Below are 88,912 nucleotides of genomic sequence, written 5' to 3'. Positions count from 1 at the left end.
CTACTGGGTGATCGGCTGCTAACCCCCACCCCTTAGCCCCACCCCCTGACCCCTGTTGATCATGAAGTTATTGCCACGACACGCCGAGGAGAGTGGCAATAATTTCATGATCAACCCGGGCGCGGCGGGGTTAGGGGGGTTAGGGCTGCTTTTAGGGCTTGGGGGAGGGTGGGGTGCTGGTAGCGGTAGGCGGCTCGGGCCAGGACGCCGGGGAGGACTCGGGTGCTGGTGAGGGCCTCGTGGGCGAAGCCGCCGAGGACCACCTTGAGCGCCAGCGCGGGGATCGGGACGATTGCCGGGCGGTGCAGCTGCCGGGCCAGTTCGCGGGTGAACTCGGCGTTCGTCACCGGGTTCGGCCCCACCACGTTGACCGGGCCGGCGATGTCACTGTCGAGCAGGAAACGGGTCGCGTCCAGCCAGTCGGCCATCGAGATCCACGGCAGCCACTGCCGGCCGCTGCCCAACCGCCCGGCGATGCCCAGCTTGAACGGCAGCAGCTGCGGCTTGAGCATCCCGCCCTCACGGTCCAGCGGCAGACCGGTGCGGAGCCGGACCACGCGTACCCCGGCATCCTCGGCCGGTCGGGTCGCCGCCTCCCACACCCGGCAGACGTCGGCCAGGAAGCCCTCGCCGGCCGGAGCGTCCTCCTCGACCGCCCGGTCGCCGGTGTTGCCGTACCAGCCGACGGCCGACGAGTTGAGCAGCACCCGGGGTCGGTCCGCGGCGGGGAGCCCGGCGATGGTGGTCGCCAGCGTGGTGGTGCTGTCCACCCGGCTGGTCCGGATCAACCGCCGGTAGTCGTCGTCCCAGCGCTTGTCGCCGACGCCCGCGCCGGCCAGGTTGACCACCGCGTCGGCCTCGGTGACCACGGCCGGGTCGAGCTGCCCGGCGGCGGGGTCCCACCGCCGCTCCTGCGGGTCGCCCGGCGACCGACGGACCAGTCGGGTGATCTGGTGCCCGTCCGCCGCGAGCCGGTCGGCCAGCCGGGTGCCGAGGAAGCCGGACGCGCCGGCCAGAAGGATGCGCATACCCCCATCTTCGTCCAGAACGCCGCCGATGGATGCGCGGGGCGGCCGACGTCACCGGCAGGCGAAGAAATGTGCGCCGGCACGCCCGACAATGGGAAAGCCCAGGTCAACAGGTGCCCCAGGCGCAGAAAAAAGCTCCGGGGCGCATTCGGTGGTTGGCGCGTTTCCGCAGGTCAGAGCGAACGTGAATGCGGTGTTCGCGATTGCTTCCCGCATCGATCTGGCTGACCATGAGCCATCCGAGAGCGCTCCCGTTTGGCGGGGTCGGCTCACCGTGCCCACCGTCGGGCGATTCCTGAGGAGGAACCATGCCGATCCTGGTGACCGGAGCGACCGGAACCGTCGGAGGCAGCCTGGTCCGGCAACTGGTGGCCGCCGGCCACGACGTACGCGCACTGACCCGCGATCCGGCGTCGCCGGCGGCCGCCGCGCTGCCCAGCGGGGTGGAGGTGCTGGCGGGCGACTTCGCCAGGCCCCACACGTTGGCGCCGGCACTGCGCGGCGTGACGCGCATGCACCTGGTCGCCATGGATGGGTACGGACCGCTGACCACCGGTGTGGAGATCTTGGAGCTGGCCCGGAAGGCCGGCGTCCGTCGGGTCACCCACCTCGGTCACAACGATCCGAGCCGGGCCGACGACGACCCAGTCGAGGCCCCGCACCGGCCGCTGCACCGGGCGATCGAGAATTCGGGTCTGGAGTGGACGCACGTGTTCCCCGGCGAGTTCATGGCGAACACCCGGGACTGGGCGCAGACCGTCCGGGCCGAGGGGGTGGTCCGGGCACCGTTCGGGGACTGGAACAGCGCACTGGTCCACGAGGCGGACATCGCCGCGGTCATCCTGGCCGCGCTCACCCGTGACGGCCACGCGGGCCGGGTGTACCAGCCGACCGGGCCGGAGCCGGTCCGCCGCCGGGACGCGGTCGAGATGATCGGCGCGGCGATCGGTCGTCCGGTGCGCTTCGACGAACTGACCCCGGAGCAGGCCCGCGAGCACTGGAAGGACACCTATCCCGCCGAGGTGATCGAGTGGTTCCTGGAGATGGGCCGGTATCTCGACGGCAACGCCTGGGTCGCCCCGGACGTCGAGCAGGTGACCGGCCGCCCCGGGCGCACGTTCCGGCAGTGGGCCGCCGAGCACGCGGACGACTTCCGGTGACGGCGCCCGGGGCGTGGACCGGCCTGGTGGTCAGGCCGCAGGGGCCGGGCGCAGGTCGGCGAGCAGTCGCTCCACCTCGGCGTACGACTCGGCACTCAGTGGGCCGAGCGTCAGGGTGGCCAGGTTCTCCTCGGCCTGGGCTACCGTGCGCAGGCCGGGGATCGGCACGGTACGGGGGCTGCGCGCCAGCAGCCAGCCGAGCGCGCCCTGGGCAAGGGCGCGCCCGTCGGCGGTGAGCGCCGCGCGGACCTCGTCGACCCGGGCCGCCCAGCGTGGTGTCGGCCGGCCGTCGGTGAACCACTCCAACCACTCCGGGGCGCGCCCGCGCACATCGTCCGCCCCGACCGCCCGGGTCGACCCGGTGAGCAGCCCCATCGCCAGCGGCCCACGGTTGAGGCTGGCCAGGTCGTGTTTGTCGCAGACCGCCAGCACCGCCGCGTTGTCGCGCAGCACCGACTGGTCGTGCTGGATCGCGGCACAGCGCGGGCCGGCGGCCGCGAACGCCTCCGCCGAGGCCGGGTCGTCGGTGCTCCAGCCGTACGCCCGGATCTTGCCCTGGTCGACCAGGGCCTCCAGGGTGTCGACCAGATCGAGCGCGGCGGGCACCGGCAGTGCGTTGATGTGCAGTTGGTAGAGGTCGACGTAGTCGGTGCCGAGCCGGCGGAGCGACTCGTCCAGGCTGCGCACCGCGAAGGCCGGGCTGGTGTCGGTGCCGAGCGCCCGCCGGGTGGTCTCCTCGCTGACGTTGCCGAACTTGGTGGCGATCACCACGCTGTCCCGCCGCCCGGCCAGGGCTTGACCGAGAATCCGCTCGCTGTGCCCGGCGCCGTAGTTGCTGGCGGTGTCGAAGAGGGTCACGCCGAGATCGAGCGCCCGGTGGATGGTGCGGATCGACTCGGCGTCGTCCACCTCACCCCAGCCGAACGGCTGCCCGTCGTCACCCCAGAGTGGGCCGCCGATGGCCCAGCACCCCATTCCGATCGCGCTCACCGTGATGCCGCTGCGTCCCAGCGTCCGTGTCGTCGTCATGGTCACCAGCCTCCAACCTGGAGCGCGCTCCAGGTCAAGCACTACGATCTCGCGACATGAGCGGTTACGCCCCCTCGGAGGCCGCCCGCCGCAGCGGCTTCAGCCTGGACACTCTGCGGTACTACGAGAAGATCGGCCTCCTCGCGGACGTGGAGCGGACGGCGGGCGGGCAGCGGGTCTTCACCGACGACGACCTCGGCTGGCTGGTGCTGTTCCGCTGCCTGCGCGATACCGGGATGCCGATCGCGCAGATGCGCCGCTACGCGCAACTGGCCCGCGACGGCGAGCACACCGCCGACGAGCGGCACGAGCTGCTGCGGCACCACGCCGCACGGGTCGAGGAGCAGATGCGCCTGCTCCAGCACCAGTACGACCACCTGCGGGAGAAGATCCGCTTCTACGAGCGCCCGCCCGGTGCCGCGCCGGGGTCGGGGGCTGGCTAGCGGGGACCGGGCGCGGTCAGGCCGAGCAGGTCCTCGGTCGTCCCCTGTCGACCGGTGAGCGCGTTCAGGGCGGTGACCAGCCGCTTCTCCTCGTAGCGGAAGTGCGACTCCAGCAGGGCGGCCAACCCGCCCAACTCGGCGCGCACCTGGGCGACCGGCACCGCCGCGTCGCCGCCCAGCAGTGCCTCGACCCGTTCCAGGATCCCCGCCACCACCTCGTGATCGGTGATCAGGTTTTCGATGACCGGGCGCAGTTCGGGGGCTTCCTCGGCCAGCAGCCGGAACGCGCCCGCGTCCTCACCGGTGTGGTGTCGGCCGAGCGCGGCGCAGAAGGTCAGGCAGTGCGCCCGCAGGTCCCGGGACGGGGTGTCGAGGCTGGCCTGGAGTCGGGCCAGTTCCGCGCTGAGCCAGAGGTGGATCTCGATCATCTGATTGCCGACGGCGGCGAGCCGGCCGGCCGGTGAACCGGTTGGGTGCACGTTCGTCCCATGCTGTCCCCGCGCCTCCATGCCCACGGCGGCCTTCGTGCCGGGTACACCGCGACGCTGCGCCGGAGCCTACCCCGACGCGGTCACGGCGTGGTCGGCTCGTCGGTCTCCCGGACGTCGTGCCAGCGCGCACGCCAGGCGGCCTCGTGGGCCTCGTGGGTGGTCCGCTCCTCGAAGACGGCGGCCCGCAACGCGTGCCGGGAACCCGACATCACCATCACCTCCACGGCCACCAGCGCCACGCAGATCACTGTCGCGAGGGTGAGCGCGCCCAGCGCCGGCAGGTGCTGGCCGATCGGGAGGGCCGCCGTGAGCACCACGATGACGCCGACGCGGGTCCAGCTGACGGTGTACAGGGTGCGTAGCTGGAACAGCAGGTTGACGGCGAAGTAGCAGATCAATCCGCCGAAGAGCATCGGCACGGCCGGTCCCTCCGCCTTCTCCGCGATCCCGCCGGCCGGGTCGGTGATCTTGTGCAGGACCTCCTCGTTGCCGATCGAGAAGAGGATCACCCCGGCGATCATCGGCAGGTAGAGGTACGCGTACGCGTCCCGGGCCATCGCCACCCGGGGGGCACCCTCCGCCGCGTGCAGGGCGATCCGGGCGGCCGGCCCGATGAAGTCGAAGTGCGCCCACCAGAGGGCCGCGGTGACCACGATGCCGAGCGCGGCGGCCGCCACCGCCGGCCAGGTGACCGGCTTGCCGAGCAGATTGCCGCCCACTCCGGTGGAAATGATCGACTCGCCCAGCGCGATGATCAGGATGAGGTCGTAGCGCTCAGTCCAGTGCTCGGCGCTTGTCACCCCCCAGCCCCAGGTGCCGACGATGAAGCCGGTGGCGTACTGCACCACGATCACAGTGATCCACAGCCCGTCGCGCACCATGGCGGCCTGGTCGGGGTCGGTGATCTGCGGCGGGATGAGCGCGGCGGCCAGCAGCAGCACGATGCTCACCGCCAGTTCCGGCGCGAACCGCCGCAGTTGCCGCCGCTCCTGCGGGCTGTCCCGCACCACGTGCTGATAAAGGATCATGTGTACGGCCCGGACCACGACGTAGCTGATGGCCACCAGCATCGGGCCGGCGGCGCTCCCCTTCGGGTCGCTGAATGCCTGCGGCAGCGCCAGCGCGAACGCGAACAGGGCGACCATCGCGATCACCATGAGCACCGGGACGTAGCCCTCGCCGAGCCGGACCCGGGTGGCGACCAGGCTGTGTACCACCCAGATCCACCAGAGCACGGCGAGCACCAGGCCGGCGTGCAGCAGTTGGCGGCCGGAGATGTTCGCGGCGGTGGCCCGGGTGATGATGAAGAACGAGAAGACGAAGACCAGGTCGAAGAAGACCTCGAACTTGTCCACCCGGGCGCCGGGGGCGATCGGGACGGCCGGTCCCAGCTGTCCACCCCGCCGGTAGCCGCCCACGACCCCACTCTGGCAGCGTCCGGGCTGGTCGGAGGCCCGAACCGCGATGGCGACGGAGTCCGGCGTTACCTCCGGTCCGGGTCGGGGAAGCACCGGGACCCACTGCCTCCCGCAGCGGGTCGGCCGGTCCGCCCTACCCCGGACAAGGATGGACAATGACGACGAACAACCTGATAACCACTTCGTTCGCCCATCACTCCACGGCCATGGACGTGATCCGGGGCGTGGACCTCGTCCGGCGGCGGGCCATCGTCACCGGCGGGTCCTCCGGGATCGGCGTGGAGACCGCCCGTGCCCTGGCCAGCGCCGGCGCGGAGGTCACCCTGGCCGTCCGCAACCCCGACGCGGGTCAGCAGGCCGCCAACGACATCACCGCCACCACAGGCAACGACCGCGTCCTGGTCGCCCCGCTCGACCTCGCCGACCAGGGTTCGGTCGCCGACTTCGTGGCCAACTGGGACGGCCCACTGCACATCCTGGTCAACAACGCCGGCATCATGGCCGCACCCCTGTCCCGGACCCCGCAGGGCTGGGAGATGCAGTTCGCCACCAACCACCTGGGGCACTTCGCGCTCGCCACCGGGCTACGCCCCTCCCTCGCGTCCGGCGACGGGGCCAGGATCGTCTCGGTCAGCTCCGCCGCCCACCTGCGCTCACCCGTGGTCTTCGAGGACATTCAGTACGACAAGCGGGAGTACGAGCCGTGGCAGGCGTACGGGCAGTCCAAGACGGCGAACGTGCTGTTCGCCGTGGAGGCGTCCCGGCTCTGGGCCGACGACGGCATCACGGCCAACTCGCTGATGCCCGGCGCGATCCGGACCAACCTTCAGCGCTACGTGAGTCAGGAGGAACTGGACCGGCTGCGCGCCGGCAACGCGGCGGCCTGGAAGTCCGTCGAACAGGGTGCCGCCACCTCCGTGCTGGTCGCGGCCTCGCCGCTGCTCGACGGCGTGGGCGGGCGTTACTTCGAGGACTGTCAGGAGGCCGCCCCCGCCCAGCCCGGCGGCCGGACCGGCGTCGCCGACTACGCGCTGGACCCGGAGGCCGCCGAGCAGCTCTGGAAGGTCTCGACCGCGCTGCTCAAGAGCTGAGGACCGCAGACGGAAGGGCGCCCCGGTCGACGACCGGGGCGCCCTTCGGCATTGCGTGTGGATCAGGCCAGGCCCAGCTCCGACTCGAAGTTGCCGGCCTCCAGCCGCTCCTTGACCGTGGTCAGGAAGCGAGCGGCGTCGGCGCCGTCGATCAGCCGGTGGTCGTAGGACATGGCCAGGTAGACCATCGACCGGATCGCGACGACCTCGCCCAGCTCCGGGTCGTTGACCACGACCGGCCGCTTGACCACGGCACCGGTGCCGAGCATCGCCGACTGCGGCGACGGCACGATCGGGGTGTCGAAGAGCGCGCCCCGGCTGCCCGTGTTGGTCAGCGTGAAGGTCGCCCCGGCCAGCTCGTCCGGGCTGATCTTGTTGGTCCGGGTCCGCTCGGCCAGGTCGGCGACCCGCTTGGCGATGCCGCCGAGGTTGAGGTCGCCGGCGTTGTGGATGACCGGCGTCAGCAGACCCCGCTCGGTGTCCACCGCGATGCCGAGGTGCTCGGCCGCCGGGTAGGTGATCGTGCCACCTTCCAGGTCCATGCTGGCCTGGACGATCGGGTGCGTCTGGAGCGCCTCGATGGCGGCGAGCGCGAAGAACGGCAGGAAGGACAGCTTCACGCCGTGCCGCTGCACGAAGGAGTCCTTCGCCTGCGCCCGCAACTTGGCGATCCGGGTGACGTCCACCTCGACCACTGTGGTGAGCTGCGCCATCTCGTGCAGCGACTCGTGCAACCGCTTGGCGATGGCCTTACGGATTCGGGGCAGCTTCTCGGTGGTGCCCCGCTTGCCACTCGGCTGCGGCTTCGCGGCCGGCTTGGCCGGGGCAGCCGACGGCGCGGCTGCTGGCTGTGCGGCCGGAGCAGGAGCGGCCTTGGCGGCCTTCGCCTTCTCGGCGGCCTCCAGCACGTCCTGCTTGCGGATCCGACCACCCACGCCGGTGCCGTTGAGCGCGGCCAGGTCGACGCCGTGCTCACTGGCCAGCTTGCGCACCAGCGGGGTGACGTACCCGGCGGCTTCCTCGCCGGCACCCGGTGCCGGGGCGGACGGGCGTGGCGGCGTCGAGGTCGACGCGGCCGGCTGCGCGGCCTGCTCGGTCTTCGCCGGCTGCGCCGAGCTCTCGGTCTCCGCGGCGGGCTCGTTGTACGACATGCCGGGGGTCGGCTCCTCGACCTTCGGCTCCGGCTTCGGCTCGACCTTCGGCTCCGGCTTGGCCTCCGCCTTCGGCTCGGGCTTCGGCTCGGGCTGCGCCTGGGCGGGGGCCCCGCCGGCAGCGCCGATGATCGCGAGGTCGGCGCCGACCGCAGCGGTCTCGTCCTCGGCGACCTTGATCTCCAGCACCGTGCCGGCGACCGGCGACGGGATCTCGGTGTCCACCTTGTCGGTGGAGACCTCCAGCAGCGGCTCGTCGACCTCGATGGTCTCGCCGACCTGCTTCAACCAGCGGGTGACAGTACCCTCGGTGACGCTCTCGCCCAGGGCGGGCATCTTCACAGCGGTGCCCTCACCCGACGAGGCGGCGGCCGGAGCCGGCGCCTCGGCCGGAGCCTCGTCCTGGGCCACCTCGTCGGCGGTGCCCTCGGCGGCGGCCGTCGGCTCGGCGGCCGGCTCGACCGACTCGGCCGGAGCCTGCTCCTGCGGGGCGGCCTCGCCACCGCCGGTCGACTCGCCCTCACCGGCGATGACGGCCAGCTCGCTGCCGACCTCGGCGGTCTCGTCCTCGCCGACCACGATCCGGCTCAGCACGCCCGCAGCGGGCGACGGGATCTCGGTGTCGACCTTGTCGGTCGAGACCTCGAGCAGGGGCTCGTCAACCTCGACCGTGTCGCCCTCCTGCTTGAGCCAGCGAGTGACGGTGCCCTCGGTGACGCTCTCGCCGAGCCGGGGCATGGTGACCGATACCGGCATTTTCTGAGACTCCTTCATTCCCCTGGTGGGATCTTCGCCCGTCGCCGGACGCCGCGGTTTGGATGATCAGGCGTGCGCGTGCAGCGGCTTGCCGGCGAGGGCCAGGTGCGCCTCGCCCAGGGCCTCGTTCTGGGTCGGGTGGGCGTGCACGAGCTGGGCGACCTCGGCCGGGTACGCCTCCCAGTTGTAGATGAGCTGCGCCTCACCGATCAGCTCACCCACCCGGGCGCCGATCATGTGCACGCCGACGACCGGGCCGTCCTCGACCCGGACCAGCTTCACGAAGCCGGTGGTCTTGAGGATCTGGCTCTTGCCGTTGCCACCCAGGTTGTAGTTGTACGTCTTGACCTTGTCAGCGCCGTACTGCTCCTTGGCCTTGGCCTCGGTGAGACCCACCGACGCCAGCTCCGGGTCGCAGTAGGTGACGCGCGGGATGCCGACCTCGTCGATCACGGCGGGGGTCTGACCGGCGATCTCCTCGGCCACGAAGATGCCCTGCTGGAAGCCCCGGTGCGCGAGCTGGAGGCCGGGCACGATGTCGCCGACGGCGTAGACGTTCGGCACGCTGGTGCGCAGCCGCTCGTCGGTCAGCACGTAGCCGCGGTCCATCTTGACGCCCTGCTCCTCGTACCCGAGGTTGGCGGTGTTCGGGCCGCGACCAACCGCGACCAGCAGCAGCTCCGCCTCGACGGCCTCGCCGCCCTGGATGGTCAGCTTGACGCCGCTCTCGGTCTTCTCGACCTTCTCGAACGGCTTGCCGACCTTGAAGTTGATCTTCCGCTTGCGGAAGGCCCGCTCCAGCGCCTTCGACGACTCCTCGTCCTCGGCGGCGACCAGCCGGGGCAGCGCCTCGACGATCGTCACGTCCACACCGAAGGACTTCCACACGCTGGCGAACTCGACGCCGATCACGCCGCCACCGAGCACGATCACCGACGACGGCACCCGGTCCATCGTGAGGGCGTGGTCACTGGTGATGATCCGCTCGCCGTCGACCTCCAGGCCGGGCAGGCTCTTCGCGTACGAGCCGGAGGCCAGGACGATGTTGCGGCCGGTGTAGCGCTTGCCGTCCACCTCGACCACGTTCTTGCCGACCAGCTTGCCGGCGCCCTCGACGATCGTGATCCCCTTGTTGCCCTTCAACATGCCCTGCAGGCCCTTGTACAGGCGGGAGATGACACCGTCCTTGTACGCGTTGACCCCGGCCATGTCGATGCCGATCAGCTCGGCCTTCACGCCGAACTGCTCCGACTCGCGGGCCTGGTCGGCGATCTCGGCCGCGTGCAGCAGCGCCTTCGTCGGGATGCAGCCGTTGTGCAGACAGGTGCCCCCGAGCTTGCCCTTCTCGACCAGCGCGACCTTCAGGCCCAGCTGGACGGCGCGCAGCGCGGTCGCGTAGCCGCCGCTGCCACCTCCGAGAATGACAATGTCGAAGGTCGCTTCGTTCGGCTCGCTCACGTCCAACTCCCAGGTCGCGTCGCTGCATCGGGGGGTCACGGGGGTGTAACACGGACACACCCCACCTCGGTCATCTTGTCACCACTGGGCACAGGGTGCGTACTGAGGTGCCCAACGACACGTCATCGACACGTACCCTTGGCACCGTTGTCGATGACGCAGGGTGGGGGAGAGATCCGGTGGGCTTGTTCCGGCGCCGCAAACACGCGGCTGTGCCGAGCCATGACCGTGCCGCCGATCGTGGCGATCTGGAGCATCTGGAGAACTTCATCCGGAGTCGGCGCGGCGTCGAGGCGTACATCGAGCCCCGGACGACGGTGACGGAGACCACTGTCATCCTGATCGCCGACGACGGGGAGTGGACCCGCCGGCGCATCGACGGCCCGGACGGGGCCCGGCGCTTCGCCCACCGGCTGGGCATCCCCGTTTACGACGTCCGGCTGATGGGCTACCCGCAGCGGATGCGCGACTTCAACGAGCGCCGCAAACGTCGCCCCGAGCGCTACTGAGATGCGCGAAGGGGCCCCCTGTCCAGGGGGGCCCCTTCGCGTATCCGTCAGCCGTTGGCGGCGACATCCTCGACGAGCTGCACCAGCGTGCGGACCGGGACGCCCGTGCCGCCCTTGGTCCAGTAGCCGGTCGGCTCACCCGAGTGGTAGCCCGGCCCGGCGATGTCGATGTGCGCCCAGGCCACGTCGTCAGTCACGAACTCGCGCAGGAACACGCCGCCCTGCAGCATGTGACCGGCCCGGTCCATTCCGGCGTTGACCTGCGAGATGTCCGCCACATCCGACTCCATGCCCTTACGGACGTCGTCGGGCAGCGGCATCGGCCAGGCCGGCTCGCCGACGGCGTCGCCGACCACCTTCACCCGGTCGCACAGCTCCGGGGTGCCCATCACGCCGGCCACCCGCTTGCCCAGCGCGATGACCTGGCCACCGGTCAGCGTGGAGGTCTCGAACAGGTAGTCGGTGCCGTCCGCGCAGGCGCGGGCGATGGCGTCGCCCAGGACCATCCGGCCCTCGGCGTCGGTGTTGAGCACCTCGACCCGCTTGCCGTTGAACATGGTGATCACGTCACCCGGCCGGTAGCTGGTGCCCGACGGCATGTTCTCCGCCATCGGCAGGTACGCGCTGACCGCCACCGTCGGCTTCAGCGCGGCGATCGCCAGCATGGCCGCGCCCACCGCGGCGGCGCCCGCCATGTCGGACTTCATCTCCCACATGCCCTGCGCCGGCTTGATCGAGATACCGCCGGTGTCGAAGGTGATGCCCTTGCCGACCAGCGCGACCCGCTTGCCGTTGCCGCCGCCCTGCGGGGTGTAGGTCAGCTTCACCAGCCGCGGCGGGGCCTCCGAGCCCTGCCCGACCGCGACGATGCCGCCGTACCCGCCAGCGGCCAGCGCTGCCTCGTCCAGCACCTCGACGCCGAGGCCCGCCTCGCGCGCCGCGCTGGCGACCGCGTCGGCGAACGACGGCGGACGCAGCTCGTTCGGCGCGGTGTTCACCCAGTCCCGGCTGAGCCGGACCGCGCCCGCCACCGCCTGCGCCCGGGCGATTTCCGCCTGGGCGCCCGCGTCGCCGGCGTCCGGCACCGCGATGAGCACCTCGGCCACCGGCTCCCGCCGGGTCGGCTGGGGCCGGGTCTTGTAACCGGCGAACCGGTACCCACCCAGCAGCGCGCCCTCGGCGACCGCGCGCAGCTCCGCCGACGCGTCGGCGTCGTCCGGCAGCGGCAGCGCCAACGCGACAGTGGGTGCGCCGGCCAGGGCCCGGATCGCCGCACCGGCGGCCCGGCGCAGCGTCTCCGGGGCCGGGGCGGCACCCGACGGCTCCGGGCCGAGCCCGACGGCGGTGACCAGCGGGGCGGTCACGGTGCCCAGGGTGGCCAGCTTGACGACCTCACCCGGCCCGCCCGTCGCGCCGAGCAGCGCGAGGGTCTCGGTCAGCTTGCCGTCGAACGCGGCCGCGATGCTCTCCGCGCCGCTGGCGAGCAGCAGGGTGCCGGCGAGGCCGCTGGTGGCGCCCTGCTCTCCGGTCTGGCTGTGCACGCCGATCACGATCGCGTCGACGGCGAGCTCGGCCGGGTCGGTGTCGACCAGGCTCAGGTTGGTGGTGCGGGGTGAAGTCACTGAAGCTACTCCGGGCGGGCCGGGCCGGTCGCGGCGTCGCGTACCAGCGGTGAAGGTCTCCGGCGGAACCTACCCGCCGGACGTCATGGCTGTCCCGCCGACAGCGCCAGCGGGCTCCCGCCGATGCTAACCAGCGACGTTGCCCCCGGTAAGTTGCCACCCATGACCGACGTGACCTCCGACGCCGCCGCGACCCGGCTGCGTCGTTCCCCGCTGCACGAGCGGCACACCGCCGCCGGAGCCAAGTTCGCCCCCTTCGGGGGCTGGGAGATGCCGCTGGAGTACGCCGGTGGCGGGGTGCTCAAGGAGCACACCGCGGTGCGTACGGCGGTCGGGGTCTTCGACGTGTCGCACCTGGGCAAAGCCCGGGTGAGCGGCCCCGGCGCGGCCGACTTCGTCAACTCCTGCCTCAGCAACGACCTGGGCCGGATCGGCCCGGGCCGGGCGCAGTACACGCTCTGCTGCGACGACGCCACCGGCGGCGTGGTGGACGACATCATCGCCTACCTCTACGCCGACGACCACGTCTTCCTCATCCCGAACGCGGCGAACACCGCCGAGGTGGTGCGCCGGTTGCGCGCCGCCGCGCCCGCGCAGGTGACAGTCACCGACGAGCACGAGGCGTACGCGGTGCTGGCAGTGCAGGGCCCCCGCTCGGCCGAGTTGCTGGCCGCCCTGGACCTGCCCACCGAACACGGCTACATGAGCTTCTCCGCCGCGAGCCTGGGCGGGGTGGAGCTGACCGTCTGCCGTACCGGCTACACGGGTGAGTTGGGCTACGAGCTGGTGGTGGCGGCGGAGCACGCGGTCGCCGTCTGGGACGCGCTCTTCGCCGCCGGCGCGGCGTTCGAGCTGCGCGCCTGCGGGCTGGCCGCCCGGGACACCCTGCGGACCGAGATGGGCTACCCGCTGCACGGGCAGGACCTCTCCCTGGACATCAGCCCGGTGCAGGCCCGTTCCGGCTGGGCGGTCGGTTGGGACAAGCCGGCCTTCTGGGGCCGTGACGCGCTGCTCGCCGAGAAGGCCGCCGGCCCCCGGCGTACGCTGCGCGGCCTGGTGGCCGTCGACCGGGCCATCCCGCGCCCCGGCATGACCCTGCACGTAGGCGACACCCAGGTGGGCACCGTGACCAGCGGCACCTTCTCCCCAACCCGCAAACAGGGCATAGCGCTGGCCCTGCTCAACACCAACGCCAACCTCGCGGACGGCAACGAGGTCGAGATCGAAATCCGAGGCCGCCGAGCCCCCCTACTCCTAACGAAACCCCCCTTCGTAACCCCCTCAGTGAAGTAACCCCACCGTTCTGCCCCCGCCCTCCCGGCGTTGATCATGAGGTTGACGGGACGCTGCGAGATCAAACCCCCCGCTAACCCCATGATCAACCGGGGCCGGGTCCGGGGGCAGGGCCGGGGCCGGGGCCGCAGGCGGGGGCGGGGGTCGGGGTGGGGGTCAGGGTGCGGGGGTTGGGGGTTCGCCGGAGTCCAGGACCGCCTGGGTCCAGCCGCCTTCTATGACGCCTGTCGCGTCCAGGACGGCCCAGTCGACGACGTCGGACGTCTCGACCACGACCGGGGCGCCGATGCGCACGCTCTGGTCGGTGTTGGCGTCGCTGGCGCTCACGCCCACGATGCGCTCCGGGGTCTCCCACGAGGTGACGCCCGCCCAGACGTACTCCGGGCCGTCGTCTCCGGGCAGGCCGTACTTCACCACGAGCTGCGACTCGGTGGGCAGCTGGCCGGCGACGAACCGGGCCCGCGCGTCATCCAGCGCGGCACGGGCGGTGGCGACCGCACGGCTCATCGCGTCACCGGAGCGGGCGTAGCGCACGTCCGGCTGGATCCCGGAGAACAGGGTCGCGCAGGCGGCGGCGTAGTAGCGGCCGTCCGGGCCGGGGTGCCCGGCCGGCGGGCGCAGGCTGAGGAACGAGTCGGCCTCCGGGTCGGTCGCCGGGTCCAGCTCCAGGCGCAGCAGCACCGGGGCGGTCGCGCCGTGCTGTTCCGGGTTGCCGTACGCCACAGCGATGTCGTGGCCGGTGACCGTTGCCAGCACCGGCAGCTGCACGAAAGCGGGCACCTCCTCGCCGGTGAGCCCGTCGGTCCAGTCCCGCAGCAGCCGGCGGGCCGCCCCGGTCATCACCGCGCCCCAGGCGCGGGTGAGGTGGTCGGGCACCCCCTGGGTCTGCAACTCCAGCAGGCCGAAGCGGCGCAGCCCCTTTGTGGTGAACCACAGGCCCTCGGTGTCGGACGAATACGGCACCAGCACCCAGTCGACGAGTCGGATGCGGCCCTGCTCGTCGGGGAGGGAGCGCAGCGCTGTCGCCGGGTCGAGGAACTGGAGACCGAAGACGTCCACCACGTCGCTGTCGACGGATTCCGCCACGGCGGCCGCGACCGCCCGGGCGGCCCACTCGTGCGCGGGCGGCCAACCGGGCCGGTACTCGGCCTGTACGACCACCAGGTGCGTCGCCGCCGCCAGCCGGGCCAGCTGCTCCTCGGTGGCGCCGAACGCGGTGAGCAGGTCCGGTGGCAGCTCGGGAAACTCGGAGATCGGCCGGGTGTCGACGCTCATCAGCGGGCTGTCGAGCATCTGCCGGGCCAGCCCGTGCACCGGCTCGGCCAGCCGGCCGGTCAGGGCCGCCACCGCGGTCTTCGCACTGACCTTCGGTAGCCCCGCCATCGGCACCAGATAGGTCGCGCTGAGCGACTCCGGCACCGGTACGGGCAGGAAGTCGTCCGTGATGAGCATTGTGGGTTCCCCCGGTGGCCGTGCCGGTGTTGTCGAGCCGAACGCTACCCGGCCCGCCGTGCCCGGTTCAGCCGGACAGCACCAGACCCAGGTAGACCAGCGTGGTGACCACCTCGACAGTCGCGCCGAGGACGTCGCCGGTGATCCCGCCGAGCCGGCGTACCACGTGGGTGAGCAGCAGGAGCGCGACGGCGATCGCGGCGACGACGGCCAGCGGCCCCTGCCACGGACGCCCCGGCACCGCGGGCACCGCCAGCAGCACGACGGCGATCGCGCCGGCGGCCAGTGCCACCGGGCCGACCGTGCCGGCGACCAGCGCGCCCAGCCCGTCGGGCCGGGCCGCCGGCACTCCCCGCCGGCAGGCCACCGTGACACCGAACCGCCCGGCCGCGGTCGCCGCGACCACCGCCGCGAGACACGCCGGCCACGACCGACCCGCGAGGTCGGCGAGCGCCGCCGCCTGCACCAGGAGTACGACCACCAGGGCGATCACCCCGAACGGGCCGACGTCCGGCTTCTTCATGATCTCCAGGGCGGCGGCACCCCGCCGGTACGAGCCGAGCGCGTCCACGGTGTCGGCCAGCCCGTCCAGGTGCAGCCCCCGGGTGAGCAGTGCGGCGACGCCGACGGTCACGCCGGCTGCCACCAGTGGGGGAGCGAGCGCGCCGGTCAGCAGCAGCACACCGGCCAGCAGGGCGCCGAGCAGCGCGCCGACCACCGGGGCGAGGGCCATCGCCGTGCCGGCGACCGGGCGATCGATGCGCCCGGCCCGCACCGGCAGCGTGGTGAACGTGGTGAACGCCAGCCGGGCTCCCGCGCGCAGCCGTGGCTCAGCCGGCACGCCAGCCCGACGCCGGCTGCTCGTCCGCCACGGTGCTGGCCGGGCCCGGCCCGGCCGGCTCCGGCTCGACGAAGTCGGGCTCGGTCGAGTCGGGCTCGGCGAAGTCGGGTTCGGTGAGATCCGGGTCGGCGTAGCTCGGGTCGGTGGACTCCGGCTCGTCGGCGCCCGGGTCGGTGTCGTCCCCGCCGTCCAGCGACGGGTGCGCCGGCAGCCCGGCGGACAGCGCCAGCACCGAGCGCAGCAGCGGCAGCGCGACAAGCGCGTTCGCGCCCTCGCCGAGATCCAACCGTAGGTCGAGCAGCGGGGTGAGGCCCAGCACGTCGGCGGCGAGCCGCACGGCCGGATGCCCGCCGTGGTCGGCCAACAGGCACCAGTGCCGGGCCTGCCCGGCCAGGTCACGGCTCACCATGCCGGCGGCCACACCGACCGGCCCGTCGAGCAGCACCGGCACCCGGCGGGCGGTGGCGCCGAGCAGCACACCGGTGGCCACTGCCACGTCGCCGCCGCCCAGCTCGGCCAGGATGTCCTTGGCGCCGCGTGACGAGCGTCGGGTGCGGTGCAACGCGTCGCGTACCGCCGCGCAGCGGATCATCCACGCCGCGTCGTCGATCTCGCCGGAGTCGGTGATCACCCGGCCCAGCACGGCGGGCGGCTCCGCGCCCGCGGTCGCCGCGAGCACCGCCGCGGCCGCCGCCTCGGTGCCGGCACCGCACGCCCCGAGCACCAGCAGCTGTACGCCGGCGTCGGCGGCCTGCTCGGCCAACCGCCACCCGTAGCGCAGCGCGGACTCCACCTGGTCCGGCGTGAGGGCCGGCTGGTCCTCGATCGGCGCGGACGCCGGAGTGTCCACCACCTGCAGACTGGCGCCGCTCTCGGCGGCCAGTCGTGCCAACGCGCCCTGGCCGGCGCGGGCCTGCGCAGCGCGGCGCGCCGACTCCCCGGCGACGGTGCCGGCCGACGCCCCGCCGGCGTGGTCGCCGTGCAGCAGCAGCACCCGCACCGAGTCCCAGGCGGCGGGGATCGAGGTGCCCTGGGTGGCGGCGGCGAAGCCCACCACCCGGTCCAGCACGCCCAGCCCGGCGCCCGGTACGTCAAGCGTGGCCAGCCGGTCCACCGCCTGCGGGCCCTCGTACTCGTTGGGCATCGGCAGCTCCATGCCGGGCTGGATGACCAGCCCGGTGGCCACCATCGGCAGCGCCATGGTCGGTGCGGCCCAGGGGTTGCCCGCCTCCTGGGGCGGGGTGGCCGGCGGCGTGTGGGTCAGCACGTCGGGCAGTTGCACCTCGGGGGTCGGCTCGGCGTCGGTCAGGCTCGCCACGACCGGTGCGGTGGCCGTGGCGGTGGCGGTCGACGTGGTCGCGGGTGCGGCCTGCTCGATCGCGGTGGCGGCCGGCTTGAGCCAGACCGGCTGACCGGCGACGACCAGCACCACCGCGTCGCAGGCGTCGGCGACCGCGCGGTTGGCCGCGCCCAGCGCGTCGGTGAACGCCCGGCCCAGCGGGGTGGTCGGCACCAGCGACAGCCCGACCTCCGGGCTCACCAGCACCACCCGGGCGGCACAGCCGCGGAGTGCCTCGGCCAGCTCGGCGATCGTGGCCACGTCGTCGGCGGGCTGGTGGTCCGGGTCGAGCAGCACCGTCACCCAGCCGCCCAGGTCGTCGACGAGCAACATCTCGTTGGGCTCGGCGGACTCGAGCACGTCGGCCAGCCGGCGCGGATCCTCGGTGGTCTCCTCGGTGGTCCAGCTGCCCGGCCGCCGGGCGCGGTGCGCCGCCAGCCGGGTCGCCCACTCGGTGTCCTCCGGGTCGCCCTCGGGCGCGGTGGCGACGTAGCGGACCACCGGCGCGTCGGTGACCAGGGACTCGGCGAACTCGGACTTGCCGGACCGGATACCGCCGAGCACCAGGACCGTGTTCCACCCGTCTACGGACATGCCCGTACCTTAGTTCTCATCCTTCAGGGCTGGGCACGTCGCCCCGACCCTGCCGAAGATCGAAAGTCCGTTCCGCGTCCATTGCGGGAAAGCGTCCAGTTCCCTTACCTGGACCAGATGGTCGGGTGCGGCGCGACCTCGGGCCGCTTCACCCTGCCCCCCGGGCGGCGTCGCTGCGGGAGCGCGGCTGGTCGTGACGGGGCCGGCGCGGTGGTCAGTCGCAGTGTTCGAAGCCGCTGCCGTAGCTGACCCCGCCGGTGGCGCCGCCCCATTTCACGCACGCGCCGGCGGCGGAGGCCCGCACCGGCCCCGCGTAGTAGTCGAAGGAGCCGCTGTCGGTGCTGCGGGCCCGCCCCTGCACCTCCAGGTACGCCGAGGCCGCCGATTTCGCGCCGACCGCGGTGTCCTTGAGGGTTACCACGCAGTTGTTGCCGTTGCCCGCGTTGTAGAGCAGGTAGACCCGGCCCTGGCGGCGGCCGCCACTGGTCAGCGTCGCCGAGTCGATCACCTGGTAGCCGCTGCCACACGCCTGGGCTGCCGTGTACGGGTTGGGCCGGCTCGACGGGGTGCGGGTGGGCGTCGGTCGGCTGCTGGTCGTACCGGTAGGTGTGCTGCCCGGCGACGTGGTGCGTGGGTCCGGGGCGGTCGGCGCGTCGGTCGCTCCGGCGGAGCCGGTCGGCGCGGCGGACGCGCTGCGGCTGGCCCCCGGGGTGCCGCTGTGCGTGGGTCCCGAGATGCTCGCACCTCCGCCGTCGAGCGCGCCGCCGTCCGGGACCGCCGCCGATTCGCCGGCCAGCGCGGGCGGACCGTCCGTCCCACCCGGCTCCCCGTCGGGCCGCAGCGCCGCCACGGCCACGGCGACCAGCGCCACGAGAGCGACCGCGCCGACCCCGATCAGCAGTTGCCGGCGCCGGCCGGACGACCCCGTCCGGAACGCCTCCTCCCGGGTCGAGCCCGGCCCCGTCACCGGCGAGGCCGCGAAGCCCACCGGCATGGGCACAGCGGCGGCCCCGACCGGCGCGGGCTGCCCGGTCGGCGTCGGCCCGTCCAACGGCGTCGGTGCGGCCGGCGGTGCGGCTGGCGGTGCGGCCGGCGGTGCGGGCGTCGGGACGGGCGGCTGCGCGGGGGTCGGAACGGGCGGCGCGGCGGCCGGGGTGACCGGAAGGACCGAGGGCATCCCGGGAGTGGGTACGGCCAACGCCCACGGTGGGCGGGCCGAGACCGGGATGCTCGCCAGTGTCGCGTCACGGGCATCGGCGGCGGCAGCGGCCAACTCGGCGGCGCTGCCGAACCGGTCCTCCGGACGCTTCACCAGCGCGCGGGCCACCACGGCCGCGACCGCCGGCGGGGTGTCCGCCGGCAGCGCCGCCGGTTCCTCCTGGGCATGCCGGAGCGCCACCGCGAGGGGGTTGTCGCCGTGGAAGGGCGGCTGCCCGGCAAGGCAGAAGTACGCCACCGCGCCGAGCGCGTAGATGTCGGTGGCGGCCGAGACCGGCTGCCCGGTGGCCTGCTCGGGGGACATGTACGAGGCGGTGCCGAGCACCATGTTCGCTGCGGTGAGCCCGGCCATGTTGCGGGACCGGGCGATGCCGAAGTCGACGAGCACGACCCTGCCGTCGGCCTTGACCAGCAGGTTGCCCGGCTTCACGTCCCGGTGCACGATGCCGGCGAGGTGGGCGGTGTGCAGCGCGTCCGCGGCCTGGGCCAGCACCGACATGGTGGTGGCCGGATCCAGCCGCCCCACCGTGCGCACCCGGGCGGACAACGGCTCGCCCTCGACGTACTCCATGACCAGGTAGTCGACCCGGCTGCCGTCGTCGAGCGCGGCCTGCCCCACGTCGTGCACCGGGACCACGCCGGGGTGCCGCAGCGCGGCCAGCATCCGCGCCTCGGCCCGGAACCGGGCGGTGAACTCCGGGTCGGCGACCAGCGACGGCAGCAGCACCTTCACGGCGACCTCGCGTTCCAGCAGCACGTCCGTGCCGCGCCAGACCGCGCCCATCCCACCCGTCGCCACCCGCTCGCCCAGCCGGTACCTGTCGCCGAGCAGCACTCCCCGTGTCAGCACCGAGCCACCGTACCGGCCTGTGTCGATCGGATTGATCCACCCCGTGGGTCCCGCCGGGGCGAGCGAGCGGCCGTTACGCGTCGGGCCGACTACGCTGGCGAGGGTTCGTCCCACGGGGACTTCAGCGGCGAGGGGAGACGCGGCATGGCGTGGAGCTGGCGGTACGAGGGCACGGACGGCCAGACGGTCGAGGGACCGGCGGAGTCGTTCGGCAGCCAGGCCGACGCCGAATCCTGGATCGGTCAGACCTGGCGGGAGCTCGCGGCGTCCGGCGTCACCTCGGTCGCGCTCGTGGTGGACGACCGGGTGGAGTACCGGATGAGCCTGCTGCCCACGGCCGAGTGATGGCCTACGACCGCCCGGGCGGCGACCGGCTGGTCCTCGGCGTGCCCAGGGCGGCGTTCCGGCCCAGCCCGGTGTTCCTCGGCCTGGTCGCCCTTTTCGCGGTGAGCGGGGCACTGACCTGGAACGGGTACGGCAGCGTCCGGTTCAACGTGTTCCTCTTCGTGGTGTCCGGGTGGCTGGTGTCGCTCTGCCTGCACGAGTACGCCCACGCTGTGGTGGCCTACCGGGCCGGCGACCGGGACATCGCGCATCGCGGTTACCTGACGCTCAACCCGTTGAAGTACACCCACCCGTTGCTGTCGATCGTGCTGCCCGTGGTGGTGGTGCTGCTCGGAGGCATCGGCCTGCCGGGTGGCGCGGTCTGGGTGGACCGGCACGCCATCCCGGGCCGACTGCGGCACACCCTGGTCAGCCTCGCCGGCCCGGCGACCAACGTGCTGTTCACGCTGGTGTTGGTGGTGGCGGTGCGGCTCGGCGCCCAGTCGGGTGGGCCGATCGAGTTCTGGGCCGGGGTGGCGCTGCTCGCCTTCCTCCAGCTCACCGCCAGTTTCCTGAACCTGCTGCCGGTGCCCGGCCTGGACGGCGGCAACATGATCCAGCCGTGGCTCAACCCGCAGTGGCGCAAGATGTACGACCTGTTCGCGCCGTACGGCTTCATTTTGCTCTTCGCGCTGCTGTGGAACCCGCGCATCGGGGGCTGGTTCTTCGACGCGGTCTTCGCGGTCGGTGACCTGCTCGGTCTGCCGTCCTGGCTCTACGCCACCGGCCTGGAGCTGATCCGCTTCTGGCAGGGCTGAGCGGCCCCTCTGACCTGACCTGACCTGACCGGTCCGGTCGACGCGAAACCCTCGCGCCGACCGGACCGGAACGGCGTCAGGGACGCTGCGCGGGGGACTCGGTCTTCGTCGGGTCCCGCTCGACGATCGGCTCGACGATGTCGTCGATCGCCTTGAGCAGGTCGGCGTCGAGCTTCACGCCGGCGGCCTTCACGTTGTCGTGCACCTGCTCCGGGCGGGACGCGCCGATGATCGCCGACGAGACGTTCGGGTTCTGCAGCACCCACGCCACGGCGAGCTGGGCCATGCTGAGCCCGGCCTGCTCGGCGAGGGGCTTGAGCTGCTGGACCCGGGTCAGCACGTCGTCGTTCATGAACCGGGAGATGAAGCCCGCACCCGACTTCTCGTCGGTGGCGCGGGAACCGGCCGGCGGCGGCTGGCCCGGCAGGTACTTGCCGGAGAGAACGCCCTGCGCCATCGGCGACCAGACGATCTGCCCGATGCCCAGCTCCTCGCTGGCCGGCACGACCTCGGTCTCGATGACCCGCCAGAGCAGCGAGTACTGCGGCTGGTTGGAGACCAGCGGGATGTGCAGCTCCCGGGCGAGCGGGTGGGCGGCGCGCAGTTGGGCGGCGGTCCACTCGGAGACGCCGATGTAGTGCGCCTTGCCGGAGTGGACGACGTCGGCGAACGCCTCCATCGTCTCTTCCAGCGGGGTGGTGCTGTCGTAGCGGTGGGCCTGGTAGAGGTCCACGTAGTCGGTGCGAAGTCGGCGCAGCGAGCCGTTGATCGACTCCATGATGTGCTTGCGGGACAGGCCACGGTCGTTGCGGCCGGGCCCGGTCGGCCAGTAGACCTTGGTGAAGATCTCCAGGCCCTCACGGCGCTCGTTCTGCAACGCACGGCCGAGCACGTCCTCGGCCCGGGTGCCGGCGTACACGTCGGCGGTGTCGAAGGTGGTGATCCCCGCGTCGAGAGCGGCCCGGACGCAGGCGAACGCCGCGTCCTCCTCGACCTGCGAACCGTGGGTGATCCAGTTGCCGTACGAGATCTCGCTGACCATCAGGCCGGAACGGCCCAGGTGTCGGAATTCCATGTACCGACCCTAGCGCCAGTGGATCACCGGTGGCGACCGGCGACTCAGAGCACCGGATTGGCGTCGGTGAGTAGTCGGTCGATCTCCTCCAGCACCTCGGCGCGATCGCGGTGCACCGGGTCGATGAGCGGCACACCGCGCCGGTCCAGCGCACCCCACCGTCCGTTGCCGCTCTCGACCAGGAACGCCACCGGGTGGATGACAAGCATCGGGTGCGCCGGCGGGACCAGCACCGTGCCGGTGCGATCCACCACGCCCCGCCGACCCGCCACGTCGACCACGGCGAGCCCCTCGTCGGTGAATCCGTCGATCTGCCGACCGTCGGCCAACTCGGTGACGAAGCCGTGGTAGCGGGTGGGCACGACGATCCGGCCCGTCCGGTCGACCGCCCCCCACCCTTCGCGTCGCACCGCGGCCAGCCCACGCCGGAACGGTCGTACCTCGGCGAAGTTGGGGGCGACCTGCACCGCTCCGGTCGCGTCGATCGCCGTCCACCCGTTCTCGCCGACCACCCAGGCCAGGCCGTCGCTGAACGGACGCGCGGCCCGGAAGGACGGCGGGATCACCGTCGTACCGAGCAGGTTGATCAGCGACCAGCGGTCGGTGTCCGGCCGGCGGACCCAGGCCAGCCCGTCGTGGAAGGGCTGCGCCTCCGCGTAGCGGGCGGGGATGACCACGTCACCGTCGTGGCTGGTGTAACCCCACAGCGGTCCGTCCCGGTCCGGCAACGGGGGCCGGTCCCGGTCGAGCACCTCGTCCCGACCCCGGCGGTACGGCCCGAAGCCATCCGCCTCGGCCCGTACGGTGACCGCGTCGAGGGCCACCCGGACCCGGTCCAGCAGTTCGGCGTCGGCAGCGCCGCGCAGGTCCAGCGCCTTCTCGAAGTGCTCGCATGCCTCCATGAGCCGTCCCTGGTCGTAACACGACCGCCCGGCGTGCTCGTGCAGCGCGGCCCGCAACCGGTCGGGCAACTCGATCGAGTTGGCCTGGGCGAAGAGCTGGTCCGCCTCGGGGAAGTCGCCGCGCCAGCGCAGCACGTGGGCCAGCCGGGCCTGGGCCAGCGCGGTCCGGCGCAGTTCGCCGGTGGCCTCGGCGTAGGTGAGGGCGAGCCGACCGTCGGCCAGCGCGTCGTCCAGGTCGCCGAGAATCCGCGAGGCCACCGCCCGCAGGCTGAGCAGCCGGGCCCGGGCGCGGTTGTCGACAGCCGAGCCCAACTTCTCGGTCAGTCGTCGCCGGATGGCCCGCAGGTCGTCCGGCTCCGTCAGCTCCTCGCGCAGGGTGACCGGGTCCAACCGCCAGCGGTACGCGGCCAGCACCTGCTCCGGGTCGCCCGGGTCGGCCAGCGACGGGCGGGTCACCACCGGTGGTGCGTCGTCGGGTGGCGCGGACACCGGCACGTTCTCCCCGTCCGAACCGCTCCTCGGGGCGGGTACGGCCGAGGCGGGTGGCCCGGACGCCGGCTCCACCGACGCCGGTGGCGCGGAGACGGGCGCTACCTCGGGCGCCGGCGGCGCGGAGACGGGCGGTGGAGTCGAGGCTGGTGGCGCCGAGACGGGCGCCGAGACGGGCGGCGCGGAGACGGGCGCTGCGGCGGGCGCCGGTGGCGCGGAGACGGGCGCTGCGGGCGGGGCTGTTACCGGCGGTGCCGGGGGAGCGGATACCGGCGTGACCGAGGCGGGCGGCGCGGAGACGGGTGGTGCGGAGATCGGCGGGTTCGTGTCGTCCGCGGATGTCATGGACAGCGCGGCGTCGACCGGCCATTCGTCGGCCCGCGAGCCATCCGTCGGGCTCGTGCTGCGACCGTCGGTCGCGTCTGCCGGCTCGTCATGCGGTGCGAGTTCGTCCGACGGGTCGTACTCGACCGGGTCGGCGTCCTCGTTGGGCGACGCTGTGGGGGGCCGCTGGTCGGCCTCGCCCTCGGCTTCGAGGTCGGCTTCGGCCTGCTGGCGAGGAATCGCGACGACAGGTGCGCCAGAGACGTCACCGTCCGCCGTTCCCGTGTCGAACGTCGGCTGCGGGTCGTCGTCCAGGTCGTCCGCCCAGAGACGGGGAGCACCGGAGACCGGGTGGGCGGGCGGCGCGGAGACCGGGGCGAACGCGTCGTCCGCCGTCGACCCGCTGGCGTACTCGTCGGCCACGTCGAGGTGGGTGTCGGCCGTTGACGTTTCCGTGTCCGGCGTGGCCGGTGTCGTGGGGAAGTCGGGGTCGCCGGACGTCGACTCGTCGTCGGCCGGGTCGAACAACTGCTGATCCGTCGCCGGCTCGTCCTGGTCGGATTCGCCAGGCTGAGCGGGGCTGAACCACGCTGTCGGCCCGCGGACGCCGGGGACGTCGTCCGGCTCGCGAACGGGCGTCACCTGCTCTTCCGAGGGCGGCGGGGGCACGTAGCGGCGCGGCGTACCGGGGGCCAGTGGGAGCGCCGGCGCGACGTCCTCCACCGGTGGCTGCGCGGCCGCAGGGGTCGGGTCGGCCGGGATCGGGTCGGGGCGGGTTGCCGGTGGCTCCGGCGCCCGCCAGGTGGGCGGCGGGGCGACCGACGGGCGTGCGTCCGCCGTCGGGGCCGCCGGCTCCGGCGAGTACGGGCGCTGCGGCGCGACCGGGCGCTCCGGCGAGTGCGGCCGATCGGCGGAGTGCGGCCGCTCTGGGGAGTGCGGCCGCTCTGGGGAGAGCGAGCGGTCAGGGGAGACCGGTGGGCGGTCGGTCGGTGGGGTGCCGGCCAGCGGGTCGCCGACCCGACGGCGATCCGGGCCCGGCTCCTCGCCGCGCCGCTGGTCGGCCGGGCGGTCACCGGTGCCCGGACCGGGATAACGCGGCGGCGGGGTGTGGCGCGCCCCAGACGTCGGTGGCGGTTCGGCCAGCGGCCGGCGTTCCGGTGCTGGCGGGGGCTCCGACCGCTCGTCGGCGCCGGGCGGGTCCACCGGCGCCGGCAGGTACTCCAGCCGCAGGCGCGCGGCGGGTGGCCCGGAGACGGGCCGGTCGAAGGCGGGAGAGACCGGGGCGGCGGACACCGGTCGGTCCCAACCGGGGGAGACGGGGGCCGGTGACACCGGTCGCTCCGGGGACACCGGTGGGGCCGGCATGGCACGACCGGACGCGGGCGGCGCCGACGCGGCCGGGCGTACCTGTCGCTCGTCGTACCGCGCCGCCTGTCGCTCGTCGGGCCGGGACGGCGTGCCCGCCGGCCGTTCGGACCGGGCGGCCGGCCGCGACGCGACGCCCGGCTCGGCGCTGCGGTACGGCTCCGTGGTGCGCTGCGGGTCGGGTCTGCGCTGCGGGTCTGCGCTGCGCTGCGGGTCGGTGCGGCGGTCCGGCTCCCGGGTGCGGTCCGGGGTGCGGTCCTGACGTACCGGACCCGGTGCCGGCCAGGGCAGTTTGCCGTCCGACCGTTGGCCCGGCTGCGGCCGGGGCTCGCGGTACGCGTCCTCACGAGGCGCGTCCTCGCGGTAACCGGTCTCGCGGTAGGTGTCCGGGCGGGCCTGCTCGCGGGGTCGCCGGTCCGGGTACGCCTCGGCGCGGGCCGCCGCCTCACGGGGCTGCTGCCGGTGCGGGTCGGTGTCGGGCCGACGCCGGGCGTCGTCGAGGCGGGGCTGGTCGGGCTGGTCCGGCTCGGGTCGACGTCGTCGTCCACCGTTGGGTGACGGCGCCGCGCCGATCTCCTCGTCCGCGCGGTAGCGCGGCTCTGGGCGGCGCAGGTCGTCGGCGGCCCGGTCCGGGTACCCGTCGGCGCGGTATCGCGTCCGGTCATCCGCGCGTGCCCACGGGTCGACCCCGTCGGCGATCCGGCCGTCGTGGTCGCGGGTGGGTCGGACGCCGTACCCGTCGTCGGGGTGCCGTTCGTAGCCGGCGGCTGTTCGCTCCGGTGTGCCGCGCCGGCGTGGTGGGTCGTCCGGCTCGGGCACCCAGCCGGGTTCGGGCCGGGGCGCGGGGGAGACCGGCGGCGTGCCCCGGTAACCCCGATCCCGCTCGGTGGGCTCGGGCCGGGGATGGCGACTGTCGTGCCGCTCGGGGGTGGGCTGGTCCCGGTGCCAGGCGGCTTCCCGCGCGGGTCCCCGTTCGTCGGCGGGGCGTCGGTCCGACCAGGCGGTACGCCTGTCGGAATCGGGGGAGCGGCGTTCGTCGCGGCGGGGTGGTTCGGGCAGCGGACGACGGTACGGCTCGTGGTCGTAGTGGCGGGAGTCGGCGCTGTCGGGTCGGCCGTAGGTCGACGTGTCCGCCGAGCGCTCGTCACTGCGGAGTCGGCCGTAGGCAGGTGTCTCGCCCGGCTCGTCGTCCACCCAGGACCGGCCCGGGGGTGTCTGGTCCTCCGGTGGTTCGTCGGACCACGACCGGCCGAGGTAGGTGCCGTCCGGGCGGGTGGGCGCGAGTGGCGGCACCTCGGCGCGGCCGGACACCGTCGCCCGACCGCGTGGTGGCGGCTGGTGCGGCGTGCCGATGTCGCCGGCGTAGCGCTGGCCGGGGAACTGGGGGTGCCATTCGGTGGTCGGTTCGACCACCCAGGACGGTTCGTTCGGGTCCGGCCACCGGTCGGTGTAGCGGCCGTTCATCCGTCGAGCCCGTCGCCACACCCGGCCGCTGGGCCGATCCTCGCCGGGCGTGAGCTGTCCGCAGCCGCCGCCGGGTGACCGCTGGGCGTCCGGTCGCCGCCTGCCACGCCCCGGTGGCCGGCTCGCGTCCGCTCGCTCACGCGTTGTCACCTCGTTGCAAATTGTCGCGCTGGGGCCCGCACATGCCGGTCAGGTCGCCACTCCGGCAGGCCGTGGCTGCGGATGGAGGGTAACGGCGTGGGCTCGCTCACCGCCACTGTGGTGCCGCCAACCGGGCAAACGTTATCCCATTGGTTTCGGACATTTGGTCCTATAACCGAATCTGTTCTCCGACCCTACCGCACTCGGCGATCACCTGGCTCCGGCGGGTTCGCAGCGTTCGTTCAGGGATGCTCCATGATGAGGACGGCGAACGTGCCGGGAGTGAGCGCCTCGTAACGGTGCGGTGCGTCGCCGGGGAACGTGGCGTAGTCACCGGGGTCGAGTTCGACAGGCGTCGCGTCGGGCCCCACCCGTAGTCGGCCGGCGGCGACCACCACGTGCTCGATGCTGCGGGGGGTGTGTCCGTGGCCGGCTCGGACCGCGCCCGGCTCCAGCCTGATCAGGTAGACGTCCCGGCGCAGGTGCGCCGCACCGGCGCTGAGCAGCGTTCCGCTGAAGTCTGCCTGCTCGGAGCGGACGTGGGGCCCGTCCCCGGCCCGGATGACCCGTACGCCGTCGTCGACGGGCTCCACCAGCCGGCTGAACGGCACACCCAGTGCGACGCCCAGGGCCCAGAGCGTCTCCACGCTCGGATTGCCGGTGCCCGACTCCAGTTGGGAGAGGGTGGACTTGGCCACGCCCGCCCGGCGGGCCAGTTCGGTCAGCGAGATGCCGACCCGTTCCCGCTCCCGGCGCAGGGCGGCGGCGATGGTGGCCAGCGGGGCAGCCGGTTCCGAAGGCATGCCTTCGCTCCATTGGGTCGAACGTTCGGTCTGGCGAACAACGGCAACCCGTTCAGCATGGTGAACGCATGCCAGGATCCGCTCAGATACGGCGAAACTGCTGCCTCTGAGATGGCTGAGGCAGCAGTTTCGCTGATGTTGCGCGGATCTTGGGGTGCGGTGCGGAAGCCTGGGGTCAGACCTTGTCGCCGAGCTTGACCTGGGGCGCCGGAGCGCGCATCCGCCGGAAGGTGATCGACCGCATGACCGCGTAGAGGAAAAGCGAGCCCATCCGCTGGCCGGTCTTCGGGAAACGCTCCCGGACCAACCTGCTGATCTTGCGGCAGATCAGCACCGAGTCGACGACCACGCCCAGCGCCAGCGCGCCCCAGAGCACATTGGAGATCAACCGGACCAGCGGCGGCATGGCCGCGTTCGACCCGATCAGCACGATCAGCGCGCCGCCGAAGAACCAGGTGCCGACGGTACGACGGGAGTCGACCACGTTGCGGGCCAGCAGCCGCTCCGGGCCACGGTCGCGGGGGCCACCCTCACGGCGGAACTCCGACGCGGCCTCGGCGCGCAGCTGGCGGCGACGCTCCCGCTCCTCCTCCTTGGTCAGGGGGCGGGTGGGGCCGGCCGGGCGACGGCCGACGGTCGGCCGCTTGGGCGTCTCCCGACCCTTGGCCGGGGTGTAACCCCGGGAACGCTCAGCGGCCTCCTCGGGGGTCACCGAGGTGACGGCCTCGTCGACGAGGTCGGTGGACTTGCGGCGAAAGAGCGACGGCACGCGGCAAGGGTAGCCAACGTCCCGCGCCCGGTGCACATCGCGGTGCAACGGGCGACGGCTCCAGGTCGCAGGGTCGCGAGCTGGAGCCGTCGTGGCGAACGAAGGGTGACCGAGGTTACGGACGCTCGGCGTGCGCGCCCAGGTCGGCGAGCTTCGCCTCGAAGTCCTCGTAGCCCCGGTTGATCAGGTCCACGCCGTACACCCGGGAGGTGCCCTCGGCCGCCAGCGCCGCGATCAGGTGGCTGAACCCGGCCCGCAGGTCCGGGATGACCAGGTCGGCGGCGTGCAGCTTGCTCGGCCCGGCGATCACCGCGGAGTGCTTGAAGTTGCGCCGGCCGAAGCGGCACGGGGTGCCGCCGAGGCAGTCCCGGTAGACCTGGATGTTGGCGCCCATCGAGTTGAGGGCCTCGGTGTAGCCCAGCCGCTGCTCGTAGACCGTCTCGTGGACGATCGACAGGCCACGGGCCTGGGTCAGCGCCACGACCAGCGGCTGCTGCCAGTCGGTCATGAAGCCGGGGTGCACGTCGGTCTCCAGCGCCACAGCGTTCAGCTCACCACCCGGGTGCCAGAAGCGGATGCCGCCCTCCTGGCCGGGGTCGCCCAGCTTCGGCGCGCGGGCGTCGGTGACCTCGTACTCGCCGCCGACCGAGCGGAAGATGTTCAGGAAGGTCATCATGTCGGCCTGCTGGGCGCCGAGGACCTCGACGTGACCACGGGTCGCCAGGGCGGCGGCCGCCCAGCTCGCCGCCTCGATACGGTCCGGGATCGGCCGGTGGGTGTAGCCGTGCAGCTTGGGCACGCCCTGAATCTCGATCACCCGGTCGGTGTGGACCTTGATGATCGCGCCCATCTTCTGCAGGATGCAGATCAGGTCGATGATCTCCGGTTCCACCGCGGCGTTGCGCAGCTCGGTGACGCCCTCGGCCATCACGGCGGTCAGCAGCACCTGCTCGGTGGCGCCGACGCTCGGGTACGGCAGGGCGAACTTGGTGCCGTGCAGCCCGTTCGGCGCGGACAGGTGCAACCCCTCCGGCCGCTTCTCGACAGTGGCGCCGAACTCGCGCAGCGCCTGAAGGTGGAAGTCGATCGGGCGCGGGCCGATGTGGCAGCCGCCCAGGTCCGGGATGAACGCGTGCCCGAGCCGGTGCAGCAGCGGGCCGCAGAACAGGATCGGAATCCGGCTGGAGCCGGCGTGCACGTTGATCTGGTCGGTGCTGGCGCTCTCCACGTTCGCCGGGTCGAAGACGAGCTCGCCGTCCTCGGCGCCGTCGGTGACCTTGACGCCGTGCAGGCCGAGCAGACCCCGGACCACCTCGACGTCGCGGATCTTCGGCACGTCGAACAGTCGGCTCGGGCTGTCGCCGAGGAGCGCGGCGACCATCGCCTTCGAAACCAGGTTCTTCGCGCCGCGCACGCGGATCCGCCCTTCGAGCGGAGTGCCTCCGTGAACGACCAGGACGTCGTCGGTCAACGCAACCTCCAGCGCGTCGGTGCTGCAGTGTTATTGGTGGGGCGCCTGAGCTTTCTCGCTACCCCGGATGCGGCCATATCGAAACGGCCCGCGTGTGTCGTCGCTTGGGCAGCATAGCCCTCGGTGACGAAAAAGGACTCGGTCACATCGGCGTGTGTGGCATTAATCGGTGATCCGGCACTTTTGCGTACCAAGAGCGCTACGGATCGTGATCAGGGCATCGTCGGCGGCGGAGTGTCCGCACCGGGCAGGGCGAGCATCTGATCCAGCGCGACCCGGGCGTGGTGCGCGGTGTCCACGTCCACCGTGATCTGGTTGGCGACCCGGCCCGCGACCAGCTCCTCCAGTGCCCAGACGAGGTGCGGCAGATCGATCCGGTTCATCGTCGAGCAGTAGCAGACGGCCTTGTCCAGGAACATGATCTGCTTGTCCGGGTGCGCCAGCGCGAGCCGGCGGACCAGGTTCAGCTCGGTGCCGAGCGCCCACGCCGAGCCGGCCGGAGCCGCCTCGATCGTCTTGATGATGTACTCGGTGGAGCCGACGTAGTCGGAGGCCGTCACCACCTCGTGCCGGCACTCCGGGTGAACCAGGACGTTGACCCCGGGCACCCGCTCCCGTATGTCGTTGACGCTGTCCAGCGTGAACCGGCCGTGCACCGAGCAGTGCCCCCGCCACAGGATCATCTTCGCGTCGCGCAGCTGCTCCGGGGTGAGCCCGCCGCCGGGCTTGTGCGGGTCGTAGAGCACGCAGTCGTCCAGCGACAGGCCCATCTCCAGCACCGCCGTGTTGCGGCCCAGGTGCTGATCCGGCAGGAAGAACACCTTCGACCCCTGCTCGAAGGCCCAGTCCAGGGCGCGCTTGGCGTTGGACGAGGTGCAGACCACGCCGCCGTTGCGACCCACGAAACCCTTGATGTCGGCCGAGGAGTTCATGTACGTCACCGGCACGGTCTCGCCGGCGATGCCCAGCTCGGTCAGCGTGTCCCACGCGGCCTCGACCTGGCCCAGGACCGCCATGTCGGCCATCGAGCAACCCGCCGCGAGGTCGGGCAGGATCACCCGCTGGGTGTCGGTGGTGAGGATGTCGGCGCTCTCGGCCATGAAGTGCACGCCGCAGAAGACGATGTACTCCGCGTCCGGGCGGGCCGCGGCCTCCCGGGCGAGCTTGAACGAGTCGCCGGTCACGTCGGCGAACTGGATCACCTCGTCGCGTTGGTAGTGGTGCCCCAGCACGAAGACCCTGCTGCCGAGCTTCGCCTTCGCGGCGGTGGCGCGGGCCACCAGATCCGGATCGCTGGGCGCCGGCAGGTCGCCCGGACACTCGACGCCGCGCTCGGTGTCGGGGTCGCTGCCCCGGCCGAGCAGCAGCAGAGCCGTCGCCGTGTTGGAGGGTTCCACCCAGGTCGAAGTCACGTAGCCCATGGTCCCACAGCAGGAGCGCGACGCAGCTCCGCTCGGTGTGGGCTGCCACACTGCTCGGCATGCGCGTGCTGCTCTGCCCGGACAAGTTCGCCGGCACCCTGTCCGCACCTGAGGTGGCCGCCGCGGTCGCCGCCGGTTGGCGCACCGTCACCGACGGCGACGATCTGCTGATCCGGCCGCTCGCCGACGGCGGGCCGGGCTTCGTGGAGGTGCTCGCCGAAGCCCTCGGCGGTCGGCGGGTGCCGGTGCCGACTGTCGATCCGCTGGGCCGGCCGGCGGCCGGTGAGATCCTGCTCACCGCCGACGGCGCGACCGCCTATCTGGAGAGCGCGCAGGCGTGCGGCCTGCACCTGCTCTCCGCCGCCGAGCGCGACCCGAAGACCACCACCTCGTACGGGCTGGGTCTGCTGGTGGCCGCCGCGGTGGAGAGCGGCGCCCGCACGGTGGTGATCGGGCTGGGCGGCTCCGGCACCAACGACGCCGGCGGCGGAATGCTCGCCGCGCTGGGCGTGACCCCCCTCGACCAGGGCGGGGCGGCGCTACCGTACGGCGGGGCGGCGCTCGCTGCGGTCGACGCGCTGGACGGTGCGCCGCGGCTGCGTGGCGTCCGGCTGGTCGCGGCCACCGACGTGGACAACCCCCTGCTCGGGCTGCACGGTGCGAGCAACGTGTTCGGCCCGCAGAAGGGCGCCGACCGCGCTGACGTGCTGCTGCTCGACGCGGCACTGGAGCGTTTCGCGGCGGTGCTGGAACGGGACCTGGCCGGTTGCCCGGCGGGGCTCGGCACGCTGCCCGGAGGCGGGGCGGCCGGCGGCATCGGGGCGGCGCTGCTCGCCCTGGGCGGCGACTGCGAGTCGGGGATCGGCCTGGTCACCCGGGCCACCCGACTCGACGCCGCGTTGGACACCGCCGACCTGGTGATCACCGGGGAGGGGTCGTTCGACCACCAGTCGCTGCGCGGCAAGGTCGTCGCCGGGGTGGCCGGCGGCGCCCGCGACCGGGGAGTCCCCTGCGTGGTGGTGGCCGGGCAGGTCAGCACCGGCCGGCGGGAGGCCGCCTCGGCCGGGGTGACCGACGCGTACAGCCTGGTGGAGCACTTCGGCGGCGAGGAGAGCGGCGGGCTCGACGCCGCGCTGAGCCGGCCCGCGGAGGGGCTGCGCGAACTGGGCGTCCGGCTGGCCCGGCAGTGGAGCCGCTGAGCGTCCCGACCGCCCGTGTGCCTGCCGCCACTGGGGCCGACCTGGGGCGGGGGTCACGCCACGCGGGTGAGCGCGGCCAAGGCGGCGTACGATCGGCTGAGGACCACAACCGGGAATCACTGGGCGGCGCGCGACGTTGGCCAGTGCGTCCGGACCCAAACCGCGCAGGGAGACTTCCACGTGACCACGCCAGCGCAGACCGAGTCGACCGAGGCCCAGGCCCCTACTTCCGTCGTCCTCACCGACGTCGCGGCGCAGAAGGTCAAGGCCCTGATCGAGCAGGAGGGCCGCGACGACCTGCGGCTCCGCGTCGCCGTGCAGCCGGGCGGCTGCTCCGGCCTGCGGTACCAGCTCTTCTTCGACGAGCGTTCGCTCGACGGTGACGTCGTGACCGACTTCGGCGGTGTCGGGGTCGTCGTCGACCGGATGAGCGCCCCGTACCTTTCCGGCGCGACGATCGACTTCGCCGACCGGATCGACGCCCAGGGCTTCACCATCGACAACCCCAACGCGGGCAGCTCCTGCGCCTGCGGTGACTCGTTCAACTGAGTCACACCACACACCAGCGACGATGGGGCCGTTCTTCGGAACGGCCCCATCGCCGTTCCGGTCGGCGGTCGCAGCGGCCCGGGAGCGGTCCCAAGGGTGCCGTGGCGGGCTGGTTGCCGTTGTCCGACCGAGCGGTGACCATCGGGTTGCCGTCCCGGTAGGCTGACCGCGCCCTGCTCCCGACCCCGAGGGTTGACATGAAGATCGCCGTCACCGGCTCGATCGCCACCGATCACCTGATGAGCTTCCCCGGTCGCTTCGCCGACCAGCTCATCGCCGATCAACTGCACAAGGTGTCCCTCTCCTTCCTGGTGGACGACCTGGTGCTCCGCCGCGGCGGCGTGGCGGCGAACATCTCCTTCGGGATGGGTCAGCTCGGGCTGCGCCCGGTGCTGCTCGGCGCGGTCGGCGCCGACTTCGCCGACTACCGCTCCTGGCTGGAGCGCCACGGGGTGGACTGCGACTCGGTGCACATCAGCGAGGTGGCGCACACCGCCCGCTTCGTCTGCACCACCGACACCGACATGTGCCAGATCGCGTCGTTCTACGCCGGTGCGATGAGCGAGGCCCGCAACATCGAGCTGGCGCCGGTCGCCGACCGGCTCGGCGGTCTGGACCTGGTGCTGGTCGGCGCGAACGACCCGGAGGCGATGCTGCGTCACTCGGCCGAGTGCCGCACCCGCGGGTACGCCTTCGCCGCCGACCCGTCCCAGCAGCTCGCCCGGATGCCCGGCGAGGACGTGGTGGCGCTGATCGAGGGCGCCGAGTACCTGATGACCAACGACTACGAGAAGTCGCTGTTGCAGAGCAAGGCGCAGCTGAGCGACGACCAACTGCTGGACCTGGTCAAGGTGCGGGTCACCACGCTGGGCAAGCACGGCGTGGAGATCGCCGGACGTGGCATCGACCCGATCCACGTACCGATCGCACGGGAGATCCGGGCGGTCGACCCGACCGGCGTCGGCGACGGCTTCCGGGCCGGCTTCTTCACCGCGCTCTCCTGGGGCCTCGGCCTGGAACGCGCCGCGCAGGTCGGCTCGCTGCTGGCCACGTTGGTCCTGGAAACCGTCGGCACCCAGGAGTACGACGTCCGCCGCGACCTGTTCGTCAAGCGCCTGGTCGAGTCCTACGGCGACGCCGCGGCAGAAGAGGTCCGCCCCCACCTCCTCCCGGCGTAGTTCCCCACCCCACCCCGGCGATCTTGCACTTTCTGTCGCTGTTTTGCGGCTTCTGCACGCCTTTGTCCGCGCAGAAACTGCAAGATCGCGGGGTGAACGGGGGGTTAGTGGGTGCGGCGGACGTCGTAGGCGGGGCCTTCGGGGCCATTTACCGAGCCTAGGAACTCCTGGCCGCGCATCCGGCACCAGGCGGGGATGTCGACAGCCGCCGCCGGATCGTCGGCCAGCACCCGGACCACAGTGCCGACCGGCACCTCGGGCATCCGTCGCGCCGCCGCGATCACGGGCAGCGGGCAGCGTTGCCCCCGACAGTCGATCACCTCGTCCGGCATCGTCACAGCCCCACCACCCCGGCCTCGGCGCGCAGCCCGGCGACGATCCCGGGCAACTCGGTCAGGAACCGCTCCACGTCCGCCTCGGTCGTCTCCCGGTGCAGGCTGACCCGCACGTTGCCGTGCGAGAGCACCCCCATCGCCTCCAGCACGTGCGACGGACGCAACGTGGACGAGGTGCAGGACGAGCCGGACGAAACAGCGAAGCCCCGCCGGTCCAGTGCGTGCAGCAGCGCCTCCCCGTCGACGTACAGGCAGGAGAAGGTGACCAGGTGGGGGAGCCGGAGCACCGGGTCGCCGACCACCTCCACGTCGGGCACCTCGGCCGCGACCCGCTCCCGGATCCGGTCCACCAGGGCGGCCAGCCGGGTCGCCTCGGCCGCCGCGTCGGCCGCCGCCGCGCGCAGGCTCGCCGCCGCCGCCACGACCGCGGGCAGGTTCACCACCCCGGGGGTACGTCCGCTCTCCCGCTCGTCGGCCGGCCAGGGTGACTCCCAGCGAGTGCCCTTGCGGACCGCCAGCACCCCCACCCCGGGTGGCCCGCCCCACTTGTGGGCGCTCGCCGTGAGCACCGACCAACCGGCCGGCAGGGGCACCCGGCCCACCGACTGCGCCGCGTCCACGTACAGCGGCACACCCACGTCGGAGCACGCGGCCGCCGCCTCGGCGACCGGCTGCACCGTCCCCACCTCGTGACTCGCGGTGATCAACGCGGCCAGCGCGACCCCCGGGGCCCGAACGGCTGTCGACCACGCGGTCAGGTCCAGTCGGCCCGACCGGTCGACCGGCACCGCGGTGGCGCTCCCGCCCGCGCCGACGTGCCGTTCCGCCGCGTGCAGCACCGCCGAGTGCTCGATCGCCGAGTGCACAAGCGTCGACCCGACCCGCCGCCGCCCCGCCAGGCCCCCGAGCACCGCGCCGTGGGCTGCGGTCGTACCGCTGGGGGTGAAGGACACCTCATCGGCGCGGACGCCGAGCGTCAGCGCGGTGGCCTCGCGGGCGGCGTCCAGCAGTTGCCGGGCCCGGCGGGCCTGCGTGTACAGCTTGCCCGGGTCGGCCCAGCCGTCGTCGAACGCGGCCAGCAGCGCCTGCCGCGCGACCGGATGCGTCGGCGCGGCGGTCGCCGCGTCCAGGTAGACCGGGGATGCACTCACAGACCCGCCTTCGTTCGCGGCTGCGGGGCTCGCAACCCCGGCTCACTCCTCGCACTCACAGGTTGCAACGCTATCGCGGCGGTATGCCTAGGATCCCCCCGATGGGGGTCGGACAGTGACCCCACCACGGCCGAGTCCGTCATGGTCGAGTAATCTGCGACCGTCGGTGACGCCTTTGCCGCCGGTGCTGACGAAGGACGCACCGCGGCGCGCTAGGGAGGCAGGACCAGGTGGTCGCAAGGAGTTCGGAGGTACGGCCGTCGGCCGTACGGCACAGCGCTTCCCCAGGGGTTGGTGGACGCCGGGGGCGTGGTGCTGGTCGCCTGGCCGGGCTCGGTCTCGGTGGCGTGGCGTTGCTGGTTCTGCTCACGGGCTGTGACGTCGGTCAGACGTTCCACGGCTTCGGTTGGCCGCAGGGCGGCATCTCGCCGGAGTCCAAGCGGATGTACGACCTGTGGATCGCCTCCTGCATCGCCGCGCTCGCGGTCGGCGTCTTCGTGTGGGGCCTGATCTTCTGGTGCGTCGTGCGTTACCGCAAGCGTGGTAACGCACTGCCGGTGCAGACCCGCTACAACATGCCGATGGAGTTCCTCTACACCATCGCGCCGATCCTGATCGTCTCCGTGCTCTTCTACTACACGGCGATCGTGCAGACCGACGTCGACAAGTTGTCGAAGAACCCGGACGTCACTGTCGAGGTCGTCGCGTTCAAGTGGAACTGGCAGTTCAACTACCGCGACGGCCAGGGCACGGAAGCCCGCACCACCGCGTCGACGCTCGGCACCAGTGAGGTCATCCCGGTGCTGGTGCTGCCGACCAACCGGTCCATCCGGTTCGAGGAGACCAGCCGCGACGTCATCCACTCGTTCTGGGTGCCGGAGCTGCTCTTCAAGCGGGACGTCATGCCGGGCAAGATCCGCAACGTGTTCGAGGTTTCCAGCCTGGACGCCGAGGGTGCCTACGTCGGGCGCTGCGCCGAGCTGTGCGGCAGCTACCACGCGTTCATGAACTTCGAGCTGCGGGTGGTCTCGCCGGAGAAGTACGACCAGTTCCTCGCGGCCAAGCAGAGCGGCAAGTCGACCCAGGACGCGCTGTCCGCGATCGGTGAGCAGCCGTACGCGACGACCACGCAGCCGTTCGACACGCGGCGGACGCAGGACAACTTCAACCCGGACAAAGTTCCGGCCCGCACCGGAAGCTGAGGCAGCGGCATGAAGACCGAGTGGCGTATCTTCCTGATCATCGCCGGGTTCCTCTTCGGTGCCACCATCCTCTACGGGGCGTGGACGCACGGCGAGTCGGGCGGCGTCGAGTGGGTCGGCACCGTCGCCCTGCTGCTGTCGTTCCTGCTCTGCTCGATGTGCGGTGGCTTCTTCTGGTTCGTCTCCCGCCGGATCGACCTGCGCCCGGAAGACCGTCCGGATGCCGAGATCGCGGACGGCGCCGGTGAGGTCGGCTTCTTCAGCCCGGGCAGCTACTGGCCGTTCGGTCTGGCGCTGGCCGCCGCGATCGCCGCGCTCGGCATGGTGTTCTGGCAGTTCTGGCTGATCGGTGCCGGCCTGCTGGCCGTTGTCTTCGCCGCCTGTGGGCTCCTGTTCGAGTACTACAGCGGCACCCGGCGTACCGCCGAGCACTGACACCCCGGTCGCCGTCGCGACCGACCCCTTACGACGAAGGCCCGTTCCCCGAGTGGGGGAGCGGGCCTTCGGTCACGGTGCCGGCCGGTCGGCGAAGCGGTGGTCGGGTGGCGCCGGGGTCAGGCTGCGCGGCGGCGGGCGGGCTGGCGGCGGCGGTCGGCCAGCCGGGTGACCGGGAAGGCGAACGCGCTGACCACCACGGCGGCGCCGCAGTCGGTGCAGATCAGCTCTGGACAGTCGGTGCCGTGGCCGTCGACGCAGGGCGGCGCTTCGAACAGCGCCACGCCCTCGCAGACGTCGCAGTAGAGCTCGCGATGCGACACGGGCGTCTCCTCTCGATACCAGGCGAACCGCCCCCGGATGCGACAGTGACGCACCGACGGCAGCAGAGAACTACTCAGCTGTAGTTTCCCAGACGGGTCCGACAAATCTCCGCGCACCGTCGTCCGCTCGCCGGCGTCCGGTGGCGGTGGTGGTGCGGTCAGGCGTTGGCGGTCTCGATCCAGCGGTCCAGGGTCGAGGCGGCCGAGCCGGAGTCGATCGACTGGGCCGCGCGGGCCAGGCCGGCACGCAGCGCCTCGGTCAGGTCGCCGTCCAGTGGGCCCTGTGTGGCCAGCGCCGCCGCCGCGTTGACCAGCACCGCGTCCCGCACCGGGCCCGTCTCGCCGACCAGCAGGCGACGGGCCACACCCGCGTTGTACGCGGCGTCACCGCCGCGCAGGTCCGCGATGGTGGACCGGGGCACCCCCAGGTCCGTCGCGTCCAGCACTGCCTCGCGCACGGTGCCGCCCTGAGCCGCCCAGACCCGGGTCGGCGCGGCGGTGGTGAACTCGTCCAGCCCGTCCTCGCCGCGCATCACGATCGCCGAGTCGCCACGAGCCGCGAACACGCTGGCCATCACCGGGGCCATCCGGAGGTCGAAGCAGCCGACCGCGCCGGCCATGGGGCGGGCCGGGTTGGTCAGCGGGCCGAGGAAGTTGAAGAAGGTGGGCACCCCCACCTCGCGGCGGACCGGGCCCGCGTGCCGCATCCCCGGGTGGAACCGGGCCGCGAAGCAGAACCCGATGCCGGCCTCCTCGACACAGCGGGCGACCTGCTCCGGGCCGAGATCCAGCGGGATGCCGAGGAACTCCAGCAGGTCGGCGGTGCCGCACAGGGAGGAGGCGGCCCGGTTGCCATGCTTCACGACCCGGACGCCGGTGCCGGCGACCACCAGCGCCGTCATCGTGGAGATGTTGACCGTGTGGGCGAGGTCACCGCCGGTGCCGACCACGTCGAGCGCAGTGCGGCGCAGCTCCTCGGGGAGCGCCACCGGGACCGCGCGACCCAGCATCGCCTCCACCAGGCCGGCCAGTTCCGCGGGGGTTTCCCCCTTGGCCCGCAGCGCCACGGCGAACGCGGCGATCTGTGCCGCGCTCGCCGAGCCGGTCATGATCTCGTCCATCGCCCAGGCGGTGTCGGCGGTGGAGAGTTCGTCACCGCGCAGCAGCGCGTTGAGCAGGTGCGGCCAGGTCCGATCGCCCATGGCGGGCCTCCCGAGCATGCGAAGTGCGGGTGGGCTGGAACCGGCGCCGAGGAGATCCGGCGCCATGGGGGGTGCCGGAGGAGCGTGGGACGTCAGGCGGGTGCGTGCGTCCGCAGCAGCTCGGCCACCGTGCCGCCGGTGGTCACCGGGTCGAGCGGGTGCACGAGCGTCGCGTCGACCTCGGCGTACGCGGCGAGCCATCGGTCGGCGGCGCGGGCGATCACCAGGCAGGTCGGGGGAGCGTCGTCCCGGTCGTCCTTGATCTGCCGGGCGATGCCGATGCCGCCGCCCGGGCTCGCCTCACCGTCGAGCAGCAGCAGGTCGATCTCGTAGTCGTCGACCAGCCGGATGGTCTCCGCGTAGGTCGACGCGTCGACGAACTCGATCTGCAGACCGGGCGCGGGCCGGGTGCCGACGGCCATCCGCATCCGATCACGGACCTGCGGGTCGTCGCTGTAGAGCAAGACGGTGCACAGACGATCGCTCATGGCTGCACTGACTCCCACCTCGTAGCTGCTCGCAGATCGTACCGGTCGGCGTGACGTAGCCGACATCCCGCCCGGGTCGCGGGTCGGGGCGTACCGTCCGGGCAGCTCAGGCGGGCGCGGCGTCGGCGGCGCGCTCGCGGGCCTCCTGACGGTCCAGCTCGCGGTCCACCCGGCGGGCCTCCCGCTCGGACTGCTTGACCCACTGCACGACCAGCACCGCGAGCATGGTCACACTGACGAACTCGCCGCCGGCCCAGAGGATGCCGCCGGCGACCACCTGGTCGGCCTTGGGGTCGGCCCAGCTCAGGTTGAGCGATGGATACCAGTCGCCGCCGAGAAGCGTGGTGCTCTGCATCACGGTGAGCCCGAGCACGGTGTGGAACGGCACGGAGAGCAGCATCAGCAGCGCGCGCGCCGGGTACGGCCAGCGGCCGGGCAGCGGGTCGAGGCCGAGTAGCGGCCAGAAGAACACGCAGCCGGTCATGATGAAGTGAGCGTGCATCAGCTCGTGCGCCCAAGCGTGTTCCAGGGTGTAGCGGTAGAGATCACTGAAGTACAGCGCGAACGGGTTGACCACGAAGATGGCGAACGCCACGAGCGGGAAGCTGTAGACCCGGGCGACCCGACTGTGCACGATCGCCAGGAGGCGCTTGCGTGGGCTGGCCGGCAGGGTGCGCAGAGCCAGCGTCATCGGCGCGCCCAGCGCCAGGAAGATCGGCGCCACCATGGCGAGCACCATGTGCTGGACCATGTGCACCGACAGCAGCGCGGTGTCGTAGGCGTGCAGCCCGCTGACCGTGACCAGCGCGATGCCGCCCAGCCCGGGGCCGAGGAAGAACACGGTACGGGCGATCGGCCAGCGGTCGCCCCGCAGTCGCAGCCGGTACACCCCGTAGAGGTACAGGCCGGCGGCGAGCACCAGGCCGAGGGCCAGCCAGCTGTCCAGCCGGGTCTCGGTCAGCACCGCGCCGACGGTGAACGGCGGCGGGGCCGAGGTGGCGGCGAAGATCGGATCGACGTGCAGCACGCTTTTCAGGCTAGGCCAGGCGAACCGGACCTTGACGGCCGGGCCACGGAAGGCGCAGGTTTGCCACCCCGCTGATCGCCGGCCCCGGTCAGGGGCAATAATGACGGCGTGACTGCGGCCCCAGCCATTGACAAGAGCCGGATCCACTCTCTGACCCGACCGAACATGGTCAGCGTCGGGACGATCGTGTGGCTCTCCAGCGAACTCATGTTCTTCGCGGCGCTGTTCGCGATGTACTTCTCGATCCGCGCGGCTGCGCCGGAGCAGTGGGAGAAGCACACCGAGGCGCTGAACATCCCGTACGCGACCACCTTCACGGTGATCCTGGTGCTGTCCTCGGTGACGTGCCAGCTCGGCGTCTTCGCGGCGGAGAAGGGTGACGTGCACGCGCTGCGGCGCTGGTTCACCGTCACCTTCGTGATGGGCCTGATCTTCGTCCTCGGTCAGCTGAACGAGTACCGGCACCTGGTCGAGGACGGCATCAAGATCAACGGAGACGGGTACGGGTCGGTGTTCTACCTGACCACCGGCTTCCACGGCCTGCACGTGACCGGCGGTCTGATCGCCTTCATCATCTTCATGGTCCGTACGACCATGGGCCGGTTCACTCCGGCGCAGGCGACGTCGGCGATCGTCGTGTCGTACTACTGGCACTTCGTCGACGTCGTGTGGATCGGGCTGTACGCCATGATCTACTGGCTCCAGTGATCTTGCGCGTCACATTCCGCGCTGCTGCTCCGTCCCCTGAGACAGGTCCAACCGGTTAAGGACACCGCTCATGACTTCTGACAACGACCGCCGACGCGGTCTGCTCGCGCGGTTGCGTGAGCGGCCCGCCGCGCGCAGCAGGGGCCGCCGCCGGCTGGGCGCCGCGGTCCGGCTGATCGCCGCGCTGATGCTCGCCGGCGGCGCATACACCGTCTTCGCTCCGGGCGCCCAGGCGCAGGACAACCCGCAGCTGACCGGCGCCGCCGCAGAGGGCAAGGCGCTGTTCGACGTGAGCTGCGTGACCTGCCACGGCCGCAACGCCCAGGGTGTCGAGGGCCGCGGGCCGAGCCTGATCGGCGTCGGCGCGGCATCTGTCGAGTTCCAGGTCAGCTCCGGGCGGATGCCGCTGGCCCGCCAGGAGGCCCAGGCGCACCGCAAGCCCCCGGTCTTCACCGACGAGCAGACCCGCCAACTGGCGCAGTACATCCAGGAGCTGGGCGGCGGCCCGGTCGTGCCCGAGGGCGACGACCTCCGCGAGGACGGCAACATCGCGTCCGGCGGCGAGCTGTTCCGGATCAACTGCTCGCAGTGCCACGCCTTCGGTGGCGGTGGCGGCGCGCTCTCCTCGGGCAAGTTCGCCCCGAGCCTGCACCCCGCGACCGACCGCCAGATCTACGCGGCGATGTTGAGCGGCCCGCAGAACATGCCGGTGTTCGGCGACAACCAGCTCCGGCCGGAGCAGAAGGCCGACATCATCGCCTACATCCAGGAGACGCTGAAGCACGACCAGGACCCGGGCGGGTTGAACCTCGGGCGGTACGGCCCGTCCACCGAGGGCCTGGCGATCTTCCTGGTTGGCATCGTGGCGCTCGTCTTCGCTAGCCTGTGGATTGCGGGTAAGTCGTGATCGAGCAGGGCATCCGATTCAGTGCCGTGGTGCCGCTCGGCGCCACCCGTAGCGAGGTGACGGCATGAGCACCCACACCGAGCACCCGGCCCCGCAGGGTCAGGAGCCGCTCGACGTGAACGACCCCAAGCTGACCCGGTTCGACATCGTTCGTGAGGGCGCGCGCAGGGACGACATCGAGATCGTCCACTACGAGCCGCAGGTGCTGCCGGGCACCAAGGCGGAGCGTCGGCTGACCCGGGTGGTCGCCGGCTTCTTCCTGATCACCGGCCTGGCCGCGACCGCCTTCCTGGCCATCTACATCTGGTGGCCGTGGCAGTACGAGGCGGGCCGGGGTGGCGACAAGTTCTACACCCCGCTGCTCGGCTTCACCCTCGGCGTGGCGCTGCTCGCCGTCGGCTTCGGCATCCTGACCTGGGGCAAGAAGTTGCTGCCCAAGGAGGTCTCGATCCAGGACCGGCACGAGGGCCAGGTGGACTCCGAAGGCCGCACGATCACCGGCCAGACCATGCTCTACATGGCGGACGAGCTGGGCGTGAAGCGTCGCCCGCTGCTCGGCATCTCGCTGCTGGCCGGTCTCGCGCCGGTCGCCGCGGTCGCCGCGGCACCGCTGGTCGGCGGGCTGATCTCGCAGCCGCACAAGAACAACCAGATGTTCACCACCGGGTTCGCCATGCCCGAGGGCGGCCAGCGGATCCGCCTGGTCCGCGAGGACGGCCGGCCGATCCGCCCGGCGGACATCAGCACCGGTGGGCAGCTGACCGTCTTCCCCGGCATCGACCACGGCGTGAGCAACAAGCACGCCGACTCGCCGACGCTGCTGATCCACCTCCGCGACTCCGACGCGCAGGAGTCGCGCCGGGCCAACGAGCGGGTCGGCCACGGTGACTACATGTGGGGCAACTACGCGGCGTTCTCCAAGATCTGCACGCACGCGGGATGCCCGGCCAGCCTGTACGAGCAGCAGACCAACCGGCTGCTCTGCCCGTGCCACCAGTCCCAGTTCCTGATCACCGACAACGCCCGGCCCATCTTCGGCCCCGCCAGCCGGCGGCTGCCGCAGCTGCCGATCGAGGTGGACTCCGAGGGCTTCTTCGTGGCGAAGTCCGACTACACCGAGACCGTCGGGCCTGATTTCTGGGAGCGGCCATGAAGCGTCGAAAGTTTGACCTTGCGGCGACGCCGGGCAAGGCGGCGGTGGGAGTGGACGACCGCTTCGCGGTGGCCACCCCGCTGCGCAAGCTACTGAACAAGGTCTTCCCGGACCACTGGTCCTTCCTGCTCGGCGAGATCGCGCTGTTCTCGTTCATCGTGCTGCTGTTGACCGGTGTGTTCCTCACCTTCTTCTTCGAGCCGGCGATGACCGAGGTGGTCTACGACGGCAGCTACGCGCCGTTGCAGGGCACGCCGATGTCCGCCGCGTACGCCTCCAGCCTGGACATCTCGTTCGACGTCCGCGGCGGTCTGGTGATGCGGCAGATGCACCACTGGGCGGCGCTGCTGTTCATGGCCGCGATCGTCGTGCACATGCTCCGGGTCTTCTTCACCGGCGCCTTCCGCAAGCCGCGTGAGACCAACTGGATCATCGGTTCGCTGCTGTTCTGGGTCGGCTTCCTGGCCGGCTTCACCGGCTACTCGCTGCCGGACGACGGCCTCTCCGGCACCGGCCTGCGGATCGCCTCGGCGATCATGCTGTCCATCCCGGTGATCGGCTCCTGGGTCACCTCGTCGGTCTTCGGCGGCGAGTTCCCGGGCACGATCATCATCAGCCGGTTCTTCATCGCCCACGTGCTGCTCATCCCGGGTCTGCTGGTCGCGCTGATCAGCGTCCACCTGGGCCTGGTCTTCAAGCAGAAGCACACCCAGTGGCCCGGCCCCGGCCGGACCAACAACAACGTGGTCGGCGAGCGGATGTTCCCCCGGTACGCGCTGAAGCAGGGCGGCTTCTTCATGGTCGTCTTCGGCGTCATCGCGCTGATGGGCGGTCTGTTCCAGATCAACCCGATCTGGCTGTTCGGCCCGTACGAGGCGTGGGTGGTTTCGGCCGCCAGCCAGCCCGACTGGTACGTCATGTTCCTCGACGGGTCGACCCGACTCATGCCGGCCTGGGAGATTCCCATCCCGATCGGCGACGGGTACGTCATCCCGCCGCTGTTCTGGCCGACTGTCGTGCTGCCGGGCATCCTGGTGGGCCTGTCGACGATGTACCCGTTCCTGGAAGCCCGGCACCTCAAGGACCGCAAGAGCCACAACCTGCTCGAGCGTCCCCGGGATGCTCCGGCCCGGACCGCCGTCGGCGCCATGGCCGTCTCGTTCTACATCGTGCTGACGCTCTCCGGCGCCAACGACGTGATCGCGGACAAGTTCCAGATCAGTTTGAACGCGATGACCTGGGCGGGCCGGATCGGCCTGCTGGTGGTCCCGCCACTGGCGTACTACGTCACCTACCGGCTCTGCCTGGGTCTGCAGCAGCACGACCGGGAGGTGCTCGCCCACGGTGTGGAGACCGGCATCATCCGGCGCATGCCGGATGGCCGGTTCGTCGAGGTGCACCAGCCGCTCAGCGCGTCCAACGGGCACGCGGACGGTCACGGCCAGCTGGACTACGTCGGCTGGGTCGTGCCCAAGAAGATGAACCGGCTGGGGGCCCTCGGCCCGGCCATCCGGGGCTTCTTCTACCCGATCGAGAGGCCGGTCGAGGCGCCGGTCTCGCCGGGGCACCCGCCGGTCGAGGCCCGACCCGAGCGCGAGGAGATCGGCAGCGGCGAGAGCCGCCGCTGACCGCCCAGTCACACCGTTACGTGGCGCCCGCCGGATTCCGGCGGGCGCCACGTCGTTTCCACACCCCCCGCCCATCCGACCAGGAGTCGGACGGTCACGGCGGGACCGGTCGACCCCCGCGCGACGGGCGATCGCAGGAATAACCCCGGTGAGCCGGGTATCCGTGCGGTCCAACGTCTCAAGGGGGGGAAGCATGTTGGGTATCAAACGCCTCGGCCTGTTGGCCGCGCTGGTACTTGTCGGTGTCGCGCCGGCTGCGGCCGCGCAGGCCGCGGCACAGCCGTCGACGCAGGACACCCAGTACCTGCAGGCGGTACACCAGGTCAACCTGTTCGAGATCACCGCTGGTGACCTGGCCCAGCAGAAGGGTCAGGACCAGGGGGTCAAGGACCTGGGCGCGATGCTGAAGACCGACCACACCCAGCTGGACCAGACGGTGCAGCAGACCGCTTCACAGCTCGGGGTGGAACTGCCGAACGAGCCCAGCGCCGATCAGCAGGCGGTCATCGACAAGCTGAACAACGCCAGTGGCGCGGAGTTCGACCGGCTCTGGGTGACAAGTGAGCTGGCCGGTCACGTCCAGGCCATCCAGGCCACCCAGACGGAGATCTCGCAGGGCTCCGAGCAGTCGGTGGTCCAGTTGGCGCAGACGGCGCTTCCGACGCTGCAGACGCACTACGACGAGTTGGTGGCGCTCGCCAACAAGTTGGGCATCCCGGTTCCGCAGACCAGCGCCAGCGGTACGCCCAGCCCGGGCGGCACCGGCACTGAGTCGCCGGCTCCGGGCGGCACCGGCACCGAGTCGCCGGCTCCGGGCGGCGGCAGCACCGAGTCCCCGGCTCCGGGCGGCGGCACCACCGAGGTGCCGGCTCCCAGCGAGAGCTGACGTAGCCACAGCAGACGGCCGGTCCACCCACGTGGTGGACCGGCCGCCCTGTGCGCGTCAGGCGCCGCCGTGGGGCCGGCACGGACCCCGAAACGGCGGGCGGGTCAGTCGGCGCTGGCCAGGCCGATCGCGAACGCCTCCTCCAGGTCGTGCTGGGAGTACGCCCGGAAGGCGATGTGCGACTCGGTGTTGAGCACGCCCGGGACCTTGGAGATGCTGCCTGCGATGACCTGGGCGATCTGGTCGAACTCGCGGACCCGGACGATGGCGATGAGGTCGACGTGCCCGGCCACCGAGTAGACCTCGCTGACACCGGGAAGGTTGGCCAGGTTCTCCGCCACCTCGGGGATCGCATCGGTGGCGCAGTCGATCAGCACGATCGCGGTGATCACGGGGCATTTCTCCGTTCGTCGGCGTCGTCGCCCATGCTAGATGTTTCGGCCCGAGACCGGAGGCGGGAGCCGACGGGGCTCAGCCCTGGGCGGGGCAGGGCACGGTCAGGTCGTTCCCGGCCCGGATCACGTTCCGCAACCGCTCGCCGGCGCGTACTGTCGCGCCCGGCCACACCACAGTGCGGAACACGTCGCCGTCCACCCGCGCCCCCGCGCCGACGACCGACTCCACGCAACGGCCGGTCACCGTCGCGGACTCCTCGACGAGAGTGCCCCCGGACGCGGCGTGCAGGTTGGCCGCCAGGTAGTCGGCCGGGGTGCCGGTGTCGAAGAAGGTGCCCGGGTAGGGCGCCACCGTCAGGGCGCCCGCGGCCTCGGCCGGCCGCCACACGGCGCGGACCAGGTCCGAGAAGACGACCGGCAGGTCCCGGACCAGCCGCCACGGCAGCAGCGAGAAGCCGGTGAAGCAGTGCCCGGCGAAGGTTCCCGGCGCCGCCGGGTCCGCGGCCGGCTGGCCGAGCAGGCGTACGCTTCGCCCGTCCCAGCCGTCGAGCAGGGCGGCCACGTCCGGGCCCGGGGGAGCAGCCGGGTCGGCGAGGTACGCGTCGGCGTTGCCGACCAGCACCGGCCGTCCGTCGATCCAGTCCCGCAGGTTGGCCACCCCACCCGCGGTGCCCAGCGGGTCGCCCGGCTCCACCGACAGGTGCGCGCGGTCACCGACGTGCGCCACCACCTGGTCGCCGAGGTAGCAGGCGTTCACTGCGACCCGGTCGGGACCGGTCAGCCCCAGGCCGGCCAGCCGCGCCAACGCCCGATCCAGCAGGGGCACGTTGCCGACCGGGCAGAGCGCCTTGGGCACCCGTTCGGTGAGCGGGCGCAACCGGGTGCCCTCGCCGGCGGCGAGCACCACCGCGCACAACTCGGCCGGCGCGGAGGCCCCGTCGGTCATGGCAGGTCGTCGGGGATCGGGGGCGGGAACTGCCCGGCCAGCGGCCCGATGTCGTAGTAGGCGAGCAGCCGGGCGGTCGGCCAGGTCAGCTTGGGCAGGTCGTCCAGGGGGTGCCACGCGGCCTCGAAGACCTCCGCGCCGTCGACCGCCAGCTTGGTGTCGGACGCGGGCACCTCGGTCTCGAAGACCATGTCCACCCAGCCCTTGGCGTGCACGATCGCGTTCGGCACCGCCGGGCGTAACCGGGACGGGGGGAGTCGGACGCCGGATTCCTCGAACAGCTCGCGGGCCGCACCCACCACCGGGGGCTCGCCCCGATCCAGGAGACCGGCGGGCAGCGACCAGCCCTTGCCTGGCGGTTGGCGCAGCATCAGCAGCCGGCCCGCGCCCGTCGCCTCGGAATCGCGGACCAGGGTGACCGCGCCGACGATGTACTTGGGCATCGCCAGCTTGACCAGGCGCCGACGCACCGGCAGCGGCAGCCGGTAGAAAGCCTGGTAGAAGACGGCCCGACCGGTTGCGCGGGAACGGGGGATCATGGCTCCAGGCTAGTGGTCGCGAATGTCCCTCGGACGCGCTGGGCCGCCAGGGTCACTGTCGATGGTCGACCAGGTCGATGAGCTGGCGGACCACGGTGTCCGGTTCGATCACCCGGTCGAAGACCGCGACCAGCAGGGTCTCCAGGTCGGGGTAGCCCAACTCCTCGGAGAGGCGCAGCAGTGGCAGGTCACTGGCGAGGCCCCGGTTGTGCTGGCGCAGGGCGAGCCCGATGGTGGCCCGACCGAGGCGCACCTTGTCGCTGATCGTGATGCCCGGCTCGGTGTGCTCGGCGAACCACCTGTTGATCTGCATCTGCGCGTGCGGCGACTTGACGAAGGTCAGCCACTCCCGGCGGGGACCGCGCGGCGCCACACCTGCCTCGAAGCCGTTGTCGCCGTCGTTCTCGGTGAAGATCTCCACCACGTCGCCCTCGTCCAGCTCGGAGCTGAGCGGGGCCAGCCGACCGTTGATGCGTGCGGCGAGGCAGCGGTCGCCCCGGTCGTTGCCCAGCTCGTACGCCAGGTCGACAGGTGTGGCACCGGCGGGCAGCACGACCTGCCGCCCGTCGGAGAAGACCTGGATCTGCCCCTCGGCGAGGTCGCAGCGTAGCGACTCGAGGAACTGTGCCGGGTCGGCGGCGTCCGGCTCCCAGTCGAGCACCCGGCGCAGCCAGTCCAACTGCTCGGCGCGGGCCGCGGCGCTGCTGCTGCCCGAGCGGGGGAAACGGAAGTCGGCGGCGATGCCGTACTCGGCCGAGCGGTGCATCTCCTGGGTGCGGATCAGCACCTCCACAGTGCGGTCCTGCGGGCCGCAGACGCTTGTGTGCAGCGAGCGGTAGAGGTTGTTCTTCGGTGACGCGATGAAGTCCTTGAAACGGCCGGCCACCGGTCGCCAGGTGCCGTGGATCGCGCCGAGCGCGGCGTAACAGTCGGTGGCCGGGCCGTCGACCACCACCACGATGCGGGGCAGGTCGTACGGGGCCGTGTGGCCGCCGGCGATGGTGTCCTTCCAGATCGAGTAGAGGTGCCGGGGACGAGGGCTCACCTCGGCGTCGACCCGGCTGCGGCGCAGCGCCACCCGGGCTTGGGTGACCACCGAGTCGAGGTACGAGTCCCAGCCCGGCCGGTCGTGCACGTGCCGGGCCAGTCGGGCATGCTCGTCGGGCTCAAGGTGCAGCAGCACCACGTCGTCCAGCTCGCGCTTGAGGGTCTGGATGCCCAGCCGGTCACAGAGTGGGACCAGCACCTCCTGGGTCTTGCGGGCGATCCGTTCCCGCGACGACGCGGAGCGCACCCCGAGCGTGCGCATGTTGTGCAGCCGGTCGGCGAGCTTGATGATCAGCACCCGGACGTCCTTGGCGGCCGCGACGATCATCTTGCGGATCGTCTCCGCCTCGGCGGCCTTGCCGTAGAACGCCTTGTCGAACTTGGTCACCCCGTCGACCAGGTGGGCCACCTCGCCGCCGAAATCCTCGGAGAGCGCCTGGAGGGTGTAGCGGGTGTCCTCCACGGTGTCGTGCAGCAGCGCCGCGACCAGGGTGGTGGCGTCCATTCCCAGCTCGGCGCAGATCTGCGCCACCGCGAGGGGATGGGTGATGTACGGTTCCCCGCTCTTGCGGAACTGCCCGCGGTGCATGTTCTCCGCGATCGTGTAGGCACGGCGCAGCACCGCGGGGTCGGTGCCGGCGTGGATGCCCCGGTGGGTGCGGACCAGCTGGGTGACCGGGTCGGAGTCGGTGGTCGGCCAACTGAGCAACGACCGTAGCCGGCGGGCGAGCGGCAGCTCACCTGGCTGTGTCGGCAGGGCGCCCCCCAGGGCGGCGCCGTGTCCGGCGTCGACGTCCACGAGGGACACCTCCTCACCCCGGCTCCGCGTCGCCGGAACCCCGGCGGCGGGAGCAGGCCCACGAATCGGGCAGGACTGCACTTCTCTAACAGCCTAAGCGAGCCGACGTAGTCCGATCGGTCAGTTGGTCATGAGCGTTCGGTCGAGAGTTGGTGGGACGCGCCGCCCTCGGCCTTCGCCAGCAGGTCACGGAACCGACCCGCGCCACTCGCCGGAGAGGACCAACCGGAGGACATTTCGACGAGTCGGGTCTCCGGTCGCTCCAACCAGGACAGGATCCGCTCGGACTCCTCGGCGGTGGCGGCCGGCACCGGACCGTGCCCGCCCGACACCGTCTCCGCGGTGGCCCGGATCGTGGTCAACGTGGGACGCGGGTGTACGCCCGGCGGGGACACCCCCGCGCCGGCCAGCCGGCCGTGCCGGACCAGCGCCAACTCCCAGCCGCCCCGGGCGGCCGGCCGGGCCGCGGCCAGCTCGACGATCCCGGTCAGCGCGGCCAGCCGCTGCATCCGCACGGTGGCCCGCAGCACGGCGGCCAGCCGGGACCGCACCACGGCGGCCTCCTCGTAGCGCTGGTCGCGGGAGAGCGCGTCGATCCGCGCGAGGAGCGCGTCCACCACCGGCTGGGGGTCGCTGGCCGTCGCGGTGCGGAAGGGCGCGGCGGCGCTGTCGTCGTACTCCTCGGGGGTGATCTTGTGCTCGCAGGGCGCCGGGCAGCGACCCAGCTCGGCCAGCGCGCAGGCCGGCGTGACGGTGCGCAGCGAGAGCCGGTGCGTGCACTGGCGCAGCGGCACCGCGTCGTGGAAACCGGCGGCGGCCAGCTCGGCGGCGCGCCGGGAGGTGAACGGCCCGAGGTACGCGGTGTCCGTGGGGGAGAGATCGCGGACGATCGACAGCCGAGGGTACGGACCGTCGGTCAGCTTCAGCCAGACCATCCGTTCCGGGTATTTGGACCGGCGGTTGTACGGCGGGGCGTGGGCGGCGATCAACCGCAGCTCACGGACCTCCGCCTCCAACGAGTGGGCGCACTCCACCGCCTCGACCCGTTCGGCCGCGCCCAGCATCTCGGAGATCCGGGCGCGCTTCTCGCCGGCGGTGAAGTAGCTGCGCACCCGGGTGGCGATGTCGACGGAGGTGCCCACGTAGAGCGGCCGGTCGTCGGCGGCCCGGAAGATGTAGACCCCGGGGACCCTGGGCAGCCCCTCGGCCAGGTGCCGCTTGCGGCGCTGGGTAGGGGTGACCGCGCGGGCGAACTCGATGGCGTCGCCGACAGTGTCCACCCGGTGCCCGCCGAGCCGACCGATCAGCCCGTGCAGCACGTCGACTGTGGCCTTCGCGTCGTCCAGCGCCCGGTGCGTGGGCTGGGTGGCGGTGCGGAAGTAGGCGGCCAGGGTGCCCAGCTTGCGGTTGGGCACCTCGTCGCGGGTCAGCACCCGGCGGGCGAGCGCGGCCGTGTCCAGTACCCGGGGGTTGGGCCAGCGGTAGCCGAGCTTCGCGCAGGCGGCCTTGAGGAAGCCCACGTCGTACGGGGCGTTGTGGGCCACCAGCACCGCGTCGTCGATGAACTCCAGGAAGCTCGGCAGCACCTGCTCGATCGGTGGCGCCGGCACCAGCATGGCCTGGGTGATGCCGGTCAGCACGGTGATGAAGGGCGGAATCGGCTGCCCGGGGTTGACCAGGGTCGCCAACACCCCCAACTGCTCGCCACCGCGCACCTTGACCGCGCCGATCTCGGTGATGCCGCCGCCGTCCGGTGCCCCGCCGGTGGTCTCCAGGTCGACCACCACGAAGGTCGTCGCGTAGAGCGGCAGCGCCGGGTCCACCCCGCCCACCGCCGGGTCGAGACCGGCCAGTGACTCCTGGACGTACTCCGCCTGTGCCATCGGCGGCACGCTAGCGCCACGGTCCGACACTCCCGTCGCAGCCGTCCCATCCGTCACCATGGGGCTAGGATGAGAGATCGGCTCACTCACCGGGCGGTGGGCCCGGTCGCGGTGGGAGACTTGCCACATGCCCCTCACCGAGCCGTACGACGACCACCTCCCGCAGGAGGACACGGTCGCGCTCGACGGTGCTCTGGGCAACCCGGACGACAACGTAGTCAACGACACGTCTGGCGCATCGGCCCCGACAACGACGGGCGACGACCCCGGCGCCGAGCCGGCGCCGACCCTGCCCGAGTTGGAGCCGACCCTGCCCGAGCCGGTCCGGCAACGGATCGTGACGCTCACCGCGGCGGTGCTGCCCACCCTCCCTCCCGACGAGGTCCCCGTGCCGTTGCGCCGGGTGGCCAAGTTCGCCCCCAACCGGCGTGCCCGGCTCGGCGCGCCGGTCATCGCCGCCCAGCTCACCGCCGACCCGCTGTTCCGGCAGCGGGTCACCGCGCGGGTCCTGACCGACGCCGGTGACCTCGGTGCGGCAGTGGTCGAGGGCACCGCGCCGGCCGCCGCCGACCCGGTCGAGGTGGCCGCGCTGGCCTACCTGGCCCGGCCCCGTGGCTGGCGGGAGCTGATCGACGCCAGCGGCGCCGCCGTGCGCGCCGAGGCGGACAGCGCCGTCGTCGCCGAGTTGGTCCGCGAGGCCGAGCAGCGGGCCACCCGGGCCGAGCACGACCGCGCGGTAGCCCGGGTGGAGGCAGAGAAGCTCCGCGACGAGCTGGCCCGCGTCCGCGAGGAGCTGGGTCAGCTCCGCGAGGAGTCCCGGCAGACCGCCCGTACCCTGCGGGAGACCCAGGCCCGCGAACGGAAGGCCACCGAGCTGCTGGCCACCGAGCGCGGCCGGGCCGCACGCGCCAGCGCCGACGTGGACGCCGAGCTGCGCCGCGCCCGCGCCCGGCTGGCCGAGGCCGAGGCCTCCGCCGGGGTGGCCCGGGCCAGCGCCAAGGAGGCGCGTTCGGTCGACGACGCCCGGCTCTGGCTGCTCCTGGAGACCATCGGTCAGGCCGCCGTCGGGCTGCGCCGGGAGCTGGCGCTCGACCCGGTGGACAAACTCCCCGCCGACTTCGTCGCCGACGCGTTCGCCGAACGGCCGGGCACCGCCCCGGCCGGCCCCGCCGCCCGCGCCCGCGACACCGACGACCCGGCCCGGCTCGACCAACTACTCGCCCTGCCCCGGGCGCACCTCGTGGTCGACGGCTACAACGTCACCAAGCGTGGCTTCGGTGAGATGTCCCTGGAACAGCAACGCAAACGCCTCATCACCGGGCTGGGCGGGATCGCCGCGCAGACCGGCGACGAGGTCACAGTCGTCTTCGACGGCGCCGAGCGGATGCACGGGCTGCCGCCCGCGCCGCGCGGCGTGCGGGTGCTCTTCTCCCGCAAGGGCGAGACCGCCGACGAGCTGATCCGGCGGCTGGTCCGCGCCGAGCCGGCAGGCCGGCCGGTGGTCGTGGTCTCGTCGGACCGCGAGGTCGCCGACGGGGTACGCCGGCACGGGGCGTACCCGCTGGGCGCGGACTCGCTGCTGCGGCGGCTCGCCCGCTCCTGACCCCCCCCCCCCCCCCCCCCCCGCGGAGGTGTTCAGCGGCGCCTGCGGTCCCGTGGGAGGGCTTTCGACGGCATGGCCCAGCCGCCGCCAGCGCCATGATCGACACGAGTTCCTTGATGTCGTGGTGTCCGGCCGAGTGGGATACCCCGATTTCGCTGATCTGGAGTGGATCTAGCCCTGAAACGGGCGGTCGGACGGGGTTCCTGTCGTACCCGGTGGTTAGTGTCGATGTCACCGACGGTGCTCGGTCGGCGACGAAAGGGCGTCGACCGAGCACCGAGAGCCGATCAGGAGGTGTGATGCTCATCGACTGCGACGGGTGCGCGAAGCGGGCCGACGGCTGTTCCGGCTGCCCGCTGACCGCCCTGTTCGACGAGACGTCCCCGGCGGCCGGGCTGGTCGCCGCCGAGGTCGAGGCCATCGAGGTGTTCGCACGGGCCGGCTTCGACGTGGAGGTGCTGACCGCGCCGGCGCGCCCGGAGGCGGCTCGCCGTCGTGCCACCCGCCGCGTCGCCTGAGCGCGACACCGTGCCCGGAAGCGGGCTTTTCGCGGGCCATAGGATGAGCGGTCACGGCGGGAGGAGCGGTGCGATGAGCGGGGAACAACGGGCGGTGACGCGGTGACCCCGCGCGGCTGGGCGCTTGTGGCCCTGGCCGGGCTGACCGTCGCCCTGGTCGTGCTGGCCGCGCTGCTCATCCCGTGGCACCGCCCGCCGGCGCCCCGGGCCGACCAGCTCGCCGCGCTCGGTGACCTGCCGGCCGAGCAGGTGGCCAAGGGTCGGGAGTTCCGGTCCGCGCTGCGCCCCGGCGGCTATGCCGCGCTCGCCGTTGGGCTGCTGATCGCCCTCGCGCTCGGGTTGACCCCGCTGGGCAGCCGCCTGGTCGAGCTGGTGGGCCGGCCGTTCGGCGGGCACTGGGCCGCGCAGGCGGTGCTCGGCGGGCTGGCGGTGGTGCTCGTCGCCGACCTGGTGACGCTCCCGTTCGCCGCCTGGCGGCAGAGCGTGCTCACCCGCTACGGGTTGAGCACCAACGGCTGGAGCGGCTGGGCTGTCGACCTGCTCAAGTCGTACGCGGTCAGCGCGGTGATCGGCGCGGTGGCGCTGTTCGGCTTCTACGCGGTCATCCGACTCGCGCCACGCTGGTGGTGGGCGTTCGGCGCGGCCGGCGCCGCGGTGCTGGTGGTGCTGCTGTCGTTCGTGCTGCCGGTGCTGGTGGAGCCGGTGTTCAACAGGTTCACACCGATGGAGCAGGGCCCGCTGCGCACCGAGCTGATGAGCATGGCCGCCCGCGACGGCGTGCCGGTGCGTGACGTGCTGGTCGCCGATGCCTCCCGCCGCACCAGGGCGGTCAACGCGTATGTCTCCGGTCTCGGGCCGACGCGGCGGGTGGTCGTCTACGACACGCTGCTGCGCGAGGCGACCCCGGCCGAGGTGACCGCGGTCGTGGCGCACGAGTTGGGGCACGCGAAGGACTCCGACGTGGCGGCCGGCACGCTGACCGGGGCGCTGGGTGCCGCGGCGGCCGTGGTGGCGCTCTACCTGCTCGGCTCGTGGGGGCCGTTGCTGCGGCTGGCCGGTGTCGACTCGGTAGCCCAACCGAGAGCGTTCCCGCTGCTGGTCGCCCTGGTCACGGTCGCCGGGCTGGTCGCCGCTCCGGTCCAGGCGCTGATGTCCCGACGGGTGGAGGCGCGGGCCGACGCGCACGCGCTCGCGCTCACCGACGACCCGGAGTCCTTCGAGTCGATGCAGCGCCGGCTCGGCTCGGTCAACCTCGGCGATCCCGACCCGCCCCGCTGGGAATACCTCTACTCGGCCTCGCATCCGTCCACCGTGGAGCGGATGGCCGCCGCCCGCGCGTACGCCCGGGAGGCCGGCCGATGAACCGCACCCTGCTGATCACCAACGACTTTCCGCCCCGCCCGGGTGGGATCCAGTCCTTCGTGCACAATCTCGCGGTCCGTCAACCGGCCGGCTCGGTGGTCGTCTACGCGTCGAGCTGGCGCGGGGCCGCGAAGTTCGACGCCGACCAGCCGTTCGAGGTGATCCGGGAGCGCACCCGGGTGCTGCTGCCCACCCCGTTGATCGCCCGCCGGGCGGCCCGGTTGGCTCGCGCGTACGACTGCGACACTGTGTGGTTCGGCGCGGCGGCCCCGTTGGGGCTGCTCGCGGCCGGCCTGCGGCGACGGGCCGGCATCCGCCGGGTGGTGGCCCAGACCCACGGTCACGAGGTCGGTTGGGCGGCGGTGCCGGCCGCCCGGCCGGCGTTGCGGCGCATCGGTCGGGGTGTGGACGTGACCACCTACCTCGGCGAGTACACCCGTAGCCGGTTGGCCCGCGTACTGGACGGGGTGACCGAGCTGCGCCGCCTCGCGCCCGGGGTCGACGTGGACACCTACCACCCGACCGTGGACGGTGAACAGGTCCGGGCCCGACTCGGGTTGACCGACCGGCCGGTGGTCGTCTGTGTGTCCCGGCTGGTGCCGCGCAAGGGTCAGGACACGCTGATCCGGGCCCTACCGGAGATTCGCCGCCGGGTGCCCGACGCGGCGCTGCTGATCGTCGGTGGCGGGCCGTACCGGGCGACCCTGGAGAAACTGGCCCGCCAGACCGGTGTGGAACGGGACGTGGTGTTCACCGGCACGGTGCCGTCGGTCGAGTTGCCGGCGCACTACGCGGCCGGTGACGTCTACGCGATGCCGTGCCGCACCCGCAACCGTGGCCTCGACGTCGAGGGGCTGGGCATCGTCTACCTGGAGGCATCCGCGACCGGCCTACCGGTGGTGGCCGGTGACTCCGGGGGCGCACCGGACGCGGTCCGCGAGGGGGAGACCGGCTACGTGGTACGCGGCCGGGACGTCGCCCAGCTCGCCGACCGGGTCGCCCGGCTGCTCGCCGACCGGGACCTGGCCCGCCAACTGGGCGCGGCCGGCCGGGCGTGGGTCGAACGGGAGTGGCGCTGGGAGGCGCAGGCGGAACGCATGACGGCGCTGCTCGACGGCTGATCGCCGCCCACGTTCAGCTCTCCCGGGTGGGCGCGTAGCGCGGCACGTACTCCTGGCCGGTGAGTTTCTGGATCGCCGCCATCACCTCGTCGGTGACCGTCCGGATGTCGCGCGGCCCGTTGATCCGTTCGGCGACCGGGATCGGCGGGCCGAACCGCAGGGTGATCGGGTGTCGACGGGGCAGCCGCGCGTCGACCGGCAGCACTTCGGCGGTGCCGGTCACGCCGACCGGGATGATCGGCACCCCGGCGTCGCGGGCCAGCCGGGTCATCCCGACCCGGCCCCGGTAGAGCCGCCCGTCCGGGGAGCGGGTGCCCTCCGGGTAGACGGCGACCAGGCCGCCGGCGCGCAGCACCGGTATGGCGGCGTCGAGGGCGCGCAGGGCGGCCCGGCCGTCGGCGCGGTCGACGGGGATGGCGCCCATGCCGGCGACGATCCGCCGGTTGAGCCAGCCGCCCGGACCCCGACCGTTGAAGTACTCGACCTTCGCCCAGAAGGTGACGTGTCGGGGTGTCGAGGCGACGAGAAACAACTCGTCGGCCACGGAGAGGTGATTGCCGGCGAGGATCGCGCCGCCGTCTCGGGGCAGATGCTCCAGCCCCTCCACACGGGGTCGCCAGCCAAACCGCAGCGCGGTACCGACGGTCAGCTTGGTGACGTCGTACAGCAGGGGCACGTGTCCTCCGGGGTCGAGTTTCAGTCGGGTGCCGGGCCGAGGTGGGCCTCCAACGCGGCGCGCAGCAGGGCGTCGTCGTCGGTGGCCCCGGTGGCGAGCGGCAGGCTACCCCAGGCCCAGAGTTGGGCGATGCCGTGCAGGTTCGCCCAGAGCGCGCCGGCGAGCACCGCCGCGGGGGCGTCGGTGGGCCGGCGCGCCCGCGCCACCAGGTCGGCCAGGATGGCGAACAGCGGCAGGCTCGTCTCGCGGAGCCGCAGCCGGCCGCTGTCCAGCAGGTCGTGACGGAACATCAGCTCGAACATGCCGCGGTGGGCCGCCGCGAAGTCCAGGTACGTCCGGGCCAGCGCGGTCAATCGGGTACGCGGGTCGGCGTCGACGTCGCGCATCGTCTGCTCGACCCGGGCGGTGAGGTCGGCGAAGCCCTCCCGGGCAATGGCGGAGAGCAGGTCGACGTGGGTGGGGAAGTAGCGGCGCGGTGCGCCATGTGAGACGCCGGCGCGGCGGGCGATCTCCCGCAGTGAGACCGCCGACTGGCCCTCGCGCAGCACCAGATCCACCCCGGCAGCCACCAGCCGCCCTCGTAGCCCCGTCTCGTCCGCGCCCATAGACAGTGTCTACCAGCAACCGTAGACGCCGTCTACCACGGCGGTGGGGTTGGCTCGAGGAGGCGTGTCTCGGCGACCTGCCGTGCCTTGCCGGGATCAGCGTGATGCCTGTGAGTCGTCAAGATGACTCACAGGCATCACGCTCAACGGAGTATCCGGCCCCGCGCTGTCCGCTCGCGTCGTCCGCTCGACCCCCGGGCGGGCCCGAGGGTCAGCGGATGCGGGCCAGGATGCGATCGGCGGGGGCCGGGCGACCGAAGTGCCAGCCCTGGGCGGCGTCGCAGCCGATCGCGCGTAGCCGCTCGGCCTGCCCGGCGGTCTCCACCCCTTCGGCGGTGACCGTCAGGTCCAGCGCGTGCGCCAGCGAGACCAGGGAGGCGAGGATCCGCTCGTCGGTGCGGCCGACGGAGGGCGACCGCAGGCCGGCCACGAACTCGCCGGCCACCTTCAGCTCGGTCACCGGCAGGTCCCGCAGGTACGCCAGGTTGCTGTAGCCGGTGCCGAAGTCGTCGATGGCGATGCGTACGCCGAGGTCGGCGAGGACGCGCAGGGCGCGGACCGGCTCCTCGGCGGTGCTCATCATCGTGCTCTCGGTGATCTCCAGTTGGAGTCGCTCCGGTGGCAGGCCGGTCTGCCGCAGAAGGGCACGGACCTCCTGCACCAACCCGGGCCGGTGGACCTGCCGTACCGCCAGGTTGACGCTGACGAACGGGGCGGCGACGCCCCCGGCCGACCACGCCTCGGCCTCACGGCAGGCCTCGGCCAGCACCCAACCGCCCAACTGGATGATCAGGCCGGTCTCCTCGGCCAACCCGATGAAGCTGTCCGGACGCAGCACCCCCAACTCGGGGTGCCGCCAGCGGACCAGCGCCTCCACGCCGACCAGGCTGCCATCGCGGAGTGAGGTCAGCGGCTGGTAGTCGAGGTAGAACTCGCCGCGCTCCAAGGCCGCCGGGATGGCCGCGGAGAGCGCGTAGCGGGCCAGTTCACGTTGGTTGCGCTCGGCGTCGTAGAGCGCCCAGCGCGCCCCACCGGCGGACTTCGCCCAGTGCAGGGTGCTGTCGGCGGCCCGCATCAGGTCCGTGGGGTTGGCCCCGGCCACCTGGCGCTCGACGATGCCGATGCTCGCGGAAATCTGTAGCTCGTGCCCATCGACGAGCGCCGGTGTGCGTACCGCGGCGAGCGCGGTCTCGGCCACCCCGACCATGTCGTCGGTGCCGGCGGTGCGTTCCACCAGGATGACGAACTCGTCGCCGCCGAGCCGGGCGACCAGATGCTCACCCATGGCTTTGCGCAGCCGCTCCGCCACAGTGGCCAGCAACAGGTCGCCGATCTGGTGCCCCAGGGTGTCGTTGACCACCTTGAAGCGGTCCAGGTCCAGGAAGCACACCCCGACCCGCTGCGCGCCCCGGCCCGGTTCGTTGAGCGCGGCGGTGAGCCGCTCGGTGAACAGCGTCCGGTTGGGCAGGCCGGTGAGTGGGTCGTGGGTGGCCTGATGCCGGAACCGGGCCTCGCTGGCCCGCAGCGCCCGCTCGGCCTGTGTGCGGGCCCGCATGGCGGCGCGCCGGATCGACTCCTGCTCGTCGAGCGTCCGGTCGCGCAGCGCGCGGGCGTAGCCGGTCGCCACGGCCGCCAGCAGCCGGGCCATCCGGTCCTCGACGTCCTCGGCCACCAACCCCAGGTCGCGCACCAGGCGGAGCTGGATGACCTCGACGGTACGACCCAGCCCCTCGGCGGAGGCGATGTGCGCGGCGACCAACTCGGCGCCGACCCGGTGCCCGGCACGCAGGTCGAACGGCTCGGTGAGCAACGCGCCGGCCAGTTGCCCGGTGAGCCGGTCCAGCAGGGACTCCAACTGGGCCTGGGTCATCGGTAGGTAGCTGGTGCCGGAGACAGCCTTCGCCCAGGCCCGAGCGAACGTGCCCGGGTGGGACGTCGCCACCGGCGACTCAGTCACCGAGGCGCCCGACGCCGCCCATGAAGACCGCGCGCTCGGCGTCCTCCGCGCTCTCCGGAGTGTCCGGTCGCCACTCGGGCACCCAGACCACGCCGGGGTCGAGCAACTCGAAACCGTCGAAGAGCGCGGTCAGTTCGGCGCGGCTGCGTATCGACAGCGGGCTGTCGGTGCGCCGGTAGACCCGCTCCGCCTCGGCGCGTTCGTCCTCGCTGCGCCCGTCGTCGCTGGCCTGCGACAGCACCAGATAGCTGCCGGGCGCCAACGCGTCCCGCAGCGTCCCAAGCAGTTCCGCCGGTCGGTCGTCGTCGGAGACGAAGTGCAGGACGGCCACGACCATCACGGCCACCGGTTGGCTCAGGTCGAGCAGCTTGCGGACGTCCGGATGGGTCAGGATCGCCTCCGGGTGACGCAGGTCCTCCTGCACCACGGCGGCCTGCTCGTTGCCGGCGAGGATCTCGCGGCTGTGCGCCACCGCCACCGGGTCGACGTCCACGTAGACCACTCGTGACCGCGGGTCGAGCTGCTGGGCGATCTCGTGCACGTTGCCGACCGTCGGGATGCCCGAGCCGATGTCCAGGAACTGCCGGATCCCGGCCTCGGAGAGATGGTGCACGGCCCGGCGCAGGAACGCCCGGTTGGCCTGGGCCATCAACGGCGCCTCGGGCACCGCGGCGACCATCGCCTGCGCGGCAGCCCGGTCGGCGGCGAAGTTGTGCGAGCCGCCGAGGTAGTAGTCGTACATCCGCGCGACGCTCGGGCGCTCGATGTCGATGGTGTCGGGTGCCCAGTCCGGCCGCTGCATGCGTTTCACCCCTCGTGTCCGCGACGCGAGCATCGTCGCCCGCGCGGGTATTGTGCACCCCGCCACGCACGCCAGACCATAGCGCGGCGGAGGTTGCCCGCAGACGTCGGTCGATGCGCGACGGTCCGCGCCGGGGAGAAGCTGGCGCGGACCGTCGGTCGCTACGTCCCGCTCGACGAGCGGGAGACCTGTCAGAACTTCGGCGCGTCCGGTGCCTCGAGCAGGCCGAGCCGGAGTGCTGTCATCAGGGCCTGAGCCCGGTTGGCCGCGCCGAGCTTCTCGTAGAGCTTGGAGATGTGCGTCTTCGCCGTGGACTCGCTGACGAACAGCTGCTTGGCGATGCCCGCCACGCTCATCCCGTCGGCGAGCAGCCGCAGCACCTGCCCCTCCCGGGGAGACAACTGCGGACCGGACGGGGCGAGCCGGCGCTTCATCGCCTCGGCCAGGTCGGCCGCGGTGAACGCGCTGGGGGAGGAGGCGGCGTGCCGTGCGGCGGCCACGACCTCGTCGGCCGGTGCGGTCTTCGGCACGAAGGCGCTCGCGCCGGCCTCCAGTGCGCCGAAGAGCTGGTCGTCGCCGGCGTACATGGTCAGCACCACGATGCCCATCGACGCGCTGGACTTGCGCAGCGCGCGGGTGGCCTCCAGGCCGCTGCCGTCGGGCAGCCGCAGATCCATGATCACCACGTCCGGCTGCAGGGCGCCGGCCTGGCGTACTCCTTCCGCCGCCGTGGCCGCCTCACCGACGACCTCGAACTGGCGGTCGCGCTCGAAGGCGTGCCGCAAACCCTTGCGAATCAGGTCATGATCGTCGACAAGGAGGACCTTGGTACGGGTGGCCGGTATCGGACTTGTGGTCATCCTCGGGTTACTCCCCTTCTGGTGCTGCGCTGCCGCGCACGTTATCGCGCCGGGCTGAGGTGCCGAGAACCACCGCCACGGTTGTGCCGCTGGGTTGCCGCGGCCTGATCTCCAACCGGCCCCGGATACGTTCCGCCCTCTCGGCCATGATCGCAAGACCGTACCGCCCGTCCGGGCGCTGGTCAGCCATCCCCTGACCGTCATCCGACACTTCTATTTGCGCGTACGGGGGGTCGACCTCACACGTGACCCACAAATTCGACGCCCCGGCGTGCTTGCGCGCGTTGGTCACCGCCTCCTGCGCGATGCGCAGCAACTCGGCCTCGGTGGCGGCCGGCAGCCGGGCGGTGGACTCGTCCAGCGACAGGTGCACCCGCAGCCCGCCGGACGCGCCCACGGTGCGCGCGTACTCGGCGATCGCCGCGGCCAACCCACCCTGCCGGTCCACCTCGCTGCGCAGCTCGAAGAGGCTCAGCCGCAGCTCCTGGATCACCCGGGTCACCTCGCCGCGCAGCGTACGCAGGGCCTCGGCGGTCTCGTCGGCGTCGTCGAAGACGGTGGCCAGGGCGTTGTCGATGCCGTAGCCGACCATCACGAGTTCCTGTGCCACCCCGTCGTGGATCTCCCGGGCCAGCCGCTGCCGCTCCTCGTTGGTGGCCAGCGAGCGCACCTCGTCGAAGAGCAGCGCCGCCTCCAGCCGCAGCGCGGCCGGGCGGGTCAGCGCGGTCACGCGGGACACCACCGGCGGCGGGTACGCGTGCGCGACGTCGGCCTCCAGCACCACCAGCCCCACCGTGCGCACCCCGGCGGCCAGCGGAACGATCAGCGCGGACACGTCGCCGCCACGGTGTGAGCGGGACTGCGACCGGGCGGCAGTGGTGGCCTGCTGGGTGGCCCAGGCGTCGGCGATCGCCGAATCGGCGTCCAGCGTCGTCTCCCAGTCGACCCGGTCGACGCCGGCCTGGGCGAGCACCACGAGCCGACCGCCGCCGCTGGCCGACAGCACCGCGCCCCGGTCGGCCCGGGCCACCGTGCGCAACTCCTCCAGCAGGTGCTCGGAGATGCCGCCCGGGTCCAGGGTCGCCCCGGGCAGCTGCCGGGCCACCGTACGCAGCTGGGTCAGCAGCCGGGTGGCCTCGGCGTACGGCTGGGGTTTGCCCTCACCGCGGACCGCCATCACCCGGTGCAGCGTGCCGGCGGCGTAGAGCCCCAGCGCCGCCAGGATCAGCCACTGCGTGCAGACCGCGAGGTAACCCAGCTGGCCGAGCTGGGGGCCGCCGTCGACCTGGGTGAGCGCGCCGCTGACCAGCAGGGTGGCGGCGGTGACCACGAGCAGCGCGGCGCCCTCGGGGAAGCGGCGGCGCAGCGCGGTGACGGTCACCGGGACCGCCAGGTACGGCAGCACCGCCGACGCGCCGAGGCCGTCGACAGTGCCGCCGATGGACGCCACCGCGGCGACGTGGCTCGCGGCCAGCCCCAGCACCACCACCTCGGCCACCCGGCTCAGCGGGCCGACCACCCGGTGCTGCGGTGCCAGCAGCGACGGCAGCCCGGCCACCGCCAGCAACGCGATCCACCAGAGCTGGGCGACGTCGCGGGTGGCGAACAGGGTCAGGACGGCGACCAGCGCCAGCATCACCAGGCGAGCGGCTGCGGCGAGGGGATGCGGGCGCGGTGCGGTGGCTGTGGATGCGGGCACGTGACGGATGGTAGTCAGCCTCGGTAGATATCGGCGATCTCCGCCGCGTACGTCTTGTGGACAACCTGGCGCTTGACCTTGAGCGACGGGGTCAGCTCGCCGGTCGCCTCGGTGAAGTCGTGGGGCAGGACCCGGAACACCTTGATCGCTTCGGCCTTCGACACGGCCTGGTTCGCGGTGTCGATCGCGGCCTGGATCTCCTTACGGAGGCCCTCGTGCTCGCGCAGCTGCTCGATGGAGGTGTCGAGGGGCAGCCCGGCGTTCTCCAGCCAGGTCGGCAGCGCCTCCTCGTCGACGGTGACCAGCGCCGCGATGAACGGCTTCCGGTCGCCGACCACGACACACTGGCTGATCAACGGATGCGCCCGGACCATGTCCTCCAGCACCGCCGGGGCGACGTTCTTGCCGCCGGCGGTGACGATCAGCTCCTTCTTGCGGCCGGTGATGCTCAGGTAGCCGTCGGAGTCGAGCTGGCCCAGGTCGCCGGTGCGGAACCAGCCGTCGGCGCTGATCGTCTCGGCCGTCGCGGTCTCGTTGCGCCAGTAACCCTGGAAGACCAGCTCGCCGGAGATCAGGATCTCGCCGTCGTCCTCGATCCGGACGGTCACGCCGGGCAGCGGGCGGCCGACGCTGCCCATCCGGGTGCCGGTGGGCAGGTTCGCCGCGGCGGCGGGCGAGGTCTCGGTGAGGCCGTAGCCCTCCAGGACCGTCACGCCGATACCCCGGTAGAAGTGGCCGAGCCGGGCGCCGAGTGGCGCGCCGCCGGAGATCGCGTCCCGGCACCGTCCGCCGAGCGCGGCGCGCAGCTTGCGGTAGACCAGCCGGTCGAAGACCACGTGCTGGGCGCGCAGCGCCAGGCCCGGCCCGCCCGGGGTCTCCAGAGCCTCGCTGTACGCGATGGCGACCTGCTCGGCACGGGCGAAGACGCCGCCCTTGCCGTCCGCCTCGGCCTTCTGTTTGGCGGCGTTGTAGACCTTCTCGAACACCCGGGGTACGGAGAGCACGAAGGTCGGCCGGAACGCCTGCAGCTCGGCGACCAGGTTCTTGGTGTCGGCGCAGTGCGCCATGGTGGCCCGCGCCTGCACGACGCCGATCTGGATGAGTCGGGCGAAGGCGTGCGCCAGCGGGAGGAAGAGCAAAGTGCTCGCGCCGGCGTTGAACAGGTTCGGCAGCACCGGCACCGCGTTGGCGATGTCGGCGTACATGTTGCGGTGGGTGAGCACGCAGCCCTTGGGTCGGCCGGTGGTGCCGCTGGTGTAGATGATGGTGGCCAGGTCGCCGGCGCGGACGGCCTTGCGCCGCCGCTCGACCTCGGCCAGCTCGATCGTGGCGCCGTTCGTGACCAGCTCGTCGACCCCGCCGCTGTCGATCTGCCAGACCTGGTCCAGCTCGGGCAGCCGGTGCCGGACACCGGCGATCAGGGCGGCGTGCGCGTCGGTCTCGACCACGACGGCGACCGCGTTGGAGTCCTCGAGGATCCACGCGGCCTGCTCGGCGCTGGACGTCTCGTAGATCGGCACGGTCACCGCGCCGACGGCCCAGATCGCGTAGTCCAGCAGCGTCCACTCGTAGCGGGTCCGGCTCATCAGCCCGACCCGGACACCCGGCTCGATGCCGGCGGCGATGAGTCCGCGGGCCACGGCGGCCACCTCGTCGCGGAACTCGAGGCAGGTCACCTCGGCCCAGGTGGTGAGGGTGCCGTCGGCGCCGGGGGTGGGGCGGGCGAACTGGACGCTGTCGGGCGCGACTTCAGCGTTGTCCCAGACCGGATCGGTGAGGTTGGCCGCATCGCCAACGGTGACGATCGGTGGGACGGAGAACTCGCGCACCTGCACTCCTTCGTGCTCGCACTGGCCGGACGGCCGCCGCCGTGGGCGTCGGCATGTGTCGAAACCTACCCGGCGGGCGGTCGGGGTGAGACAACCAGGAGGCGGGTAGCCTCCCCCCATGGCGGACTCCTCCACCCAGTCGATCATCATCGGCGCCGTACCGGATCAGGTGACGGCGGTCATCTGCGACTTCGCGCGCTACCCGGAATGGACCGAGGCGGTGCGTCGGGCCGAGGTCGTCGAGGAGTACGAGGACGGTTACGCCAGTCAGGTGCGTTTCACCATCGACGCCGGGGTGATGGCCGACGAGTACGTGCTCGCCTACGAGTACGCCGAGGACCTGTCCCGGATCGAGTGGCACCTGGTCGCCCCCTCGAAGATGCAGAAGGCCCAGCGTGGTTCGTACGACCTGGTGGGTAACCCGGACGGCAGCACCACGGTGACCTACACGCTGGAGGTCGACCTGTCGGTCGGCATGCTCGGCATGTTTCGGCGCAAAGCCGAAAAAATGATCATGGATACCGCGTTGAAGCAGCTCAAGCGCCGGGTAGAAGCAACCGGTGCGGCGCAGTGACGTGTCCGGTGGCACGGTAGAGGAGCCGACGGTGGGCGGTACGGATCCGGGTTCGGCCCGGGAAGAGGCAGAGCGGCTGGTCGCCACCCTGCTGGCGGGGGCACGACTGGCTTCCGCCGGCTCGGCGAGCGGCGCGTTCGGCTCGTTGGGCGGCATGCTGTCCGGTGTCCTCGGTCACAGCGCGGGCCCGGACGGGCGCCCCGGCGCCGGTGGTGGTTTCGCCACCGGTTCGGCCGAATGCTGCGTCTGCCCGGTCTGTCGGGGCATCGCCGCGTTACGTGATCCGAGTCCGGAATTCGCCGAACGTCTCGCGACCGGCGCCGGTGACCTCGCCGCGGGGGTCGCCAGCCTGCTCCGCGCGTTCTCCCCGGCCGAACCGACCGCGCCGACCCCCGCCGATCCGGCCGCCGGGCCGAACGCTCCGCCATCGCCGGCACCCACCGCGAGCACCGACGACGTGTTCCCCGAGGCATCCCCGAGCACCCCGTCCACCGCAAGCGGCGACGACCACGTGTGGCGCGATGCCACCCGCAGCGGGCATGATTCTCAGCCGGCGCCGGAGCGGGATGTCTGGTCGGTCGCCACCCGGACGGCGGACCCACTCGCCCCGGCCGCCGTACCACCCGTCGACGAGGCCGGGACGGCGACCGTACCGGCACCGACCAACCGTCCCGTGGTGCCCGCCTCGCGGGTGCCCGATGACGCCGACGCGGACGCATCGGGCGACGGCGCCTGAGCGCGGGACCTTCCGACCTGGACCGGCACTGAGCCGGGACCTGCTCGGACAGCACAGCAGAGGGGGGCGGTAGCGGTGACGCTGACCATCGGAGTCGACGTCGGTGGCACGAAGGTGGCCGGCGGTGTCGTGGACGACACCGGCGCGGTCCTCGTGCAGACCCGACGGGACACTCCCGCCGATGACGTCGCCAAGACCCGCGACGTCATCATCGAGTTGGTCGGCGAGTTGGCCGCCGGGCGGACCATCGAGGCCGTCGGCATCGGCGCGGCCGGTTGGATCGACGCCAGCCGTTCGACAGTGCTCTTCGCCCCCAACCTGGCCTGGCGCGACGAACCGCTGCGCGAGTACGTCAGCGAGGCCCTCGGTCTGCCCGTGATCGTGGAGAACGACGGGAACGTCGCCGCGTGGGCCGAGTTCCGCTACGGCGCGGCCCGCGACGCCGACGACTCGATGATCATGTTCACCATCGGCACCGGTGTGGGCGGCGGCATCGTCCTCGGTGGCGATCTGATGCGCGGCGCGCACGGCATCGCCGCGGAGCTGGGCCACATGCTGGCTGTGCCGGACGGACACCAGTGCGGCTGCGGCCGGCTGGGCTGCATCGAGCAGTACGCCAGCGGCAGCGCCCTGGTCCGGTTCGCCCGGGCCGGCGCCCGGCAGGAGCCCAACCGGGCCACCGCCCTGCTGAAGTTGGCTGGCGGTGAGGTCGAGGCGATCACCGGCCCGATGGTGACCGCCGCCGCCCAGGGCGGCGACCCGGTGTCCGCCGAGGCGTTCGCCCAGATCGGCCGGTGGCTGGGCACCAGCCTCGCCGACATGGCGCAGATCCTCGACCCGCAGACCCTGGTCGTCGGCGGCGGTGTGATCGACGCCGGTGACCTGCTGCTCGGCCCCACCCGCCGCTCGTACCTCGACGCGCTCGCCCAGCGCGGTCGCCTGCCGGTGGCCGAGGTGCTCCCGGCGGAGCTGGGCAACAGTGCCGGGGTGATCGGCGCCGCCGATCTGGCCCGCCGGATCTGAGGCGGTCCGGGATGGGTGTGCCGCTGCGCGTGGTGTCGTACAACATCCACAGCCAGCGCGACGACACCGCCGCGCTGGCGGCGGTGGTCCGGGCCGCGACGCCGGACGTGGTGATCGTGCAGGAGGGGCCGCGCCGGTTCCGGTGGCGGCAGAAGTCCGCCACGTTGGCCGAGTCGTTCGGTCTGGTGGTGGCCGCCGGTGGGCTGCCCGCCCTGGGCAACCTGCTCCTGACCAGCCTGCGGGTCCAGGTGCTGGGCACCCGCTGCCAGCGCTTCCCGCTGACCCCCGGCCGGCACCTTCGCGGCGCCGCGTACGCCGACTGCCGGGTCGGTGACGCCCAGTTCACCCTCGCCGGCTCGCACCTCTCCACCGACCCGGCCGAGCGGCCCTCCCAGGCCGCCGAGTTCAGGCGCGGCCTGGACGCGGCGACCAGCCCGGTGCTGGCCGGGGCCGACCTCAACGAGGGTCCGGACGGGCCGGCCTGGGCGACCGTGTCGCGCGGGTTGACCGACGCCGCGGTGGCGGCCGACCGGGCCGAGCGGCTCACCTACTCCTGCGTCGACCCGCGTCGACGCATCGACGCGCTCTTCGTCGACCCGCGGATCACAGTTGTCGACTACGACGTGGTGGACACCCCGCAGACCCGTCGGGCCAGTGACCACTTCCCGGTCCTGGTCGACCTGCTCCTGCCCGCCACCGGCTGACCCCCGCCGCCGGCTCGACAGTCGACGCGTCCGTTCCAGGACTGGACATCCGGCTCGGTTGTGGAGAGGATTTCGCGGCGACCGGCACGCCTGCCGTACCAAAAGGAGATCTCCCCGGTGTCCACCTCCACCGACCACGGCCGGCCCGACCCGGAGGCGACCTCGCCCGCGGCGAACAGCGACGGCCGCCCGGTCTCCGACCGGGGCGACACGGTCTGCGTCATCGGGGCCGGGGCCAGCGGCCTGACGGCCATCAAGAACCTGCGCGAGCACGGCTTCGGCGTGGACTGCTACGAGCGGGAGACGGGCGTCGGCGGCGCCTGGAACTGGCGGCACGACCGCAGCCCGGTGTACGCCAGCACCCACCTGATCTCGTCGAAGCCGTTCACCCAGTTCCCCGACTTCCCGATGCCGGACTCCTGGCCGGACTACCCGCACCACGGTCAGGTGCTGTCGTACTTCGAGCGGTACGCCGACCACTTCGATCTGCGCTCGCACATCTGGTTCGGCACCGAGGTGATCCGGGTCCAGCCCGTCGAGGGGGATCGGTGGGACGTGACCACCCGCTCCACCGGCGGGTACGGCCCCGAGCGCACCGCCCGGTACGCGGCCGTGGTGATCGCCAACGGGCACAACTGGTCGCCGAAGCTGCCCCGCTACGAGGGCCTGGAGGAGTTCCGCGGCGAGATCATGCACGCGTCGTCCTACAAGGACCCGGCGCAGCTGCGGGGCAAGCGGGTGCTGGTGGTCGGCGCCGGCAACACGGGTTGCGACATCGCCGTCGAGGCCGCCCAGCAGGCGTCGCGCTGCTGGCACTCCACCCGGCGCGGCTACTGGTACGCCCCGAAGTACGTGCTCGGTCGCCCCGCCGACCAGGTCAACGACGCCCTGCTGGCGCTGCGGGTGCCGCTGCGCGTGCGGCAGTGGCTCTACCACTGGACGCTAAAGCTGACCGTCGGCGACCTGACCCGCTTCGGCCTGCCCAAGCCCGACCACCGGGTGTACGAGACGCACCCGATCGCCAACAGTCAGCTCGTGTACTACGTGGGCCACGGCGGGATCGGCCCGGTGCCGGACATCGCCCGGTTCCACCCGTACGCGGTGGAGTTGGCCGACGGCCGCGAGATCGACCCCGAGGTGGTCGTCTTCGCCACCGGGTACCTGCCGCGCTTCGAGTTCCTCGACGCGTCGGTGTTCGGTGACAGCGCGGGCGCGGGCCGCCCCACGCTGTGGCTCAACGCGTTCACGCCTGGGCATCCGACCCTGGCCGTCGCCGGCCTGCTGCAGCCGGAGTCCGGGCTGTTCACCCTGTCGCACTGGCAGACGGTGCTCTTCGCCCGACTGCTGCAGGCCCGTCGGGACCGACCGGAACGGGCTGCGGCGTTCGCGCAGCGGGTGCGGGACCGGGCCGGGGAGCGGTACTCCGGGCCGGTCAAGGAGAGCAGCCGGCACTGGTTCGAGGTCGGGCACGCCGACTACCTGCGCGCCATCCAGCGCGCCCTGCTCGACCTGGAGGGTAAGTGAGCGCGAGGAGTGAGCTTGCGAGCCCCGCAGTCGCGAACGAAAGGCAGACCAGTGACTGACCTGCGGATCATGCGGGGCCGGGAGTGGTCGCGTCCGGTCCGGCCGGCCCGGCGGGAGGTGCTCAGCGCGATTCCCGAGCTGGAGGAGGGGCGTCCGCCGCTGCTCTTCGTTCCCGGGTTCGGGCACGGCGCGTGGGCGTTCGCCGAGCACTGGTTGGGTCACGCGGCGTCGCGGGGGTTCCCGGCGTACGCGGTGAGCCTGCGCGGGCACGGTGGCAGCGAGCCGGCGCCGGAGGCGACGCTGCGGGCGTACACCCACGACGTGGTCCAGGTGGCCGCGAGCCTGCCGCGGCAGGCGGTGCTGGTGGGCCACGGCGCCGGGGCCCTGGTGGTGGCGCACGCGTTGGCCCGCTACCCGGCGCGGGGCGCGGTCCTGGTGGCACCGGTCTTCGGTGGCTGGGGAGTGCTGGGCACGGCGTTGCGCCGCAACCCCGCCGGTACGCTGCCGGCGGTGTTCGGCGGGCCGTTGCGGCTCAACCGGGGGCAGTTGTTCAGCCGCGAGTTGCCCGACGAGGAGGCCCGGCGGTACGTCGGACGGCTCGGTCGGGCTGGTCGGCGGGCGCAGTGGGCGCTGCTGGGTGAGCCGGAGGCCGAGGCGGCCGTGGGCGCGCCCCCGGTGTTGGTGCTGGGCAGCCCGGACGACCGGGTGGTGCCGGCGTCAACGTTGACCCGGGTGGCCCGCAGGTTCGGGTCGGCGCCGCTGCTCTTCCCCGGGATGGGCCACGACCTGATGCTTGACGCGCGGTGGGCGGAGCCGATTGACGCGATCCTGGACTGGCTGGAGAAGGAGCCCGCGGCGCACTGAGCAGCCAGGCCGACGGCCGGTCAGCCGCCGGCCTGTTGCACGGCCGGGCTGCCGGTCGTGGTGGCCGGTCGGGGCACCCGTACGGGCGCGTCGGAGCCGGCGTCGGTGCTGCTCAGACGACCGACCAGGGAGCCGCCCTCGTCCAGGGCGCGGAGGTAGGAGCGGGCCCAGGCCCGGATGTCGTGCTGGTGCAGGTGGGCGCGCATGGCCCGCATCCGCTGGGTAATGTCGGCCGGGCTGGCCCGTAGGGCCGCGCGCAGGGCCTGCTTGAGCCCTTCCAGGTCGTGCGGGTTGACCAGGTACGCCTGGGACAGCTCGGCGGCGGTGCCGGCGAACTCGCTGAGCAGCAGGGCGCCGGTGTCGTCGACCCGCGCGGCCACGTACTCCTTGGCGACCAGGTTCATCCCGTCGCGCAACGGCGTCACCGCCATCACGTCGGCGACCCGGTAGAGCGCGGCCAGCTCGGCCCGGTCGAAGGGCTGGGTGAGGTAGTGGATCGCCGGCTCGCCGACCCGACCGAACTCGCCGTTGATCCGGCCGACCTCGCGTTCGATGCGCTCGCGCAGGATCTGGTACTGGCCGACGCGTTCCCGGCTCGGCATGGCGACCTGCACCAGCACCGTGTCGCGGACCTTGACGTCGCCGCTGGCGAGCAACTCGCTGTACGCCTTGAGGCGCTGCTCGATGCCCTTGGTGTAATCCATCCGGTCCACGCTGAGGACTACCTGCCGGGGATCGCCGAGGTCCTGACGGAGCCGGCGGGCCCGAGCGGCCACGTCCGGGCGGTCGGCGAGCGCGGCCATCTCGGCGGTGTCGATGGAGACCGGGAACGCGCCGATGCGGACGACCCGGTCGTCGATGCCGATGCGCCGGTCGGTGGCCGGCAGCTCCAGCACCCGGGTCACCAGCTGGGCGAAGTTGTGCGCCGCCTGCACGCGCTGGAAGCCGACCAGGTCGGCGCCGAGCATGCCGCGCAGCAGTTCGGCCCGGCGGGGCAGCTGCATGAAAAGCTCCGGCGGCGGGAACGGCACGTGCAGGAAGAACCCGATGCGCAGGTCCGGGCGGAGCGCGCGCAGCTGACCGGGGACCAGTTGCAGGTGGTAATCCTGCACCCAGACCACCCCGCCCGGCTCGGCCACCTCCGCTGTCGCCTCGGCGAAGCGCTGGTTGACCCGCTGGTACGCCTCCCACCACCGACGGTGGTGCTGCGGCTGCTCCACGGCGTCGTGGTAGAGCGGCCAGAGGGTGGCGTTGGCGAACCCCTCGTAGTGGTCGCGCAGGTCCTCCGGGCTGAGCGCGACGGTGTGCATCCGCACGCCGTCCACGTCTGGCAGCGAAGGGGCCGGCCCGGTGCCACCGGCCCAGCCGACCCAGGTCGCCGGGGTGTGCCGCAGGAGGGGGTGCAGCGCGCTGACCAACCCACCTGGGCTGCGCCGCCATTCGCAGGCCCCGTCGGGGGCCTGGTTGTCGTCGATGGGGAGGCGGTTGGCCACCACCACGAGAGAACTCTGTCGCATCTCGGGCATTCCGATCAGCAGAGGACTGACCGCCGCGAGCAAGGGAAAACCGGTCAGTCAGCGGGGGAAGTGACGTACAGCGGTATTCCTACTGACAGTAAGTTACACCACTGTTACGCCCCCGGCGGGGCGCTGCCGTCCCGGGATGCGGGCCGACCTCAGACGACGGCGCCGTTGTCCGGGTCGTCCTCGTCCTCGTCGCCGGGGCGCAGCCGCCAGATCAGCGTGACGAAACCGGCCAGGATGCCGGTGAACCCGAACAGCGTCACCGCCGACCGGTCGATCGGGAGCAGCCACGGGAAGAGGAACAGCACGAACCCGACGACCACCCCGAGCACGCCGATCACCGCGTACTTGCTGACCCGCGGCAGCGGCGGCGGTGGCGGCGGGTGGTAACCCTCGTCGTCCTCGTCGTCGGGCAGGTCGGCGCCGAAGGTGTCCAGCCCGTCCAGCAGCGAGGGCTCGTCCGGTCGGGTGCCGCGCCCCACCGAGATCCCGGAGATGTCCGTCGCGGACGGTAGCCGGCGAACGTCGGTGGCGGTCGGACCGGGCTCGTCGGCGCCGGAGCGGGTCAGCGTCCCGGAGGTCGACTCGTCCCGGTTGTCCCGTTCGTCCACGTCCTCGGAGGCCGGCCACGGGTGGTCACCGGGCGTGGAGGTGGTGTGGAAGCCCGCCACGATCCGCGCCCACTCGGCGTCGATGTCCGGTTCGTCGCGAGCCGGCGGCTGCTCCGGAGTGGTCTCGTCGGCGAGCTGGGTCAAATAGTCCCGTGCGGTGGTCAGGTGCGAGCGGTCGACGTAGAGCCGGTCGACCGGCCGGGCCGGCACGGTGGTGGTGCGGGTGACCGGGTTGAGGTCGGCGGACGGCTGGAGGTAGGCGGCGATCCCGCCGGCGGCCAGCACGTCGAGCAGGTGCTCACCGACGCGCGGATCGACGTCGCCGACGACGGCGTACTCGTTCGCGTCGAGCCCGTTGTCCCGCCGTCCCCGGCGGGCCCCACCCGCTGACACCCGGACATCCCCCTTAACGCGCCTTCCGGCGCGGCCACCTCTGCCCCTCGGCGCCCGTCCGCACGCCGTGCTCTGAATCGTGACACGTCAGGGCATGGTTCCGGGAGTGCGTTGTGTCGCGTCTTCCAAAGTCACGGCTGCTCCCGCAGGTCGCGGTGGGGGCTCTATGTCCGTTCTTGCTAATCACTTGCCAACAGAAGCCTCAGTCGGGCGCTGGCGCCCTGGCCCCACCCGGCTGCCTCCCGAAGTCGGGGCCGGTCTGTACCTACCGCCGGTAGTCATGGGGTCTCCCGTGCCCCCGCCGAGCAGCGGCGCGGTCGAGGCTAGGTCGGCTGTCCTGGGGTAGAGGAGGGCTTCCGAGACGTGTCCGGTTGCCTGCGCCGGTGGGCGGCCTGGTTCGCCCGCCGTCGCGGCGCAGCCGGCCGACGCTGCGGCGGCGGCTCGACCAACAGCCGCAACCCCTCCTTGCGGACGAACAGCTCTCGGCGGGCGACCGCCTCGTCCCGGTCGTCGAGCTGATACGCCTCCAACCAGACCCACCCGTCGTAGGTGATCCGGTCGGTCAGCACCTTGATCAGCCGGATCCGGAACGGGGTCAGGAACTGAACCGACGCGGTCCGGTCGATCTGCAGTAGGTCACCGGCCTTTAGCCCGGTCACCATGGGCGGGTCTTCCGCCAAGCGGCGACCTGCGCTCGGGCCATCGCTAAGCCGGGGCACCAATCACAAGGGCGGCACTCCCGGCAGCGTCGTCCTCTGTGAGCGTCGATGCGGGTCCCGGCGATCTGCACGAGGAACGGGACTGCTCTGACCTGCGGCAACACGGCGGCCTCCTCGACAACCTGTGTCTAACTCTGACTTAAGTCAGAGCTTGACCTAAGTCTGATCTTGTGGTAACTGATGGGTTTGACGGTTAATGTCGTGGCCGTGCCCTACGAGCAGGCTGAGTACCGGCGGATCGCCGACTTGATCACCGAGCGAATCAGGTCCGGTGAGTTGAAGGCGCACGACAAGCTGCCGTCCACCTCGGAGCTAAGCGAAGAACACCACGTCTCGTGGGCGACCGTCAATCGTGCGTTTGGCCTGCTACATGACCGTGGGCTGGTCTATGGCCGGCAGGGCAAGGGCGTGTTCGTGGCCGAGGGGCGCGACTCCAGGTAGCTTCCGCGCGCGGTTTCCGGCCGGCTGTTGTCTCCCGCCGCGAGGCGGCTCGTCCGATGGGGCTGATGTTTCTCCAAGGCGGAGAGTCGTTCAGGTTGGGAGCCTGCGGTGTCATGCCCGGCCAGTACCGTGCTGGTCGAATGACCACGAGCGATCTGGGGGGACCGCATGGCGAGCGGATTCAAGATCAACAAGCCGGGTATTCGGAAGATGATGAAGGAGATCGAGCGGGAGGTGGCGAAGACGCCAGTGCGAGTGCCGATCAACGCAGAGGCGACCAGCGCAGGGGTGGCGGACGGTGGTGGAGGTGGCCTCGGGGGTGTAGCCGGCTCCGAACTGGGTCTTGTCGCCGGATTACTCCTCGACTGGCTGTTCGTTCTGCAGAAAGCGCAGTGGGGGGCATGGCCGTCCATCAATCAGTTGGTGGAGGCCACCGGTAACCAGGAGTTACTGCCCGTGGTCGAGGCGAAGGTCGACGTCGCTATCGACGCACTGGTCCACGACGGCTTCATCAGGGAGGCCAAGGCAATCGGTCGGCGCGGCATGATCCGGTGCATCAGCTTGACGGACGTTGGGACCCGCGAAGCCGCGCAACGGATCGAGCGCCGTGGGGATAACCGCGCTCGTCGCAGTGCGTGCCGGGACGCCGTTCTGCGCTGGGTCTACGAGCGGGACGCAAACGGCGAGTCGACCGAGATCGCCGAGATCGTCAGCAGCCCATACGGCTGGTTCAACGGAGTGCAGTTCAGCGCGGCCGATCTAGTGGATGCGGTCCGCTTCCTCCGGGAGCGGCGACTACTGGGCGGGACGGACGAGACCCCGACCATCGAGCCGGCCGGGACCGAGTGCATCGAGCAGTACGGAGGGGTTGTGAGCTACTTGAACCGGGGCGACGGCGCGGGCGTGAGCGTCACCGTGATGGGCGACAACAAGGGCCAACTCGCGGTGGCGAACCGGGACGTCGCGCAGAACCAGACCAACACCAACGACGCTCAGGTATTGACCGTGTTCGCGGAGGCGCTGCGGGAGTTCGCCCGGCTGCTCCCTGACGACCAGCAGCCGCAGTACGAGACGGTCGCCGCCGAACTGGAGCGGGAAGCGGCCAAGGACGAGCCCGACAAGGGTTGGGTCCGGTCGCTGCTTGCTCGGGGGAAGGGTCTGCTGGAGGGTGCGCCGGAGGACCTGCAGCATCTCGCCCAGGTCGCAAAGATCGGGTTTGACCTCTATGGTCAAGGTTTGGGCTGACCGGGCAGGCCCGTCCCTCGCTTGCTAACTCCGGTGCTAACACAGTCAACCGGATCGGGGGCGACGGAGCCGTGCGGAGCCGGCTCGCCGGGCCGTGGAGCCGTACTCAGACGTATCGAACCGGACGGAGCCGGAAGGCATACGCGCCACGAATCGTGACACGCCGGGGCATGGGTCCGGGAGTGCGTTGTGTCGCGTCTTCCGAAGCACGGCTGCTCCCGCAGGTCGCGGCGTGGGGGTCCTTTGTCCGTTCTTGCGCGACGACCGCAATCTCGGTGATCGTTGGCAGTTGGGTGACTCGACACGCCGGGCACCGCACCGCTGAGCTGCCAACGATCGAGAGCGGAGACGTCAACTTGGCTACTGATGAATGCGAGGAGGTGGACATTCCGCCGCCTTCGCCGATCGTCACCTTTAATACCGGCAGACGCCACCCGGGATCGTGCTCTACCTGGACCTGGGTTTTACCCTGCTGGGACTCCTGCTCAGCGTTGGCCCCGTACAGCCGGGCGACTGGACCCTCGGCCACCTGATGCTGGGCAGTGCGCTTGTCCTGGTCCCGGTGTCCGTCCTCGCCGACGAGCGGGTCAAGGACCCGGCGTTCGACATCGGCGAAGGGGATCTTCTTCCCGTTTTGGATCGCAGCAGTGCACACGGCGAAGATGCTCGTGGTCGGGTCTACCCGAGCAGCGGTGGCGTCCGCAGAGCCGGCGGTGGCGGGCGCTGATGCTCGCCCAGTCGCCCAGTCGCCCAGTCGCCCAGTCGCCCGACTACCTGCTCGCGGCCCTGCTGACCGCAGTCAATGCCCTGTGGTGGTGGGCATGGGACGGTGCCTATGCGTCGGCTCCGTTGTGGTGAGAGCGCTCGCTTCGTAGGCTCGGCGGCGACGACGGCTGGCGCTGTCGCGGGCACACCACGGAAAGGACGCCGGTGCTCTACTGGCTGCTGAAGTACGTCATCCTCGGTCCGCTGCTCAAGCTGATCTTCCGCCCGCAGGTGGAGGGCCTGCGCAACGTGCCCGCGACCGGTCCGGTGATCCTGGCGAGCAACCACCTCTCCTTCTCCGACTCGATCTTCACGCCGTTGATCACCACCCGGAAGGTCACCTTCGTCGCCAAGGCCGAGTACTTCACCGGCAAGGGACTCAAGGGCTGGCTGACCAAGATGTTCTTCGTCGGCACGGGCACGATTCCGGTGGATCGCTCCGGCGGCCAGGCCGCGCGTGCCGCACTGGACACCCAGTTGCAGGTGCTGCGCGGTGGGGGAGTGGCCGGCATCTACCCCGAGGGCACCCGCTCCCCGGACGGGCGGCTCTACCGGGGCAAGACCGGGGTGGCCCGGCTCGCCCTGGAGAGCGGCGCGGTGGTGGTGCCGGTGGCGATGCTCAACGCCGACAAGATCCAGCCGCCGGGCAAGCTCATCCCCAAGATCGACCGGGTGAAGGTCCGGTTCGGGCCACCACTGGACTTCTCCCGCTACGCCGGCCTGGCCGGCGACCGGTTCGTCGAGCGCGCGGTCACCGACGAGATCATGTACGAGTTGATGGAGCTCTCCGGTCGGGAGTACGTCGACATCTACGCCCAGAAGCTCAAGGAGCCCGTCCCGGCGCCACTGGCCGCCTGACTGCCGCCGTGCCTACGCCGTCGACGGTCAGGGCAGGTGGAGCAGGGTGGGGGCGTGGTGACGGGTGGCGAAGTCGTGCAGGCGGGCGCGGGTCGCCGCGGCGGCCGGTGGATCGGTCTCAGCCAGCGGGCCGATCGCCAGCGCCAGCGTGATGACCTCGTCGGTCACGTCGGTCATCCGGGCGTAGCTCGCCGCCGCCTCGCGCAGCAGGTTCGCCGCGGTCGAGGCGTCCCCGGCGTGCCGGGCCAGCGTGGCGTCGGCGACCTGACCGGCGGCGTGAGCCCACGGGGTCATCCGGGGCGCCCGGTCGAGCATCTGCCGGACCAGCCGGGCGGCGTCCGCGCCGAGCACCCCGGCGACGTGCCCGACGGCCGGCACCCACTCAGCGAACGGAATCATCCGGGTCCGTCGCCAGTCCTCGTCCAGCTCGGTGAGCAGCGCCATCGCCTCGTCGCGACGGCCCTGCACCGCCCGGCACAGCGCGGCGTGCGCCAGGGTGGAGCGCAGCACCCGGTGGAATCCGGTGCGCCGCGCCGCGACCAGCGCCTGCTCGACCAGATCCCCACCCGTTCCGTCCGGCCCCACGGTTCCGTCGGGCCCCACCGTTACGTCCGGCCCGGCGGTCGCGACCAGCTCGGCCCCGGCCAGCCCGCGCATCCAACCCGAGACCGCCACGATGTGCAGATCCCACTCCGCGGTCGGCCGTCGGGTCGACTCCGCAGCCATCGCCAGCGCGGCCGTCCAGTCACCCGCGTAGTACGACCGCGCCCACTGGTCGGCGAAGCTGGTGGCCAGGCTGTGCTCCCCGCCCAGGTCGAGGGTTTGCTGCTCGTCGACCAACCGGGCCGAGCCGGCCAGGTCGCCCTCCTCCTGCAACGCCCAGGCCAGGTTCTGCACCGCGCGGCGTCGACTGGTCAGCCGTTCCACCCGGCAGTGCTCGGTCACCTCCGCCAGCTCCGGGAACGCCGAGGCGGAACCGGCCAGGTAGCGCGCCACGGCCAGGGTGATCCGCGCGTTGGCCTGGACCTCGCGCAGCTGGAGCCGCTCGGCCAGGGACGCCGCCGCCCGCGCCGCGGTGCACGCCGGCTCGGTCTCCGCGTTGAGCATGTGCACCCGGGCCAGCTCCAACAGGGCGCCCGCCTTCTCCTGACTGTCCGGTAGGTCGCTGTAGATGCCGATCGCCTGGTCCAGGCAGTGCAGCGTCGCCGAACGGTCGGCCCGACTCCACGCGGCCGTGGCGAGCAGCGTCCAGGCGCGCGCCGCCCCCGTCCGGTCGCCGCTCGTGGCGAGCCGCTCGGCCAGCCCGGTGAGAGTGCCCGTGCCACCCGCCACGAGGAAGGCGTCCCCGTCCCGATAGAACGCCAGCTCGGCGTCGAACAGCTCCAACGCCGGGTCCGGCCCGACGTCCAGGGCCAGCGCCCGGCCGACCAGCGCGGCGGCGGTGTCCAGCGCGTGCAGCTCGTACGCCCGGCGGGCCGCCCGGTGCAGCGCGGCCCGCGCCGGCGGGGCGTACGGGGCGGTGTCCAGCCCGACGGTCCGGGCGATCTCGTGTGCCGCCCAGCGATGGTGGGCCAGCACCTCGGCCAGGTCGTACTGCCGGCCGTCGGTGAGCTGCGCCATCCAGTCGGCGGTGCGTTGGTGGCGCAGTACCCGCTCGGCCCGGGGCAGCCGCTGGTAGCAGACGTCGCGCACGAGGATGTGCCGGAACCGGTACTCCGGCTGGCCGGGCATCGTCGACGTGCTCTGCTCGTACACCAGGTCGCGACGTTGCAGGCGGTCCAGCGCACGCTCCACCCACTCCACCGGCCGCCCCAGCGCCATCGCCACCGGCGCGGCCCAGAACACCACGCCGACCACGGCGGCGGCCTGGAGCACCGCCCGGTCGGCCGGGTCCAGCAGGTCGAGCCGGTTCGCGATGACCGCCTGCACCGTGCGGGGCATCTCCGCGCCACCGTCGAGGTCGGGGCGGGCGGCCGAATTGACCGCGTCGAGCAGGCCGCCGTCCAGCAGCATCCGGGCGTACTCCTGGGCGTAGAGCGGGTTGCCGTCGGCGAACTCGATCAGCGGGGTACGCGAGCCGGAGGGCAACGTCGCCTGCCCGAGGAGCAGCGAGTAGAGCGTGTCGATGTCGGTGTCGTGCATCGGCGGCACCGAGATGGACATCGCGCCACTGATCGTGCCGGTCCAGGCTGGGTGTCGTTCCCGCAGCTCCGGTCGGGCGGTCGCGACGACAAGCAGCGGTACGCCGCGCGCTGACGCGCCCAACTGCTCGACGAAGGCGAGCATCGCCTGGTCGGCCCAGTGCATGTCCTCGAAGACCAGCACTGTCGGGCCGGTGGTCGCCAGGGCGAGCAGGAACCGCCGCCAGGCGGCCTCGGTCTCGCCGGGCGTGAGCCGCTCACCGGGTACGCCGATCAGCGGCCCGAGCGCCTCGGCCAGCCGGGTCGCGTGCGGGTCGGCGAGCTGCCCCAGCCGGGACCGCAGCCGCTCGCGCAGCGCAACCGGGTCGTCGACCTCCGGGACGCCCACCCAGGTCTTCACGATGTCCGACAGCGCGGCCCAGGTGACGTTCTCGCCGAACGGCGGGCACTGCCCGACGAGCCAGGTGATCGGCGGGCCGGGCATGCTGCCGGCGTGCCGGGCCAGCTCGCGCAGCAGCCGGCTCTTGCCCACGCCGGCCGGGCCGAACACCGTCACCAACTGGGAGGTCCGCTCGGTCACCATCCGGTGCAGCGCGTTGACCAGCAGGCCGCGTTCGTGTTCCCGGTCCACCATCGGGGTCAGCTCGGCGCCGCGCGGGTCCCGATGCGGTCGAACCTGGACGGCCAGCCAGATCCGGCTCACCGCGGACCGGCCGCGCAGGGTGACCGGTGGTTGGTCGGCGTACTCCATCTCGTGTCGCGTGGCCGACCAGGTGCTCTCGTCGACGACGACACCGCCCGGTGGGGCGAACCCCTGCAGGCGGGAGGCCGTGTTGACCACGTCTCCGGTCACGAAGGCCTGCCCGCCGTCGCGGGTGGCGGAGAGGTCGACCAGGGCCTCGCCGGTCGCGATGCCGACCCGGAAGCCGAGTGGCGGCTGTGGACCGGCGGGCTGGCGGGCCAGGTTCCGCTGCAGCTCCAGGCCGGCGCGGACACACCGCAACGCGTCGTTGTCGGTGGCCACCGGCGCGCCGAACAGCGCCATCGCCGCGTCGCCGATGTACTTCTCGACGACCCCGCCGTACTGGTGCACGATCCGGCGCACCGTGGCGAAGTAGGTCTGTTGCAGGCCGCGGGCCTGCTCCGGGTCGGCCTGCTCCGCGTACCTGGTGAAGTCCACTATGTCGACGAAGAGCACGCTGACCTGACGCCGGTCCTCCTGCACCGCGACGACGTGGTCCCGCAGCGGTTGGCCGCAGCTGGTGCAGAAGTTGACCTCGGTGCTGTTGGCGTGCCCGCAGTGCGCACAGTTGACCCCGAGCGGCTGGCCACACCCGCCGCAGAAGCGGTCGTCCGGCCCGGCCGCGCGTGCGCAGTGTCCACACTTGAGGTCGATGTTCAGCTCCGTGGGCGAAAGAGGTCAGTATCGCGGCCGGTCGGCCCAGTCGGGTACCCGACGTGCGGACGGGCAACGGCGTCGATCGGTCGGGGTTAGTGTTCCGTACCAGGAAGTTTCATGTCAGGGAGAGTGCCGTGCAGGTACGACTGTCCGCCTCGTGGACCGATCCGGGTGGCACGCTATGGGCTCCGGGCGACACGATCGACGTCGATGCGGTCACTCTCGCCGAACTGGAGGAGCAGGGCATGGTGGAAGAGCCTGAGGGCCAGTCGGGCGGGTCGGGGGAGACCACGACCACCTCGTCGAGCACGTCCACGGCCGGTAAGCCGACCGACCCGAAGAAGATCGGTCCGGGGCCGGGTGCGCCGCCGGCCGACAGCAAAGAGGACTGACCGCACCCGTTTCGCCCGCACGTTCGCCGATGCCGGCTGCCAGTGGCAGCCGGCATCGGCCGTGTGTGAGGGTGACTGGCCGGCGACGGGTGCGAGCGTCCACCTGGATCAGGTCGGCGACGAAGCCGGGGCGGGCCGGTCGCTCAGCGGTCGGCCATGCCGGCGCGGCGGCGCAGCGCGGCCACGTCGGTCACCACGATCCGGCGGCCCTCGGTACGCAACCAGCCACGGCTCGCGAACGAGCCGATCGCCTGGTTGACGCTCTGCCGGGAACCACCGGCCATCTCGGCCAGCTGGCTCTGATTGAGCTCGATCGTGATCATCGGCGCCTGGCTCTCGCCGGCCAACCGAACCAGCGTCTTCGCCACCCGACCTGGCAGGTCGAGGAAGACGTGGTCGGCGTTCTGCTCGGTGAGCCGACGGATCAGCCCGCCCAGTGAGCGCATCACCGCGTCCAGGATGCGTGGGTTGGAGTGCACCAACTCCATGAACGCGCCCCGCGAGAGCGCGAGCGCCGCGCAGTCCTCGATGGCCTCGGCCGAGGCGGACCGGGTGGACGCGTCGAGCAGGGAGACCTCACCGAGCACGTCCGGTGGACGGATAACCGACAACACGGCCCGCTCGCCGGTGGGCGCGGTGCGGAACACGGCCACCGCGCCACGGCGCAGCACGATCAGCGACTCGCCGGGGTCGTTCTCCACGAAGAGCAGTTGGCCCTTGCGGTAGGTGCGCGGAACTGCGGCCGCGATGACGCGTTGCCGCACCTCGGGCTCCAGCCCGGCGAACATCTCAACACCCGTGAGCGCGTCACCCGGCTCTGGCAGGCGAACCTCCACGGCCCAACCCCTCCCCCGGTCATGGACCACAACTCGCTCACCGGGCGAACCTGATGGGCCCCGACAAGGTGAACTGACACCGATTCGGCGTCCGGTAGCGGTACACATCAGATCATGACGGTCCGGTCGCTTGCTGTACACCCCTCGAAGCACTTCCGTGACCGTCACGAGCTGCGACGTACCGTTCACGAGGTGTCGATGTGGCTCGTCCCCGCCCTGGGGTGGGCCCCGCCGGGCACGGCCGTGCGGCGGTGGGCGAAGATGCCCGGAATGGTCTACCGCTACTTCTACGACTGCGAGTTCATCGAGGACGGCACGACCGTCGACCTCGTCTCGATCGGTGTCGTCGACGAGTACGGCCGCGAGTTCTACGCGGTCTCCACCGAGTTCGACGACTCCCGCGCCGTGCCCTGGGTTCGACGCAACGTGTTGGACAAGTTGCCCTCCCCGGCGGACCGGGCCTGGCGCTCGCGTGAGCGCATCCGCGACGACCTGTACGACTTCCTGATGGAGCCGATTCGGGACCGGCCGGGGGAGCAGCTGGAGCTGTGGGCCTGGTTCGCCGCGTACGACCACGTGGTGCTCGCCCAGCTCTGGGGTGCGATGCCGGCGCTGCCCCGGGAGATTCCCCGCTACACCAAGGAGCTGCGGCAGCTCTGGGACGAGCGCGGTCGTCCCCCCCTGCCGGACGCGGACGCGGCCCGGCACGATGCCCTGGTCGACGCCCGGCACAATCTGGCCCGCTGGCGGGCGATGACCGCCCGTTGAGTGGTGGCCGCGCCGCCGTAGGTTTGACCGGTTCTGTCCCGGGCAACGGTTCGACCAGCCGAGCCGAGGGAGATTGCCATGAGTGACCAGCCGACCAGCGCCGCGGAGGCACGCGCCCGGGTCACCGGCCTGGCCCGGGCCGCGCGGATCTGCATGCTCACCACTACTGCTCTGGACGGGCGGCAGGTGAGCCGGCCGATGGGGCTCCAGGAGGCCGAGTTCGACGGCGAGCTGTGGTTCTTCGCCTACGCCGACTCGGCCAAGGTCCGCCAGATCCGGGTGAACCCGGAGGTCAATGTCGCCTTCTCCGACCAGAAGCACAACGCGTGGGTGTCGATCTCCGGTACCGCCACCGAGGGGTTCGACCGGGCCCGCGCCGAGCAGCTGTGGAACCCGCTGCTCAAGGCGTGGTTCCCCGACGGGCTGGACACCCCCGGCCTGACGCTGATCAAGGTGCACACCAGCTCCGCCGAGTACTGGGACTCGCCGAGCAGCACCGTGGTGAACCTGCTCGGCTACGCGAAGGCCGCGGTCACCGGTCGGCCTCCGAAGGCCGGCGAGAACCACGAGGTGACCTACTGACCGGGGGTGGAGGGCCGGGGCGCGCTGTCGCCGTACCGGCGGGCCGACTACAGTTCGCAGTGACGGCCCGCCCCGGGCCGGCAACGGCGCCGATGGTCTGACCTGACACATATCCTGGGGCATATCGGGCTTTACCTGATGCTCCAGGAGGATGCGGATCATGCGTATCGGCGTGCTCACCGGCGGCGGCGACTGCCCCGGTCTCAACGCGGTCATCCGGGCGGTGGTCCGCAAGGGCGTCGCCACTTACGGTCACGAGTTCGTGGGCTTCCGGGACGGCTGGAAGGGCCCGCTCGAGGGTCTGTCCCGGCCCCTGGGTATCGCCGACGTCCGCGGCATCCTGCCCCGCGGCGGCACCATCCTCGGCTCGTCCCGGACCAACCCGTTCAAGATCGAGAACGGCGTCGAGCGGATCAAGGACAACCTCGCCGCCCAGGGCGTGGACGCGCTGATCGCGATCGGCGGCGAGGACACCCTCGGCGTGGCCACCAAGCTCTACGAGCTGGGCGTGCACGTCGTCGGCGTGCCGAAGACGATCGACAACGACCTCGGCGCCACCGACTACACCTTCGGCTTCGACACCGCTGTCAACATCGCGATGGAGGCCATCGACCGCCTGCACACCACCGCGGAGAGCCACCACCGCACCCTGGTCGTCGAGGTGATGGGCCGGCACGCCGGCTGGATCGCCCTGCACGCCGGCCTGGCCGGCGGCGCCAACGTGATCCTGCTGCCCGAGCGCCAGTTCGACGTCGACCAGGTGGCCGGCTACGTCGAGAAGCGCTTCCAGCACCAGTACGCCCCGATCGTCGTGGTCGCCGAGGGCGCCCAGCCGCTCGACGGCCAGATGGTCCTCGCCAACCAGGAGCTCGACTCGTTCGGCCACGTCCGCCTCGGCGGCATCGGCCAGTGGCTCGCCGAGCAGCTGGAGGCCAAGACCGGCAAGGAGGCCCGCACCGTGGTGCTGGGCCACATCCAGCGCGGTGGCACCCCGACCGCCTTCGACCGGGTGCTCGCCACCCGCCTGGGCCTGCAGGCCATCGACGCCGTCAATGACGGCGACTGGGGCAAGATGGTCGCGATGCAGAGCACCGACATCGTCCGGGTGCCCCTCGCGGAGGCCACCCGCGAGCTGAAGACCGTGCCGCTGGAGCGGTACGCCGAGGCCGAGGTCTTCTTCGGCAGCTGATCGAACGTCGGCGGCGCGGCGGGCCTGCGGGTTCGCCGCGCCGCGACCCAATGCGAGGGGGTACGGGCCGACATGTCAGCCGGGGTGCACACAGTCGCGGTGATCGGCGCGGGCAAGATCGGTGAGCTGATGCTCTCCGGTCTGCTGCGCTCGGGATGGCCGGTGGACCGGCTGCTGGCCACCGCCCGCCGGCCCTCTCGCGCCGAGGAGCTGACCGCCCGTTACGGCGTACGGGTGGTCGACAACCTGACCGCGGTGGACGAGGCCGCGGTGCTCGCCGTCTCGGTGAAGCCGCAGGACGCCGCCGCGCTCCTCGACGAGATCGGCCCCAAGGTGCCGGCCGACAAGCTCGTCATCTCGCTCTGCGCCGGTCTGCCCACCAGTTTCTTCAGTCGCCGGCTGCCCGACGGGACCCCTGTGGTGCGGGTGATGACCAACACCCCGGCGCTCGTCGACCAGGCGATGACCGCGATCTCCGCCGGCGCGTACGCCACCGGGGAGCACCTGACGTTGGCCGAGGAGATGTTCAAGCCGCTCGGCCAGACGATCCGGGTGCCCGAGTCGCAGCAGGACGCGGTCACCGCGCTCTCCGGATCCGGCCCGGCCTACTTCTACCTGCTGGTCGAAGCCATGATCGACGCGGGCATCCTGCTCGGGCTACCCCGCCAGGTGGCGCACGAGCTGATCGTGCAGACCGCGATCGGGTCGGCGGTGATGCTGCGCGACTCCGGGGAGCACCCGGTCAAGCTGCGTGAGGCGGTCACCTCACCGGCCGGCACCACCATCTCCGCGATCCGTGAGTTGGAGAAGCACGGCGTACGCGCGGCGCTGCTCGCCGCGCTCGAGGCCGCCCGGGATCGCGCCCGCGAGCTGGCGGCACAGGCCGACTGAGCGCTCGGATGAAGACTGATCTTTGACTGCTGCAAGTCGACGATGCAGGCTGTTGTATAGGGCGAAAGGTTTCCTTCCGGTTTCCCAACCTGTGCTGGATCACGGCCCCGCCGTGTGGCTGCCATCGGAGGATTCGTGGTCATCGGCAATGGCAACGTAGATAGGGCCCATCATCGGATCCCCCGGCGGGACATGACGATCCGCCCGTTCCCTGTCCCGGCTGAGGGACAACAGTCGCGTAGCGTTGTCCTGCACCGCCTTCGCGAGTGGGCAGAGGGGCAGGCCGAGGACTCGATCGCCTGGTATCTACGTGACAAGGCGGTCCGCCGCAGAGTTTCGCGCGTTTTGCGCGGTTGCGCCATCCTGCTGGGAATCGCAGGAGGGGTCGTACCCCTGATCAGCGCGGCCAGCGCCGGCAGTGGTGCCAGTTGGGGGTATGTCCTACTGGCAATGGCTGGTGGGTGCTTGGCCTTCGACCACTTCTTTGGGCTGTCGTCCGCATGGATGCGCGATATCGCCACCGCGCAGGCACTTCAGCGGGCGCTTACCGAGTTCCGGTTGGATTGGACAACCGCAGAGCTTTGCACGGCGACCGAAGACCACGAAACTGATTTAGTGGTACAACAGCGCGAGAAGCTGATCCGCGTGTTGGTGATGCGCACTGCCGATTTGGTGGAAGCGGAGACTGACGAGTGGCTGAGCGAGTTCCGAAGCAACATCGGTGATTTGAGTCGGAGGAGCGGGTGGCCAACCCCCGCGGCCCAGTCCCCCGCCGGCTTCGCTCACTCGGTCGAACCGGCGGCTAGGCAGTCGGACCCCACCTGAGATCGTCCTGACCGGGGAGCTGGGGCGAACCTGTAGTGGTCCCGCAACTCATGGAAGGCGTCAAGCGTGACGTCTGGCGCAAACCGTGTTGAGTCGTCGCCCGTGCTCACTGCTTCACTGACGGCCGCAGGATCCCAATGAGACAGCGCCACCAAATCGCGCCAGAGTTCGGGGTTGTGGTGGGTGCCGTAGCGCGCCCACGCTGCCACCATCCCCGCTCGCTTGGCCATCACCACGTCCTTGTTCAGGTTGTCACCCACATAGAGGCAGCGGGAGGGCGGAACGTTGAGCTGCTCAGCGATCCGCCGTGCAATGTCCGGGTTGGGCTTGCGTGCCGTCGGCGGGAGAACCCGAACCTCGATCGCCGCCGGAGTCGACCGCCGATCGACGCCGAGCGGGTGTGGCGGTCCAACGAACCGAGGCGCGTAGACCGCTTCCAGCATCGATTCCAACCCGAGAGCCCGGGCTCGGCTGCTGATGTTCACGTCTTTGGCTTCGGTGTGGCCCACTATGCGACAACCCGTGGCCTTTACGGCCTGGAGGGTACTTTCTACATCCCCGTAGAGGTGAAGGTGGTGTCGCCGGACTTCGTTAAAGGCGGCGAAGGCTGGCAGCAGGTACTCGTGTCGCGCCCGTTGGCTCATCGCGGGCAGATGTCGCTCGACCGCAGCAGTCTCCAGCAACGCGAAGGGGTGTTCGGTGTTGCCGTGTACGCGGTGCACGAACTGAAGGTCGCCGCGCACCTCGTCCTCGGACACGTCCAGGAGCTTGGCAGCCACGGTCACCATCGCTCGGACCGCGGGTACGAAGTACGCCACCCAGTCGTACAACGTGTTGTCCATGTCGAGGATGAGAGCGTTGATGATCGGGCGTCTGTCATCCATGTGGAACGACCTGCCAGGGAGCGATCTCCAGTCGGCCGTCTGCTCCGGTGGCCAACGGCGCCCGCCAGGTCATGAAGCGCTCGAACGCGCCTTGCTGTTGACTCCGGTACATTTCCAACTCCACAACGGAACCCATTACCCTGATCAGGTTGAAGAAGTTACGCCGCCCGTCTGACGATCTCGAGCCGCTGCTTCCGCCGCCGACAATGTTGAAGCGTCCCAACTCCCAGCGCTCGTTGCTGTACTCCGGGAGGTGGTACGCCTCGGCACGCCAGACGAACGCACGGTGCTTGTGGCCGTGCACTACGAGGTGTACACCATCACGGGCACCCATGCGCTGGATCCTGGGCGCATCGATGGCGATCCCGAAGCCGGTGGCGTACTCGTCCGGCGATTCGAGGTCCTCGGTCAGCGCGAGGTGATGGTGCAGCGCGAGTACTCGTAGGGCTGAGCCAGGGCTCGACCAGGTGAGGGCGCTCGCCACCTCGCGATATGCGGACTCCTGCACCCGGCCCATGCCGGCCAGGAAAGACTGCCCCTGTTCCAGCGAGCTGGAGTTGACTGCGGCGATGTCGAGGAGATTGCCACCGGGGAAGACAAAACGACGAGCCATAGAGAGGTGAGGCGAAGCCGGGTATCCGTAGAGTGCTTGAAAGAACTTTCGATAGCTGGCAGTGGCCTCTGCCGGTGCCACCTCGACCGGGGCGCCATACTCGTAAGACTCACCCCGTGTCCAGGCTATGTCGTGGTTGCCGGGAACGACCACGAGATGCTCCATGCCCAGTCCGAGCAGTCCGTTGGTTAGCTTGAAGAGACCCGCTCGTGCCGCGTCGAACTCCTCAGGGGCGGCGACATAGGTGAGATCGCCGGTGACGAGGACCGCTCCCACGGACCGCTGGTGGTGGGCAAGCGCGTTGGAGATTGCGTCGACCATGGTGGGTCGTGTCGCTCCGTCTTCGGTCTCCAAACGCCACTGATGCTCCTGACGGAAGCGTCCGGTCGCGTAGTGCGGATCGGTGAGGTGCAGTAGCCACGGCCCTGGGCAGGCGATGGGCTCCGCAGAGAGGGCGGCGTCCTGGCGCTGTGACGCGGTGAGGAATCTCTCGCTGGAATCAGCCGGCTGTACCGGCCGGATTTCCCAGATGGTGGTGTCCATCGCTCGTAGCTCGTCGGCGTCCAGGATCCGCTTGCCCACCAACCGTTCCAGCTGTCTCGTGGGGTGATGCGGTAACGGCGGTGCAGAGGCGAAGGAGAACCTTCCAAAGAACTCGACCGGCTCCTCGGCCAGGGCCACCAACCGCAACCAGCCCCGGCTGTGCCGACTCGATCGGTAGTAGGGGGGAACGCCGTCCCGCTCGGTGCTGGGCGGATTGAGGGAAGTGAAGCTGCCGAGCTCATCGGCCTGCGGCACGATGACCCGCTCGACGACCGCCGGATGCACGGCACCCGTTCCGGAGTGGAACAGTCCGATCAGAACCCGGTTCCCGGCGAGCGTCTCCCGTTCGAGCGCCTGCCATATCTCCAGCCGACCGGGTTCGTTGGGCCGCTTCCACCATCCCCACCAGCACCAGCCCCGCTCCTGCAGGACGACACGATGTTCGGGCAGCGTGTCGGCGACCAGATCCCGGTAGCGGAAGAGGAACCGGAGAGCTGGTGAGCTGGTGAGAAAGGAACCATCGCTCATGCCAGTGAGCCTCCATCACGCCAAGGACGATCCCGGAGAACGTTGGGCTGCTCCACGAGGAGCACTCTGTATACCCGAGCGGAACGAGACGCGACATCCCCGAGCTGTGCTCAGAGGGCGCCATCGAGCGATGCGACGGGCATACTGGCCCGGTGTTCACACTTGCCCAGGCCCGGCACCTGGTGGCCACCCTGCAGCCGCGCGTCGACGAGTTGATCCGAGTCCGGGCCGACCTCGCCGAGCTGCGCGTCGACCTGGCCGACCACGGCATGAGCACGCTCGGCGGGCTGGCCGAGGTGAAGGCGCTGGAGGCGCGGCTGCACGCCGTCGTCGACGAGCTGCACCAGCACGACATCCAGGTCAAGGGCATCGCTCCGGTGCTGCTCGACTTCCCCGGCGAGCGGGCCGGCCGTGCCGTGCTCTGGTGCTGGCTGGAAGGCGACTCCGACGTGCGCTGGTACCACCGGGCCGAGTGCGGCTTCGCCGGCCGCCGCCCCCTCTGACTCAGCCTGCCGCGGACGTCGGCAGGATCGGGTGGGGGGCCTCGGTCACCGCGAAAACCACAACGTTGTCGACGTAGTGGCCCCGCCGCCGGTCGAAGTCGCCCCCGCAGGTGACCAGGCGCAGCTCCGCGAGGGGCGTCGGCCCGTAGACCACGTCCGTCGGAAACCGGTCCTTTCGGGTACGCAGCGACCCGGTCACCCGGAACGACAACCGCTGCCCGCCGCGCCACACCTGCACGAGGTCGCCGGGCCGTAGCTCGCCGAGCCGGGCGAAGACCGCCGGGCCGCGTCGTGAGTCCAGATGCCCGGCGAGTACGGCCGGGCCGGTGTCGCCCGGTGCCGGGCCACCGCCGTACCAGCCGGCGGTGTGGAAGTCGGTCGGTGGAATGAGCACGCCGGCGCGGTCCAGACCCAGCACGGTGAGCGGTGAGTCGACGTCGATGCGCGGTACGCGTACTCGCGTGGGTGGACCCTGTGGCGTGGGCACGGCGGCCACCGACGGGCAGTCGTCGTCGCAGCCGGGGTGCCAGCTCGCCACCGGCGGTGGTGGGCCGGTGGCGGTGGCCAGCCCGACCCCGGTGCCCGCGGCCAGGCAGACCGCCGCGCCGGCCGCGACCAGCGCGACCAGCGGTATCCGGCGGTCACGGTGCCGCCGGATCGACGGGTCCGGCCCGGCGCTCACCAGGTGGTGCGCCGCCGCCGACGCCAGAGCAGCAG

Annotated in this window: 81 protein-coding genes; 38 read left to right on the top strand and 43 right to left on the bottom strand. The window is 71.8% G+C overall.

All coding sequences use genetic code 11. The features are described from left to right. Positions 1-110: 110 nt before the first annotated feature. Positions 111-1,028: a TIGR01777 family oxidoreductase gene (locus KBX71_RS27565; protein WP_210820699.1), complete on the bottom strand. Its 918-nt coding sequence runs from the start codon at positions 1,026-1,028 to the stop codon at positions 111-113. Between the two features lie 308 nt (positions 1,029-1,336). Between KBX71_RS27565 and KBX71_RS27560 the strand changes: the two genes are divergently transcribed. Beyond that, positions 1,337-2,188, top strand: a complete 852-nt coding sequence (locus tag KBX71_RS27560) for an NmrA family NAD(P)-binding protein (protein WP_210820697.1) — start codon at positions 1,337-1,339, stop codon at positions 2,186-2,188. Between the two features lie 30 nt (positions 2,189-2,218). Here KBX71_RS27560 and KBX71_RS27555 read toward each other — a convergent pair whose 3' ends face one another. After that, a complete protein-coding gene (locus KBX71_RS27555) occupies positions 2,219-3,217 on the bottom strand; it encodes an aldo/keto reductase (RefSeq protein WP_210820696.1) in 999 nt (332 codons plus the stop codon). Between the two features lie 56 nt (positions 3,218-3,273). Between KBX71_RS27555 and KBX71_RS27550 the strand changes: the two genes are divergently transcribed. Further along, positions 3,274-3,660, top strand: coding sequence for a MerR family transcriptional regulator (locus KBX71_RS27550; protein ID WP_210820694.1), 387 nt, complete (start codon positions 3,274-3,276; stop codon positions 3,658-3,660). Here the strand turns inward: KBX71_RS27550 and KBX71_RS27545 are convergent. Both KBX71_RS27545 and KBX71_RS27540 read right to left on the bottom strand, forming a co-directional pair. After that, a complete protein-coding gene (locus tag KBX71_RS27545; protein ID WP_307847340.1) occupies positions 3,657-4,139 on the bottom strand; it encodes a hemerythrin domain-containing protein in 483 nt (160 codons plus the stop codon). The genes KBX71_RS27550 and KBX71_RS27545 overlap by 4 nt on opposite strands. 92 nt (positions 4,140-4,231) lie before the next feature. After that, a complete protein-coding gene (locus KBX71_RS27540) occupies positions 4,232-5,569 on the bottom strand; it encodes a low temperature requirement protein A (protein ID WP_210820692.1) in 1,338 nt (445 codons plus the stop codon). Positions 5,570-5,724: 155 nt separating this feature from the next. Between KBX71_RS27540 and KBX71_RS27535 the strand changes: the two genes are divergently transcribed. Further along, the gene (locus tag KBX71_RS27535; protein ID WP_210820691.1) at positions 5,725-6,660 is read left to right on the top strand and encodes an SDR family NAD(P)-dependent oxidoreductase; all 936 of its coding nucleotides are present in this window, start codon (positions 5,725-5,727) and stop codon (positions 6,658-6,660) included. Positions 6,661-6,722: 62 nt separating this feature from the next. Here the strand turns inward: KBX71_RS27535 and sucB are convergent, their stop codons facing one another. Both sucB and lpdA read right to left on the bottom strand, forming a co-directional pair. Then, positions 6,723-8,567, bottom strand: a complete 1,845-nt coding sequence (gene sucB, locus KBX71_RS27530) for a 2-oxoglutarate dehydrogenase, E2 component, dihydrolipoamide succinyltransferase (protein WP_210820689.1) — start codon at positions 8,565-8,567, stop codon at positions 6,723-6,725. A gap of 66 nt (positions 8,568-8,633) precedes the next feature. Continuing rightward, entirely contained in the window at positions 8,634-10,064 is a 1,431-nt protein-coding gene (gene lpdA / locus KBX71_RS27525; protein WP_210820687.1) for a dihydrolipoyl dehydrogenase, read from the bottom strand. Between the two features lie 140 nt (positions 10,065-10,204). Here lpdA and KBX71_RS27520 point away from each other — a divergent pair, with 140 nt between their 5' ends. Beyond that, the gene (locus KBX71_RS27520; protein ID WP_210820685.1) at positions 10,205-10,534 is read left to right on the top strand and encodes a hypothetical protein; all 330 of its coding nucleotides are present in this window, start codon (positions 10,205-10,207) and stop codon (positions 10,532-10,534) included. A gap of 47 nt (positions 10,535-10,581) precedes the next feature. On the opposite strand, the gene KBX71_RS27515 is transcribed toward KBX71_RS27520, so the two are convergent. Further along, complete coding sequence (locus KBX71_RS27515) at positions 10,582-12,156, bottom strand: leucyl aminopeptidase (protein WP_210820679.1); 1,575 nt, start codon at positions 12,154-12,156, stop codon at positions 10,582-10,584. 162 nt (positions 12,157-12,318) lie between these two features. On the opposite strand from KBX71_RS27515, the gene gcvT reads away from it, so the two are divergent. Next, complete coding sequence (gene gcvT / locus KBX71_RS27510; protein WP_210820678.1) at positions 12,319-13,449, top strand: glycine cleavage system aminomethyltransferase GcvT; 1,131 nt, start codon at positions 12,319-12,321, stop codon at positions 13,447-13,449. 156 nt (positions 13,450-13,605) lie between these two features. Here gcvT and KBX71_RS27505 read toward each other — a convergent pair whose 3' ends face one another. The 4 genes from KBX71_RS27505 to KBX71_RS34880 form a co-directional block, all read right to left on the bottom strand. Then, positions 13,606-14,901, bottom strand: a complete 1,296-nt coding sequence (locus KBX71_RS27505; protein WP_210820675.1) for a DUF2314 domain-containing protein — start codon at positions 14,899-14,901, stop codon at positions 13,606-13,608. A gap of 67 nt (positions 14,902-14,968) precedes the next feature. Then, positions 14,969-15,742: an adenosylcobinamide-GDP ribazoletransferase gene (locus KBX71_RS27500; protein ID WP_210820674.1), complete on the bottom strand. Its 774-nt coding sequence runs from the start codon at positions 15,740-15,742 to the stop codon at positions 14,969-14,971. Then, on the bottom strand, positions 15,732-17,675 hold the full coding sequence (locus KBX71_RS27495; protein WP_210820672.1) for a bifunctional adenosylcobinamide kinase/adenosylcobinamide-phosphate guanylyltransferase: 1,944 nt from the start codon (positions 17,673-17,675) through the stop codon (positions 15,732-15,734). Before KBX71_RS27495 ends, KBX71_RS27500 begins: the two co-directional genes overlap by 11 nt. Positions 17,676-17,889: 214 nt before the next feature. Further along, entirely contained in the window at positions 17,890-19,743 is a 1,854-nt protein-coding gene (locus tag KBX71_RS34880) for a serine/threonine-protein kinase (protein WP_210820671.1), read from the bottom strand. 144 nt (positions 19,744-19,887) lie between these two features. Between KBX71_RS34880 and KBX71_RS27485 the strand changes: the two genes are divergently transcribed. After that, positions 19,888-20,088: a hypothetical protein gene (locus KBX71_RS27485; RefSeq protein WP_124823263.1), complete on the top strand. Its 201-nt coding sequence runs from the start codon at positions 19,888-19,890 to the stop codon at positions 20,086-20,088. Next, positions 20,088-20,885 (top strand): site-2 protease family protein, encoded by a 798-nt coding sequence (locus KBX71_RS27480; RefSeq protein ID WP_210820669.1) that lies wholly within the window; start codon positions 20,088-20,090, stop codon positions 20,883-20,885. The genes KBX71_RS27485 and KBX71_RS27480 overlap by 1 nt, the downstream gene beginning before the upstream one ends. A 76-nt stretch (positions 20,886-20,961) precedes the next feature. Here the strand turns inward: KBX71_RS27480 and KBX71_RS27475 are convergent, their stop codons facing one another. The 6 genes from KBX71_RS27475 to nadA form a co-directional block, all read right to left on the bottom strand. Then, positions 20,962-21,960 carry an aldo/keto reductase family protein gene (locus tag KBX71_RS27475; RefSeq protein ID WP_210820667.1) on the bottom strand — a complete coding sequence of 333 codons (999 nt, stop codon included), beginning with the start codon at positions 21,958-21,960 and terminating at the stop codon, positions 20,962-20,964. 44 nt (positions 21,961-22,004) lie between these two features. Beyond that, entirely contained in the window at positions 22,005-26,504 is a 4,500-nt protein-coding gene (locus KBX71_RS27470; RefSeq protein ID WP_247684199.1) for a WG repeat-containing protein, read from the bottom strand. Positions 26,505-26,887: 383 nt separating this feature from the next. After that, complete coding sequence (locus KBX71_RS27465) at positions 26,888-27,448, bottom strand: helix-turn-helix domain-containing protein (protein ID WP_210820665.1); 561 nt, start codon at positions 27,446-27,448, stop codon at positions 26,888-26,890. A 175-nt stretch (positions 27,449-27,623) separates the two neighbouring features. Continuing rightward, complete coding sequence (locus KBX71_RS27460; RefSeq protein ID WP_210820664.1) at positions 27,624-28,217, bottom strand: DUF3043 domain-containing protein; 594 nt, start codon at positions 28,215-28,217, stop codon at positions 27,624-27,626. A gap of 115 nt (positions 28,218-28,332) precedes the next feature. Beyond that, the gene (murA, locus tag KBX71_RS27455; protein ID WP_124820727.1) at positions 28,333-29,688 is read right to left on the bottom strand and encodes a UDP-N-acetylglucosamine 1-carboxyvinyltransferase; all 1,356 of its coding nucleotides are present in this window, start codon (positions 29,686-29,688) and stop codon (positions 28,333-28,335) included. A gap of 212 nt (positions 29,689-29,900) precedes the next feature. Next, positions 29,901-31,100, bottom strand: a complete 1,200-nt coding sequence (nadA, locus tag KBX71_RS27450) for a quinolinate synthase NadA (RefSeq protein WP_210820663.1) — start codon at positions 31,098-31,100, stop codon at positions 29,901-29,903. Positions 31,101-31,168: 68 nt separating this feature from the next. Here nadA and KBX71_RS27445 point away from each other — a divergent pair, with 68 nt between their 5' ends. The 3 genes from KBX71_RS27445 (at position 31,169) to KBX71_RS27435 (ending at position 34,035) form a co-directional block, all read left to right on the top strand. After that, positions 31,169-32,308 (top strand): glycerate kinase, encoded by a 1,140-nt coding sequence (locus KBX71_RS27445; protein ID WP_210820662.1) that lies wholly within the window; start codon positions 31,169-31,171, stop codon positions 32,306-32,308. Between the two features lie 180 nt (positions 32,309-32,488). Continuing rightward, positions 32,489-32,857 (top strand): iron-sulfur cluster insertion protein ErpA, encoded by a 369-nt coding sequence (gene erpA / locus KBX71_RS27440; RefSeq protein WP_124774267.1) that lies wholly within the window; start codon positions 32,489-32,491, stop codon positions 32,855-32,857. Positions 32,858-33,054: 197 nt separating this feature from the next. Further along, positions 33,055-34,035, top strand: a complete 981-nt coding sequence (locus KBX71_RS27435; RefSeq protein ID WP_210820660.1) for a carbohydrate kinase family protein — start codon at positions 33,055-33,057, stop codon at positions 34,033-34,035. Between the two features lie 104 nt (positions 34,036-34,139). On the opposite strand, the gene KBX71_RS27430 is transcribed toward KBX71_RS27435, so the two are convergent. Both KBX71_RS27430 and KBX71_RS27425 read right to left on the bottom strand, forming a co-directional pair. After that, positions 34,140-34,373, bottom strand: a complete 234-nt coding sequence (locus KBX71_RS27430; RefSeq protein ID WP_124820720.1) for a sulfurtransferase TusA family protein — start codon at positions 34,371-34,373, stop codon at positions 34,140-34,142. Continuing rightward, positions 34,370-35,521: an aminotransferase class V-fold PLP-dependent enzyme gene (locus tag KBX71_RS27425; RefSeq protein ID WP_210820659.1), complete on the bottom strand. Its 1,152-nt coding sequence runs from the start codon at positions 35,519-35,521 to the stop codon at positions 34,370-34,372. Before KBX71_RS27425 ends, KBX71_RS27430 begins: the two co-directional genes overlap by 4 nt. Before the next feature lie 230 nt (positions 35,522-35,751). Between KBX71_RS27425 and coxB the strand changes: the two genes are divergently transcribed. Continuing rightward, positions 35,752-36,723: a cytochrome c oxidase subunit II gene (coxB, locus tag KBX71_RS27420; protein WP_124820718.1), complete on the top strand. Its 972-nt coding sequence runs from the start codon at positions 35,752-35,754 to the stop codon at positions 36,721-36,723. Between the two features lie 9 nt (positions 36,724-36,732). After that, on the top strand, positions 36,733-37,158 hold the full coding sequence (locus tag KBX71_RS27415) for a cytochrome c oxidase subunit 4 (protein WP_196925324.1): 426 nt from the start codon (positions 36,733-36,735) through the stop codon (positions 37,156-37,158). A 119-nt stretch (positions 37,159-37,277) separates the two neighbouring features. Here KBX71_RS27415 and KBX71_RS27410 read toward each other — a convergent pair whose 3' ends face one another. The 4 genes from KBX71_RS27410 to KBX71_RS27395 form a co-directional block, all read right to left on the bottom strand. Then, positions 37,278-37,481: a hypothetical protein gene (locus KBX71_RS27410; RefSeq protein ID WP_210820658.1), complete on the bottom strand. Its 204-nt coding sequence runs from the start codon at positions 37,479-37,481 to the stop codon at positions 37,278-37,280. Between the two features lie 158 nt (positions 37,482-37,639). After that, a complete protein-coding gene (trpD, locus tag KBX71_RS27405) occupies positions 37,640-38,683 on the bottom strand; it encodes an anthranilate phosphoribosyltransferase (protein ID WP_210820657.1) in 1,044 nt (347 codons plus the stop codon). Between the two features lie 92 nt (positions 38,684-38,775). Next, complete coding sequence (locus KBX71_RS27400; RefSeq protein WP_145779657.1) at positions 38,776-39,171, bottom strand: hypothetical protein; 396 nt, start codon at positions 39,169-39,171, stop codon at positions 38,776-38,778. A 106-nt stretch (positions 39,172-39,277) separates the two neighbouring features. After that, the gene (locus KBX71_RS27395) at positions 39,278-40,198 is read right to left on the bottom strand and encodes a cytochrome c oxidase assembly protein (RefSeq protein ID WP_374102650.1); all 921 of its coding nucleotides are present in this window, start codon (positions 40,196-40,198) and stop codon (positions 39,278-39,280) included. 108 nt (positions 40,199-40,306) lie between these two features. Between KBX71_RS27395 and KBX71_RS27390 the strand changes: the two genes are divergently transcribed. The 5 genes from KBX71_RS27390 to KBX71_RS27370 all read left to right on the top strand — a co-directional run bounded on the left by KBX71_RS27390 (position 40,307) and on the right by KBX71_RS27370 (position 45,480). Beyond that, complete coding sequence (locus tag KBX71_RS27390; RefSeq protein ID WP_124820713.1) at positions 40,307-40,906, top strand: heme-copper oxidase subunit III; 600 nt, start codon at positions 40,307-40,309, stop codon at positions 40,904-40,906. A gap of 70 nt (positions 40,907-40,976) precedes the next feature. Continuing rightward, complete coding sequence (locus KBX71_RS27385; RefSeq protein WP_196925329.1) at positions 40,977-41,813, top strand: cytochrome c; 837 nt, start codon at positions 40,977-40,979, stop codon at positions 41,811-41,813. A 64-nt stretch (positions 41,814-41,877) separates the two neighbouring features. After that, on the top strand, positions 41,878-42,966 hold the full coding sequence (locus KBX71_RS27380; protein WP_196925330.1) for a ubiquinol-cytochrome c reductase iron-sulfur subunit: 1,089 nt from the start codon (positions 41,878-41,880) through the stop codon (positions 42,964-42,966). Then, positions 42,963-44,594 (top strand): ubiquinol-cytochrome c reductase cytochrome b subunit, encoded by a 1,632-nt coding sequence (locus KBX71_RS27375; RefSeq protein ID WP_210820656.1) that lies wholly within the window; start codon positions 42,963-42,965, stop codon positions 44,592-44,594. The genes KBX71_RS27380 and KBX71_RS27375 overlap by 4 nt, the downstream gene beginning before the upstream one ends. Positions 44,595-44,787: 193 nt before the next feature. Continuing rightward, a complete protein-coding gene (locus tag KBX71_RS27370; protein WP_124820709.1) occupies positions 44,788-45,480 on the top strand; it encodes a DUF4142 domain-containing protein in 693 nt (230 codons plus the stop codon). 104 nt (positions 45,481-45,584) lie between these two features. Here the strand turns inward: KBX71_RS27370 and KBX71_RS27365 are convergent, their stop codons facing one another. From KBX71_RS27365 to KBX71_RS27345, 5 genes are all read right to left on the bottom strand, one after another. Then, a complete protein-coding gene (locus tag KBX71_RS27365) occupies positions 45,585-45,872 on the bottom strand; it encodes an Lrp/AsnC family transcriptional regulator (RefSeq protein ID WP_074313163.1) in 288 nt (95 codons plus the stop codon). A gap of 79 nt (positions 45,873-45,951) precedes the next feature. After that, the gene (locus KBX71_RS27360; RefSeq protein WP_210820655.1) at positions 45,952-46,821 is read right to left on the bottom strand and encodes a sugar phosphate nucleotidyltransferase; all 870 of its coding nucleotides are present in this window, start codon (positions 46,819-46,821) and stop codon (positions 45,952-45,954) included. After that, the gene (locus KBX71_RS27355; protein WP_196925333.1) at positions 46,818-47,360 is read right to left on the bottom strand and encodes an NUDIX hydrolase; all 543 of its coding nucleotides are present in this window, start codon (positions 47,358-47,360) and stop codon (positions 46,818-46,820) included. Before KBX71_RS27355 ends, KBX71_RS27360 begins: the two co-directional genes overlap by 4 nt. A 52-nt stretch (positions 47,361-47,412) precedes the next feature. Further along, positions 47,413-49,206 (bottom strand): bifunctional (p)ppGpp synthetase/guanosine-3',5'-bis(diphosphate) 3'-pyrophosphohydrolase, encoded by a 1,794-nt coding sequence (locus KBX71_RS27350; RefSeq protein WP_210820709.1) that lies wholly within the window; start codon positions 49,204-49,206, stop codon positions 47,413-47,415. Positions 49,207-49,334: 128 nt separating this feature from the next. Continuing rightward, positions 49,335-51,089: a DEDD exonuclease domain-containing protein gene (locus tag KBX71_RS27345; RefSeq protein WP_210820654.1), complete on the bottom strand. Its 1,755-nt coding sequence runs from the start codon at positions 51,087-51,089 to the stop codon at positions 49,335-49,337. 127 nt (positions 51,090-51,216) lie between these two features. Between KBX71_RS27345 and KBX71_RS27340 the strand changes: the two genes are divergently transcribed. The 4 genes from KBX71_RS27340 to KBX71_RS27325 all read left to right on the top strand — a co-directional run bounded on the left by KBX71_RS27340 (position 51,217) and on the right by KBX71_RS27325 (position 55,693). Then, on the top strand, positions 51,217-52,692 hold the full coding sequence (locus KBX71_RS27340; RefSeq protein ID WP_210820653.1) for an NYN domain-containing protein: 1,476 nt from the start codon (positions 51,217-51,219) through the stop codon (positions 52,690-52,692). Positions 52,693-52,991: 299 nt separating this feature from the next. Continuing rightward, a complete protein-coding gene (locus KBX71_RS27335) occupies positions 52,992-53,210 on the top strand; it encodes a hypothetical protein (protein ID WP_196925337.1) in 219 nt (72 codons plus the stop codon). Between the two features lie 102 nt (positions 53,211-53,312). Next, positions 53,313-54,572 (top strand): M48 family metalloprotease, encoded by a 1,260-nt coding sequence (locus KBX71_RS27330; protein WP_124821175.1) that lies wholly within the window; start codon positions 53,313-53,315, stop codon positions 54,570-54,572. Continuing rightward, positions 54,569-55,693 (top strand): glycosyltransferase family 4 protein, encoded by a 1,125-nt coding sequence (locus KBX71_RS27325; protein ID WP_210820651.1) that lies wholly within the window; start codon positions 54,569-54,571, stop codon positions 55,691-55,693. The genes KBX71_RS27330 and KBX71_RS27325 overlap by 4 nt, the downstream gene beginning before the upstream one ends. 13 nt (positions 55,694-55,706) lie before the next feature. On the opposite strand, the gene KBX71_RS27320 is transcribed toward KBX71_RS27325, so the two are convergent. The 7 genes from KBX71_RS27320 to KBX71_RS27290 form a co-directional block, all read right to left on the bottom strand. Continuing rightward, positions 55,707-56,369: a 1-acyl-sn-glycerol-3-phosphate acyltransferase gene (locus KBX71_RS27320; RefSeq protein WP_210820649.1), complete on the bottom strand. Its 663-nt coding sequence runs from the start codon at positions 56,367-56,369 to the stop codon at positions 55,707-55,709. 20 nt (positions 56,370-56,389) lie between these two features. After that, positions 56,390-56,974 (bottom strand): TetR/AcrR family transcriptional regulator, encoded by a 585-nt coding sequence (locus tag KBX71_RS27315; RefSeq protein WP_210820648.1) that lies wholly within the window; start codon positions 56,972-56,974, stop codon positions 56,390-56,392. Positions 56,975-57,185: 211 nt separating this feature from the next. Continuing rightward, positions 57,186-58,844, bottom strand: coding sequence for a bifunctional diguanylate cyclase/phosphodiesterase (locus KBX71_RS27310; protein ID WP_247684211.1), 1,659 nt, complete (start codon positions 58,842-58,844; stop codon positions 57,186-57,188). 79 nt (positions 58,845-58,923) lie between these two features. After that, on the bottom strand, positions 58,924-59,733 hold the full coding sequence (locus KBX71_RS27305) for an SAM-dependent methyltransferase (protein WP_210820644.1): 810 nt from the start codon (positions 59,731-59,733) through the stop codon (positions 58,924-58,926). A 191-nt stretch (positions 59,734-59,924) separates the two neighbouring features. After that, positions 59,925-60,593, bottom strand: coding sequence for a response regulator transcription factor (locus KBX71_RS27300; protein WP_030337723.1), 669 nt, complete (start codon positions 60,591-60,593; stop codon positions 59,925-59,927). A gap of 7 nt (positions 60,594-60,600) precedes the next feature. Next, positions 60,601-62,292, bottom strand: a complete 1,692-nt coding sequence (locus KBX71_RS27295) for a GAF domain-containing sensor histidine kinase (protein WP_210820643.1) — start codon at positions 62,290-62,292, stop codon at positions 60,601-60,603. A gap of 14 nt (positions 62,293-62,306) precedes the next feature. Beyond that, the gene (locus KBX71_RS27290) at positions 62,307-64,121 is read right to left on the bottom strand and encodes a long-chain fatty acid--CoA ligase (protein ID WP_210820642.1); all 1,815 of its coding nucleotides are present in this window, start codon (positions 64,119-64,121) and stop codon (positions 62,307-62,309) included. A gap of 118 nt (positions 64,122-64,239) precedes the next feature. Between KBX71_RS27290 and KBX71_RS27285 the strand changes: the two genes are divergently transcribed. From KBX71_RS27285 to KBX71_RS27260, 6 genes are all read left to right on the top strand, one after another. Continuing rightward, positions 64,240-64,695 (top strand): SRPBCC family protein, encoded by a 456-nt coding sequence (locus tag KBX71_RS27285; protein ID WP_210820641.1) that lies wholly within the window; start codon positions 64,240-64,242, stop codon positions 64,693-64,695. A 31-nt stretch (positions 64,696-64,726) separates the two neighbouring features. After that, a complete protein-coding gene (locus KBX71_RS27280; protein ID WP_210820640.1) occupies positions 64,727-65,431 on the top strand; it encodes a hypothetical protein in 705 nt (234 codons plus the stop codon). A 75-nt stretch (positions 65,432-65,506) separates the two neighbouring features. Further along, complete coding sequence (locus KBX71_RS27275; protein ID WP_210820639.1) at positions 65,507-66,454, top strand: ROK family glucokinase; 948 nt, start codon at positions 65,507-65,509, stop codon at positions 66,452-66,454. 11 nt (positions 66,455-66,465) lie between these two features. Beyond that, positions 66,466-67,158, top strand: a complete 693-nt coding sequence (locus KBX71_RS27270; RefSeq protein WP_374102649.1) for an endonuclease/exonuclease/phosphatase family protein — start codon at positions 66,466-66,468, stop codon at positions 67,156-67,158. Positions 67,159-67,275: 117 nt separating this feature from the next. Further along, positions 67,276-68,682 carry an NAD(P)/FAD-dependent oxidoreductase gene (locus tag KBX71_RS27265; RefSeq protein ID WP_210820638.1) on the top strand — a complete coding sequence of 469 codons (1,407 nt, stop codon included), beginning with the start codon at positions 67,276-67,278 and terminating at the stop codon, positions 68,680-68,682. Positions 68,683-68,751: 69 nt separating this feature from the next. Continuing rightward, positions 68,752-69,546, top strand: coding sequence for an alpha/beta hydrolase (locus tag KBX71_RS27260; RefSeq protein WP_210820707.1), 795 nt, complete (start codon positions 68,752-68,754; stop codon positions 69,544-69,546). Positions 69,547-69,566: 20 nt separating this feature from the next. Here the strand turns inward: KBX71_RS27260 and KBX71_RS27255 are convergent, their stop codons facing one another. The 3 genes from KBX71_RS27255 to KBX71_RS27245 form a co-directional block, all read right to left on the bottom strand. Beyond that, on the bottom strand, positions 69,567-71,063 hold the full coding sequence (locus KBX71_RS27255; RefSeq protein WP_247684206.1) for a trehalose-6-phosphate synthase: 1,497 nt from the start codon (positions 71,061-71,063) through the stop codon (positions 69,567-69,569). Between the two features lie 158 nt (positions 71,064-71,221). Beyond that, positions 71,222-72,073, bottom strand: coding sequence for a DUF308 domain-containing protein (locus KBX71_RS27250; protein WP_210820636.1), 852 nt, complete (start codon positions 72,071-72,073; stop codon positions 71,222-71,224). Positions 72,074-72,396: 323 nt separating this feature from the next. Then, the gene (locus tag KBX71_RS27245; protein WP_247684195.1) at positions 72,397-72,735 is read right to left on the bottom strand and encodes a hypothetical protein; all 339 of its coding nucleotides are present in this window, start codon (positions 72,733-72,735) and stop codon (positions 72,397-72,399) included. 258 nt (positions 72,736-72,993) lie between these two features. Here KBX71_RS27245 and KBX71_RS27240 point away from each other — a divergent pair, with 258 nt between their 5' ends. From KBX71_RS27240 to KBX71_RS27225, 4 genes are all read left to right on the top strand, one after another. After that, a complete protein-coding gene (locus tag KBX71_RS27240) occupies positions 72,994-73,233 on the top strand; it encodes a winged helix-turn-helix domain-containing protein (RefSeq protein WP_307847336.1) in 240 nt (79 codons plus the stop codon). Between the two features lie 168 nt (positions 73,234-73,401). Further along, on the top strand, positions 73,402-74,478 hold the full coding sequence (locus KBX71_RS27235; protein WP_210820635.1) for a hypothetical protein: 1,077 nt from the start codon (positions 73,402-73,404) through the stop codon (positions 74,476-74,478). A 442-nt stretch (positions 74,479-74,920) separates the two neighbouring features. Then, positions 74,921-75,205 (top strand): hypothetical protein, encoded by a 285-nt coding sequence (locus KBX71_RS27230; protein ID WP_210820634.1) that lies wholly within the window; start codon positions 74,921-74,923, stop codon positions 75,203-75,205. Positions 75,206-75,408: 203 nt separating this feature from the next. Further along, positions 75,409-76,101 carry a 1-acyl-sn-glycerol-3-phosphate acyltransferase gene (locus KBX71_RS27225; protein ID WP_210820633.1) on the top strand — a complete coding sequence of 231 codons (693 nt, stop codon included), beginning with the start codon at positions 75,409-75,411 and terminating at the stop codon, positions 76,099-76,101. 27 nt (positions 76,102-76,128) lie between these two features. Here KBX71_RS27225 and KBX71_RS27220 read toward each other — a convergent pair whose 3' ends face one another. Then, positions 76,129-79,638 (bottom strand): AAA family ATPase, encoded by a 3,510-nt coding sequence (locus KBX71_RS27220; protein WP_210820704.1) that lies wholly within the window; start codon positions 79,636-79,638, stop codon positions 76,129-76,131. A 137-nt stretch (positions 79,639-79,775) separates the two neighbouring features. Here KBX71_RS27220 and KBX71_RS27215 point away from each other — a divergent pair, with 137 nt between their 5' ends. After that, entirely contained in the window at positions 79,776-80,033 is a 258-nt protein-coding gene (locus KBX71_RS27215) for a hypothetical protein (RefSeq protein ID WP_124821158.1), read from the top strand. Between the two features lie 143 nt (positions 80,034-80,176). Here KBX71_RS27215 and KBX71_RS27210 read toward each other — a convergent pair whose 3' ends face one another. Continuing rightward, positions 80,177-80,869: a Crp/Fnr family transcriptional regulator gene (locus KBX71_RS27210; protein WP_091407574.1), complete on the bottom strand. Its 693-nt coding sequence runs from the start codon at positions 80,867-80,869 to the stop codon at positions 80,177-80,179. A gap of 270 nt (positions 80,870-81,139) precedes the next feature. Between KBX71_RS27210 and KBX71_RS27205 the strand changes: the two genes are divergently transcribed. The 5 genes from KBX71_RS27205 to KBX71_RS27185 all read left to right on the top strand — a co-directional run bounded on the left by KBX71_RS27205 (position 81,140) and on the right by KBX71_RS27185 (position 85,124). Beyond that, positions 81,140-81,637: a polyadenylate-specific 3'-exoribonuclease AS gene (locus KBX71_RS27205; protein ID WP_196929996.1), complete on the top strand. Its 498-nt coding sequence runs from the start codon at positions 81,140-81,142 to the stop codon at positions 81,635-81,637. Between the two features lie 78 nt (positions 81,638-81,715). Next, a complete protein-coding gene (locus KBX71_RS27200; protein WP_196925350.1) occupies positions 81,716-82,219 on the top strand; it encodes a pyridoxamine 5'-phosphate oxidase family protein in 504 nt (167 codons plus the stop codon). Between the two features lie 160 nt (positions 82,220-82,379). After that, the gene (locus KBX71_RS27195; RefSeq protein WP_110564192.1) at positions 82,380-83,408 is read left to right on the top strand and encodes a 6-phosphofructokinase; all 1,029 of its coding nucleotides are present in this window, start codon (positions 82,380-82,382) and stop codon (positions 83,406-83,408) included. Between the two features lie 72 nt (positions 83,409-83,480). Further along, positions 83,481-84,299: a pyrroline-5-carboxylate reductase gene (proC, locus tag KBX71_RS27190; RefSeq protein ID WP_210820632.1), complete on the top strand. Its 819-nt coding sequence runs from the start codon at positions 83,481-83,483 to the stop codon at positions 84,297-84,299. A gap of 192 nt (positions 84,300-84,491) precedes the next feature. Continuing rightward, on the top strand, positions 84,492-85,124 hold the full coding sequence (locus KBX71_RS27185) for an SLATT domain-containing protein (protein ID WP_210820702.1): 633 nt from the start codon (positions 84,492-84,494) through the stop codon (positions 85,122-85,124). Here KBX71_RS27185 and KBX71_RS27180 read toward each other — a convergent pair. Both KBX71_RS27180 and KBX71_RS27175 read right to left on the bottom strand, forming a co-directional pair. After that, entirely contained in the window at positions 85,082-86,008 is a 927-nt protein-coding gene (locus KBX71_RS27180; RefSeq protein ID WP_210820631.1) for an HAD family hydrolase, read from the bottom strand. The two genes, KBX71_RS27185 and KBX71_RS27180, sit on opposite strands and share 43 nt — an antisense overlap. Then, positions 86,001-87,692, bottom strand: coding sequence for a metallophosphoesterase (locus KBX71_RS27175; RefSeq protein ID WP_210820630.1), 1,692 nt, complete (start codon positions 87,690-87,692; stop codon positions 86,001-86,003). Before KBX71_RS27175 ends, KBX71_RS27180 begins: the two co-directional genes overlap by 8 nt. A gap of 152 nt (positions 87,693-87,844) precedes the next feature. Between KBX71_RS27175 and KBX71_RS27170 the strand changes: the two genes are divergently transcribed. Then, positions 87,845-88,195, top strand: a complete 351-nt coding sequence (locus KBX71_RS27170; protein WP_124821154.1) for a DUF2203 domain-containing protein — start codon at positions 87,845-87,847, stop codon at positions 88,193-88,195. A 1-nt stretch (position 88,196) separates the two neighbouring features. Here the strand turns inward: KBX71_RS27170 and KBX71_RS27165 are convergent. Continuing rightward, positions 88,197-88,912 (bottom strand): class F sortase (locus KBX71_RS27165; RefSeq protein ID WP_307847334.1); only part of this gene is annotated, 716 nt, incomplete at its 5' end.

It is taken from the genome of Micromonospora sp. D93, from assembly GCF_018070365.1.
Taxonomy (GTDB): domain Bacteria; phylum Actinomycetota; class Actinomycetes; order Mycobacteriales; family Micromonosporaceae; genus Micromonospora; species Micromonospora ureilytica.
This window is presented reverse-complemented; position numbering and strand designations above follow the sequence as displayed.

What these genes read in the sequence shown, in the direction of transcription:
- KBX71_RS27565 (WP_210820699.1), bottom strand. Translation starts at nt 1,028, where the DNA reads ATGCGCATCCTTCTGGCCGGCGCGTCCGGCTTCCTCGGCACCCGGCTG.
- KBX71_RS27560 (WP_210820697.1), top strand. Translation starts at nt 1,337, where the DNA reads ATGCCGATCCTGGTGACCGGAGCGACCGGAACCGTCGGAGGCAGCCTG.
- KBX71_RS27555 (WP_210820696.1), bottom strand. Translation starts at nt 3,217, where the DNA reads ATGACGACGACACGGACGCTGGGACGCAGCGGCATCACGGTGAGCGCG.
- KBX71_RS27550 (WP_210820694.1), top strand. Translation starts at nt 3,274, where the DNA reads ATGAGCGGTTACGCCCCCTCGGAGGCCGCCCGCCGCAGCGGCTTCAGC.
- KBX71_RS27535 (WP_210820691.1), top strand. Translation starts at nt 5,725, where the DNA reads ATGACGACGAACAACCTGATAACCACTTCGTTCGCCCATCACTCCACG.
- sucB (WP_210820689.1), bottom strand. Translation starts at nt 8,567, where the DNA reads ATGCCGGTATCGGTCACCATGCCCCGGCTCGGCGAGAGCGTCACCGAG.
- gcvT (WP_210820678.1), top strand. Translation starts at nt 12,319, where the DNA reads ATGACCGACGTGACCTCCGACGCCGCCGCGACCCGGCTGCGTCGTTCC.
- KBX71_RS27505 (WP_210820675.1), bottom strand. Translation starts at nt 14,901, where the DNA reads ATGCTCATCACGGACGACTTCCTGCCCGTACCGGTGCCGGAGTCGCTC.
- KBX71_RS27495 (WP_210820672.1), bottom strand. Translation starts at nt 17,675, where the DNA reads ATGTCCGTAGACGGGTGGAACACGGTCCTGGTGCTCGGCGGTATCCGG.
- KBX71_RS27485 (WP_124823263.1), top strand. Translation starts at nt 19,888, where the DNA reads ATGGCGTGGAGCTGGCGGTACGAGGGCACGGACGGCCAGACGGTCGAG.
- KBX71_RS27480 (WP_210820669.1), top strand. Translation starts at nt 20,088, where the DNA reads ATGGCCTACGACCGCCCGGGCGGCGACCGGCTGGTCCTCGGCGTGCCC.
- KBX71_RS27475 (WP_210820667.1), bottom strand. Translation starts at nt 21,960, where the DNA reads ATGGAATTCCGACACCTGGGCCGTTCCGGCCTGATGGTCAGCGAGATC.
- KBX71_RS27470 (WP_247684199.1), bottom strand. Translation starts at nt 26,504, where the DNA reads ATGAACGGCCGCTACACCGACCGGTGGCCGGACCCGAACGAACCGTCC.
- KBX71_RS27465 (WP_210820665.1), bottom strand. Translation starts at nt 27,448, where the DNA reads ATGCCTTCGGAACCGGCTGCCCCGCTGGCCACCATCGCCGCCGCCCTG.
- KBX71_RS27445 (WP_210820662.1), top strand. Translation starts at nt 31,169, where the DNA reads ATGCGCGTGCTGCTCTGCCCGGACAAGTTCGCCGGCACCCTGTCCGCA.
- KBX71_RS27435 (WP_210820660.1), top strand. Translation starts at nt 33,055, where the DNA reads ATGAAGATCGCCGTCACCGGCTCGATCGCCACCGATCACCTGATGAGC.
- KBX71_RS27415 (WP_196925324.1), top strand. Translation starts at nt 36,733, where the DNA reads ATGAAGACCGAGTGGCGTATCTTCCTGATCATCGCCGGGTTCCTCTTC.
- trpD (WP_210820657.1), bottom strand. Translation starts at nt 38,683, where the DNA reads ATGGGCGATCGGACCTGGCCGCACCTGCTCAACGCGCTGCTGCGCGGT.
- KBX71_RS27400 (WP_145779657.1), bottom strand. Translation starts at nt 39,171, where the DNA reads ATGAGCGATCGTCTGTGCACCGTCTTGCTCTACAGCGACGACCCGCAG.
- KBX71_RS27385 (WP_196925329.1), top strand. Translation starts at nt 40,977, where the DNA reads ATGACTTCTGACAACGACCGCCGACGCGGTCTGCTCGCGCGGTTGCGT.
- KBX71_RS27380 (WP_196925330.1), top strand. Translation starts at nt 41,878, where the DNA reads ATGAGCACCCACACCGAGCACCCGGCCCCGCAGGGTCAGGAGCCGCTC.
- KBX71_RS27375 (WP_210820656.1), top strand. Translation starts at nt 42,963, where the DNA reads ATGAAGCGTCGAAAGTTTGACCTTGCGGCGACGCCGGGCAAGGCGGCG.
- KBX71_RS27370 (WP_124820709.1), top strand. Translation starts at nt 44,788, where the DNA reads ATGTTGGGTATCAAACGCCTCGGCCTGTTGGCCGCGCTGGTACTTGTC.
- KBX71_RS27360 (WP_210820655.1), bottom strand. Translation starts at nt 46,821, where the DNA reads ATGACCGACGGGGCCTCCGCGCCGGCCGAGTTGTGCGCGGTGGTGCTC.
- KBX71_RS27355 (WP_196925333.1), bottom strand. Translation starts at nt 47,360, where the DNA reads ATGATCCCCCGTTCCCGCGCAACCGGTCGGGCCGTCTTCTACCAGGCT.
- KBX71_RS27345 (WP_210820654.1), bottom strand. Translation starts at nt 51,089, where the DNA reads ATGGCACAGGCGGAGTACGTCCAGGAGTCACTGGCCGGTCTCGACCCG.
- KBX71_RS27340 (WP_210820653.1), top strand. Translation starts at nt 51,217, where the DNA reads ATGCCCCTCACCGAGCCGTACGACGACCACCTCCCGCAGGAGGACACG.
- KBX71_RS27335 (WP_196925337.1), top strand. Translation starts at nt 52,992, where the DNA reads ATGCTCATCGACTGCGACGGGTGCGCGAAGCGGGCCGACGGCTGTTCC.
- KBX71_RS27325 (WP_210820651.1), top strand. Translation starts at nt 54,569, where the DNA reads ATGAACCGCACCCTGCTGATCACCAACGACTTTCCGCCCCGCCCGGGT.
- KBX71_RS27315 (WP_210820648.1), bottom strand. Translation starts at nt 56,974, where the DNA reads ATGGGCGCGGACGAGACGGGGCTACGAGGGCGGCTGGTGGCTGCCGGG.
- KBX71_RS27310 (WP_247684211.1), bottom strand. Translation starts at nt 58,844, where the DNA reads ATGACCCAGGCCCAGTTGGAGTCCCTGCTGGACCGGCTCACCGGGCAA.
- KBX71_RS27305 (WP_210820644.1), bottom strand. Translation starts at nt 59,733, where the DNA reads ATGCAGCGGCCGGACTGGGCACCCGACACCATCGACATCGAGCGCCCG.
- KBX71_RS27300 (WP_030337723.1), bottom strand. Translation starts at nt 60,593, where the DNA reads ATGACCACAAGTCCGATACCGGCCACCCGTACCAAGGTCCTCCTTGTC.
- KBX71_RS27285 (WP_210820641.1), top strand. Translation starts at nt 64,240, where the DNA reads ATGGCGGACTCCTCCACCCAGTCGATCATCATCGGCGCCGTACCGGAT.
- KBX71_RS27270 (WP_374102649.1), top strand. Translation starts at nt 66,466, where the DNA reads ATGGGTGTGCCGCTGCGCGTGGTGTCGTACAACATCCACAGCCAGCGC.
- KBX71_RS27260 (WP_210820707.1), top strand. Translation starts at nt 68,752, where the DNA reads ATGCGGGGCCGGGAGTGGTCGCGTCCGGTCCGGCCGGCCCGGCGGGAG.
- KBX71_RS27255 (WP_247684206.1), bottom strand. Translation starts at nt 71,063, where the DNA reads ATGCGACAGAGTTCTCTCGTGGTGGTGGCCAACCGCCTCCCCATCGAC.
- KBX71_RS27245 (WP_247684195.1), bottom strand. Translation starts at nt 72,735, where the DNA reads ATGGTGACCGGGCTAAAGGCCGGTGACCTACTGCAGATCGACCGGACC.
- KBX71_RS27235 (WP_210820635.1), top strand. Translation starts at nt 73,402, where the DNA reads ATGGCGAGCGGATTCAAGATCAACAAGCCGGGTATTCGGAAGATGATG.
- KBX71_RS27205 (WP_196929996.1), top strand. Translation starts at nt 81,140, where the DNA reads ATGGTCTACCGCTACTTCTACGACTGCGAGTTCATCGAGGACGGCACG.
- KBX71_RS27200 (WP_196925350.1), top strand. Translation starts at nt 81,716, where the DNA reads ATGAGTGACCAGCCGACCAGCGCCGCGGAGGCACGCGCCCGGGTCACC.
- KBX71_RS27195 (WP_110564192.1), top strand. Translation starts at nt 82,380, where the DNA reads ATGCGTATCGGCGTGCTCACCGGCGGCGGCGACTGCCCCGGTCTCAAC.
- proC (WP_210820632.1), top strand. Translation starts at nt 83,481, where the DNA reads ATGTCAGCCGGGGTGCACACAGTCGCGGTGATCGGCGCGGGCAAGATC.
- KBX71_RS27185 (WP_210820702.1), top strand. Translation starts at nt 84,492, where the DNA reads ATGACGATCCGCCCGTTCCCTGTCCCGGCTGAGGGACAACAGTCGCGT.
- KBX71_RS27180 (WP_210820631.1), bottom strand. Translation starts at nt 86,008, where the DNA reads ATGGATGACAGACGCCCGATCATCAACGCTCTCATCCTCGACATGGAC.
- KBX71_RS27175 (WP_210820630.1), bottom strand. Translation starts at nt 87,692, where the DNA reads ATGAGCGATGGTTCCTTTCTCACCAGCTCACCAGCTCTCCGGTTCCTC.